This window comes from Streptomyces sp. NPDC058246, assembly GCF_042881985.1.
Taxonomy (GTDB): Bacteria; Actinomycetota; Actinomycetes; order Streptomycetales; family Streptomycetaceae; genus Streptomyces.
Genome location: NZ_JBHVWZ010000035.1, coordinates 1 through 92,630 on the forward strand (window position 1 = coordinate 1; position 92,630 = coordinate 92,630).

Here is a 92,630-nt window from a genome sequence, read left to right on the forward strand (position 1 = left end):
TCGCCGCACGGTTCCGTGCGGCGAAGCCCACCCCTCACGGCGTTTCCCCGGCCCGCGAGGATTCCGAAAACTCGGCTCCCCTCGTTCCCCCGTCCGGTCGTTCCTGCGAGTCCCCGGGTGCCGGCTTATGAGAAGGATCCGGACAACCACATCGCCGTACGCGGCTACGCCGGTCTCGACGCCCTCCCGCCGGGCGCCGGGCGTCACGGCCCGCCAATTCCGGGGCATGCTGCGGGACTTCACGGCCTGGAGCGCCGAGCCCGCCCCGTGCCCGGACCCGTCCTGGAGCCGTGAGGGACGGCGGGCGACGTGGGCGACCGCTCGGACCGCCAACTCGGCGGCGGCTACTCTGCTCACCGATCCGGACGGGCACCCGGCCCTGCTGGTCAGCCCTTTCGTCCTGCGCGAGGAGGCAGCGCCGGGGGAGGAGGGCCGGCTCGCGCGGTGGCGAGAATCGTGACCCTCGCCCTCCTTCGATGTGACAGCGATATGACGGGTGCATGAAACGGTTTGCCGAACATGCGTAGGGTGCAAACAACTCTTCAGAAGTAGAGGTCCGGGGAAGTCGCGGACCGGGGAATCAGCGGACCGACGACGCAAGGGAGGGAGCCGGATGGGCGACCACAAAGAACAGCCCCTTCGGGTGGGCGCCGCCGTCCGGCGGCGGCGCCGGGCACTGGAGCTCACTCTCGCCGTCGTGGCCGAGCGCAGCGGCCTGTCGGTCCCCTTTCTCAGCCAGGTCGAGAACGAGCGGGCCCGGCCCAGCAAGAGCTCCCTGGAGAGAGTCGCGGACGCCCTCGGTACCACCGCGGTCGAACTGCTCGCCGCCGCCGACCCGGCGTGCAGCGTCGACGTGGTGCGCGCCGAGGCCGGTGCCGAGTTCACCACCGAAGCCCAAGTGCGCCCCCTCGTGCGCGGTCACCACCAGTTGCACGCCACCGAGTTCACCGGCGACCACGACGAGGGGCGCGAACTCCAGCACCGCAACGACAGGTTGATGTACGTCGCCGACGGTGGCGTCGAGGTCGAGGCGGAGGGCCGCGCCCATCGCCTGGGACGCGGGGACACGCTGTATCTGACGGGCGGAGTGCGCCATCGATGGCGGGCGACCGGGCCGGACACCCGGGTGATCGTGGTCGAGGTCGCCGACCACATCGACGCGGTGGAGGACCGGCACGGCTTCGGCAAGCGCTGAGCTGCCGGTCGACGGCCGCCGCCGCACGTCCGGTACCCGCGCGCCGGGTCCGCAAGCGCTGAGCAGCCGGTCGACGGCCGCCGCCGCACGTCCGGCACCGGCGCGCCGGGGCCACGCTGCGATACTGACGTCATGTCCGAACCTCGCCGGACGGACGGCCGTCCCGGGCGCGCGGTGCCGCGTGTCGTCTCGCTCGTGCCCTCGCTCACCGAGGCCGTGGCCCTCTCCGTACCCGGCGCCCTGGTCGGTGCCACGGACTGGTGCAGCCATCCCGCGGACCTCGACGTCGTACGGATCGGGGGCACCAAGAATCCCGAGGTCGACAGGATCGTGGCGCTCGCCCCGGATCTGGTCGTCGCCAACGAGGAGGAGAACCGCGAGCCCGACCTGACCGCGCTGCGGGACGCCGGCGTCGAGGTGCTGGTCACCGAGGTGCGGGACGTGCGGAGTGCCTTCCGCGAGCTGGAGCGGGTGCTGCGCGCGTGCGGGGCGGGCACCAGGCCGCGCTGGCTCGACGAGGCGGAGGCGGCGTGGGCGGAACTCCCCGCGCCCGACCGCCGTACGACCGCGATCGTGCCGGTCTGGCGGCGGCCCTGGATGGTCCTCGGCCGCGACACCTTCGCCGGAGACGTGCTGGCCCGCCTGGGTGTGGACAACGTCTACGCGCGCCACGAGGACCGCTATCCCCGCATCCCGCTCGCCGACCTCAGGTCCACGTCCCCCGATCTCGTCGTCCTGCCCGACGAGCCGTACCGCTTCACCGCCGACGACGGACCCGAGGCCTTCGAAGGCGTGCCCTGCGCGCTGGTGGACGGCCGCCAACTCACCTGGTACGGGCCGTCGTTGGCGCAGGCTCCACGGCTGCTCGGCGAGGCGCTGCGAGCAGCTCACCGCTGAGCAGGCCGCGGGCCGTGCGGACGGCGGTCACCGCCCAGGCGGCCACGAGCAGTACGTACAGGCCGACCGCCAGCCAGTCGAAGACGACGACGCCGGTGTGCCGGGCCAGCGCCTCGGCGCCGGTCACGCAGGTCCCCACCGGGAAGGTGAAGGCCCACCAGGTCATCGCGAAGCCCATGCCCCGGCGGCGGGCCCGCAGCACCATCGCGGTGGACAGTCCCAGCCACAGCAGCGCGAAGCCCATCACGGGGACGCCGTAGAGCACGGCGAGCATGCCGAATCCCTGGCTGTACGGGGCGGACAGCACGCCCGGGGCGAAGTCCGCGAACTTGCCGACGGCGGTGGTCGACTGACCCAGCGGGCCGAGGACCAGGAACAGGGTCGGGGTGAGCGCGAGCGGCAGCGGGCCGGTGGTGATCAGTCGGGCGAAGACCATCGGCAGCATCAGGAAGGTGGCCAGCAGGCTCAGCCCGAACATCGCGACACAGGCGAGCAGGAGAGTCTCCTGGGGCTGGCCGGGCGGCAGATGCGGGACGAGCAGGGGGCCGAGGGCGGCGGAGACCATGGGGGCGACGAGCGGCAGGATCCACACGGGTGACGCCTGGCCGGGCTCGATCCGCTGGCGGACCACCATCAGGTACGGCACCGCCATGGCTCCGACCAGCCCGAGGACCGTACCGACGGTGAACAGGACGGCGTCGAGCGCGACCGCCGTTCCGGTCCCGATCCAGTCCTGTCCGACGACCAGGGTGGCCCCGCCGACGGCCAGGAACGCCATCGCGAGGCAGCCGTAGAAGGGGGCCATGGCCGGGTCGAGGAGGTGCGCGCGGGCCTGGTCGCGGTGGTGGGTCCAGTGCACGGTGCGGGCGGCGAGCAGGGCCACCAGCATCGCGAGCGAGAGGGCCCAGACGGCGGTGCAGGCGGTGCGCAGGCCCGGAGCGTTCCCGGGGAGCCCGGCGCCCGCCGTCGCCACGATCGCGGTCCCCATCACCGAGGCGTACCAGTTCGGCCCGAGGTGGCGGACGGTGACGGAGCGTGGGGCTCCCGCCCGGCGGTTCGGGGTGTGGATTCCCGCCTCGCGGATTCCTGCCTTGCGGAGGGGGAGGGGCTGGGCTGCGGTGACCATGTCTCCACGGTGGCGCGCGGGTGACCTCCCGACCAGGGAGTACGTTTCTATGAGGACATAAGCTGGGTTTATGGGTAAGTCGAAGGAGTCGGGTGAGTCGAGCGCCAAGGGCGATGCGCCGCCGGTGATCGGGATCGCACACCGGGTGCCGGACCTGGGGGCGATGGAGCTGCTGCTCGCCGTGGCGCGCCTGGGGAGTCTGGGGCGTGCCGCCCGTGAGCTGGGGATCACCCAGCCTGCGGCCAGTAGCCGTATCCGCTCCATGGAACGCCAGCTGGGGGTCGCGCTCGTGGACCGCTCGCCACGCGGGTCCCGGCTCACCGACGCGGGTGCCCTCGTCACGGACTGGGCGCGGCGGGTGGTGGAGGCGGCCGAGGCGTTCGACGTGGGGGCGCATGCCCTGCGGGACCGCCGTGACTCTCGGCTGCGCGTGGCCGCGAGCATGACCATCGCCGAGTATCTGCTCCCGGGCTGGCTCATCGCGCTGCGCGCCCAACGGCCCGACACGGCGGTGTCGCTCCTCGCCGGGAACTCCGCCGCCGTCGCCGAACGTCTCCTCGCCGGCGAGGCGGACCTGGGCTTCGTGGAGGGGCTTTCCGTCCCGCCCGGCCTGGATTCGGCGGTCATCGCCCGTGACCGGCTGATCGTGGTGACCGCGCCGAGCCACCCGTGGGCACGGCGGCGGGGGCCGCTGTCCGGGGCGGAGTTGGCGGCCACGCCGTTGATTCTCCGGGAGGAGGGGTCGGGGACCCGGCAGGTCCTCGCCGCCGCGCTGGGCGGCCTCGCCCGGCCGCTGATCGAGCTCTCCTCCACGACGGCGGTGAAGGCCTCCGCGGTGAGCGGGGCCGGTCCTGCCGTCCTCAGCGAGCTGGCCCTCGGGGAGGAGCTCTCCGGCCACCGTCTGGTGGCCGTGCCCCTCGCCGATGTCCGCCTCGACCGCGCCCTGCGGGCCGTCTGGCCGACCGGCCATCGCCCGACGGGACCGGCCCGGGATCTGTTGTCGCTGACGCGGGGGGTGTAGCCCTCGGCGGGGGCGGACGGGGGCGGACGGGGGCGGACGAGGGCGGACGGGGGCGGGCGGGGGCAGGAGCGCGGGGAACTGCGCGATCTTTCAGGGGGGTCTGGGGGCGCGGCCCCCAGGGATGACGGTCGAGGGCAGGGGCGGAGGGGGCGAAAACCGGCAGGCCCGCCGCACCCGCGCAGCACGCACGTCAGGAAGCGGCTCGCACCAGTGCGTGCATGACGCGCAGGTCTTCGCCCATCTCCGGGTGCCACTGCACCCCCAACACCCAAGCGGGACCAGGGAGTTCCACGGCCTCCACGGTCCCGTCCGCCGCGTGGGCGGAGACGAGCAGCCCCTTTCCGAGGCGATCCACCGCCTGGTGGTGGTACGTCGGCACGGCGGACACCTCCGGCACCACACCGGCGTACAGACTCCCCGCCACGGGCGTCACCTCGTGGCGTCCGAAGACCCCGACGTCCTTCACATGCCCGTCGATGTGCTGGAGGAGCGTGCCACCGAGCGCGACGTTCAGCAGCTGCATGCCCCGGCAGATCCCGAGGAGCGGCGTGCCCGAGTCCAACGCCGCCCGGATCAGGGCGAGTTCCCAGGCGTCCCGCTCGGGCGAGGGCGGTCCCGTACGCGGAGAGCGTTCCGTGCCGTAGCGGCCGGGGTCGACGTCCGGGCCGCCCGCGACGACCACGCCGTCGAGCCGGGCTACGGTCGCGGCGGCCTGCGCCGGATCGTCCGGCGGCAGCATCGCGGCGAGCCCGCCCGCCCGCTGCACGAGCCGCGGATAGCCGGCCGGCAGCAGCGCCGCGTCCAGCTCCCACACCCCCCAGCGGGTCCCGGACTCCAGATACGTACTGACACCGATCAGCGGCCTGCCCACGCTGCTCTCCCTAGGATCGACCAGGTCTGGGACCAACAGGATCAACCACGTCCCATGGAATGCGCCCCACGGAACGTGCCCGTCGAACGCGCTCAGTGCCATGCGCCCCACGGAGCCGGCCAACGGAACGCGCCCCACGGAGCCGGCCAACGGAACGCGCCCCATGGAGCCGGCCAATGGAACGCGCTCGATGGAACGATCCAATGGAACGTGCTCATACCTTTGCGCGGTGGGCGCGGTGGAGGCAAGTCCTCGTGCGCCCCCGACGCCTCACGTCAGGAACCCCCGCAGCAGCGCCGCCGTCCCGCCGCAGTGCTCCCGCATCATCTCGCGCGCCCCGTCCGCGTCCCCGTCGAGCACGGCCTCGACGAGGGCGGTGTGCTGCCGCTGGGAATGTTCCAGATTCCGTACGAGCAGGGGGATGCAGTCGAGGAGATCGTTGACGGAGGCGCGGACGGCCGCGTACTGGGCGGTGAGGGACGGGGAGCCGGACAGTTCCGCGAGGGTGAGGTGGAGCATCGTGTCCAGGCGGCGGTAGTCGGCCAGCGGCGCGTCGTGCGTGCGGGCGAGCGCCTCGCGCAGCCGGCCGGCCTGGTCGCCGTCGAGCCCGTGCGCGGCGCACAGTCCGGCGGCCCCCACCTCCAGCACCTCACGGAAGCGCAGCACGTCCTCGATGTCGACCTCGGCGACCCGGCGGCGCAGCTCCTGCGCGCTGGGCGCGTCGGCCCTCGGCAGCACGAAGGTGCCGCCGTACCGGCCACGCCGCGACTCGACCAGGCCCTGGTCCTGGAGCACCTTGAGCACCTCGCGCAGCGTCACCCGGCTGATCCCCAGCCGCTCCGCCAGCTCCCGCTCGGCGGGCAGCCGTTCGCCGCCCGGAACCAGTCCGAGCCGGACGACCTGGAGGATCTGCTCCAACGCCTCCTCGAACCCGTTGCCCGCCCGCACCGGCCGCAGCACCGGAGTCAGCCGGTCGTCCGCCCCGCCGTCGGATTCCACCCGCGTCATCTGGTCGTGCCCCCTTCCCAAGCAATGGTTCTCCGCAATACCTTATGGCTCTCGGCTGACCCAAGGAGGCTTTTCCGGTGGCAGACCGCACACCCCCGCTCGCCGTCGAGGAGCTGCACGCCCTCGTCGCGGCCGGTGAGATCGACACGGTCGTCCTGGCCTTTCCCGACATGCAGGGGCGACTCCAGGGCAAGCGGTTCGCCGCGCGCTTCTTCCTCGACGAGGTCCTGGAGCACGGCACGGAGGGCTGCAACTACCTCCTCGCCGTCGACACCGAGATGAACACGGTCGAGGGGTACGACATGTCCTCCTGGGACCGGGGCTACGGCGACTTCGCCATGCACCCCGATCTCGGCACCCTACGGCGCGTCCCCTGGAACGAGGGCACCGCCCTGCTCATCGCCGACCTGGCCTGGAACGACGGATCCCCGGTCGTGGCCGCGCCCCGGCAGATCCTGCGCCGCCAGCTCGACCGCCTCGCCGAACTCGGCTACACCGCCCAGGTCGGCACCGAGCTCGAGTTCATCGTCTTCAAGGACACCTACGAGCAGGCTTGGGACGCGCGCTATCGGGGCCTGACCCCGGCCAATCAGTACAACATCGACTACTCCGTCCTCGGGACCGGTCGTATCGAGCCGCTGCTGCGCCGCATCCGCAACGAGATGCAGGCCGCCGGGCTGACCGTCGAGTCCGCCAAGGGCGAGTGCAACCCCGGCCAGCACGAGATCGCCTTCAAGTACGACGAGGCCCTCGTCACCTGCGACCAGCACGCCATCTACAAGACCGGCGCCAAGGAGATCGCCTCCCAGGAGGGCGTCTCGCTCACCTTCATGGCGAAGTACAACGAGCGCGAGGGCAACTCCTGTCACATCCACCTCTCGCTCGCGGACGCCGACGGCGTCAACGCCATGGCCGGTTCCGCGGACGACCCGGGGGGCATGTCGCCGGTCATGCGGCACTTCCTCGCCGGTCAGCTGGCCGCCCTGCGCGACTTCTCGCTCCTCTACGCGCCCAACATCAACTCGTACAAGCGCTTCCAGCCCGGCTCCTTCGCGCCGACCGCCGTCGCCTGGGGGTACGACAACCGCACCTGCTCCCTCCGTGTCGTCGGCCACGGCCGCTCGATGCGGTTCGAGAACCGGCTGCCGGGCGGAGACGTCAACCCGCACCTGGCCGTCGCGGGACTCGTCGCGGCCGGCCTCTACGGCATCGAACAGAAGCTGGAGCCGCCCGAGCCCTGCGCGGGCAACGCGTACACCTCCGAGTACGCGCACGTGCCCACCACACTGCGCGAGGCCGCCGAGCTCTGGGAGAACAGTCCCATCGCCCGGGCCGCCTTCGGCGACGAGGTGGTCGCGCACTACCGCAACATGGCACGCGTCGAGCTGGAAGCCTTCGACGCCGCGGTGACCGACTGGGAGCTGCGCCGCTCCTTCGAACGCATGTGAGGCCTGTCTTGTCCGACCAGCACGCCGACGAGTACGCGGACCGGCACACCGGCGAGTACGCCGACCAGAAGACCGACGAGTACGAGCTCCAGGTACTCAATCCGGCCACCGAGGAGGTCGTCGCCACCGTTCCGGGCGCCACCGCGCGGGACGTGGGCGCCGCGGTCGCACGGGCCGCGAAGGCCCAGATCGTCTGGGCCGCACTCGCCCCCGGGGAGCGCGCCCGGCTGCTGCGCCGCTTCGCCGTGGCCGTCGACGAGCACCTCGGCGAACTGGCCCGCCTCGAGGTCCGCGAGGCCGGCCATACCCTCGGCAACGCCCGCTGGGAAGCGGGCAACGTGCGCGATCTGCTCGACTACGCGGCCGGGGGAGTGGAGCGGCTCACCGGCCGCCAGATCCCCGTCCCGGGCGGTCTCGACGTCACGATCCTCGAACCCCTCGGTGTCGTCGGTGTCATCGCGCCCTGGAACTTCCCGATGCCGATCGCGGCCTGGGGCACGGCACCCGCGCTCGCGGCCGGCAACGCGGTGATCCTCAAGCCCGCCGAGACGACCCCGCTCACCGCCCTGCGGCTGGCCGAACTCGCCCTGGAGGCCGGCCTTCCGGAGCACCTCTTTCAGGTGCTGCCGGGCGCGGGCCCCGTCGCGGGCAACGCGCTCGTCGAGCACCCCGGAGTCGCGAAGATCGTCTTCACAGGGTCAACGGCCGTGGGCAAACAGGTGTTGGCAAAGGGCTCGGCGCTGCTCAAGCGCGTCACCCTCGAACTCGGCGGCAAGAGCCCCAACGTCGTCTTCGCCGACGCCGACATCGAGGCCGCCGCGGCCGCCGCCCCCATGTCCTTCCTCGACAACTCCGGCCAGGACTGCTGCGCCCGCACCCGGATCCTCGTCCAGCGCTCCGCGTACGACCGCTTCCTCGAACTGCTCGCCCCGGCGATCGAGTCCGTCGTCGTCGGCGACCCGGCCGACGAGCGGACCCAGATGGGCCCGCTGATCTCCCGGGCGCAGCTGGAGCGCGTACGGTCGTACGTCGACGCCGACGCGCCCGGCATCCGCGGCAAGGCCCCCGAGGGCCCCGGCTTCTGGTTCCCGCCCACCGTCCTCACCGGCGTCGAGCCGCACGCGCGCGTGGCCGTCGAGGAGGTCTTCGGCCCGGTCGCCGTGGTCCTCCCCTTCGAGGACGAGGCCGACGCGATCCGGCTCGCCAACGCCACCGAGTACGGCCTGTCCGGCTCCATCTGGACCCGTGACGTCGGCCGCGCCCTGCGCGTCTCGGGGGCCGTCCGCGCCGGGAACCTGTCCGTCAACTCCCACTCCAGCGTCCGCTACTGGACCCCCTTCGGCGGCTTCAAGCAGTCGGGGATCGGCCGCGAACTCGGCCCGGACGCGCTCACCGCCTTCACCGAAACCAAGAACGTCTTCATCAGCACGGAGGGCTCCGCACAGTGACCTCAGAGACTTCAGAGACCTCGGACATCGTCTGCCGCCGGCTGGTCGGCCGCACCGCCGTCATCACCGGCGCCGGCAGCGGCATCGGTCTCGCGACCGCGCACCGGCTCGCCTCCGAGGGCGCCCACGTCGTCTGCGGCGACGTCGACGAGACGCGCGGCAAGGCGGCCGCCGAGGAGGTCGGCGGGATCTTCGTGAAGGTCGACGTCACCGACCCCGAGGAGGTCGAGGCGCTCTTCAGGACGGCGTACGACACCTACGGCTCCGTCGACATCGCCTTCAACAACGCGGGCATCTCGCCGCCCGACGACGACTCCATCCTGGAGACGGGCCTGGAGGCATGGAAGCGCGTCCAGGAGGTCAACCTCACCTCCGTCTACCTGTGCTGCAAGGCGGCGATCCCCTACATGCGGCGCCAGGGCAAGGGCTCCATCATCAACACGGCGTCCTTCGTGGCCCGGATGGGCGCGGCGACCTCGCAGATCTCGTACACGGCCTCCAAGGGCGGAGTGCTGGCCATGTCGCGCGAGCTGGGCGTGCAGTTCGCCCGGGAGGGCATCCGGGTCAACGCCCTGTGCCCGGGACCGGTCAACACCCCCCTCCTCCAGGAGCTGTTCGCCAAGGACCCGGAGCGGGCCGCGCGCCGGCTGGTGCACATCCCGGTCGGCCGTTTCGCGGAGGCCGAGGAGATCGCCGCGGCGGTCGCCTTCCTCGCCAGCGACGACTCCTCCTTCGTGAACGCCTCCGACTTCCTGGTGGACGGCGGCATCTCGGGCGCGTACGTCACGCCCCTGTAGCCCACCCCGGTGTATGCACGTCCCATGCGATACCGATCCGTCTTCGCGTGGACCCTGGCAGCGGCCGCCGCACTGGCGGCCGCGCCACCCGCCGCCCCCGCCGAGCGCGCCAACTGCCCTCGACTGTCCGGCAGTTGGTACGGCGACAACCGCGCCCACCTTCAGCAGGTCATCGACGACCGCGGCACCTGTGCCGGACACCCCGGCAGCCACCCGGTCGCCGCGTTCGACTGGGACAACACGGTCACCAAGAACGACGTCACCGACGCCACCCTCGCCTGGGCCCTGAGGCACGACAAGATCCTGCGCCCAGCGAACTGGAAGGCCACCAGCGAGTGGCTCACCGACGCGGCGGACACCGCCCTCACCGCTGCCTGCGGCACCGGCGTACCCGTGGGCGCGCCACTGCCGACCGCCACCGACACCCGCTGCACCGACGAGATCTTCGAGATCCGCGAGCACGGGAAGACGATGGGCGGCGCCCCCGCCTTCGCCGGTGACTGGAACCACCGGCGCACCGTCCCCCAGTACGCCTGGGTGCCCCAACTCTTCGCCGGACACACGGTCGCCGAGCTGACCTCGTACGCCCGCCGGGCACGCGCGGAGGTCCTCGCCGCGCCCGTCGGCTCGACCCGCACCCTCGGCACCCACACCGTCCCGGCGTACGTCCGCTACTACGACCAGCAGCGCGAGCTGATCCGTACGCTCCAACGGGCCGGATTCGACGTCTACATCGTCTCGGCGGGCTCCGAACCCGTCACCGAGGTCTGGTCGCGCGGTGTCGGCATCGATGCCCGGCACACGATCGCGATCCGCTCCGTCCTCGACCGGTACGGCCGGATCACCACCCGGAACCAGGGCTGCGGCGACGTACCGGCGAGCCGGGGCGAGGCGATCCCGTACATCGACGGGAAACGCTGCTGGATCAACCAGGAGATCTACGGGGTGCGCGGCGCCGCGGCCTGGCAGCGGCAGGACCGCGGCCGGCGCCCCGCCCTCGCGGCCGGCGACGCCGACACCGACGTCACCTTCGTCGGCGACGCCACCGGCGCGCACCTCGTCCTCAACCGCAACAAGGGCGAGTTGATGTGCCGTGCGTACGACGACGCCGACGGCCGCTGGCTGATCAACCCGATGTTCATCGAGCCGCTGCCACGCGAACGGGAGCTCTACCCGTGCTCGACGAGCGCGTACAACGAACCCGACGGAGGCGGAGGCCCCGTACGAAGGCCGGACGGATCGATCGTGCCCGATCAGAAGGACACCGTGTTCTGAGCGGCATGTGCCGAGCACCGTGTACTGATCTTCGGGGCTCGTCCTAGAGTGCCGGGATGAGTATGACGCCACCGCCCGGCTGGTACCGCGACCCGTCGTACCCGCTCGTCGAGCGCTGGTGGGACGGGACCGCCTGGACCGACCACCGGCGCCAGCCCGAGGCACCCCAACAGCCCTCGCCGCAGCAGGAGTCCGCCGAACCGGGTGCTTCCGGCCGGGCCAAGGTGGTCGCCCTCTCCGTGGCCGGAGTCGTCCTCGTCGCCTCGATCGTCACGGGTGCCCTGCTGCTGGGCCGGGACGAGGGTGGCGGCGACGCGGCGGTGCAGACCGGCCCGACCACCCCGACCGGTCCCACAGCGAGGGCGACCGACACCCCGTCGCCCTCGCCGTCCGCCTCCGCCTCCTCGGCCGACGACCCCTCCTCCGTGGTGGACGAGCTCAACGGCATCACCCTGCCGCTGCTCGACGGCTGGGTCAGGCCCCAGTACGTCGCCGAGGACGACGTCGTGATGACGACTCCGGGCACCTACGACTGCCCGGGCGACCCCGGCCTCTGCCGGCACGGCCGGGTCATCTCGCGCACGGCCACGGCGACCGACGTGAAGTCCCCGAAGGCCCTCGCCGAGCAGGACATCGAGGACGCCGCGAACGACGCGTACGACCGTGACCTCCTCGACAGCCGCCCCTACCGGGGCATCAAGTCCCACCACCTGGTGAAGGCGGGCTCGGTCGCCGTCGCCGGGCGTGCCGGGTACTTCGTGCGCTGGAAGGTCGGAACCGGGGTGGGGCCCGGCGGTTACGTCGAGTCGCTCGCCTTCCCGTCCAGCGTGGGCTCGGAGTCGCTCGTGATCGTCCGCTTCGCCTTCGACGCGGGCGCCGCCGGGCCGCCGCTCGCCGACATGGACCGGATCATCAAGGGGATACGCCCGGTGGGCGACGCCGGCACCGGCGGGGGCGTGGGCAGCAGCATCGGCCCGTCGCAGTGAACCGGGCCGACGAGGTCGCGGGAGGTCAGAGGAAGGTCTGGCCTTCGCCGCGATACGTCGGGACGGTGGCCGTCACCGCGTCGCCCTCCACCAGGTGGAGCGTGTCGAACCGCTCGCACAGCTCGCCGGCCTTGGCGTGCCGGAACCACACCTTGTCGCCGATGAGCAGATCGTCGGCCGGGGAGCCGAGCAGCGGCGTCTGCACCTCGCCGGGGCCCTCCTGGGGGTCGTACTTCAGCCCCTCCGGGAGGTAGGGGACGGGCAGCCGGTCGCGGCCCGCGGCGCCCGAGGCCGGGTATCCGCCGCCGAGTACGGTCACGATCCCGACCCCCGGGCGGCGGACGACGGGCTGGGCGAACAGCGCGGCCGGACGCCCCGTGAACGAGGTGTAGTTGTCGAAGAGCCTCGGCACGTACAGCCCCGACCCGGCCGCGATCTCGGTGACCGCGTCCTCCGCGGCGGTGTGCTGGACGCTGCCGGTGCCGCCGCCGTTGACGAACTCGAGGTCGGGCGCGACGGCACGGACGGCGCGGACCACCTCGGCGCGCCGCTGGGCGAGCTCTTTGCGGGCGGTGGCCTGCATCAGCCGGATGGCACGCGAGCGCAGGGGGCGCCCCTCGACCGCGTCGCCGACGCCCGCGATATGGCCCTCGTACGCCATGATCCCGACGAGCTTGAACCCCGGCCGGCGGGTGACGGCACGGGCCAGCTCGGCGACCTGGGCGGGAGAGTGCAGTGGCGAACGCAGCGCTCCGACCCGCACGCGGCCCCCGAGCAGCTTGAGGGAGGTGTCCAACTCCAGGCAGACACGCACGACTTCGGTGCCGCCCTGCCGGGACTCGTCGATGAGACGGAGCTGGGCCGGGTCGTCCACCATGACGGTCACGGCGGCGGCGAGCTTGGGGTCTGCGGCCAGCTCGGCGAACGCCTTGCGGTCCGCCGACGGGTAGGCGAGCAGTACGTCGTCGAAGCCGGACCTGGCCAGCCACAGGGACTCGGCGAGCGTGAAGGACATGAGTCCCGCGAAGCCGTCCCGGTCCAGGACGCGTTCGAGCAGGGCGCGGCAGCGGACCGACTTGCTGGCGACGCGGATCGGCTTGCCGCCGGCCCGGCGGACCAGGTCGTCCGCGTTCGCGTCGAAGGCCTCCAGGTCCACGATCGCGACGGGGGCGTCGAGGTGAGCGGTGGCCCGGTCGTAGCGGGCCCGGTCTGCGGCGCGGGCAGTCATGACCGAAGCCTGCCAGACTCGATTACCGCAGGGTAGGGGGACGTTCCGGGCAGATGCCCCGGGGCCCCGGACTGGTTCCCTCCGGGCCGGGGACAACCCGTAGAGTGACGCGCACGCAGGGAGGAACGACCTTGCCCCGACGGGCCCTGCCCGGGGTGACGGACCACCGGTGCGGGTATCCGTGCCCGTGGCGGGGTTCCCTTCCGCACAGGTGAAACGGCCCCGCCGAGCTCCAAGGCGGTCCGAGGCCCGGGTACGAGGAAACGGGGGGTCCATGAGCACGGAAGCGCGCCGCGCCTCCCTTCCCCCACACCCGCCGGCCCCTTCCTCTCCACCGGCCTGTTCGTCCCCACCGGCCCCTTCGTCCCCGCCGGGCTCGGCGGCTGCGTCTGCCCAGTCGGGCTCGGCGTCTTCGTCGGGTTCGGCGTCTGCTGCGGCCCTTTCGGGCTCGGCTCCGTCGTCGGCCGCCTCGTCTGCGTCGGCCCCGTCGGGCTCGGCCCCGTCGTCGGCCGCCTCGTCGTCGGCAGGCTCGGCGTCCGCGTCGGCCCCCTCGACTTGGCCGGCCGCCTCGACGTACCCGGCCTCATCGACTTGGCCGGCCCCCTCGCCTGCGTCGGCTTCGGCGACTTCGTCCGGTCCCTCGGCACCGCCGGCCCCCGTGGCTCCGCCCCGCCCGTCCGCACCGCCCCGCCCGGCCCAGCCTCCGACTTCGGCGCGGCCCGGGACGTCGGCCGAGCCCGTGCCGAAGTCCGAGTCATCGCTGCTGCCCCGTCCCACCACCGCCCCGACGGGCGATGCCCCGTCGACCGGAGGGCGGGAACAGCTGCCGGGTGAGGCTCCAGCGGTCCCGCCCCGTCCGGGGGAGCCGCCTTCGGCGGGGCAGCGGCCCGGCTCGGCACGGGCCCGGTCCGGCGGACGGTCCGTGGAGGATGGCGCGCACCGGTCGGCCGACGGAGGCGCGATGCGGGGTACGGCCCGAGCCTCGCGTGTGCCCTCGCCGCCACGTTCCTTCGACTTCTTCGACTCCTCCCCCGATACGGCCGAGACGGCTGACACGGCCGATACGTCGGCCTCCGCCTCGCGGGGCTCCGCGTCGACGTCCCGGGCGGAACCCCGGCGGTTCCCCGAACTGCGTCCCGAGCAGCGGTCGGGGGCGGTGACTCCGCCGCCGCCCGCGGCCTCCGCACGGTTCCCGGACGTCCCTCCGCCCGCCGTCGGGGCCCCGCGGTCCGGTGGGCCGGGACGCGCCGTCGTGCCCGAGGAGAGGGCCACGGAGACGACCCGGCGGCTGCGGCCCGTCCCGGCCCAGGAATCCGCCGCACCCCCAGTGACCTCATCCCCAGGCACCCCATCCCCAGCCACCCAGTCCCCGGTCCCCGCCCGGCCGGCGGGAACCCCGAGTGTGGAGCGTCCCTTCGTGTCGTTCGCGGAGCCGGAGGCGTACGACGACGGTGGCGGCGGACGTCCGCGAACGGTCGGCGGCAGGCGCACCCGGCCCCGTACCCTGGCCGCCGCGGCCTGCGTCGTGCTCGGACTCGGGCTCATCGGCGGTGCGGTGACGGGGAGTTGGCTGACCGGGGACGACACGGACGGGGCCGGCTCGCGCGGCGCGTTCACGGCGGCCGCGGGGCTCTGGCACAGCGTTCCTGTGGACCAGCTCTTCCCGCCCACCGTCCAGGGCGACGGCGCGGGCCCCGGCGGCGCCGACCGCACCTGGACGCGGATCGCCGTCGCCCCGGACACCGGCTGCAAGGACGCCTTCGACCCGCTGCTGCGCAAGGCCCTCGCCCCGGTCGGCTGCCTGCGGCTGCTGCGCGCCACCTACACGGACGCGACCCGCAGCCATGTCACCACCGTCGGCCTGCTGTTCACCAAGGCGGACGCGGCGGCCATGACCTCTCTGAAGGCCCGCTTCCAGAAAGAGGGTCTGGACCGGCGCACCGACCTGATGCCCCGTCCCTACGCCGCGAAGGGCACCGCCGCCGAGGGCTTCGGCGACGCCCAGCGCGCCTCCTGGACGGTGTCGGTCCTCACCGACGTCCCCGTCGTCGTCTACGCCGTCTCCGGCTTCGCCGACGGCCGCATCGTCACCGCTCCGCAGGCCGCCGCCGACGCCATGAAGGCCGGCGCGACCACGGCCCCCGCCCAGGCCGGCCTCGGCCACGAGGCGCAGGGGCTCGCCGACCGCGTGGAGCGAGGCCTCCGCAAGACCGCCGTCTCGGCCACGGAGAAGCCGTCATGACCCGCAAGGTGGGATTTCTCAGCGTCCTGCTGGCCGCCTCCCTCGCTCTGGTCCCCGCCACCACCGCCCACGCCGACGGCATACGCGCCAAGCAGTGGGCCCTCGACGCGATGCACACCCAGGAGGCCTGGCGGACGACCAAGGGCAAGGGCATCACCGTCGCCGTCCTGGACACCGGTGTCGACGCCCAGCACCCCGACCTCGCGGGCAACGTCCTCACCGGCAAGGACATGGTGGGCTTCGGAGCCTCCCGCGGCGAGCGCGCGTGGGCCCGGCACGGCACCGCCATGGCGGGCATCATCGCCGGGCACGGCCACGGCGCCGGCGACGCGGACGGCGTCATGGGCATCGCCCCCGAGGCGAAGATCCTCCCCGTCCGCGTCATCCTCGAAGACGGCGACTCCGCCCGTACGAAGGCCCGGACCACCCGCGGCAATGCCCTCGCCGAGGGCATCCGCTGGGCCACCGACCACGGCGCCGACGTCATCAACCTCTCCCTCGGCGACGACTCCAAGTCCGCCCATCCCGAACCCGCCGAGGACGAGGCCGTCCAGTACGCCCTGAAGAAGGGTGTGGCCGTGGTCGCCTCGGCCGGCAACGGCGGCGAGAAGGGCGACCACGTCTCGTATCCGGCCGCGTACCCGGGCGTGATCGCCGCGACCGCCGTCGACCAGTACGGCACCCGCGCCTCGTTCTCCACCCGCCGCTGGTACGCCACCGTCAGCGCCCCCGGCGTCGACGTCGTCATCGCCGACCCCGACGACCGGTACTACGAAGGCTGGGGCACCAGCGCGGCCTCCGCGTTCGTCTCCGGCGCGGTCGCACTCGTCAAGGCCGCGCACCCGGGTCTGACCCCGGCCCAGATCAAGCAGCTCCTGGAGGACACCGCCCGTAACGCGCCCAACGGCGGCCGTGACGACGCCCGCGGCTTCGGTTTCATCGACCCCGCCGCCGCGATCAAGGCCGCCGACCGGCTCAAGCCGGAAGGACTCCATTCGGCGGCGTACGGCGAGAAGTACTTCGGTCCGGGCCCCGACACCACGAAGGACGACCCCAACTCCACCGACTGGCTGGGCCCGACCGCGGGCGCCCTGGGCGTGCTCCTCCTGGTGGCGGCGGTGGCACTGTGGCGGGGCCGCAGGTTCCCGCACCACACCCCGTAAGGAGAGGCCCCCTGAGGGGCGCGGGGCAGTGACATCGTGCAGCGCAATGCCGTGACGTCGAGCTGCCGTGACGTCGAGCTGTCGTGACGTCGAGCTGTCGTGACGTCAAGCTGTCGTGACGGCAGTCGCGGCGAAGGAACCCTCAGCCCTGCCCGTCCGCGAACGCGGAGACCGCGGCCTTCGCCGCCGCCTCCACCAGCGAGATCCCCTTCGTCTTCGTCGAGTTGCCGTTCGACAGTGTCGCCACCAGGTAGCCGTTCCCGTCGACGGTGACCCGCCCGATGCTGTTGATGTCCCACAGCTCGGTCGTGCTGCGCGCCAGCCACCCGTTCTTCAGGGCCCACTGGGAACCGTCGGCCGCGGCCGACACCCCCCAGTGCTGGTCGGCCGCGATCCGGCCCATCAGACCCTGCAGATACGTCCGCGAGCTCGCGCTGAGCAGCGACTCACCGTCCCCGAACACCTGCCGCAACAAGGTCAGTTGGTCGGCGGCCGTGGTCTGCGTCAGCCCCCACAGCATGCCGTCGCCGCCCTCGGTGTCGGTCAGCCCGAAGCGCTTGTTGGCGGCGGCGAGACCGTCCGCCTTCCCGATGATGTTCCACAGCGCGGACGCCGACGTGTTGTCGCTGTTCTCGATCATCGCGGTGGCGTACGTCTTCTCCTCCGCCGTGAGATGCCGGTCCGCGTCCTGAGCCTCGAGCAGCAGCGTGGCCAGGATGTCGACCTTGACGATGCTCGCGGTGTCGAAGGTGCCGCCGCCGTACCCGGCGCTCTCACCGGACTTGAGGTCGAGCACCGCGACCGACACGTCCGCGCCGTCCGCCACGGTCACCGACTTCATCGCCTCGGCGAGCAACGCGTCCCGGTCCGGCGTGGGCTCCGTCACAGGTTCCACCGAGGCCTCCTCACTGACGGTCGGCGACGCCGAGGAAGACGCCGGAGCCGCCGAAGACCGCGACGACTCGGACGACGATACGAGGCCCGGGCCGTCGTGCGCCTGCGCCTTCACGTACACCGCCCCGGCCGCCGTACCGCTCAGGAGGACGGCGAAGGCCACCGACGTATAGACGAGCGGCTTGCGCCGGGACGGGCGGGCGCGGCGCCCGCGGGCTCTGTGACGGTCCATCCCGCGATGCTCGGCGGCGGGACTGTGCCCGCGGTTAGACGAATGTTAGAGGTGTGTCAGGGAAGGCTGAGAAACCCATGAGTCCCGTCAACGCCGGGTTACCGGGCCCGCACAAGCGCAGCAGCATCCCCCCGATAGGGTCGGGGACCGTGGCGAACAAGAACATTCCCGACTCCGGCTTCTCCGACGACGACGGCTCCGCCGATCCCCGGCTGAGCGCGGCGCTCGCGGCCTGGGCCGAGGACCGCACCGCCGTCCGGCCGGTCCTGGAGGCGCTCAAGGGCGCCCGGCTGCTGGTGCCCGTCGTGGCCGTCCTCGGCGAGGTCGAGGAGGACGAGAACGGGCTGCGCCACGAGAAGACCAGCGACATGGCGGTGCCGACCCTGAAGGCCGGCGGCCGCACGGCGCTGCCCGCGTTCACCTCCACCGCGTCACTGGCCCGCTGGGACCCCGCGGCCCGCCCCGTCGCCGTACCCCTGCACCAGGCCCTGCGGGCGGCGGCGCACGAGAAGGCCGACACGATCGTGCTGGACCTGGCCGGTCCCGTGCCCTACGAGCTGGCGGGCCCGGCCCTGCTGGCGCTCGCCGAGGGGCGTACGTCCGCCGATCCGCTCGCGGACCCCGCCGTCGTCGAGGCGGTACGGGCCGCGGTCGCCGCCGAGCCCCTGGTGGTGCGCGCCCATCTCGGCCCGGGTCGGGCCGACGGCACCCTCGCCCTCGTCCTGGACCCGTCCGCCGCCCCGGCCGAGACCGCCCGTGCGGTCGCCGAGCGACTCGCGGCCGACGAAACGCTGAGGGCCCGCCTGGTCCGCGGCCTCGACCTGGCACTGCTGCCGGCCGAGGCGACGCCGCCGGGCGAGCCCCTCTACGTACGTCCCTGAAGACGCTCGACTTCTCCGCTTCTCCGCTTCTGTGGCTTCTCGGCTTTGCCGCGTAAGCCTCCGAAGTGCTCCGCGTACGCCGTGAGTCCTAGCCGTAGATCGGGCCCGTGTACTTCTCGCCCGGGCCCTGGCCCGGCTCGTCCGGGACGATCGACGCCTCGCGGAAGGCCAGCTGCAGCGACTTGAGGCCGTCGCGCAGCGGCGCCGCGTGGAAAGAGCTGATCTCCGTCGCACTCGCGTCGAGCAGACCGGCCAGCGCGGTGACCAGCTTGCGGGCCTCGTCGAGGTCCTTGTGCTCGTCGCCCTCCTCGGTCAGACCGAGCTTCACGGCGGCGGCGCTCATCAGGTTGACGGCGACCGTCACGATCACCTCGACCGCGGGGACCTCGGCGATGTCGCGGGTCATGGTGTCGTAGTCGGGGTTCTGGGGAGGGGTGTCACTCATGCCTCACACGATAGGCCCCGGCGCGCCCGTCCCCGTGCGGGGGAGTACGGGTGGCCGCGCCCGCACTGAGCGGGGGAGGCGCACGTGCCCGCGCCCGCACTGAGCGGGGGAGGTTCGCGTGGCCGCGCCCGCACCGGGCGACAAGGGCGGGTGGCCTGCCCGGAGCACGCCGGTTCGCGCCTCTCCCGGGGAGCTGCTAACCTTGTGTAACGACCGGCTGGACACGCATGTGCCCGGCCCACAAGTGGAGGCTCCGATCTCCCACCCGACCGTCCTCAGGGATGGCGGGTCACCCGGTCAGGCGGCCACCACCGTTCCGTACGGACGGTGGAGTCGCCCGAAGTGCGCCCCGCGGTTCACCGCGGCGGTGTTCCGGTAGTCCTTGGAGCCCCGCCTGTGTCCCGTCCGGGGCATTTTTCATGCCCCGCGGTGGTTGGTCCAATGTCATCAGAGACATACGCGGCTGTCCGCCAGACCGCCGTGTGGTGCTACCGAGGAGGATCCATCAGCACCGAGCCCCGCATCAACGACCGGATTCGCGTTCCCGAGGTGCGACTTGTCGGTCCCAGCGGCGAGCAGGTCGGGATTGTTCCGCTTGCCAAGGCGCTGGAGCTTGCGCAGGAGTACGACCTCGACCTGGTCGAGGTGGCCGCGAGCGCGCGCCCGCCGGTCTGCAAGCTCATGGACTACGGGAAGTTCAAGTACGAGTCGGCCATGAAGGCCCGTGAGGCGCGCAAGAACCAGGCGCACACGGTCATCAAGGAAATGAAGCTCCGGCCGAAGATCGACCCGCACGACTATGACACCAAAAAGGGTCACGTCGTCCGGTTCCTCAAGCAGGGCGACAAGGTCAAGATCACGATCATGTTCCGTGGTCGCGAGCAGTCCAGGCCGGAACTCGGCTACCGACTGCTGCAGCGTCTCGCGTCAGACGTCGAGGACCTCGGTTTCGTCGAGTCGAACCCGAAGCAGGACGGCCGGAACATGATCATGGTTCTCGGTCCGCACAAGAAGAAGACCGAGGCGATGGCCGAGGCCCGTGAGGCACAGGCGGCTCGCAAGGCAGAAGCGAAGGCCAACCCGGGTCGCTCGCAGAACGCCGCGGACGGCGAGATCGCCGACGCGGAGATCGCCGACGCCGAGACCACCGAGGCCGAGACCACCGAGGCCCCGGCCGAGGCTTCCGCCGAGGCCTGATCCCAGGGCGAGAGCCCCGGGATACCCAGGACGCGAGTCCAGGGAGTCCCGGGACACCAGTCCAGGGATGTCAATCGATACATATGACGTTCCACCGTGCCCGGTTTCACGACCGGGCACCGGAACGCCACTGACGAGGAGAGAACGGCGCTATGCCGAAGAACAAGTCGCACAGCGGTGCCAGCAAGCGCTTCAAGATCACCGGCTCCGGCAAGGTGCTCCGTGAGCGCGCCGGCAAGCGCCACCTGCTCGAGCACAAGTCGTCCCGACTGACGCGCCGCCTCACCGGCAACGCCGAGATGGCCCCGGGCGACGCCAAGAAGATCAAGAAGCTTCTCGGCAAGTGACGTCGGGCGCGCACCGCGCGTCTGATCTCCGACCGGGACCCCATCGATTTCGGGTCGTGTGAGTCCAACCACGGCCCCGCTACAAGGAGTTAACAAGTGGCACGCGTCAAGCGGGCAGTCAACGCCCACAAGAAGCGCCGGGCGATCCTCGAAGCCGCCTCCGGCTACCGCGGTCAGCGTTCGCGCCTGTACCGCAAGGCCAAGGAGCAGGTCACCCACTCGCTGGTCTACAACTACAACGACCGCAAGAAGCGCAAGGGTGACTTCCGTCAGCTGTGGATCCAGCGCATCAACGCCGCTGCCCGCGCCAACGGCATCACGTACAACCGCTTCATCCAGGGTCTGAAGGCCGCGAACATCGAGGTCGACCGCAAGATCCTCGCGGAGCTGGCCGTCAACGACGCCAACGCGTTCGCCGCGCTCGTCGAGGTGGCGCAGAAGGCGCTGCCGTCGGACGTCAACGCGCCGAAGGCCGCGTGACGCTCGCGCTGGCTTGAGCCGGATGCACATCGGACCCGCAGGCCATGACGGCCTGCGGGTCCGATTGCGTGGGGCCCGGCCGACCTGCGGTCGGCGTGAGCGGTGAGCCTGTGCAAACCCGGTCGTCCCCTCCCCGCGAACGCTGCACGGTCGCTCCTGCGGGCCGCGCGCCGCGCGGGACGGCTGCGGGCATGGCCTGCGCCTGCCCCGCCCGCTGCCGCCGCATGCAAAGCCGGGCCAAGCCGCGCAAAACGATTCGCCGCCAAGCGCTCCACCGCGACCGCCGGACGCAGACGCAGCCCGCGAGCGGCACCGCAGCCGATCGCGCCCGGCGCCCTCGGGGCGGGAACCCGCTGCGCGGCGTGCGACCGCGACCACGACGGGGTATCCGCCAGGACGAGCGGATGCGCCGGGAAGCGGGTCCACCGCGAAGCGGATTCGCCGCGCAGCGGGTGATCAGTGCCGTCCTGGCGGGTCCGACGCCCCCGTGGCGGATGAGAACGCCCCTCCGTAACCCCGAAGGTGATCCCATGTCCCCGGCTCCCGAGCTGATCTCCCCGCGTTCGTCTCGTGTGTCCGCCGCGCGGCGGCTGGCCAGGCGGAACTTCCGAGGGAAGGAGCGGCTGTTCCTCGCCGAGGGGCCGCAGGCCGTCCGGGAGGCGGCGGCGCATCGCCCCGACGGCACCGCCACCCTCGTCGAGCTGTTCGCCACCGCCGAGGCCGCGGAGCGGTACGCCGACATCGTGGCGGACGCCCGCGACGCCGGGGCCCGAGTGCACCTCGCCGCCGAGGAGGTGATCGCCGACATCTCCACGACGGTCACCCCGCAGGGGCTTGTCGGGGTCTGCCGGTTCCTGGACACCCCGTTCGAGGAGATCCTCCGGCAGCGGCCCAAGCTCGTCGCCGTACTCGCGCACGTCCGGGACCCCGGGAACGCCGGAACCGTGCTGCGGTGCGCCGACGCCGCCGGCGCCGAGGCCGTCGTCCTCACCGACGCGTCCGTCGATCTGTACAACCCGAAGGCCGTACGCGCCTCGGTGGGGTCCCTGTTCCATCTGCCCGTCGCCGTCGGTGTGCCCGTGGAGCGGGCCGTGCAGGGGCTCAAGGACGCGGGCGTACGGATTCTCGCCGCCGACGGGGCGGGGGAGGACGACCTCGACGACGAGCTCGACAACGGAACCATGGGCGGGCCCACGGCCTGGGTGTTCGGGAACGAGGCATGGGGGCTTCCGGAGGAGACCCGCGCGCTGGCCGATGCCGTCGTGCGCGTTCCGATCCACGGAAGGGCCGAGAGTCTGAACCTCGCCACGGCCGCAGCCGTATGTCTCTACGCATCCGCCCGTGCACAGCGTGCCTCCGGAGGGTGCCGTTCCGTCACCGACAGCTAGTAGGGTGACGGGCTCGGGGGCCCTCTGCGCCAGACGAGAGGTGGGGTACGGGGATGAGTGTCGGCACGAGCGGTGCGCAGAAGGCGCCGCGAGCACGGGACGTGCGCGGCACACCCACGTCCCGGCGCGGTGAGCTCACCACCGAGCGTGAAGCCGACCCCGCCCTCGAAGCCGAAGCCCGAGCCAAAGGCGACTCCGAAGCCGGAATCGACCCCGAAGCCAAAGCCGAATCCGACGCCGAAGTTGACCCCGGAGCCGGAATCGATCTCGGAGCCGGAGTCGACCACGGAGCCAAGACCGACCCCGAACCCAAAGCCGACGCCGAACCCCAAGCCGACCTCGGAGCCGGAGTCGACCCCGAAGTCCCCCCCGAACCCAAAGGCGACCCCGAGGCCGGAATCGACCCCGGAGCCGGAATCGACCCCGGAGCCGAGCTGGGCATCGACCCCGACGATCTGCCCGACGGGCTCGTCGTCGCCGACGAGCACGGCCGGGTGGTCTGCTTCAACGCCGCCGCGGCGCGCATCACCGCCGTGCCGGCCTCCGAGGCCCTCGGACGCCGGCTCGAATCGGCTCTCCCTCTGGAGGATCTGGAGGGTCGCCGCTGGTGGCAGCTGACCGAGCCGTACGGCGGTCTGGCGATCCGCAACGGCCAGCCCGAGCGCAATCTGCTGCTGCCCGGCGGTCGTGAGGTCCTCGTCTCGGCGCGCTATGTGCGGACGAACCCCGCCGGACCCGTCCGCCGCGTCGTCGTCTCGCTGCGCGACACCGAGGCCCGCCGCCGCACCGAGCGCAGCCACGCCGAGCTGATCGCCACCGTCGCCCACGAACTGCGCTCGCCGCTCACCTCCGTCAAGGGCTTCACGGCCACCCTGCTCGCCAAGTGGGAGCGCTTCACCGACGACCAGAAGAAGCTCATGCTGGAGACCGTCGACGCCGACGCGAACCGCGTCACTCGCCTCATCGCCGAGCTGCTCGACATCTCCCGCATCGACTCCGGACGCCTTGAAGTGCGCCGCCAGCCCGTCGACATCGGCGCGGCCGTCGGCCGGCACATCCAGGCGTACGTCGCCTCGGGACAGTCGGCCGACCGTTTCCTGCTGCGCATCGAGCAGCCCCTGCCCGCCCTCTGGGCCGACCCGGACAAGATCGACCAGGTGCTCAGCAACCTCCTGGAAAATGCGGTGCGCCACGGCGAGGGAACCGTCACGATCGACGTGGCGCCCTCGGCGTCCCCGCGAGAGCGGGGCGACGACGAGAGCACAGCGAGCACGGCGACCGTCGCGAGCGCGGCGAACGCCGCCACGTCGGTCACCGTGAGCGACGAAGGCACCGGCATCCCGGAGGAGTCCATGAACCGCGTCTTCACCCGCTTCTGGCGGGGCAGCAAGCGCGGCGGCACGGGCCTCGGGCTGTACATCGTCAAGGGCATCGTCGAGGCCCACGGCGGCACCATCACGGTCGGCCGCGCCCCCGGCGGCGGCGCCGAGTTCCGATTTACGTTGCCCGTGGGCACCCCGGCGTATCTGCTCTGACGCCGAAGAGGCCCCACGGGCGCACGCGTACCGGAGTCACCCCTCGGACTGCGCGTCCAGGGCATGCTCCCACCCCGTTAGACTCGGCCTTTGGCACCTTTGCGTCCCTCGATGTGGACGATTCGTCTCCGAGTCGTCGGCGGGGACCATCCGCCAGCCAACCGGAAGCACGGGAAGAGATGTCGGCACCGAATAAGTCGTACGACCCTGTAGAGGTCGAGGCCTTGAAACCGGAAGAGATCGAGCGCATGCGGGACGAGGCGCTCGCCGCCTTCGCGGCCGCCGGTGACCTCGACGCGCTCCAGGAGGCGAAGGTCGCCCACACCGGCGGCACCTCGCCGCTGGCCCTCGCCAACCGCGAGATCGGCGCCCTGCCCCCGCACGCCAAGGCCGCGGCCGGCAAGCTGGTCGGCCAGGCCCGGGGCGCCGTCAACAAGGCCCTGGCCGCCCGCCAGGCGGAGCTGGAGGCCGATCGCGACGCCCGCGTGCTGGTCGAGGAGGCGGTGGACGTCACGCTGCCGTACGACCGCGTGCCGGCCGGCGCCCGGCACCCGCTGACCACGTTCATGGAGCGGGTCGCGGACGTCTTCGTGTCCATGGGGTACGAGATCGCCGAGGGCCCCGAGGTCGAGGCGGAGTGGTTCAACTTCGACGCCCTGAACTTCGGCCCGGACCACCCGGCCCGGCAGATGCAGGACACCTTCTTCGTACAGGGCCCCGAGGCTGCGTCCGACAGCGGCTCCGCCGCGGGCTCGGGCGACGAGTCCGGTGTGGTCCTGCGCACGCACACCTCGCCCGTGCAGGCCCGCGCCCTGCTCGACCGCGAGCCCCCGGTCTACGTCGTCTGCCCGGGCCGTGTGTACCGCACGGACGAGCTGGACGCCACGCACACCCCGGTCTTCCACCAGATCGAGCTGCTGGCCGTCGACGAGGGCCTCACCATGGCCGACCTCAAGGGCACCCTGGACCACATGGTCCAGTCGCTCTTCGGTCCGGAGATGAAGACCCGGCTGCGCCCGAACTTCTTCCCCTTCACCGAGCCGTCCGCCGAGATGGACATGCTCTGCTACGTCTGCAAGGGCGAGTCCGTCGGCAACCCCGACCGCCCCTGCCGGACCTGCTCCAGCGAGGGCTGGATCGAGCTCGGCGGCTGCGGCATGGTCAATCCGCGGGTGCTGATCGCCTGCGGCGTCGACCCGGAGAAGTACAGCGGCTTCGCCTTCGGGTTCGGCATCGAGCGGATGCTGATGTTCCGCCACAACGTCGAAGACATGCGAGACATGGTCGAGGGTGACGTCCGGTTCACCCGGCCGTTCGGGATGGAGATCTGATGCGGGTCCCGCTTTCTTGGCTGCGGGAGTACGTCGACCTGCCGGCGACGGAGACCGGGCGCGACGTCCAGGCCAAGCTCATTTCGGTCGGCCTGGAGGTCGAGACCGTCGAGCAGCTCGGCGCCGACCTCAAGGGCCCCCTGGCCGTCGGCCAGGTGCAGTCCATCGAGGAGCTGGAGGGCTTCAAGAAGCCCATCCGCTTCTGCCTGGTCGACGTCGGCCAGGCCAACGGCACCGGTGAGCCCCAGGAGATCGTCTGCGGCGCCCGCAACTTCTCCGTCGGCGACAAGGTCGTCGTGGTCCTCCCGGGCGCCGTGCTGCCCGGCGGCTTCGCGATCGCCGCGCGCAAGACGTACGGCAGGACCTCGCACGGCATGATCTGCTCCGGCGACGAGCTGGGCATGGGTGACGACGGCAGCGGCGGAATCATCGTCCTGCCGCCGGAGACCGAGGTCGGCACCGACGCGATCGAGCTGCTCCAGCTCGTCGACGAGGTCCTCGACATCGCCGTCACGCCCGACCGCGGCTACGCCCTGTCGATGCGCGGCGTCGCCCGCGAGACCGCCGTCGCCTACGGCCTGCCGCTGCGCGACCCGGCGCTGCTCGACGTACCGGCGCCGAACGCGTTCGGCTACCCGGTGCAGATCTCCGAGCCGCTCGGCTGCGACCGCTTCACCGCCCGTACGGTGACGGGTCTCGACCCCGAGGCCCGCTCCCCGATCTGGCTGCAGCGCCGCCTCCAGAAGGCGGGCATGCGCCCGATCTCGCTCGCCGTCGACATCACCAACTACGTGATGCTGGAGCTCGGCCAGCCCCTGCACGCCTACGACCGCACCCGCGTCCAGGGCGCGATCGGCGTGCGCCGGGCCACCCAGGGCGAGAAGCTCACCACCCTCGACGGCGTCACCCGCACGCTGGACGCCGAGGACCTGGTGATCACCGACGACCGCGGGCCGATCGGCCTCGCGGGTGTCATGGGCGGCGCGAACACCGAGATCGACGACACCGAGGGCACCACCACTGAGGTCGTCATCGAGGCCGCGCACTTCGACGCCATCGCGATCGCGCGCACGGCCCGCCGCCACAAGCTGGCCTCCGAGGCCTCCAAGCGCTTCGAGCGCGGTGTCGACCCGCAGGCCGCCTCCGCCGCCGCCCAGCGCACGGTCGACCTCCTCGTCCTCCTCGCCGGCGGCACCGCCGACGCCGGGGTCACCGAGGTCATCGCGCCCTCCGCGCCGCACACCATCACCATCCCGGCGAACCACCCGGACAAGGTGGCCGGTGTCGACTACGGCCGCGAGACCGTCGTACGCCGTCTCCAGCAGGTCGGCTGCGACGTCTACGGGCAGGACGAGCTGATCGTCACCGTGCCGTCCTGGCGGCCCGACCTGACGGATCCGAACGACCTGGCCGAAGAGGTCATCCGGCTGGAGGGCTACGAGAACCTGCCCTCCACGCTGCCGAAGCCCCCCGCGGGCCTGGGCCTCACCGACCGGCAGCGGCTGCACCGTCGCATCGGCCGCGCGCTGGCCGGCGCCGGGTACGTCGAGGCGCCGAACTACCCGTTCATCGGCGAGCATGTCTTCGACCAGTTCGGCCTCGCCGCCGACGACCCGAACCGCAAGGTCGTCAAGCTGGTCAACCCGCTCTCCGACGAGGAGCCCGCCCTCCGTACGACGCTGCTGCCGGGCCTGCTCGGCGCGCTGCGCCGCAACGACGGACGCGGCTCGCACGACCTGGCGCTCTTCGAGACGGGCCTGGTCTTCCACCCGCAGGAGCGGCTGCGGGTCGCCGGGCGGCTGCCCGTCGACCACCGTCCCACCGACGAGGAGATCGCGTCGCTCACCGCCGCCCTCCCCGTCCAGCCCCGGCACGCCGCCGTCGTCCTCGCGGGCGCCCGCGAGCAGGCCGGCTGGTGGGGCAAGGGCCGTCCGGCCGACTGGGCCGACGCCATCGAGGCCGCGCGCATCCTGGCCCGCGAGGCGGGGACCGAACTCCTCGTCCGCTCCAGCCAGTACGGGCCGTGGCACCCGGGCCGCTGCGCCGAGCTCGCGGTCCGCGTCGACGGTGCGGAGAAGGTCATCGGGTACGCCGGTGAGCTGCACCCCGGTGTCCTGAAGACCCTGGGCCTGCCCGCGCGCACCTGCGCGATGGAGCTGGACCTGGACGCCCTGGAGCGCGCGAGCGCCGGCCTCGTGAAGGGCCCGCGGATCTCCACCTTCCCGGTCGCCACGCAGGACGTCGCGCTGGTCGTCGACACGTCCGTCCCACACACGGATGTCGAGGCCGCGCTCCGCGAGGGCGCCGGTGCGTTGCTGGAGTCCATCCGGCTGTTCGACGTCTACGAGAACGCGGAGCAGCTCGGTGAGGGCCGGAAGTCGCTGGCGTACGCGCTGCGGTTCCGCGCCGCCGACCGCACGCTGACGGTCGACGAGGCGTCGGCCGCTCGCGACGCGGCGGTGGCGCTGGCCGCTGAGCGCACGGGGGCGGTGTTGCGCGGAGCCTAGAGGCTCCCCCGGTACAACCGGCGGAGCTAGAGGCTCCGCCGGTTGTACCGGGGAACTGCGGGTCGTCCGTCGGCTGCGGGTTGTTCGCGGCTTGTCACGCAGTTCCCCGCGCTCCTCTCAGGGGCGCTTCACCCCACGCCCACCTGCATAAATGCACGTGTCCGAAGGTGCCTCACTCATTCGGGTGACAAGTGCGGGCGATCTGGCCCGATCGGGGCATGCGGTCGACAGAATCGGACCGGCCCAGAGGGTACGAGGTGGAACTCCAGGGCCGTACTGCGCAGTCAGGGCCTAATGGGGGGCCATCGGCATGATCCGTATCAAGGCTGGGGTTCCCTGCAGGGCGAGGCCCCGAGCACATGCGCGCACGCACAGCGGGTTCAGGGCCGTTGTCGCCCGCAGGGGCCCACGCCCTCCGCAGCGGGATCCCCGGTGCGATCCCCGGCGTCTTCGGCGGGTGCTCTCTCTGGGGCTGCCCACCGTCTGGGGCGCGACGGCGATCACGTACAAAATGGCCTGTCCGCTCGCCCAGCAGAACGGGCTCGGCGCGCGGATCGTCACCAGCGCCGTCTTCTTCGCGGTCGGGACGGGCCTGATCCTCCACGTCAGACGGGCGCTGCTGCGGGAGCTCCGGCAGCTCCGCAAGGTCGCTGGCGCCGCCCAGAACGTGCTGCTGCGGCCGCTGCCCCCGCGCATCGACGGGCTGAACACCGCCGCGGCCCAGCTGTCCGCGGACCGTGGCGCGAGCATCGGCGGCGATCTGTACGAGGTGATCGCCACCGAGCACGGTGTACGGATCGTCATGGGCGACGTCCGCGGGCACGGGATCGGCGCCATCGGGACGGTCGCCGCCGTCCTCGGCAGTTTCCGCGAGGCCGTGCACGACGAGCCCGAACTCGGCTGCGTCCTCAGAAGACTCGAGCGGGCGCACGCCCGGCATCTGCGCGAGCGGGCGCGGGCCGAGCACCCTTCGGCCGGACTCGATCCCGACAGCTCCGTCGCGGAGGAGTTCGTCACCGTGCTGCTGCTGGAGATCCGCCACGACGGCGAGGTGTACGCCCTCAACTGCGGTCACCCCTGGCCGTATCTGCTGAGCGGTGGCAGGGCCGAACCGCTGACCCGGGCCGATCCGCTGCCTCCGCTGGGTCCGTTCCCGCTTCCGGCCGAGCTGGCGCCCACCGACTGCGGCCCCTTCCTGCCCGGCGAGGCGCTGTTCCTGCACACCGACGGGGCCGAGGACGCCCGTGACGCCCGAGGCCGCTTCTTCCCACTGGCGGCGACTCTGGCCGAGGCGGCACGTGAGACCCCGGTGGTCGTCCCTCAGGCGATCCTCCGATCTGTCTTCGCCGCGCTGCTCCGCCATGCGGGAGGCAGACCGGCCGACGACATCGCCCTGCTCGTCCTGCGCAATGACCGCCGGGCCACGCGCCCCCGGGTAGGGGCGGGGGGCGCCGGCTGCCCAGCCGCACACGACCAGCAGCCGTCAAATCACCTGTAGTACCCGGTACTCGATCGCTCGGTCGGAGCCGGCGGCGACCGTCCGCCCCGCCACGGAGTGTCGGGCAGGCAGCTGGGCGGACGGCGCGGAATCGGGCCGCCGCACTGTACGAGGGGGAGCCGGCGGCCCGGCCGGCCTCTTGCGAGGCATTTCAGTCAACCGGCCAGAAACGCTCCGCGACAGCGCGCGTACTGCCCGGATACGGGCACTCGGTTCACACCCCGTGTGAAGCACTCGGTTCACACCCCGTGTGGAACAGGACGCACTAGTCTGACGGCAACGAGTCACCCGGGGGGCCTTCATGCAGCCCAACACTCTGCTCGACGCGATTCTCGACGAGGCGGGCATCTCGCACGCGGGACTCGCCGCCCACGTCAATCAGGCAGGGAGAGCGCGCGGTCTCGCGCTCAGGTACGAACACACCGCCGTCGCACGGTGGTTGAAGGGCCAGCGGCCGCGCGGCCAGGTGCCCGACCTGATCTGCGAGGTGCTCGCGGGACGGCTCCACCGGCCCGTCACGCTCGACGACATCGGTCTCGGCGTACCCGGCGAGCCGGCCGCACCGCACGGCACCTCGCTCTCCGGCTTCGTCGAGCGCGCCACCGCCCTGTGGCGCTCCGACGAACAGCAGCGCCCGCACATCCTCGGCGCCCCGGCCGTCACCGGAACGCCCGCGGTGATGCCCGTGTGGGAGTGGGAGAACCCGCCCGAGGACGTGGACGTCTCACGCGGCGGACGCCATCACGTGAAGATGTCCGACATCGAGATGCTGCGCGCGGCCCGCGCCCACTACGAGCAGATGTACCGCAAGGCCGGCGGCATAGCGACCCGCACCCGGATCGTCGGCTTCCTCAACTCCGAGACCGCGCCCCTGCTGCGCGGCAGCTACACGGACGCCACCGGCCGTCAACTCCACCGCGCGACCGGAGGGTTGGTCGCCATCGCGGGCATCTGCGCCTACGACTCCGACGCGCACGGACTCGCCCAGCGCTACTTCCACCAGGCGCTGCGCCTGGCGAAGGCCAGCGGGGACCGGGGACTTGGTGCCTACGTCATAGCCCTGCTGGTCAACCAGGCGCTGTTCATGCGCGAGTACCGGCAGGCCGTCGCCTTCGCCGAGGCCGCGCTGCGCGCCGCCGGACGGCACATCACTCCGGCGCTCGCCTCCGACCTCTACGCGATGCAGGCCAAGGCGTACGCGCACCTCGGCGACGGCAGCAGCGCGCTGTCCTGCATCCGGCGTGCCGAGCAGGCCGCCGAGCGGATTCGACGCGGCTACGAGCCCGATGAGACCGGCTATGTCCAGCCGGGCCTGGTCAACGTACAGGTGGCGGAGGCGCTGCTCAGCCTCGGCGACCTGGTGGCGGCGGCCGAGCACGCCATGGCGGCCGTGGACACGCCGGCGCACGACCGGGGACGCGTGCACCGGCTCGCCATGCTCAGCCACATCGAACTGCGCCAGGGCAACGCCGACAAGGCGGTGGCCACCGCGGTCCAAATGGCCGAGCAGGCACGCGGGATGGAGTCCCAGCGCCTGCGCGACAGACTGCGCGCGGTACGCGAACACCTGGTGCGCAGCGGCTGTGCGGGGACCTCCGAGGCCGCCGAACTCATCGACGGCGCACTGCGCGTACCGCTCTAGACACCTGGCCCGCCGCCACCGCTGCACTGTGCCCCGACTGCTGTGAGCCTGCTGTCAGGACGCTCCTGCTGCGATATTGCCATCTACTCGGCGGAAGGTGGCAGAACCGTGCAGTGGACGAAACAGAACGAACAAACTGTGTATGAAAACCGCTGGTTCAGCGTCAATCTCGCAGATGTCGAGCTGCCGGACGGTCGGCACCTCGATCACTTCTTGATCCGGCTGCGGCCCGTGGCCGTGGCCACGGTGGTGAACGAGGCCAATGAGGTGCTGCTCCTGTGGCGGCACCGCTTCATCACCGACAGCTGGGGATGGGAACTCGCGGCGGGCGTCGTCGAGGACGGTGAGGACATCGCCGTGGCGGCGGCCCGCGAACTGGAGGAGGAGACCGGCTGGCGGCCGGGACCTCTGCGCCATCTGATGAGCGTCGAGCCCTCCAACGGGCTCACCGACGCCCGGCACCACATCTTCTGGGCCGATGAAGGCGCGTACATCGGACACCCCGTGGACGACTTCGAGTCGGACCGTCGGGAATGGGTTCCCTTAAAACTCGTTCCCGACATGGTCGCCCGCGGCGAGGTCCCGGCCGCCAACATGGCTGCCGCACTGCTCCTCCTGCACCACCTCAGGCTCGGGCAGGACGCGTTGCCCTGATCGTCCCCCCCCAACGTCCTGGGACCACCTAGTGGCCCAGAGCCTGCCAGACGGCCACGGCCAGCGCGCCCACGGCCGCAAGGACCGCGAGGGCGGGCAGTGGCCAGCGGGTGTGTTCCAGGGCGACGACCCGTGCGCTCAGGTCGTCGAGATCCTTGGCGGTCTGGTCGTCGCGCTGAGTGAGCAGCGCCAGGCCTCCCTCGATGCGGGTGAAGCCCACCTCGAGGGACCGGCGTAACTCTGCGAGTTCCCTTGGGGCCAGGGGATGCTCGGGGTCGGCGGTCACTTGTCCGCTCCTTTCCGTAGTCGTCACATCCCTTACATGCGCACGGAAAGTCAACTCGCCTGGTGGACAGGTGGGGAGCGTGTGCGAGGGGCATATGCGTGCCCGGCGCGCACACGGTGTGTGAATGGCGCGGGCCCGGCACCGCGAACGGTGCCGGGCCCGCGCAAGCCCGAGGCTCACGGTCCGTAATCAGGCAGGGGTGTCTTCAGGCCAACGAGCCGTCACGGGCGCCACGCGTACGGGCGGCCGACAACCCGTCCGCGTGCCGTGTGCCCGTCACGCGTACGTGTAGAAGCCCGAGCCCGACTTACGGCCGAGCCGGCCGGCGTCCACCATGCGCTGGAGCAGCGGGGGAGCGGCGTACAGCGGTTCCTTGTACTCCTCGTACATCGAGTACGCGACCGAGGCCACCGTGTCGAGGCCGATCAGGTCGGACAGCTTGAGCGGCCCCATCGGGTGGGCGCAGCCCAGCTCCATGCCGTTGTCGATGTCCTCGCGACTGGCGATCCCCGACTCGAACATCCGGATCGCGGACAGGAGATACGGGATCAGCAGCGCGTTGACCACGAAGCCGGAGCGGTCCTGGGCGCGGATCGCGTGCTTGCCCAGCGCCTTCTCGGCGAACAGCTGGGCGCGGCCGAGGGTGCCCTCGGAGGTGGTCAGCGCCGGGATCAGCTCGACGAGCTGCTGCACCGGGGCCGGGTTGAAGAAGTGGATGCCGATGACCTGGTCGGGGCGCGAGGTGGCGACGGCGAGCTTCACCAGCGGGATCGAGGAGGTGTTGGAGGCGAGGATCGCGTCCGGCCGGGTCACGACCTGGTCGAGGACCTGGAAGATCTCTGTCTTCACCTGCTCGTTCTCGACGACGGCCTCGATCACCAGGTCGCGGTCGGCGAACTCGCCGAGGTCGGTGGTGAAGCTGAGCCGGTCCTGGGTGGCCTTGAGCTCCTCCTCGGAGATCTTGCCGCGCTCGGCCGCCTTGGACAGGGAGTTGAAGAGCCGGGTACGGCCGATCTCCAGGGCTTCGCCGGTGGTCTCGGCGACCTTGACGTCCAGGCCGGCGCGGGCGCACACCTCGGCGATGCCCGCTCCCATCTGGCCGCAGCCCACGACTCCGACGCGTTCGATGTCGGTCACATCGTCCCCTTCGCTGATCTACACACCTGGCAGGACCCCCGTTGTTCGGTGCCTGCTCCGATCGTGCACGTTACTCCGAAGTATCGATGATCGATCGTGCGGGTCAGGCATGCTGGGCGAGGAGACGATCCGTGACCGGACGGATTCGCTGCGTAGGGGGTGCGAGATGGGGCGACCGTCACGCCGGAGGTTCGCGGTGGCCGCTGCGGCGACACTGTCGGGCTTCGTGACGGCGGGGGACGCCACGGCTCCCCGGGATTCGGGGTCCCCGGGTCCGGTGTCTTCGGGTCCGGAGTCCGAGGGCTCGGAGTCCTCGGGTTCGGCTTCGCCGGGCCGGGCGCGGGCGGCGCGCGAGCTGCGCGGGATGTGGCTGGCGACCGTCGCCCACCTCGACTGGCCCTCACGTCCGGGCCTCACCGCCGTCCGGCAGCGTGACGAACTCCTCGCCCATCTCGACACCGCCGTACGCCGCCGCCTCAATGCCGTGATCTTCCAGGTGCGCCCCATGGCCGACGCGCTGTGGCCCTCGTCGTACGAGCCGTGGTCCCAGTTTCTGACCGGGGTCCAGGGCAGGGATCCCGGCTGGGACCCGCTGGGCACGGCGGTGCGGGAGGCCCACGCGCGGGGCCTGGAGCTGCACGCCTGGTTCAACCCGTACCGCGTCGCGAGCCACACCGATCCGACGAAGCTCGCCGCCGCGCACCCGGCCCGCAGGCACCCCGACTGGGTCGTGCCGTACGGCGGGAAGCTCTACTACAACCCGGGGCTGCCCCAGGTCCGGACGTTCGTCCAGGACGCGATGCTCGACGCGGTGCGCAAGTACCCGGTCGACGCCGTGCACTGGGACGACTACTTCTACCCGTATCCGGTCGCCGGCCAGGTCTTCGACGACGACGCGACCTACGCGGCGCACGGCGAGGGATTCCCGGACAAGGCCGCCTGGCGGCGCCACAACGTCGACCGCCTGGTCCTGGACACGGCGTCGCGCATCAAGGAGGTCCGGCCCGGGGCGCGCTTCGGGATCAGTCCGTTCGGGGTGTGGCGCAACGCCGGCACCGACTCGCTCGGCTCGGCGACCACCGCGGGTGTGCAGACGTACGACGATCTGCACGCCGACACCAGGAAGTGGGTCCGGGAACGCTGGATCGACTACATCTGCCCGCAGCTGTACTGGAACATCGGTCTGGCCGCCGCCGACTACGCGCGCCTGCTGCCCTGGTGGGCACGGGTCGCGGAGGGCACCGGAGTGCAGCTGTACGCCGGGGAGGCGCTGTACAAGGCCGGGAAAGCGGGTCAGCCCGCGGCCTGGCAGGACCCCGCCGAGCTCTCCCGGCACCTCACCTTCGCCCGTGACTACCCACAGGTGGGCGGGCATGTCTTCTTCTCGGCCGAGGAGGTACGCGCCGACCGGATCGGCGCGATGGCACGGGTCGTCGCCGACCACTATCAGCGGCCGGCGAGAACTCCGCGCTGAGCCAGGGCACGCCGACTGGGCGTACCCCCGTGCTGAGCTGCTACAGGGTGTCCTTGTGACGGATTTCGGTGTCGGGGCCCGGAGAGCAGACGCCCTCGTGCCCGTCCTCGAACTTCACGCGGTACGGGGGAGTGCCTTCCGCCCCCATGACCTCGGTGATCTTCCCGACCTTGTCGTGCTGCCCGACAATCCTGCCGTGCTGCACGATCTGGTCGCCCTCGGATGCACGCATCTGAACGGTCTCCTCGTCGTGTACGGGAGTAGCGATCCGTGGCCGCAAGTCTACGGCTGGTAGTGCCGGTTGGCCCGGCCCGTGCGTGCCGGTCAGTCCCGCGCCCGCTGGGTGAGCGCGATGCAGACCAGAACGGCGGCGGCCGTCAGGGGTGCGGCCGGTGTGAGCTGCTCGCCAAGGAGCAGTACCGACCACACCAGTGTGAGCAGCGGTTGGGCCAGCTGCAACTGGCTGGCCTTGGGAATCCCGATCGATGCCATCCCGCGGTACCAGACGACCAGACCGAGGAACTGTGAACCGGCCGCCACCCACAGCAGTCCCGTCACGCTGTGCGCGGTCAGCTGCACGGGCTCGTACGACAGCGCGAGCAGCGCGCCCGGCACCGTGAGCGGCAGACACAGGACCAGCGCCCAGCCGATGACCTGCCAGCCCGGCATGACTCGGGCGAGCCGGCCGCCCTCGGTGTAGCCCGCCGCGCAGATCAGCAGCGCCCCGAAGAGATACGCGTCCGCGCCGGTCAGCGCGCCCCCGCTCTGCTGCACGGTGAACGCGATCACCACGGCCGCGCCCGCGAGGGCCGCCAGCCAGAACATCCGTGAGGGCCGCGCCCCGGTGCGCAGCGCCGAGAACAGCGCGGTCGTCAGCGGCAGCAGCCCGACGACCACGGCCGCGTGCGCGGTGGTCGACGTCCGCAGCGCGAGCGTAGTCAGCATCGGGAAGCCGAGGACGACACCCGCGGCGACGACCGCGAGCCCCGCCCAGTGCCGCGCACCGGGCACGGGAACGCGCAACGCCAGCAGGCAGCCGCCCGCGATGACCGCTGCCAGCAGACTGCGCACGGCCACCAGGGACCACGGGCCGAAGCCCTCCAGGCCCCAGGCGGTGGCGGGGAAGGTGAGGGAGAAGGCGGTCACGCCGAGGGCGGCTTGCAGGGTGCCGGAGCGGCGGTCCGCGCGCAGGGTGTCCGAGGACCGGCCGCCCGTCGCCGCGGACCGGGCGGTCTCGGTCGCGGTGCTCCCGGAGGTGACGACCGCTATCACGGTCTCGGCAGTAGCGCTATCCTGTGCTCTCATGCAACAGCGTAGCAGTGTGGGAGATCTGGCGAATCAGCTGCGTCGAGAGCTCGACCGCTACTCTCCAGGTGGAAAGCTGCCGTCGAGCCGGGCGCTCATCGAGCGGTTCCGGGTGAGCCCGGTGACGGTGTCGCGGGCGCTGGCACAGCTCGCCGCCGAGGGCCTGGTGGTCACCCGGCCCGGCGCCGGTGCGTTCCGGTCACAGCCGCGTGCGGCCACCTCGACTGCCGGGGACACCTCCTGGCAGGAGGTCGCGCTCAGCGCTGACTCCGCCACCGAGCTCGTCCCCCGCACGGTGGACGCGTCCGGCGTCCTCGTCTCGCTCGCCGCCCCGCCGCCCGGCGTCATCGAGTTCAACGGCGGCTATCTGCACCCCTCGCTCCAGCCGGAGCGGGCGATGGGCGCGGCCCTCTCCCGCGCCGGGCGCCGCCCGGGCGCCTGGTCCCGGCCGCCCATGGAGGGGCTCGCGGAACTGCGTGAGTGGTTCGCACGGGAGATCGGCGGAGCGATCAGTGCCGCCGAGGTGCTCATCGCGGCCGGCGGCCAGGCCGCGCTCACCACCGCGCTGCGCGCCCTCGCCCCGCCGGGCGCCCCGGTGCTGGTCGAATCACCCACGTATCCCGGCATGTTGGCGATCGCCCGTGCGGCGGGTCTGCGGCCGGTCCCCGTGCCGGTCGACGCCGACGGGGTGAAACCCGCCCTGCTCGCCGACGCGTTCAGGGCGACCGGCGCCCGGGTCTTCGTCTGCCAGCCACTGTTCCAGAACCCGACCGGGGCCGTGCTGGCGCCCGAGCGGCGGGGCGAGGTGCTGCGGATCGCGCGTGAGGCGGGGGCGTTCGTGATCGAGGACGATTTCGTACGCCGTCTCGTCCACGCTGACGCGGGCCCGCTGCCGCGTCCGCTGGCCGCCGAGGACCCCGACGGAGTCGTCGTGTACGTCGGCTCGCTCACCAAGGCGACCTCGCCGAGCTTCCGGGTGAGCGCACTGGCCGCCCGGGGGCCGGTACTCGAACGGCTGCGCGCCATCCAGGTCGTCGACACCTTCTTCGTGCCGCGCCCGCTCCAGGAGGCCGCCCTCGAACTCGTCGGCTCGCCCGCGTGGCCCCGCCATCTCCGTTCCCTGTCGGCCGAGTTGAAGGCCCGCCGCGACACGATGACCGCCGCGCTGCTGCTGAACCTCCCGGAACTCGCCCTGCCCCACATTCCGTTGGGCGGCTACCACCTGTGGCTCCGCCTCCCCGACGGCACGGACGAGTCGGCCCTGGTCGCCGGTGCCCTGCGGGCCGGCGTGGCCCTGACCCCCGGCCGCCCCTACTTCAGCGCGGAACCCCCGGCCGCCCATCTGCGACTGAGCTTCGCGGCGGTGGCGGGGACGGAGGAGATCACTGAGGGGGTGCGGCGACTGGCGTCAGCCCGTCCAGCGTTCGAGGACGGGGCCGCTCAGGCCGATACGGGGGTATGAGGGCGGGGCCCCAGGGAGTGGGGTCCCCCTGGGGGTTGGGGGACCCCTCTTGAGCGAGCCGGGAGCTTGGGGAGGGTGGGGGCGGCTTCCCGGGCGAAGCCGGGAGCTCGGGGAGGCTGGGGGTGGCAGGGAGCGGACGACGTCGCTCCAGTGAGTCCGCGCATACCCTGCGTAACCCCTCTTGACCTGCGGAGTCCGGCGTTCCACGATCTGCGCATGCATCTTCGGGTCACGTTCGTAGCCGCCGCCCGCAGCTCCTCGCTGCTGGCGGAACGCTTCGAGGACGACCGGCCGCTGGACCAGGCAGGCTGGGACGAAGTGCAGCGCGCCGCCTCCGAGCTGGTGCCGCTGGCGGCGGCCGAGCTGCGCTACTGCTCGCCGACGCCCCGCAGCCGGGCCACCGGTGACGCCCTCGGCTACGGGCCGCTCGTCCAGCTCGCCCTGCGCGACTGCGACATGGGCCGATGGCGGGGCTTCACGCTGGGCGAGGCGATGGCCCGGGAGCCCGAGGCCGTCGACGCCTGGCTCGGCGACCCGCGCTCCGCCCCGCACGGCGGTGAGTCCCTGCTGTCCTTCATCTCCCGCGTCGGCGACTGGCTCGACACGCGCCCGGGCGACGACGGCAGCCGCATCGTCGCCGTGGCCGAGCCGTCGGTGGTGCGGGCGGCGCTCGTGTACGCCTTGAAGGCCCAGCCGTCGACGTACTGGAACATCGACGTACGACCCCTGTCGTCGGTGACCCTCACGGGGAACTACCGGCGCTGGAACCTGCGCCTGGAGGCCGCGACGTAGCGCGCCTACGGCACCCGCTCGTACTCGGTTATCAGGAGCAGGTCCTTGGCGGGTCCGCCCACCCGCCACACCGTGCGCCAGTGGTCCGCCGCGTGCACCGTGAACTCGCCCCGGTAGAGGTCCGCCACGCACGGGTGGTCGGCGACGTGCCGCCCCGTGGTGAGGTCCAGGTCGTGGAAGGTGCGGCCGTCGGAGAACTGGACGAGGGCGGTCCCCGGGGCCCGCCCCGGCAGGAACCGCAGCGTCCGTTCGGCGGGCCGGGGCGTGCCCTGCCACACGAAGGTGCCGGACTCCTGATGCAGGAGGCCGTCGGCTCCGTCGTCGAGTGGCGAGAAGACGGTGGTCCCCGTGAATCGCCCCTCCGTGGCGCCGGCCAGATCCCGCACCGCGCGCTCCACCCGCCAGCCGCCGGTCAGGTAGGCCAGCACGTCCGCCACCGGCCAGAACTCGCCCATACCGTCCCGCCCTCCGTCCCCTCCGATCCGATGCTGCGCGACTCATTGACGCGCTCCTGTCCTCTCCCTATTTTGCCGTCCGAAGCACTGATCGATGTACGGAATTTCGAACACCACCACCACGCCTCATGGACCTCGGCCGACGACGAGGTGCGGAAGCTCTTCACGAAGAGGCGCGCCTCAAGAGGGGTCGGCCGGCGTCGTGGGCCGCTGTCCGGCGGGCAGCAGCCCTCGCTCGGCGAACACCTTCTTCGCGACCAGGGTCGCGTTCATCGCCTTCGGTATGCCGCAGTACACCGCCGAGTGCAGCAGCGCCTCGACGATCTGCTCCGACGAAAGGCCCACGTTCAGGGCCGCGTTGACGTGAACTTCCAGTTGGGTCTCGCAGCCGCCGAGCGCCGTGAGCATGCCGAGCGTGACCAACTGGCGGTCGCGCGGGGCCAGTCCGGGCCGGTCGTAGATGTCGCCGAAAGCCCAGGCGACGATCTGGTGGCCCAGTTCGGGGTTGATGTCGGACAGTGCGTCGACAACGCGCTGTCCGGCCTCGCCGTCCACGCGTTCGAGGATCTTCAGGCCGTGCTCGAAGCGCTCGTCACGGGTGGTGGCGGTGGTGTTGATCATGTGAGGTCAGCCGTTCCCGACTGCTCGTGCGGGTGTTCCGCTTCGAGCAGCCGTTCGTAGTGGTCGATCTTGTCGTCGAGGGCGGCCGCGTTGCGGCGCAGTGCGCGGATGCGGTGCGCGAGGTCGGCGCGGTGCTCCCGGAGCAGCGCGAGCCGGTCGGGGACCGTGACATCGCCGCGCGCCCGCAGCTGCGCGAACCGCTGCATGTCCGCGATCGACATGCCCGTCTCGCGCAGCCGGATCAGGAACTCGAGCCAGGCCAGGTCGGCCACCTCGTAGCGCCGCTGGTTCCCGGTGGTCCGGCCGACCCGTTCGATCAGTCCGGCCTTCTCGTAGTACCGCAACGTGTCGTGCGAGAGTCCGGTGCGCTCGACGACCTGGGCGATCGTGAGCGTCGGCTCCTGCGGGAGGGGCTGTCCGCTGGTCATGAGTAAACCGTAAAACCTGGAGCGCGCTCCAGGTCAAGCGCTGCCGGCGATCCTTCTCGCCCGGCCCCCGTCGACATCGACTCTCGTCAGCTCCCAGGAGCTCCGAAGTACCTCTGAGCTGCGCGAACGCTCTCGGCCAGTGCGTCGACCTCCGCCGGGGTGTGGTAGACGTAGTAGGTCGCGCGGGTGGTCGCCGGGATCCCGTAGCGCCGCACGATCGGGCGGGTGCAGTGGTGGCCGACGCGCACGGCGACGCCCCGCTCGTCCAGGATCTGGCCGACGTCGTGCGGGTGGACGCCGTCCACGGTGAACGACGCCGCGGATCCATGGTCGGCGCTCTCGCGCGGGCCGACGATCTCGCCGACGACGCGACCGAGCTCCTCACCGGCCCCGAGTCCCCGCAACTCGCCCCCTGTGCGGCGGCCGGCTGCACCCGGTGGTTCCTGCGCTCGCACGCGGCGCGGCGCTGGACGACGAAGTGCGGCAACCGGGTCCGGGCGGCTCGCGCCTGCGCGGCCCGCAAGACCCGGTAGGAAGAGGGGCCCGTAAGACCCGGTATGAATAGGGGCCCGCAAGACCCGGTAGGAAGAGGAAGGGGTCAGGAGCGGCGGCGGGGCTTTCCGCGTTTGGCGCTGCCCTTGGCGCCGGCCTTGGCGCCCCCCTTGGAGGATCCCGACTTGCCCGCCGCGGGCTTCCGCCGGGCGCCGCCACTCGCGTCGGAGCGCTTGGGCGCGGGCTTGGACTTCGGCTGGGCGGCTGCGGCCGGGGTACGACCGCGCGTGCTGTTGACCGTCCGGCCGCGGACGATCCCGATGAAGTCCTCGACCAGGTCGGTGGTCTCCTCCTGCGGCCAGGACAGCGCGACGCGCGACTCCGGGGCGTCGGTGACCGGCCGGTATGTGAGGTCCTTGCGGTGGTGCAGACGGGCGAGCGACTGCGGGACGACCAGGACTCCGATGCCCGCCGCCACGAGGTCCACGGCGTCCGCCGTGGTCGCGGGGCGCTCGAACGCGGGCTGTCCCGGCGGGGTCCCGGCGCTGCGCTCCCAGTCGAGGGTGTCGTCGAGGGGGTGCAGCACGACCTCGTCGGCCAGATCCTCGGAGGTCACCTCGTCGACCGCCGCCACGATGTGGTCCTTGGGGACCACGACCACCGTCGTCTCGCTGTAGAGGGGGATCGCGCTGAGGTCCTCCCGGTCGACCGGCAGCCGTACGAAGCCGGCGTCCGCGCCGCGGGCCCGCAGTACGTCGAACGCCTCGTCGGCGGAGACGGCGACGAGCGTCAGGGGGATGTCGGGCAGCCGCTCGTTCCAGATCCGCACCCACTTGGTGGGCGTCACTCCCGGGACATAGGCGAGCCGGAACGAAGGAGGTACTTCCGAGCCAGTCACCTCGCCAGGCTATCGGTCGTGGTCGGAGGTCGCGCACACGCTCGATACCCTTGACGTATGACGTCGCACCAGACCACCCAGACCATGAAGCCCGCCACCGCGGCGAAGAAGCTGGGTGTGTACCTCGAGGCCACCCCCGCCGAGTTCCAGGAGGGCGTCGTCTCGCGCGCCGAGCTGAACGCGCTGCAGGCCGACCCGCCCGCGTGGCTGCGGGAGCTGCGACGCAACGGCCCGCACCCGCGGCCCGTGGTCGCGGCCAAGCTGGGCATCTCCATCGCCGGGCTCGCCCGCGGCGGAGTCACCGAGGCCCTCACCACCGAGCAGATCGACGCCCTGAAGCAGGAGGACCCGGGGTGGCTGCGCCGGGAGCGCGCCACCCAGGCCGAGGTCCGCCAGGAAGCGGTCCGCATCCAGGAGAAGCAGGCGGAGCGCGCCGAAAAGCCCGGGCGGTAAGCCAGAGCGGTAAAGCCGCAGCAGAAAAGCCAGAGCAGTAAAGCCGGAGCGGTCCGACAAGCGTCCCTGACCGCTTCCTCAGTCGGGCTACGGCCCGGCACCAGGCCGGTGCGGTGGGCGAGGACGACCCACCGCACGCGATCACGCGCGCGGAACGTCGGGCAGCTCGGCCGGCGGATGCCCCACGTGTGTCCTGACATGTGTCCTGACATGGCGGTCCCGGGCGTGATGCGGGGGCCGGGCGATCTCCGCGTCGGGCAGCCCCTCGGCGCCCAGGACCCTCGGCCGGCAGCGCCCTCGTATACGTACTCGTCGAGATCGCACGTGGGCCCCGCCGACCGGGCCACCATCAGCGCCGACGGCAGGGGCGCGGCTTCCACCCCACGGCGCCGACCGCCACCTCGCCGCGTACGGCGTGAGCTGGAGTATCGCCACTACCCCTCGTCCTCGCACCACTCATCAGCCGCACTCGGTTCATCAGCCGCACTCGGCACCTTCCAGCAGCCCGCAAGGCCTCCCTCGGCGCCCCGGGCGGCAGTCGCGTCGTGGCCGCCGCAGCATGGACAGGGGATCGGCGGATCGGCGCCTCACATACAGGGGATTGCATAAACGTGCAGAGAAACGTATAGTCATGCCATCCAAGAGGAGGGTTCCATGACGGTACGTGCGGCAGTGGCGGGAGCGAGTGGGTACGCGGGCGGAGAACTGCTGCGTCTGCTCCTGGTGCACCCCGAGATCGAGATCGGCGCTCTGACCGGCAACTCCAACGCGGGTCAGCGCCTCGGCGCGCTCCAGCCGCATCTGCCGCCGCTCGCGGACCGCGTCCTCCAGGAGACCACCCCCGACGTGCTCGCCGGCCATGACGTCGTCTTCCTCGCGCTGCCCCACGGGCAGTCCGCCGCCGTGGCCGAGCAGCTCGGTCCGGACGTCCTCGTCGTGGACATGGGCGCCGACTTCCGGCTGAAGGACCCGGCCGACTGGGAGAAGTTCTACGGCTCGGCACACGCCGGGACCTGGCCGTACGGCCTGCCCGAACTGCCGGGTGCCCGCGCCGCGCTGGAGGGGTCCAAGCGCATCGCGGTGCCCGGTTGTTACCCCACGGCCGTCTCGCTCGCGCTGTTCCCGGCGTACCTCGCCGGGCTCGCCGAGACCGAGGCCGTGATCGTCGCCGCGTCCGGCACCTCCGGCGCGGGCAAGGCGCCCAAGGCGCATCTGCTCGGCAGCGAGGTCATGGGGTCCATGTCCCCGTACGGCGTCGGCGGCGTCCACCGGCACACCCCCGAGATGATCCAGAACCTCGGCGCGGCCGCCGGTGAGCCCGTCACCGTCTCCTTCACGCCCACCCTCGCTCCGATGCCCCGCGGCATCCTCGCCACGTGCAGCGCCAAGGCCATGTCCGGCGTCACCGCCGAGTCCGTGCGCGCCGTGTACGAGAAGGCGTTCGCGGACGAGCCGTTCGTGCACCTGCTGCCCGAGGGGCAGTGGCCCGCCACGGCGTCCGTCTACGGTTCCAACGCCGTTCAGGTCCAGGTCGCGTACGACGCCGCGGCGCACCGCATCATCGCGATCAGCGCCATCGACAACCTGACCAAGGGCACCGCGGGCGGTGCCGTCCAGAGCATGAACATCGCCCTCGGGCTTCCCGAGGAGCTGGGTCTCTCCACGATCGGAGTCGCACCGTGAGCGACGCACGTGCAGCCACCGGGCCGCAGACGACGAAGGCAGCACCTCCCCGCCGCACGGGTGACGGTGACATGAGCCGCTACCGCGGCGGGGCGAACGACAGCGACACAAGCCGCCACCACGGCGGTGCGAACAAGGAGATGCAGTGACTGTCACGGCAGCACAGGGATTCACGGCGGCCGGTATCGCCGCCGGGATCAAGGAGAACGGCAACCCGGACCTGGCCCTCGTGGTCAACAACGGGCCCCGTCTCGCGGCCGCGGGCGTCTTCACCTCCAACCGCGTGAAGGCCGCCCCGGTGCTCTGGTCGGAACAGGTGCTGAAGAGCGGCCAGTTGTCCGCCGTCGTCCTCAACTCCGGTGGCGCCAACGCCTGTACGGGGCCCAAGGGCTTCCAGGACACCCACGCCACCGCGGAGAAGGTCGCCGAGTCCCTGAACGCGGCGGGATTCGAGGAGACGGGCGCGGGGACGGTCGCCGTCTGCTCGACCGGCCTCATCGGCGTGCTGCTGCCCATGGACAAGCTGCTCCCGGGCGTCGACCAGGCCGTCGCCCACCTCAGCCCGCACGGCGGCGAGAAGGCCGCCATCGCCATCAAGACCACCGACACCGTGCACAAGACGTCCGTCCACACGTGCGACGGCTGGACCGTCGGCGGGATGGCCAAGGGCGCGGGGATGCTCGCCCCCGGCCTCGCCACCATGCTGGTCGTGCTCACCACCGACGCCGACGTGGACAGCGACGTACTGGACCGGGCGCTGCGTGCCGCCACCCGCTCCACCTTCGACCGCGTCGACTCCGACGGCTGCATGTCCACCAACGACACCGTGCTGCTGCTCGCCTCCGGCGCCTCCGAAGTCACCCCGGAATACGGGGAGTTCGCCGAGGCCGTACGGGTGGTCTGTGACGACCTCGGGCAGCAGCTCATCCGGGACGCCGAGGGCGCCGGCAAGGACATCAAGGTCGAGGTGATCAACGCCGCGACCGAGGACGACGCCGTCGAGGTGGGCCGCTCCATCGCCCGCAACAACCTCCTCAAGTGCGCGATCCACGGCGAGGACCCCAACTGGGGCCGCGTCCTCTCGGCCATCGGCACCACCCGAGCCGCCTTCGAGCCCGACCAGCTGAACGTCGCCATCAACGGCGTCTGGGTCTGCAAGAACGGCGGCGTCGGCGAGGACCGCGACCTCGTCGACATGCGCTACCGCGAGGTCCATATCGTCGCCGACCTCGCCGCCGGCGGCGCGACCGCGACGATCTGGACCAACGACCTCACCGCCGACTACGTCCACGAGAACAGCGCGTACTCCTCATGAGCAATGTGACCAGGAAACACACCGCTCTGCCCAAGGCGCAGATCCTCATCGAGGCGCTGCCCTGGCTGACCCGGCACAACGGCAAGACGGTCGTCGTGAAGTTCGGCGGCAACGCCATGGTCGACGAGGAGCTGAAGTCGGCGTTCGCGCAGGACATCGTGTTCCTGCACCACGCGGGCCTCAAGCCGGTCGTCGTGCACGGCGGCGGCCCGCAGATCAGTGCCGCCCTCGACCGGCACGGCATCGTCAGCGAGTTCAAGGCGGGTCTGCGCGTCACCACCGAGGACGCCATGGACGTCGTACGCATGGTCCTCGCCGGACAGGTGCAGCGCGAGCTGGTCGGGCTGCTCAACCAGCACGGGCCGCTCGCCGTCGGCATGACCGGCGAGGACGCGCACACCATCACCGCCACCAAGCACCAGCCCGAGATCGACGGCGAACTCGTCGACATCGGCCGGGTCGGCGAGATCACCGAGATCGACACCGGCGCCATCGAGGCGCTGCTCGGCGACGGCCGGATCCCGGTCGTCTCCTCGATCGCCCGCTCCCAGGACGACGGACATGTCTACAACGTCAATGCTGATACGGCGGCTGCGGCACTCGCTGCGGCACTTGGCGCCGAAACCCTCATGGTCCTCACGGACGTCGAGGGCCTCTACGAGGACTGGCCCAACAGCGACGAGGTGATCAGCCGCCTCACCGCTTCCGAGCTGGAGAAGCTGCTGCCCGAGCTGGCCAGCGGCATGGTGCCGAAGATGGAGGGCTGTCTGCACGCCGTGCGCAACGGCGTCACCACCGCCCGCGTCATCGACGGCCGGGTCCAGCACTCGATCCTGCTGGAGATCTTCACCGACGAGGGGATCGGCACGATGGTCGTGCCGGACGCGAATCCCGATGCAGAGGGGGATGCCGGATGACCGCCAACGAGGAACTCACCGAGCGCTGGCAGGGCTCGCTCATGGACAACTACGGCACCCCGAGGCTGCCGCTGGTCCGGGGTGAGGGCGCCAGGCTGTGGGACGCCGACGGCAAGGAGTACCTCGACTTCGTCGGCGGGATCGCGGTCAACGCGCTCGGGCACGCCCATCCGGCGATCGTCGAGGCCGTCGGCAAGCAGATCGCCTCCCTCGGCCATGTCTCCAACCTCTTCGTCGCCGAGCCGCCCGTCGCGCTCGCCGAACGGCTCCTCCAGCTGTTCGGCCGCGACGGCAAGGTGTACTTCTGCAACTCCGGCGCCGAGGCCAACGAGGGCGCCTTCAAGATCGGCCGGCTCACCGGCCGCACCCACATGGTCGCCACCACGGGCGGCTTCCACGGCCGCACCATGGGCGCCCTCGCGCTCACCGGCCAGCCCGGCAAGCAGGAGCCGTTCCTGCCGCTGCCCGGCGACGTCACGCATGTCCCGTACGGCGACGCGCAGGCGCTCGCCGAAGCGGTCACCGAGGACACCGCCCTGGTGATCATCGAGCCCCTCCAGGGCGAGAACGGCGTGGTCGTCCCGCCCGCCGGCTACCTCAAGGCAGCCCGCGCGATCACCGCCGCCACCGGTGCCCTCCTCGTCCTGGACGAGGTGCAGACCGGCATCGGCCGCACCGGACACTGGTTCGAGTACCAGGCCCACGAGGGCGTCCTGCCGGACGTCGTCACGCTCGCCAAGGGTCTCGGCGGCGGACTGCCGCTCGGCGCCACCGTCGCCTTCGGGCGGGCCGCCGGTCTGCTGAAGCCCGGCCAGCACGGCACGACCTTCGGCGGCAACCCGGTCGTCTGCGCCGCCGGACTCGCCGTGCTCGACACGATCGAGTCCGAGGGACTCCTCGGAAACGTGAAGCGTGCGGGCGAGACACTCCGGGACGGAATCGAGTCACTCGGGCACCCGTTGATCGACCATGTCCGGGGTGCGGGGCTGCTCCTGGGTATCGTGCTCACCGAGCCGCTCGCGCCCCAGGTGCAGCAGGCGGCTCAGGACGCCGGTTTCCTGGTGAACGCGCCCGCCCCCGATGTCGTACGGCTGATGCCGCCGCTGAACCTCGGCGATGACGAAGTGGACGCGTTCCTCCGGGCCCTTCCCGGTGTCCTCGACGCAGCCAACGGGGACGGATGATCCTGAGAAATGGGACGACGACGATGAGTCAGGCGCAGGACCACGAGCACGCAGGGCCTGCCGTGCCGCAGACCCGCACCGCACGCCACCGCCGGATCGTGGACATCCTCAACCGGCAACCGGTGCGCTCCCAGAGTCAGTTGGCGAAGCTCCTCGCCGACGACGGGCTGAACGTCACACAGGCGACGCTCTCCCGGGACCTGGACGAGCTGAACGCGGTGAAGATCCGCAACAACGACGGCGACCTCATCTACGCGGTACCGAGCGAGGGCGGCTTCCGTACCCCGCGCGCGCCGCTGGGCGAGTCGGCGAAGGAGGAGCGGATGCGACGGCTGTCCGCGGAGTTGCTGATCTCCGCGGAGGCTTCCGCGAACCTCGTGGTGCTGCGCACCCCGCCCGGGGCCGCGCAGTTCCTCGCCTCGGCCATCGACCAGGCGGAGCTGCACGACATCCTGGGCACCATCGCCGGGGACGACACGTTGATGTTGATCAGTCGTCATCCCTCGGGTGGGCAGGCGCTCGCCGATCATCTGTTGCGGTTGGCTCAGAACGATCACTGACGTGTACGACGGTGGAGGTGCACCCCGGACCGGGGCGCACCTCCACTTCCGTATGTCCGCGTGCTTGCCGAGGGTTGTCCGTGGTCGCTCCTGCGTTCCCCGCGCCCCCGACGGGGCCGCAGTCACCCCAGTCGTTGAGCGAGCCCTCCCGTGCACCTGACCTCGTCGCCCGCCGTGATGAGGAGGGCCTCGATGTCCGGAAGCGACTCCAGCCAGTCCAGGGCCTGGCGGGAGCCCATCGCGAACGCCGCCGTCGCCCAGGCGTCGACCCACGTCAGGCGGGGGCCCACCACGGTCACGGCGACCAGGTCGGAGACCGCGGACTTGCCGGTGCGCGGGTCGACGATGTGGGTGCCGCGCTCGGCCGTGCCGGAGGTGGCGACGGCGAGCTCGTCGACGCCGGAGGCCGAGACCACGGCCGCGAGGGAACCCGGACGGAGCGGGTCCGACACCCCGACCCGCCACGGGCGGTGCGGTCCGGGCACGCCGTACAGCTGGACGTCGCCGCCGCCGTTCACGCTCACGCCGCTCGCCCCGGCCGCGGCGATGTGCCGGGCCGCGCGCTCGGTCGCCCAGCCCTTCACGATCCCCGTCGGGTCCAGCAGGCCCTGGTACGTCGTGCTGAACCAGCCCTCGCTCGTCCGCTCCGCCTGCGCGCCCAGAGCGAGCACCTCGGCGATCTCCGGATCGCACTGCTCGACCCGCAGCTCACCGCGGGCGAGACGCGAGAGCTGGCTCTCCTCGCGGTAGGTGCTGAACAGCTCGTCCACCCGGTGGAGTTGGGCGATCGCCCCCTCCAAGGCCGCCTGGACGGCAGTCGGTTCCCCTCCTCGTACATCGAAGGAGAAGACCGTGCCCATGACTTCCTCGGCGTGGCGCAGCGCGGGCGGCGCCTCCGCGGACTCAGCCACCGGCCTTGTCCAGGGCCGACTGGAGGGACTGCTTGTAGCCGCCGCTGGTGTAGGTGGCGCCGGAGACGGTGTCGATCGCGGCGCTCCCGGCGGCGACTGCCTCCTGGTTCAGCTTGGGGATGGCCAGGGCGGTCTTCTGGCTGCTGGTTCCGCCGCTGGGCGCCTGGACCGCCTCCGCCTTGGTGATCTTGTCGCCGGTGAGCGTGAGCCGGACCTGGACGGGCCCGTACTGGGTCTGGGCCACGTTTCCCGTGACGGTGCGGGCCTGTGTGGCGGGGGCCTGCGTGGCCGGGGCCTGGGGCGACGAGGACGAACCCGACGACCCTGCCGACCCGGCGGATCCCGACGTACCGCTGCCACCGGCTGCCTTGGCCTTGTCCAGTGCGGACTGGAGGGACTGCTTGTACCCGCCGCTGGTGTAGGTCGCCCCCGAGACCGCGTCGATCTCCGCGTTCTGCGCGGCGACGGCCTCCTGGTTGAGCTTGGGGATGGACGCGGCGGTTTTCTGGTCGCTGGTGCCGCCCTTGGGCGCCTGGACGGCCTCCGCCTTGGTGATCCTGCCGCCGCTCAGAGTGAGCCGTACCTGGACGGGCCCGTACTGGGTCTGGGCGACATCGCCGGTGACGGTCTGCGCGCCTGTCTGCGACGCGCTGCCGCCCTGGGGCGACTCCTGCCCGGCCGCCGTCTGCTGCGGTGCGCCGCCCGCCGCCGACGCCGCGGCCGGATCGGAGGCCGGCTTCAGCGACAGCAGCAGGACGACGCCGGACACGGTGGCGGCGGTGGCGAGCATGGCGCGCCGAATGGGGTGGCTCTTCTTCATCGCTCCTGGCTCCCGTCGCTCACATCTCGAACGACTCGTGATGGATGCGGCGGGCGGGGACCCCCGCGCCGCGCAGTGCCTCGTACACCTGCTGCGCGAAGCCGGGCGGCCCGCACATGAACACGTCGTGGCGGTCGATGTCCGGCAGCTTCCGGCGCAGCGTGTCCGCCGAGATGTCCGGGCGCTCCCCGTCGGGGCTGTTCACCGCGTACATCAGACGGGCGCCGCGCTCCTTGGAGATGGCGGCGAGCTCGTCCCACAGGGCCAGGTCCTGGGTGCTGTTGGCCCGGTAGAGCAGGGTCAGGTCGCCGGACGCGCCGGGCAGCGTCTCGAACAGCGCCCGCATCGGCGTGATGCCGACGCCGCCCGCCACCAGGAGCACCTTGCCGCGGCTGCGCTTGCCCGCCGTCAGTGCCCCGTAGGGGCCCTCGGCCCAGACTCGGGTGCCCGGCTCCAGGTCGCGCAGCGCGGCGCTGTGGTCGCCGATCGCCTTCACGGTGATCCGGAGCATGTTGGGGCGGGGCGCCGCGGAGAGCGAGTACGGGTGGGAGCTGAGCCGCATCCCGGGCGCCAGGAAGCGCCAGCGGAAGAACTGCCCGGCCTCCGCACCCATCCGGTGCAGCTTCCGGCCGCTGATCAGCACCGACACGATGCCGGGCGTCTCCTCGATCACCGCCTCGACCCGCATCCGATGCTTCACATTGAGCCGGATCGGCGCGAGGATCCGGTACCAGATCACCAGCGCCGTCACCGACCCGTACAGCCCGTACCAGGCGGTCTTCGCGGCGGGCTGCACGGCGAAGTCGTTGCCGGTGGACAGCTGGTGCCAGAACGTCAGGAACACGGCGGCGTAGGTCAGCAGGTGGACGTGGTACCAGGTGTCGTACGGAATCAGCCGGCGGATCCCGCCGACGGAGATGAACCCGATGAGCACCAGCAGACCCGTGCCGATCGCGGCCTTGCCCATGTCGGGCAGCTGGTTGACCGAGTCGACGGTCTGCTGCACGATCTGGCCGAGTCCCTTGCCCGACTGCAGGGCGTAGCCCCACATGGTCAGGAAGAGGTGGGCGAGGACCAGACAGATCGTGTACCGGCCGCTCATGGCGTGCCAGCGCGCGACCCGGTCGGAGCCGACCCGGCGCTCCAGGGCGGGCACCCGGGCCATCTGGAGCACCACGAGCGCCATCAGATAGCCGGCGAGCAGTCCGGTGATCCGGCCCGCGTTGAGGATCCTGCTGTTGTCGTCCGCGATGGACGGGGTGTTGTTCCACCACAGCCAGATGACCCCGGCCGCGCCCGCCCAGACGGCGAGCAGCAGCGGGACGGCGGGCGAGCGTCGTGGGCGGATACGGCGCATGGTCTGGCGCCGCGCGGCGCGGCCACCGGCGATCGTGGACACGGTTCCTCCGTGTTCGTCCGTGGGATCGGGGCGAGGGGAGGGGCCCCCTGGCCCAGAGATACGGTCCACGACGGCCGCGCGTTCAGAGGCCCGCCGAGTCCAGTGCCGACTGGAGGGACTGCTTGTATCCGTCGCTCGTGTACGTGGCGCCGGAGACCGAGTCGATCTGCGCGCTCTGCGCGGCCAGTGCCTCCCTCCTGAGCTGCGGGAGCGCGTAGCTGTTGATCTCCTGGTCCCTCGGGTTGTCCGAGGGGTAGGCGACCGCGGTGACGTCGGTGATCTTTCCGTTCTTCAGCGTGACGCGCACCTGGACCGGGCCCCAACGGGTCTGGACCGTGTCACCGGTCGCGGTTTTGGTGCCCGTGCCGCTCTTGGGGGAGCTCGCGGAACTTCCGGGCGAGGGCGACTGCGCGGACTGCGACGGGGACCGGCCGGCTGACGAGGACGCCTGCGCCAGTGTCGGCGGCGTGTGCGGCTTCAGCGACAGCAGCAGGACGACACCGGTGACGGTGGTGGCGGCCGCCAGCGTCACGCGGCGCATCGGACGGCTCTTCTTCAGGGCGTGCAAGGCGGCCTCACAGCTCGAACGACTCGTGGTGGATACGGCGGTCGGGGACACCGGCGGCGCGCAGCGCCCCGTACAGGTCCCGCGCCATCGCGGGCGGACCGCACAGGTACACGTCGTGCGCGGCGAGGCCGGGCACGGCCCGCCGCAGGGTCTCGGCGTCGAACCGCGGACGGGCGCCGTCGGCGCCGTTGACCGCGTACAGCACGCGCGCCCCGCGCCACTTCGCTATGGACTCCAGCTCGGCACCCAGCGCGAGGTCCTCGGCCGTCCGCGCCCGGTAGAGCAGGGTGACGTCTCCGGGCAGCGTCTCGAACAGGGCGCGCAGCGGGGTGATGCCGACGCCGCCCGCGATCAGCAGCGACTTCGACGAGGTGCGCCGCTCGGCGGTCAGCGAGCCGTACGGGCCCTCCGCCCACACCCGGGTGCCGGGCCGCAGCATCCCCACGGAGGCGCTGTGGTCACCGAGCGCCTTCACGGTGATCCGCATCTGGTCGGGCCGGGGCGGCGCGGACAGCGAGTACGGCGTGGACGTCCACCGCATCCCCTGCGCGAGGAACCGCCAGCGGAAGAACTGCCCGGCCTGGGCGTTCAGTTCGTCCAGCCGCTGCCCGCGTACGACGATGGAGAAGACGCCGGGAGACTCGCGGTACACCGACTCCACCCGCAACTGGTGGCGCCGGTTGAGCCGCACCGGGACGAGCAGCCGGAACCACACCACCAGCGCGGCCGTGCCCAGGTAGAGCAGGTACCAGGCGGCCTGGGCGACGCTGTTGCCGACGAAGTCGGCGCCGAGGGAGAGCTGGTGGAAGAAGGTCAGGAAGACCGCCACATAGGTGAGCAGGTGCACGTAGTACCAGAACTCGTGGCTGATCCTGCGGCGCGCCGCACGCGCCGAAGTGATCCCGACGGCGAACAGGATGAGCGTGCCGATGGAGGCCTTGAGCATGTCCGGGTAGTCGAACACCACGCTCATCGTCTCGTGCACGATGCCCGACCCGTCCTGGGCCGCGTACCCGAAGAGGATCAGTGTGACGTGCGCGACGAGCAGACAGACCGTGTACCGGCCCGCCATGGCATGCCAGCGGGCCACCCGGTCGGAGCCGATGCGCCGCTCCAGGAGCGGTACCCGGGCCATCAGCGCGACCAGCACCGCGCAGCTGTAGCCGCACAGCAGCCCGGCGATCCGCCCGGCGTCGCTCAGCCATCCGGCGAGGCCCACCACCGACCGCGTGTCGGTCCACCACAGGGCGATGACCGCGGCGGCGCCGGCCCACAGCAGGGCCAGCAGCGGCCCGGCGGGCGAGGGGCGGGGCCGCCTGCGTCCTCGGGTGGGGCGCGGAGGGGCTGCCCGCTCGTACACCGTGGTCATATGTCCGTCCTTCCGGCTGTCCGGGAGGAAACTGTGCGTCCGGAACTTCTGAGGAACCTCTGAACAGGGGTGTTCAACGAGGACTCACAGGAAACCCAGAGCGGCGCGGACGGCGCCTCGGTCGAACCCGAGCGGGGTGGGGAGGGCGGCTCGGGGGAGGCCGAGAGGGGGTGTGGGCGGGGGCTCGGGGACGCCCGGGAGCGGTGTGGACGGGAGGCTCGGAGGAGGCCGGGAGCGGTACGGACGGGCGCGGCGGAGGCGACTCAGCGAGGGCGGAGAGGCACCTCAGAAGGGGGTGGACAGGCGATTTAGAAGGGGGCGGAGAGGCGACTCAGAGGAAACTCAGAGGCACCGGGGAACGGAGTGGCCTCCGGAAGGAGCGATGCTGGAAGGCGACATGAACACTCCCCGCTCCCGAGGCAACGGCCGGCCCGCGCTCACCCGCCCCGACGGCACCCCCGTACGCGTCCTCGTCGTCGACGACGACCCGGACCTGGCCGAGGTCCTCTCCGGGGCCCTGCGCTACGAGGGCTGGGAGGTGCGCACGGCGGGCGACGGCGCCTCTGCGGTCAGTGAGGCGCGCGAGCTGCTGCCCGACGCCGTGGTCCTCGACGTGATGCTCCCGGACACCGACGGTTTCCACGTGCTGCGCGACCTGCACACCGTGAAACCGGACGTCTGTGTGCTCTTCCTCACCGCACGGGACGCCGTCGAGGACCGTATCGCCGGGATCACGGCCGGTGGCGACGACTACGTCACCAAACCCTTCAGCCTGGAGGAGGTCGTCGCCCGGCTGCGCGGGCTGCTGCGCCGCGCGGGCATGGCCCGGCAGCTCGACGAGGGACCGAGCCTCACCGTCGGCGACCTGGTCATGGACGAGGAGGCCCGCGAGGTGACGCGCGGCGGTGAACTGATCGAGCTGTCCCCGACCGAGTTCGAGCTGCTGCGCTTCCTGATGCGCAACCCGCGCCGGGTCCTCAGCAAGGCGCAGATCCTCGACCGCGTCTGGTCGTACGACTTCGGCGGCCAGGCCCATGTCGTCGAGCTCTACATCTCGTATCTGCGCAAGAAGGTGGACGCGGGCCGCGACCCCATGATCCACACGGTCCGGGGCGCCGGATATGTGATCAAGCCGGCGGCGGCCCGATGAGTCCGCGCCGGCGGCCGTGGGCGAGCCAGGGCGAGTCGTCGCGGCTGAGCCCGCGCCGGTGGTCGTGGGCGAGCCGGCCGTGGTCGTGGCTGAGGGCGCGGGGTGCGTGGCTGGGGGCGGGCGTGCGCCGGCTGCCGCGTCCGCGGACCATGCGGGCCCGGCTCACCGCCGGGCTCGTGGTGCTGCTCGCCGTCAGCTGCGCCGCCGTCGGGGTGGCCGCCGTGTACGAACTGAACGGCTTCCTCACCGGCCGCCTCGACCAGCAGTTGCACGACGTGGGAGCGCGGTTCCCCGCCAGCCTGGAGCACGGTCCCGTGAAGCCTTCGGACCACGACGGCGACGAACACGGCGACACGCGCAACCAGAGCGCCGGGACCCTCGGCGTTCGGCTGGTGGGCCAGACCGTCACCAACGCGGCGGTCGTACCCTCCGGCGACAAGGCGACCGCCGTGAACGTGCCCGTGACAGTCGCCGACAGGAAGGACCTGGCCGCGGTCCCGGTCGACGGCCAGGGACACACCATCTGCCTGTCGGCGCTCGGCGACTACCGGGTGATGGCGTCGCCCGGCCTCGACCGCGACGTCCTGATCACCGGGCTGCCGATGGAGCCGGTCACGTCCGCCGTCCATCGACTGGAACTGGTGGCCTCCGCCGTCTTCGGCGCGGCTCTCGCCGTCGCGGGTGTGGCCGGCGCTCTGTGGGTGCGCTGGTCGCTGCGCCCGCTGAGCCGGGTCGCCGCGACCGCGACCCGGGTCAGCGAGCTCCCGCTCGCCAGCGGCGAGGTCGCGCTGCCACCGCGCGCCCCGGAGTCCGACCCGCGCAGTGAGGTGGGCCGCCTCGCCGGTGCCTTCAACCGCATGCTCGGCCATGTCGAGGACGCGCTGACCAAACGGCACGCGAGCGAGGAACGGCTGCGCAGCTTCGCCGCCGACGCCAGCCACGAGCTGCGCACACCGGTCGCCTCGGTCCGCGGCCACGCGGAACTCGCCCTGCTGCACCCGGGCGAGGTGCCCCCGAAGGTGACCCGCGCCCTGGAACGCATCGCCGCCGAGTCGGCGCGGATGGGCGAGATGGTCGACGACCTGCTGCTCCTCGCCCGCCTCGACGCCGGGCGCCCCCTCGAACGGGTCCCGGTCGACCTCACCCACCTGGTCCTCGACTCGGTCACCGACGCCCGGGCCGCCGGCCCCGACCACGGCTGGGCCCTGGAGCTGGCGGAGGAGCCGGTCACCGTCACGGGCGACGCACACCGGCTCCAACAGGTGTTGGCCAACCTGTTGGCCAACGCGCGTTTGCACACACCCGTGGGCACCAAGGTCACCGTGTCGCTGGAGACCGACGACGCCATGGCCGTCCTCAAGGTCCACGACGACGGCCCGGGAGTCCCGGCGGACGTCCAGCCCGGCGTCTTCGAACGCTTCACCCGAGCCGACCGGCGCCGCGCCGAAGTCGCCGCCGCGGGCGGCGGCGCGGGCCTCGGCCTGTCGATCGTGGCCGCGGTGGTCGAGGCGCACGGGGGAACGGTGGCGCTGGAGAGCCGTCCGGGATCGACGGCGTTCACCGTGCGACTCCCGGCGGGCGAATCAAGGGCGCGAGGAACGGCGCGACCAGCCACATCCGGCCGGTAGCCACGCGACGGCCGACGCTCCGACGGCGCACCCGTGCATCCAGCCCTGAACTGATACGGCGCACTCGTGCTCTCAGGAGTGCCTGCCTATGCGGCGCACTCGTGCTCTCAGGAGTGCCTATTGCGGCGCACCCGTGCTCTCAGGGGGACCTATGCGGCGCACCCGTGCTCCAAGGACCGATACGGCGCACCCGTGCTCTCAGTACCGAGTGATCGCGGTGGGGCCACCGCTCGTCCCGATCGCGATATGCGGCCTCCGCACCGGATCCGCCCACGCCAGAATCCGCCGCACCGCATCCCCTGGCACGGACACACACCCCGCGGTCGCCCCGCGCCCGTTGACATGCAGGAAGATCCCGGCGCCGCGCCCGCGCACGGCCCGCTCGTAGTTGAACCCGATGACCAGGGCGTACGCGTACTGCGTCCCGTACGAGATCAGGTGCTCGGACTCCGAGGCGCGGCAGTCGCCGGGGCGCGGTTCGGTCCATCGGTTGTACGAGCGGGAGCGGTTGTCCTCGCACCACCAGGAGTCCTGGTGCACGCGGCGGTACGGGGGCCTGGTCCCACCGGGCGCCGCCTTGATGCCGAACGCGTACGGAAGGTCGTACAGCCCGGTGGGCGTGGTGTTCGTGCCCTGCCGCCGGGAGCCGCCCTCGACCAGCCCCTTGCCCCCGAAGCGCGCCGCCGCCGAACCGGCCTTCACCCAGTGCCCGTCCCGCCGGTCCCACCAGGTGACCGTGCCCGACGTCGAACCCGCGCGGGGGGCCTGCGCCGTGATCAGCTGGCTGCCGCCCCCGGTGTCCGCCATCCGCTCGGGGAGCGGCGCCGGCCCGCTCGGGGCGGGGGAGAGCAGGGACGCGGAGGCGAGGGCGGCGGCGACGACACCAGGGCGCATGGCTCAGACGGTAGACGGCGGCAGCGGGAGCGGCAGCCCGGGTAGGCCGTCCAGGCTGCTCGCCACGTGCTCCTTTTTGGTGAAGTACTCGCTCAGCGAGGCGTCGTCCTCGCGCGCGAAGCGCTTGGCGTGCAGATCGCGGTCGTCGTCGTACGACATGAACGGCACCGCGTAGCCGCAGGTGTCGCGGACGAGTTCGGCCGTCACGACGATGATCGCGCGCAGCCCGTGCGGGGTCGGGTCGATGTCCGGGAAGTGGGTGAGCAGTTCCCCAAAGCGCGGGTCGTCGCGGAAGACCGGTTCGCCGTGGCCGTGCACCCGGACGATGTTGGGCGGCCCCTGGAAGGCGCACCACATGAGAGTGATCCGGCCGTTCTCCCGCAGATGCGCGATGGTCTCGGCGTTGCTTCCGGCGAAGTCCAGGTAGGCCACGGTCAGCTCGTCGATCACGGCGAACGAGCCGGTGAGTCCCTTGGGGGAGAGGTTGACCGTGCCGTCTCCGGAGAGGGGCGCGGTCGCGGTGAAGAAGATCGGCTGGGCCTCGATGAACTTACGCAGGCGGCCGTCGATGCGTTCGTAGGTCTTTCCCATGTCCAACGATTATTGAGGAAAGTCTTTCGCCTGTCTAAGGAATTGGGTGTTCCGGTGGGTCCGCGGCCACCTCGGTCGGCAGGTTTCCCTCGCTCGATCGCCCTCGAGATTTCCGAGTCGGCCACACATGGATTGACGAACCATGCAGAGTGCTGCATACTCATGCATGTCAGCGAATGCACTGTGAGGAGAAACCCGTGACCGAGCGCGTCGTACTCGCCTACTCAGGCGGTCTGGACACCTCCGTCGCCATCGGCTGGATCGCCGAGGAGACGGGCGCCGAGGTCATCGCCGTTGCGGTCGACGTCGGCCAGGGCGGCGAGGACCTGGATGTCATCCGCAAGCGCGCGCTCGCCTGTGGTGCCGTCGAGGCCGAGGTCGCCGACGCCAAGGACGAGTTCGCCGATGAGTACTGCCTCCCGGCGATCAAGGCCAACGCCCTCTACATGGACCGCTACCCGCTGGTCTCCGCCCTCTCCCGGCCGACGATCGTCAAGCACCTCGTCGCCGCCGCCCAGAAGCACGGCGCCACCACGGTCGCCCACGGCTGCACCGGCAAGGGCAACGACCAGGTGCGGTTCGAGGCCGGCATCGTCGCCCTCGCCCCCGACCTCAAGTGCATCGCCCCGGTCCGTGACTACGCGATGACCCGGGACAAGGCGATCGCCTTCTGCGAGGAGAAGCAGCTCCCGATCGCCACCACCAAGAAGTCCCCGTACTCCATCGACCAGAACGTCTTCGGGCGCGCCGTCGAGACGGGCTTCCTGGAGGACATCTGGAACGCGCCGATCGAGGACATCTACGAGTACACCTCCAACCCGGCCGAGCCCCGCGAGGCCGACGAGGTCGTCATCACCTTCAAGCAGGGCGTCCCGGTCGCCATCGACGGCAAGCCCGTCACGGTCCTCCAGGCCATCCAGCAGCTGAACGAGCGTGCCGGCGCCCAGGGCATCGGCCGGATCGACATGGTCGAGGACCGGCTCGTGGGCATCAAGTCCCGCGAGGTGTACGAGGCTCCGGGCGCGATCGCACTGATCACCGCCCACCAGGAGCTGGAGAACGTCACCGTCGAGCGCGAACTCGCCCGCTACAAGCGGCAGGTCGAGCAGCGCTGGGGCGAACTGGTCTACGACGGCCAGTGGTTCTCCCCGCTCAAGCGCGCCCTGGACGGCTTCATCGACGAGGCCAGCCAGCAGGTCAACGGCGACATCCGGATGATCCTGCACGGCGGCCGCGCGGTCGTCACCGGCCGGCGCTCCGAGACGTCGCTCTACGACTTCAACCTCGCGACGTACGACACGGGTGACAGCTTCGACCAGGCCGCGGCCAAGGGCTTCATCGACATCTACAGCCTGTCGTCGAAGATCGCCGCACGGCGTGATCTGCAGGCATAGCCTGACGTAGACCTCGGGTGACCACGAGGCTCACCTCACACGCACTAGCCTGACACCCGCCTCCTCACTTGCGCACGAGTGGGGAGGCGGCGGCACATACGCATCTCTCTAGGAGCAACGCAAGTGAGCAGCAACAGCGGTGACGTACGGCTCTGGGGCGGCCGTTTCGCCGACGGTCCCGCCGAGGCCCTGGCCAAGCTGTCCGCGTCGGTCCACTTCGACTGGCGTCTCGCGCCGTACGACATCGCCGGTTCGCGTGCCCACGCGCGCGTGCTGCACAAGGCGGGCCTGCTCACCGAGGACGAGCTGACGCGCATGCTCGCGGGCCTCGACCAGCTCGAAGCGGATGTGGCCTCGGGTGATTTGGTGGGCACCATCGCCGACGAGGACGTTCATACGGCCCTGGAGCGCGGCCTGTTGGAGCGCCTCGGCCCCGACCTCGGCGGCAAGCTGCGCGCCGGGCGCTCCCGCAACGACCAGGTCGCGACCCTCTTCCGGATGTACCTGCGCGACCGCGCCCGGGTCATCGGCGGCCTGATCGCCGACCTCCAGGACGCGCTGATCGGTCTGGCGGAGGCCCACCCGGACGTGGCCATGCCCGGTCGTACGCACCTCCAGCACGCCCAGCCGGTGCTCTTCGCCCACCACGTCCTCGGGCATGTGCAGCCCCTGTCCCGGGACGCCGAACGCCTGCGCCAGTGGGACGAGCGGACGGCCGTGTCGCCGTACGGCTCGGGTGCCCTGGCGGGTTCCTCCCTCGGCCTGGATCCGGAGGCGGTGGCGAAGGACCTCGGCTTCGAGCACGGCAGCGTCGGCAACTCCATCGACGGCACGGCCTCGCGTGACTTCGTGGCGGAGTTCGCCTTCATCACGGCGATGATCGGGGTCAACCTCTCCCGCATCGCCGAAGAGGTCATCATCTGGAACACGAAGGAGTTCTCCTTCGTCACCCTCCACGACGCCTTCTCCACGGGCTCGTCGATCATGCCGCAGAAGAAGAACCCGGACATCGCCGAACTGGCGCGCGGCAAGTCGGGTCGCCTGATCGGCAACCTGACGGGCCTTCTCGCCACCCTCAAGGCGCTGCCCCTCGCGTACAACCGCGACCTCCAGGAGGACAAGGAGCCGGTCTTCGACTCCTGCGACCAGCTGGAAGTCCTGCTCCCCGCCTTCACCGGCATGATGGCCACGCTGACCGTCAACCGCGAGCGCATGGAGGAGCTGGCCCCGGCCGGGTTCTCGCTCGCCACCGACATCGCCGAGTGGCTGGTCAAGCAGGGCGTGCCGTTCCGCGTCGCGCACGAGGTCGCCGGCGAGTGCGTGAAGGTCGCCGAGGCGGACGGCGTCGAGCTGGACGGCCTCACCGACGAGCAGTTCGCGAAGATCTCCGCCCATCTGACCCCCGAGGTGCGCACCGTCCTCAACGTCCCCGGCGCGCTCGCCTCCCGCGACGGCCGCGGCGGTACGGCGCCCAGCGCGGTCGCCGTCCAGCTCGCCGAGGTCAAGGCGGACGTGGCGGCCCAGCACCAGTGGGCGGACGCCAAGAAGTAGCAGGTCGCGTACGAGACGTAGGGGACGTCGAGGCGTCCGAGACGCAGGAGACGCAGGAGACGCGGGAGACGTAGAGGCGTACGCGAGTCCGCGACGTACGAGAGGTCGAGGCGTACGCGAGTCCGCGACGTGTGAGACGTGTGAGGCGTGTGAGACGTACGAGACGTCGAGGCGTACGCGACGTGTGAGACGTACGGGCGGGGCGTCGCGGGTTACGTTGGTCGGCAGCCGCAAGGAGCCGAACGAACGGAGCCCGCGATGCCCTTCGCCCGCCTCGCCTCAGCCACGACTCCCACCGCCCACATCGGGCTGGGGCTGGCCGCCGTCGGCCGTCCCGGCTACATCACCCTGGGCCGCGAGGAGGACCTCCCGGACGCACGCACGGTCGACGCCCTGCGCGCCCGCACCCACGAACTCCTCGACGCCGCCTACGCCCAGGGCGTGCGCTACTTCGACGTGGCCCGCTCCTACGGCCGCTCCGAGGAGTTCCTCGCCGACTGGCTGAACGCCCGGCCCGACATCGACGACGTCGTGATCGGCAGCAAGTGGGGCTACACCTACACCGCGGGCTGGCGCATCGACGCCGAGGCGCACGAGGTCAAGGACCACAGCCTCGCCACGTACGAGCGGCAGCGCGCCGAGACCGCCGAGCTGCTCGGGGACCGGCTCGACCTCTACCAGGTCCACTCGATGACCCCGGACAGCCCGGCCCTCACCGACAAGGAGCTCCACGCCAAGCTCGCCGAAGCGGCCGCCCAGGGTCTCTCGATCGGCTTCTCCACCAGCGGACCCGCCCAGGCCGACGCCATCCGCGCCGCGCTCGCCGTGACCGTCGACGGCGAGCCCCTCTTCCGCGCCGTCCAGGCCACCTACAACGCGCTGGAGACCTCCGCCGCCCCCGCGCTGGCCGAGGCGCACACCGCCGGACTCACGGTGATCGTCAAGGAGGGCCTGGCCAATGGCCGCCTCGCGGACCCGTATGCGCCGGATGTGCTGAAGACCGTCGCCGCGGAGGCCTCCCTGGGCAGTGACGCGATCGCCCTCGCGCTGATCCTGCGGCAGCCCTGGGCCGGCGTCGTGCTCTCGGGCGCGGCCACCGCCAACCAGCTCGCCTCGAACCTGCACGCCGCGGTCGTCGACCTCGACGACGACCAGCTGGCGCGCCTCGACGGCCTCGTCGAGGACCCGCGGGCGTACTGGGAGCGGCGCGCTCAGCTGCCCTGGCACTGAGCGCGCTCCGAGGATCATGACAGGCGATCCCGAGGCGACAGGCGAGAAGCGGCAGGTAGGCGGCAGGCGAGAGGTGAGGCGACAAGCGGCGAGCGTGTGAGACGCGTACGCTTCAGGTGAGACAAGATTGTCTCACATGGTCTATAGTCGTCTCATGGCTGTCGACCGTGAACACGTGCTGCGCAGCGCAGCCGCCCTGCTCACCCGCAAATCCACCGCGACCATGGACGAGGTCGCCAAGGCGGCCGGGATCAGCCGGGCCACGCTGCACCGCCAGTTCGCCGGCCGCGACGCGCTCGTACGGGCGCTGGAGGCGCTCGGCATCGAGGAGTGCGAGGCGGCTCTGGGCGCCGCCCGGCTCGATGAGGGCACCGCTCAGGAGGCCGTGCGCCGCCTGGTGAAGGAGCTGGAAGGCGCCGCCGGACTGCTCGCCTTCCTCTATACCGAGAACCAGCTGTTCGAGGGCGAGGAACAGCACGAGGGCTGGGCCCGGCTCGACGCCCGGATGGCCGCCCTGTTCCGGCGCGGCCAGCAGAGCGGCGAGTTCCGTATCGACCTCACCCCCGCCTGGCTCACCGAGGCGCTGTACGGACTGATGGCCTCGGCGGCCTGGGCCGTGAGCGAAGGCCGGATCGCCGCCAAGGACTTCCACCACATGATCGTCGAGCTGCTGCTCGGCGGCGCGCTACGGAGAGAGGAATCATGACCAGCACCCTGCAGCCGGCATCGACGGCGGCGGTGGAGAAGCGCCCGGGCCGTTGGCTCGCGCTCTCCGTCCTCGTCCTCGCCGTGCTGTTGGTGGCCGTCGACGCGACCGTCCTCGGCCTCGCGACCCCGTACATCAGTGAGGACCTGAAGCCCTCGGGCACCCAGCTCCTGTGGATCGGTGACGTCTACTCGTTCGTCATCGCCGGTCTGCTCGTCTCCATGGGCAGCCTCGGTGACCGCATCGGCCGCAAGAAGCTGCTGCTCGTCGGCGCCACGGCGTTCGGTGTGATATCGGTGCTCAACGCCTATGCCACGACACCGGAGTTGATGATCCTGGCGCGGGCCCTGCTCGGTGTCGCGGGCGCGACCCTGATGCCCGCCACGCTCGCCCTGATCCGCAACATCTTCCACGACCCGCGCGAGCGCAGCCTCGCCATCGGCATCTGGGGCGCGACCGCCTCCGCCGGTACGGCGGTCGGCCCGGTCGCCGGCGGCTTCCTGCTCGAACACTTCTGGTGGGGATCGGTCTTCCTCATCAACCTCCCGGTGATGGTGGTCCTCGTCCTCGTCGGCAGCAGGCTGCTGCCCGAGTCGAAGAACCCGAACCCCGGCCCCTGGGACCTGCCCAGCGTCGCGCTCTCGCTCGTCGGCGTGATCGGCGTCGTCTACGCGGTCAAGGAGACCGCCGCGCACGGTCTCAGCTGGCAGCCGGTGACCACCGGACTGCTCGGCGCGGGCGCCCTGTACTGGTTCGTGCGCCGGCAGCTCACCCTGCCCGCGCCCCTGTTGGACGTGCGGCTGTTCCGCAACCGGGGCTTCTCCGGAGCCGTACTCGCCGACCTGTTCACCGTCCTCGGCCTGTCCGGGCTCGTCTTCTTCCTCTCGCAGTACCTGCAACTCGTACAGGGCAGGGGGCCGCTGGAGGCCGGACTCGCCGAAGTCCCCGCCGCTGTGGGCGCGGTGGCGGCCGGTCTGATCGCGGGCACGGTCGCGCGACGCTTCTCGGTGCGCGCCGTGGTCACCGGCGGTCTCGCCGCGGTGGGACTGGCGCTGGGTGCGCTCACCCTGCTGAGCCGGTCCACCGGCTATCCGCTGCTCGGCGCCGCCCTGCTGGTCGTCGGCATCGGCGCGGGCTTCTCCTTCACCGTCACCGCCGACGTGATCCTCTCCAGCGTGCCCAAGGAGCAGGCGGGCGCAGCGTCCGCGGTCTCCGAGACGGCGTACGAACTCGGCGCCGCCCTCGGTATCGCCCTCCTCGGCTCCATCGTGACCGGCGTCTACGCGGGCTTCACCGGCCCGGCGGGCACCCCGGCCGCGGCCCACGAGTCACTGGGCGGTGCGGTGGAGGCGGCACAGGGCCTGCCGGCCCACACCTCCGAGGCCCTCTTGAGCGCGGCCCGCGAGTCCTTCGTCGACGGACTCACCCTCGCGTCGGGCGGCGGCGCGGTGGTGCTGCTCGCCACGGCGGCGGCGGCGTGGTTCCTGCTGCGCGGCCAGCGGCTGGAGAGCGCCGGATAACCGGATAAGGGGAGCGGGGCTGAGACATCGCGCGGCTCGGTCGGCTGGCGACATCGTGCGGCTCAGCCGACTGGCGGCATCGCGCGGCTCGGTCGGTTTGGCGGCATCGTGCGGCCCGGTCGGTTGGCGACATCGTGCGGCTCGGCCGGTTGGGTGCGACCAGCCACAGCGCACCCGCACCCGAAAGGCGGCAGACCGCCGGAGGCGCTACGCGGCCTTCGCCTTGGTGGCGTACATGTCCACGTACTCCTGCCCCGACAGCCGCATGACCTCGGTCATGACGGAGTCGGTCACGGCCCGCAGCACATACCGGTCACGGTCCATGCCCTCGTACCGCGAGAACTCCATGGCCTCACCGAAGCGGACCGTGACGCGGCCGGGCCGCGGCATCCCCGCGCCGCCCGGCTGCAGCTTGTCGGTGCCGATCATCGCGAACGGCACGACCGGGGCGCCGGTCATCAGGGTGAGGCGGGCGATGCCGGTGCGGCCGCGGTAGAGACGGCCGTCGGGGGAGCGGGTGCCCTCCGGGTAGATCCCGAAGATCTTGCCCTCCTCCAGGATGCGACGACCCGTCATCAGCGCCGCGACACCACCGTTGGCGCCGTCCCGGTCCACCGGGATCATGCCGACGCCGGTGAAGAACCAGGCCATCAGACGGCCCTTGAAGCCCTTGCCGGTGACGTACTCGTCCTTGCCGATGAAGAACACCTGACGGTCGCAGACCAGCGGAAGGATCATCGAGTCGATGAACGTGAGGTGGTTGCCGGCCAGGATGACCGGACCGTCGCCCGGGATGTGCTCCACGCCCTCCACCCGTGGGCGGAACATCAGGCGCATGATCGGTCCGAGCACTGCCTTGATGAGCGCGAAGCGGGACAACGGGCCCTCCGGTGTCAAGGGATCGGTATGAAGTCTGTGCAGGTGAGGACGATACTCGTGGCCCCGGGGGTATTGCACATCGGGCGCGTCGGGTTCACCGAGGTCTTACGTACTGTTGACTCACGTTTACCTGCGGTGTCGCGCTGTCGGGCGCGCGTAACGCGATCGCCACGGTGTGACGGACATCGCCCGGGAGGCTCAGGCCCGTCGTGGTGAGCGGGTACCCGATGCGTCCCGCGCCAAGCCGACGAATCGTCACATCACCGACCTCGTGCGACATCCGGTGTCACTCCCCGTACGACATCCAGCGTCACCCCCCTGTTCCCTCCGACGTCTCCCCTCCGTCACGGGCGCGCACCTACGATCGGCCCGCACTGGCGACGACAGGACGACGGAGGCGCTCATGGGAACGCAGGAGTCGGGCGAGCGGATACCCGGGACCGGACGGCGGGCACTGCTCGGCGCGGCGGTGCTCGGCGCGGGCGCGGCGGTACTCGGGGCCGCGGGCACGGCGAGAGCGGCCGAGGCGCGGCACGGGGGCGGCGGGCTGAAGAGCCTGCCCGTGCCGACCGTCATCGGGCACCGCGGAGCGAGCGGCTACCGCCCGGAGCACACCTTCGGCTCGTACCAGCTGGCCCTCGACCTTGGCGCGGACGTCGTCGAGGCGGGCGACCTGGTGCCCACCAGGGACGGCCACCTCGTCTGCCGTCACGAGCCGGAGATCGGCGGGACCACGGACGTCGCGCAGCACCCCGAGTTCGCCGACCGCAGGACGACCAAGACACTCGACGGGGTCGCCACGACCGGGTGGTTCACGGAGGACTTCACGCTCGCCGAGCTGAAGACCCTGCGCGCCATCGAGCGCATCCCGGCCAACCGGCCGCACAACACCCTCTATGACGGCCGCTGGGAGATCCCCACCTTCGAAGAGGTGCTCCGCTGGCAGGACGAGCAGACCCGCAAGCGCGGCAAGCAGGTCTGGATCTACCCCGAGACCAAGCACCCCACCTACTTCCGCAAGCTCGGCCTCGGCCTGGAGGAGCGGGTCGCCAAGCTGCTCCACAAGTACGGCAAGGACCAGCGGAACTCGCCGGTCATCCTTCAGTCGTTCGAGCCGACCAGCATCCAGCGGCTGAACGAACTCCTCGACAACCCGCTGGTCGTCCTGCTCTCCACCGCGAGCAGCCGCCCCTGGGACTTCGTCGAGACGGGCGACCCGCGCACGGTCGCCGACCTGATCACGCCCAAGGGCCTCAGGGAGATCGCCGGCTATGCCCAGGGCATCGGCCCGACCCTCGACCTGATCATCCCGAAGGACGCGGACGGGAACCTCACCAAGCCGAGCACGCTGGTCGCGGACGCGCACAAGCGGGGCCTGATCCTGCACCCCTACACCATGCGCAACGAGAACCCCTTCCTGCCCGCGAGCTTCCGCAAGGGCACCGCCCCGGACGCCTACGGGGACGCCTTCGGCGCCTTCAAGGTCTACTTCGAGACCGGCATCGACGGGGTCTTCTCCGACAACGCGGACACCGCGCTGCTCGCCCGCGCGGACTTCCTCGGGGGATGACCCGTCAACCGTTCACCCCGCTACCCCGGTTGGGGTGACAGTCGGCCGTCCCGGCAACCTCGCGCCGGGGCGGCCGCGTCGTGCCGCATATGACCCACGAGATGGTTGCCACCCTGCGCCCGCTCCTCGCCGCCGAGGCCTCGGCCGAGGCATATGCGTCGGGCGCCGAGCAGAGCGACCTGGAACAGGCCGTCTGGCTGCGCCTCCTGGAGCGACTCGACGCGGACGGACCGCCCGTCGACCCGCAGGGCTGGCTGCGCCGCGCCGTGCGCTCCGAGGCCCGGCGCAGCCGCCGAACCGCCCGCCTCGAGCAGCCGTACGCCTCCGAGGCCGCCGACGACCGCGGGCCCGGCCCCGAGCAGGAGGCGATGACCGCCGACCGCCGTCGCGCGCTGCACGCCGCGGTACGACGACTGCCCGGCCGCTGCCCGACCCTCATGGCGGCGCTGCTCTCCCCGAAGGACCTCACCTACCAGGAGATCGCGGGCGAGTTGGGTATCTCACAGGGCAGTCTCGGGCCGGAACGTTCCAGATGTCTGGGATGTCTGCGGCGATTGCTGACGGTGGAGGTTGCGGCCCGCTGACGGCGGGGATAGGAGTGAGGGACATCCGGTTGAACAGGTGAGCGGGAGGCATGCACACATGGGCATGAGCGTGACCATCTCGGCGGCGACCGAGCAGGACGCAGAGCAGATCCTCAAGCTGCAGTACCTCTGCTACCAGAGCGAGGCCGAGCTGTACGGCGACTACGGCATCGAGCCGCTCACCCAGCCGCTCGACTCCCTCAGGGAGGAACTGGCGGGCGGCACCGTCCTGGTGGCCCGGCTCGGTGAAGAGGTGGTGGCCTCGGTCCGCGGCGCCGTCGACGCCGACGGCACGGCCCGTATCAACAAGCTCATCGTCCACCCGCGCATGCAGCGTCACGGCCTCGGCGGACGCCTGCTCGCCGCCATCGAGGCCCAACTCGGCGCGGACGGGGCGGCCAAGTCCTTCCAGCTCTTCACGGGCCACCGCAGCGAGCGCAATCTGCGCCTCTACCGCAAGCACGGCTACGCGCCGGTCTCCCGGGAGCAGGTCGACGAACGGCTCACCCTGGTGACGCTGGCGAAGGGTGCCGACGCGGGCGCGTTCGTGGCCAGCGCGTAGCTGCCACCGAACCGCGGTCACCGCTCGGTCGTACGCGCCGAGCGGTCACACCTCGGTCGTACGCGCCGAGCGGCCACACCTCGGCCGTACGCGAAGTGGCCGCTCCTGGGGCGTACGGCGAAGTGGCTACCGCTCGGCAGTACGGCGAAGTGGCTACCGCTCGGCCGTGCGTGCCTTGCGGAGCCAGTACATCGCCGACAGCGGCAGCAGCACCGGGATGAACAGATAGCCCATCCCGTAGTCCGACCACACCGTGGCGTCGGGGAAGGCGGACGGTTCCACCAGCGTCCAGGTCCCGACGGTCAGCACGCCCACGAGCTCGGCGGCGCAGCACACCAGCGCCGCCTTGCGGGCCGTCTCGCCGCCACGGACGAGCGAGTACGTGATGAAGCCGTAGACGACGCCGGCCACCGCGGAGAGCGAGTAGGCGAGCGGGGCCTTGTCGAACTCCGTCGAGATCTGCACGGCGGAGCGCGACACGGCGCCGACGACCATCACCCCGTACAGCCAGAGCAGCAGCGTGCCGGGACCGCTGATGAGCCGGTTCCGCGGCTTCTTCTTCCCGGTCGTGCCGATCGTCGTGCCCGTCGCCTCGGCTCCGGTCTCCTCGGCTCCGGTCTCCTCGGCTCCCGTCGCCTCGCTTCCGGTCGAGTCGTTCCCGGTCGTCTCGTTCTCGGTCACGGTGACCTCGGCCTTCGTCACGTCAGCCTCCCCAGATGTCGTACAGGCGCACTTCGAGCACGGCGAGGACCACACCACCGGCGGCCACCGTGACCGACCCCCAACGGGTGCGCTCCGCCAGCGACATGAAGCCCGCGGCCGGAATGCACGCGAAGGCGCCGAGCAGGTACGCCACGAAGATCGTCGTGCCCTGCTCCGGCTTCTCGCCGCGCGCCAGCTGGACGATGCCGATCACCAGCTGAACGACGGCGAGCAGCGACACCACGGCCATGCCGATGAAGTGCCAGTCCTTCGTGGGCTGATCACGGTAGGCGGCCCAGCCGCACCAGGCGGCGAGCGCGAGCGCGGCGACGGCGGTGGCGACCGTCAGGGCATCAAGCATGCCGTGACCCTATTACGGGCCAAAAGGCCCGATGCCCGCACCCCCGGGGTGGCCCGTAGGGTCGAGGGCATGAAGATCCGCGCTGAAGCCCTCCTGTTCGACAACGATGGAACGCTCGTCTCATCCCTTGAGTCCGTCAACCGGTGCTGGACCCGATGGGCGCAGGAGTACGGCATCACGGCGGCGGACTTCGCCCGGATCGAGCTGCACGGCCGCCCGGCCGGCGAGATAGCCGCCGACCTGCTGCCCGCCGACATCGTCCCCGAGGCACTCGCGCGCATCGAGCAGCTCGAGGTCGAGGACGTAACGGGCGGGGTCGAAGCGCTGCCCGGCACCCTCGCCCTCCTCGAGGCGCTGCCCGCCGAGCGGTGGGCCGTCGTCACCTCCGCCACCCGGCGGCTGGCCGAGGCCCGGTTGGGCGAGGTCGGCATCCGCCCCAAGAAGCTGATCTCCGCCGACGACATCACCCGCGGCAAGCCCGACCCCGAGCCCTACCTCCTCGGCGCCCGCGAACTGGGCGTCGACCCGGCCCGCTGCGTCGTCTTCGAGGACGCCCCCGCCGGTCTCCAGGCGGGCCGCGCCGCCGGCATGACGACCGTGGCGTTGGCCACAACCCACCAGTCCCACGAGCTGGACGCAGACCTTGTGGTGAAGGACCTCTCGGCCCTGTCCGTACTGGTCACCCGCGGGGGAGTGGAGATCTCCGTCCGGGGCTGAGAGCTGTCCACCGCTGTCCGCATTGCGGACAGCGGTTCTGGGCTCCCGCTGTACGTCTGCTTTACTTGATCCATGACCACGACGAGCAGCCGCACCCTTGCGACCGAGGCGACCATGACGCCCGGTGCTCGTTGTATGTGTCGAATGTGCGCCTGCTAGAGGGCCCCCGCACCACCGCCTGGTCTCGCGCCCCGAAGCGAGACCGCCGCCCCCTGTCCGTACCCGGTACGTGACTCGGGCTGCCCCGCGCACACGTTCTCCCCCCGGTTCCATCGCCATCGCGAGAACCGTGCCGCGTTCCCGACCGAATGCACCCGTGCCCGGCGCACACCCACGCCCCGCACTCGACAGTGACGGAAACCCCAGTGATCACGACAACGGGCCTCACCAAGGTCTACCGCTCGCGCGGCCGTGAAGTGACCGCCCTCGACGGCGTCGATCTGCACGTCCGCGAAGGCGAGGTGTACGGCGTCATCGGCCAGTCCGGCGCCGGCAAGTCCTCGCTCATCCGCTGCGTCAACCTCCTGGAGCGCCCCACCGCCGGCACGGTCACCGTCGCCGGACAGGACCTCACCGCCCTGGCCGGCCGCGGCCCGCGCGCGGGCAAGGAGCTCCGCAAGGCGCGCAGCCACATCGGGATGGTCTTCCAGCACTTCAACCTGCTGTCCTCGCGCACCGTCCAGGACAACGTCGAGCTGCCGCTCGAAATCCTCGGCGTCTCCGGCACGGAGCGCAGCCGCAAGGCCCTCGAACTCCTCGACCTGGTCGGCCTCTCCGACAAGGCGAAGGCCTACCCCGCCCAGCTCTCCGGCGGGCAGAAGCAGCGCGTCGGCATCGCCCGCGCCCTGGCCGGCGACCCGAAGGTGCTGCTCTCCGACGAGGCGACCAGCGCCCTCGACCCCGAGACCACCCGCTCCATCCTCCAGCTGCTGCGCGACCTGAACCGGCAGCTGGGCCTGACCGTCCTGCTCATCACCCACGAGATGGACGTGGTCAAGAGCGTCTGCGACTCGGCCGCCCTCATGGAGAACGGCCGGATCGTCGAGTCCGGCACCGTCAGCGAACTGCTCGCGACGCCCGGCTCCGAGCTGGCCTCCGCGCTCTTCCCGGTCAGCGGCGACGCCGGCGGGGACGACCGCACCGTCATCGACGTCACCTTCCACGGCGAGGCGGCGACCCAGCCCGTCATCTCGCAGCTCTCACGCACGTACAACATCGACATCTCGATCCTCGGCGCCGCGATGGACACCGTTGCGGGCAGGCAGGTCGGCCGGATGCGCATCGAACTGCCCGGCCGCTACGAGGAGAACGTCGTGCCGATCGGCTTCCTGCGCGAGCAGGGCCTGCAGATCGAGATCCAGGGCCAGGAGCCCGTACTGGTGAAGGAAGGTGCCAAGTGACCTGGTCCGAGATGCAGCCGCTGCTGTCCCAAGCGTGTTGGGACACGCTCTACATGGTCGGCTGGTCCACCCTCATCGCGATCGTCGGCGGTCTGCCGCTCGGCATCCTGCTCGTCCTCACCGACCGCGGCGGACTCCTCCAGAACGTCCTCGCCAACAAGGTCATCGGGCAGATCGTGAACGTCGCCCGCTCGCTGCCGTTCATCATCCTGATGGTCGCGCTGATGAACTTCACGCGCATGATCACGGGGACGACGATCGGCCGCGAGGCGGCGATCGTGCCGCTCGCCATCGGTGCGATCCCCTTCTTCGCGCGCCTGGTCGAGACGGCTGTCCGCGAAGTGGACGGCGGACTCGTCGAGGCCGTGCAGTCGATGGGCGGAAACACCTGGACCGTCGTCCGCAAGGTCCTCGTACCGGAGTCCCTGCCGTCGCTGATCGCCTCCGCGACCACCACGATCGTCGCCCTCATCGGCTACTCGGCGATGGCCGGCACCGTCGGCGCGGGCGGCCTCGGCGACATCGCGATCCGCTACGGCTACCAGCGCTTCGAGACCGGACTCATGTGGATCACCGTGGCGATCCTCGCCGTGGTCATCTCCGTCATCCAGTTCGCCGGCGACTACGCCGCGCGCTCGCTGCACCGGCGCGGCGGTCAGTCCGGAGCCGCTCCGAAGCTCCGGCTTCTGAAGGCGGCCACGGCGACCAGCAAGACCGTCTGACTCCTCCCCGGATTTCCCCGTACACCCCACAGATTTCCCCGTACACCCCACACGGGGTCGCTCCACCCATAAGGAAAGGCACTTTTCGTGCGTAACGCCGCCAAGATCACCACCGCCGTCCTCGCCGCCGGAGCCCTCACCTTCGGCCTCTCCGCCTGCGGCTCGGACAAGGACTCTGCCTCCTCCGACACCAGCGGTCCGCTGATCGTCGCCGCGAGCCCCACCCCGCACGCCGAGATCCTCGACTTCGTCAAGAAGAACCTGGCGAAGAAGGCGGGCCTCGACCTGGAGGTCAAGGAGTTCCAGGACTACATCGTGCCGAACACGGCGACCGAGGACGGCTCGGTGGGTGCCAACTACTTCCAGAACCAGCCGTACCTGGACGACTTCAACAAGAAGCGCGGCACCCACATCGTGCCCGTCGTCACGGTGCACCTGGAGCCGCTCGGCCTCTACTCCCACAAGGTGAAGAGCGCCGACGCCCTGAAGAGCGGTGCGACCATCGCGGTCCCGAACGACGCCGTCAACGAGGCGCGTGCCCTGAAGCTGCTGGCCGCCAACGGGCTCATCACCCTCAAGGACGGCGCCGGCAACGAGGCGACCCCGCAGGACATCTCCAAGAACCCGAAGAACCTCAAGTTCAAGGAGGTCGAGGCGGCCCAGACCCCGCGCTCCCTGGACGACGTGGACGCCGCGGTCGTCAACGGCAACTACGCCATCTCCGCCGGACTCAAGCCCGCCAAGGACGCCCTCGTCCTGGAGTCCGCGAAGAACAACCCGTACGGCAACTTCCTCGCCGTGAAGAAGGGCAACGAGAACGACCCGCGGGTCAAGAAGCTCGCCAAGCTCCTCACGTCGCCCGAGGTCAAGAAGTTCATCGAGGACAAGTACGCCGGCTCCGTCATCCCGTCCTTCTAGTCGATCCAGTCGTTCCGAGGGGCGAACGCGATGCGCAAGCACGTCATATCCGCGGCGACCGCCGCACTGGCTCTCGGCCTCACCGTGACCGCCTGCGGCTCGGGTTCGGACTCCGGCGGCGGTGGTGGTGACGACGCCCTGGTCGTCGGCGCCACCGCGGTCCCGGCCGGCGAGGTCCTGTCGTACATACAGAAGGACCTCGCCGCGAAGGCCGGCCTCAAGCTGGAGATCAAGGAGTTCACGGACTACGTCCTGCCGAACACCGCGCTCCAGGAAGGCACGCTCGACGCGAACCTGTACCAGAACCAGCCCTTCCTGGACGAGTTCAACCACTCCAAGGGCACCCAACTGGTCTCCGTCGTCAAGGCGTACCTGCCGCCCATGGGCGTGTACTCGAAGAAGGTCACGGACATCGCGAAGCTCGCCGACGGAGCCACCGTCGCCGTGCCCAACGAGACCACCAACGAGGGCCGCGCCCTCAAACTCCTCGCCGCCAAGGGCCTCATCACGCTCAAGGACGGCGCGGGAACGACCGCGTCCCCGGCGGACATCACGGCCAACCCCAAGCACCTGAAGTTCAAGGAGCTCGACCCGGCCCAGCTGCCGCGCTCGCTCGACGACGTGACGGTCGCGGTCATCAACAACAACTACGCCCAGGACGCGGGGCTCAGTCCCGCCAAGGACGCGATCCTCCTGGAGTCCGCGAAGGACAACCCCTACGCGAACCTTCTGGCGGTGAAGAAGGGCAACGAGGACGACCCGCGGGTCAAGAAGCTCGCGAAGCTCCTCACCTCGCCCGACGTGAAGAAGTTCATCGAGGACAAGTACAAGGGCTCGGTCCTGCCGGTCACCGCCGGCTGACCGCCCTCGTCACCGCACGGGGTCCACTCCATCACCCGGAGTGGACCCCGTGGTGCAGTTCAGTGCTTTCATGCTGCATGCTGGGCAGTTCAGCGGGCCCCAGGGATTCCCGGGGGCCGAGGTCCCCGACGGTTACGGAGCGGCGCATGACGAGCACCTTCCCCGACATCTCCATCAGCACGGAGCGGTTGGTCCTGCGTGCGCTCGACGAGGACGACGTACCCGCCCTGGCCGAGATGATGAACGACGAGATGGTGGCGGCCTGGACGTCGGTGCCGCAGCCGTTCACCGAGGACGGCGCCCGCACCTGGATCACGGAGTACGCGCCCACGGAGCGCACGGAGGGCCGCGGACTCGGCCTCGCCGTCACCGAGTTCCTCACCCAGCGCCTGGTGGGCGTCATCCAGCTCGGCAAGACGAACTGGCATGTGCGGTCCACCGAGCTCTCGTACATCATCGCCCCCTGGGCGCGCGGCGAGGGCTACGCCTCCGAGGCCGCTCTGGCCACCGCCCAATGGCTCTTCGGCGACCAGAAGTTCGAGCGCATCGAACTGCGCACGGCCGCCGACAACACCGCCTCGCAGCAGGTCGCCCAGAAGATCGGCTGCATCAGCGAGGGCGTGCTGCGCAACGCCTGCATAGCGCGCACCCGCACCGAGGACGGAACCTGGGTCGACCTGCGCACCGACTTCATCGTCTGGAGCCTGCTCCCGGAGGACCTCGACGGCGTCGGCGAGCGGCTCGCCGACACCGGTGGTTTCACGTCGTTCTCCGACTGGAACTGAGAACCACGCGAGCCGCTCCCCGGGGACCTGGAACCGACTCCCCGAACCCGCGGACCGCGCCCACGCGCCGAGCCTCTCGCGGTGCCATCCGGCTCCACCAGGTACCCTCACGGAGCACCCGCGGGCTGCCCCTGACGACCTGCGAAAACCTTCTGGAGACTGACGACGATGGCCGACCGGGTCACGGTGATCGGCTGGGACGGCTCGCCGCTGACCGCCGCGGCGCGCTCCGCACTCGGTGCCGCCACACTGGTGGCCGGCGCGGCCCACCACCTCGCGCTCCCCGAGGTACCCCGGGGCGCCGAGCGCATCCGCCTCGGCAGCGTCGCCCTCGCCGCCCGCCGGATCGCGGGCCACCGGGGCACCGCCGTGGTCCTCGCCGACGGGGACCCGGGCTTCTTCGGCGTCGTACGCACCCTGCGGGGCCCGGAGTTCGGCCTGGAGGTCGAAGTGGTGCCCGCCGTATCCTCGGTGGCCGCCGCCTTCGCCCGCGCCGGTATGCCCTGGGACGACGCACAGGTGGTCGTCGCACACGCCCGCACCTTGCGACGCGCGGTGAATGTGTGCCGCGCCCATACCAAGGTCGCCGTTCTCACCTCGCCCGGCGCCGGCCCCGCCGAACTCGGTCTGCTCCTCGAAGGAGTGCACCGCACCTTCGTCATCTGCGAGGAGCTCGGGACCGTGCGCGAGCGGGTCACGATTCTGACCTCCGACAAGGTCGCCGACCACACCTGGCGCGACCCCAACGTCGTCATCGTCATCGGCGCCTTCGTCGCCGCGGCCGAGGGCGGCGGCTGGATCGCCGGACGCGACCCGGGCACCGGACCGCGCGGCTGGGCGCTCCCCGCCGAGGCGTACGGCGGTGCGCTCGGCGAAGGCGAAACGGATCTGCTGCGCGCCGCCCAACTCGCCCGGCTGGGCCCGCGCGTCGGCGACCTCGTCTGGGACATCGGCTCGGGCAGCGGCGCCTTCGCCACCGAGGCCGCGCGCACCGGCGCCGCCGTCATCGCGGTCGACCGCAACCCCGGCTCCTGCGCCCGCACCGAGGACTCCGCCCGCCGCTACGGCGTCCAGATGCAGATCGTGCACGGCGCCGCTCCGCACATCCTGGAGAACCTTCCCGAACCCGATGTCGTGCGCGTCGGAGGCGGCGGAGCGGCGGTCGTCTCGGCCGTCGCCGACCGCCGCCCGCAGCGCATCGTGACGCACGCCGCGACCCGCGACGCGGCCGAACTCATCGGCCGGGACCTGACGGAGCACGGCTACCAGGTCGAGTGCGCGCTCATTCAGTCCGTGGAACTCGATACAAGGGCCTGGACGGAGAAGGAGCGGAGCGTCGCGTTCCTGCTCAGCGGCCGTCTGCCGGATCGCGCCCCGTGATCCTGTTGTCGTACTGCGCGCGGTAGGCTGGCCGATCGTTGTACCGCTCCCGGGTGATCGGCCTTTCGTCGGTCAATGTCCCGAAAACGCGCCCGTTTTGAGGCGAGTGTGGTACGGCAGAACCGGAGGACGCGCAACGTGGCGCAGTCCACAGGCGGCCCTCGCGGATCAAGCTGTCGCGAGGGCGGAACGACCGGGACAATGCCAGTTAATGGCTTTGTCGTCTTTGTGGGCCGGTCGTTCGTGCCGCTGGGCGCGCACGCTCGTTCTCCACAGTGGGGCGGTCGGTGCGCCGTTCCGGGCGAGCTGGACTTGGAAGCACTAACCGATGGGCGAGGGGTACGCATGACCGACACCGGCCAGGTCCCGGGCGAGGGACTGCCGGAGAACGCAGGCATGGTGGAGCAGCCCGGCGTCGCCGCGCCGGCCGCGTACACCTTCCTCGACCCCTCCGAGAACCCCGTCGAGGACGACGACCTCCTTCTGATGCCGGGCGCGCCCGGAGCACAGGGGGCGTGGGGCAACGAGGTGCCGCCGCCGGCCCCGATGCCGTTCGTCCACGAGCCGGACCCGCACGAGCCCGGCCCGCATGAGCCAGGCCCGCACGAGACGGACGGGCGGGACAGCGGCTCGGTCGACCTGGGCGCCGTGCGCGCGCCCGGTCCGGCGCCCGCCCCGCAGCCGACGACGCCGCGCCGCCCGCTGCACCTCGGCCCGCCGACGCCGGACGGCTCCGCGAGCCCGGTGCGCTCACTGGCCGACCGCGGCCCCGCGGGTACGCCGGTGAGCCCGGCTCCCGTCGCCCCGGTGCCCGCGGCCGCTCCCGCTGCTCCCGCACGGCACGCGGGTCCGCCGACGGTCGGTCCCGAATACCTCGACGCGCCGCAGCTCGGCGACGCTCCGCCGCAGGGCGCGGTGCCGTGGGGCGCTCCGCCCGTGGCCCCCCAGGTGGGGATTGCAGAAACGGTCGTCCCGGAAGCGGGACAGGTGACGGAGCCCGCGACGCAGGCCGAGGCGGCGCCGATCGCCGAGGCCGCTCAGGACCCGGGACCCGGGCACGCTCACCCGGCCCAGGTTCCCGTCGAGGAGCTCGCCCAGGCCGCTCAGGCCCCGGCACCCCAGGTTCCGGATGGTCCGCTCGCCCACCAGGACCCGGCCGGTGCCGAGCAGGCTGAGGCCGCGCCCGCGCTGGACAGCCCGCTGGACCCGCAGGCGGCGCAGACTCCGGGGACCCCGGACGCGACGACCTTCCCGGCGGCTCCGCACGCCCTTCAGGCGACGGACGCCACGGGTGCGACGAACGGCGCGGGCGTGACGGATGTCGCGGGCGTGACGGATGTCGCGGGCGTGACGGGCGGCGCCGAGCCGACCGAGCCGGCTGAACCCACGGGCCACGTCGGCGGCGACGCCCACGCGCCCGCTCAGTTCCCGTCCGAGGCCGGGGTCGAGGGGTTCGCGCCCGCTCAGTTCCCGTCCGACGCCGAGGGCTTCGCGCCGGTGCACTTCCCGTCCGACGCCGAGCACTTCACTTCCGCGCAGGCAGCCCACGCGGCCCCGCAGCGGACGGCCGAGCACGACGCGTATGCGGCAGACTCGGCCGAGCCCGTCACCCAGGTCCCCGCGCAGGCCGCCGAGTTCACGGACTCCGGTGTCCACATCGCGGACCCGGCCGCCCAGTTCGCGGACGCGGGATCCCCGGCGGAGCCCGCGCAACCGCTCGTGGCCGCCATGGCCCACACGCCCCGGGCTGCGCAGTCGGCTCCGGAAGCTCAGGCCGTTGAGTCCGCGCTGCCCGCGGACGCCTCACACGGCCAGGCCGTACCCGGCCTCGAAGCCCAGCAGGCCCAGCAGTTCGCGGCCCCGACCGCTTACTCCGACTTCTCGGAGAACGGTGCCGCCGAGGTACCGCACGGCGCCGTCCCGGTGGGCGTGGCCGCCCACGCAGAGACGGCCCCCCAGGCATCCGTCGGCCGACCCCACGGCGAGCAGCACTTCCCCGCCGCCGGTTCCGCCGCCGGTGGGGGTGGCAGCACTGGCACCGGTGACGCGGCAGCCGCGGCCGGGCTCCCGGGCGGCACCCCACAGGAGCCGCAGGCGGACCAGTCCCTCGGCCAGTTCGTGCCCGTGGAGGGCACGGTGCCGACCACGCCGCACCTGGCGCCGACCCCGCCGCACGCCATGACCGTGCCGCCCCTCCCGACGGAGGAGCAGCCGACGGCCGAGGAGCCCGCGGAGGAGACGATCGTCGTGGCGCCCGCCCCGGTCGAGGAGATCGCCGAGGAAACCCCGAAGACCCCCGCCACGGAAGCGGAGCCGATCGCTCAGGCAGTCGTCCCCGCCCCCAGGGAAGCCGAGGCCGAGGCCGAACCCGAAGCCGAGAGCACCTCCGAGACACCCCCCGTACCGGAGCCGCTCCCCGCGGACCCGGAGCCCGTAGTCGCACAGCAAGCGGATGACCTGGACACCCAGGTCGCCGACCAGGAAGAGAGCACGGCCGAAGTGGAAGACGTACGAGAGTCCACCGGCCCGGCGGCCCCCGGCTACGACGACGCCGAGCGCGAGGCCGTGCTGCGTGTGATGCGCGAGCGCCGCGACATCCGCAATGGCTTCCGCAGCGACCCGATCCCGCACGACGTGCTGCTCCGCGTCCTGGAGGCCGCGCACACCGCGCCGTCCGTCGGTCACTCCCAGCCCTGGGACTTCGTCGTCATCCGCTCCGCCGACACCCGCCGGAGCATGCACGAACTGGCCCAGCGGCAGCGTGAGGCGTACGCCAAGTCGCTCCCCAAGGGCCGCGCGAAGCAGTTCAAGGAACTCAAGATCGAGGCCATCCTCGACACCCCGGTGAACATCGTGGTCACCGCCGACCCGACCCGCGGCGGCCGGCACACCCTGGGCCGCCACACCCAGCCCCAGATGGCCCCGTACTCCTCCGCGCTCGCGGTCGAGAACCTGTGGCTCGCGGCCCGTGCCGAGGGTCTGGGCGTCGGCTGGGTCAGCTTCTTCGACGAGCGCGAGATGGTCCGCGCCCTCGGCCTGCCCGAGCACCTGGAGGTCGTGGCGTACCTCTGCGTCGGCTACGTCGACGAGTTCCCGGAGGAGCCCGAGCTGATGCAGGCCGGCTGGTCCAAGCGCCGCCCGCTGTCGTGGGTCGTGCACGAGGAGACGTACGGCCGTCGCGCGCTGCCCGGCGAGGAGCCGCACGACCTGCTCGCCGAGACGGTCTCCAACATCCGCCCGCTCGACGCCAAGGCGCTCGGCGAGGCGTGGGAGCGCCAGAAGCGGATGACCAAGCCCGCCGGCGCGCTCGGCATGCTGGAGATCATCTCCGCGCAGCTGTCCGGGCTCTCCCGGATGTGCCCGCCGCCCATCCCTGAGCCTGCCGCCGTCGCGATCTTCGCGGGTGACCACGGCGTGCACGCCCAGGGCGTCACCCCCTGGCCGCAGGAGGTCACCGCCCAGATGGTGGCCAACTTCCTGGGCGGCGGCGCGGTCTGCAACGCGTTCGCCAACCAGGTCGGTGCCGAGGTCTGTGTCATCGACGTGGGCGTCGCCTCCGACCTCCCGGCCACCCCTGGCCTGCTCCCGCGCAAGGTCCGCGCCGGCACCGCCGACATGACGACGGGCCCCGCGATGAGCCGCGAAGAGGTCGTCGCGGCGATCGAGGTGGGCATCGAGACGGCCCGCGACCTGGTCGCGGCCGGCAACAAGGCCCTGCTGACGGGTGAGATGGGCATCGCCAACACCACCGCGTCGGCGGCCCTGATCTCGGTCTTCACGGGCACGGACCCGTCCGAGGTGACGGGCCGGGGCACCGGCATCAACGACGAGACCCTGGCCCGCAAGACCGAGGTCGTCCGCCGCGCCATCGACCTCCACCAGCCGGACCCGGCCGATCCGATCGGCGTCCTCGCGGCCATCGGAGGCCTCGAGCACGCCGCCATGGTCGGCCTCCTCCTCGGTGGCGCGTCCCTGCGTACGCCGGTGATCCTGGACGGCGTCAGCGCCGGCGCCGCGGCCCTGGTGGCCCGCGCCATCGCCCCCGAGGTCCTCGCGGCCTGCATCGCGGGCCACCGCAGCGCGGAACCGGGCCACGTGGCCGCCCTGAACAAGCTGGGCCTGCGCCCCCTGGTCGACCTCGACCTCCGCCTCGGCGAGGGCACGGGCGCCCTCCTGGCCCTCCCGGTGGTCCAGAGCGCGGCCAGGGCGATGCACGAGGTGGCGACGTTCGATTCGGCAGGGGTGACTGAGAAGTAGCGTCCAGCGGGCCGCACTCTCGGAAGGCCGGGGCAGAGCCCCCGGTTTCGGGTAGGGGCGGGCTGGGGGAAGAAAACCCACCCCACCCCGCCCCACCCGGACCCGCACCCTCATCTCCGCACGTCAGGGCCCACTGTGAAACCGCAGAGCCCCGCCCAGCACCGCCCCGTACGAGGAGCCGCACCGCCATGGCCGAACACCCCGCCTACCCCGTAGGCCTCCGCCTCACCGGCCGCCGCGTGGTCGTCCTCGGTGGCGGCCAGGTGGCCCAACGCCGCCTCCCGGCCCTCATCGCGGCAGGCGCGCGCGTCCACCTCGTATCACCGCAGGCGACCCCGTCCGTGGAAGCGATGGCGGACGCCGGCGAGATCACCTGGACGAAGCGCCCGTACGAGGAGGGCGACCTCGCGGAGGCGTGGTACGCCCTGATCGCGACCAGCGACCCCCAGGCGAACACGGAGGCCTCCGCCGAGGCGGAGCGCCACCGCGTCTGGTGCGTCCGCTCCGACGACGCCGACGCGGCAACGGCCTGGACGCCGGCGACGGGCCACAGCGCGGGCGTGACGGTCGCCGTCCTCACGACGGACGCCCGAGGCCGGGACCCCCGCCACACGGCGGCGATCCGCGACGCCGTGGTCGAGGGACTCCGCGACGGCACCCTCGTGGCCCCCCACCACCGCACCCGCACCCCCGGTGTCGCCCTGGTCGGCGGCGGCCCCGGCGACCCGGACCTGATCACGGTCCGCGGCCGTCGCCTGCTCGCCGAGGCCGACGTGGTCATCGCGGACCGGCTCGGCCCGCGCGACCTGCTCGCCGAACTCCCGCCGCACGTCGAGGTGATCGACGCGGCGAAGATCCCCTACGGCCGGTACATGGCCCAGGAGGCCATCAACAACGCCCTGATCGAGCACGCCAGACAGGGCAAGTCGGTGGTACGTCTCAAGGGCGGTGACCCGTTCGTCTTCGGCCGCGGCATGGAGGAGGCCCAGGCGCTCGCCGAGGCGGGCATCGCCTGCACGGTCGTCCCCGGCATCTCCAGCTCGATCTCGGTACCGGGCGCGGCGGGTATCCCGGTCACCCATCGGGGGGTCGCACATGAGTTCACCGTGGTCAGCGGGCATGTCGCCCCTGACGACGAGCGCTCACTGGTCGACTGGCCCTCCCTCGCCAAGCTCCGCGGCACGCTCGTCGTCCTCATGGGCGTCGACAAGATCGGCAGGATCGCCGACACCCTCGTCGCACACGGCAAGCCGGCCGACACCCCCGTCGCCCTGGTCCAGGAGGGCACCACCGCGGCGCAGCGCCGCGTCGATGCGACCCTGGCGACGGTCGCCGAGACCGTACGCGCGCAGGACGTGAAGCCCCCGGCGGTGATCGTCATCGGCGAGGTCGTGAACGTGGGCCCCGGACTTCACAAGTAACCACGGGTAACCCAACCCGTTCCCAGCCGTTGGCACCGCACCCAGGACAAGGCAGTATCACCCTGTGGCCGATCTCATCACCGTTGAGAACCCCGACGACCCGCGTCTGCGCGACTACACGGGCCTGACCGACGTGGAACTGCGCCGCAAGCGCGAACCGGCCGAGGGCCTGTTCATCGCCGAGGGCGAGAAGGTCATCAGACGGGCCAAGGACGCCGGGTACGAGATGCGCTCGATGCTCCTGTCCGCCAAGTGGGTCGACGTCATGCGCGACGTCATCGACGAGCTCCCGGCGCCGGTGTACGCGGTCAGCCCGGAGCTCGCCGAGCAGGTCACCGGCTACCACGTGCACCGCGGCGCGCTCGCCTCCATGCAGCGCAAACCGCTGCCCACGGCGGAGGAACTCCTGCAGACCGCGCGCCGCGTGGTCGTCATGGAGGCCGTCAACGACCACACCAACATCGGTGCGATCTTCCGCTCCGCCGCCGCTCTCGGCATGGACGCGGTGCTCCTCTCCCCGGACTGCGCGGACCCGCTCTACCGCCGGTCCGTGAAGGTCTCCATGGGTGCCGTCTTCTCCGTCCCGTACGCCCGTCTCGAGACCTGGCCCAAGGGCCTGGAGTCGGTCCGCGAGGCCGGCTTCGCCCTGCTCGCCCTCACCCCCGACGAGAAGGCGAAGTCCCTCGACGAGACTGCCCCGCACCGCATGGACCGGGTCGCGCTGATGCTGGGCGCGGAGGGCGACGGCCTGTCCACGAAGGCCCTGATGGCGGCGGACGAATGGGTCCGCATCCCGATGGCCCACGGCGTCGACTCGCTCAACGTGGGCGCGGCGGCGGCGGTGGCCTTCTACGCGGTGGCGACGGGACGCCCACGGTCGTGAGCGCCCTCGGCGCCGCCCCGGGCGACCGCCACGGGCGCTAGCCGTCCTTCCGGATCTCGCTCCGGTACCGCTCGGACATCAGCTCCCCGGTGGGAAGCGGCGGGTACGACTGCTCCTGTCGTACGTCCTTACGGGTGCCCCCGTCGTCCAGCCCCCGCGCCGGCCCCTGGCATCCCTGCGCCGCCGCGATGCCGAGCGCGACGAGCAGGGTCACCACGACGAACACGAAGAGCCGCTGGCGCAGCAGCCGCGGGTTGGCGGGCCTGCGGCCGGTCCCGGTGGTGCGCGGCCCGGGACGTCCGGCACCACTGCGGGGCGCCGGCCTGCTGCCGGAGCGGCCGGTGTTCCGGGCGGGCGCGGGGCGCGAACCGGACTGCGAGGGCCTGGTGCCACCGTTCGTCCCGCCGGTGCGCGGCGGGGGAGTGCCCTGCGGACGCCGCTGGGTGCGCTGCTCGGCGTACTGCTCGGCCAGGCGTCCGGTCGGCCGGTCGGGATCCGTGCGCGGCGCGGGCGGCCGTACGTCCGCCATGCCCTGTGCCTCGCGGGCCGCGATCTCCTTGAGCCGCAGGGACAGTTGGAGGGTGGTGGGCCGCTCCTCGGGATCCTTCGCCAGACATGCCCGTACGAGAGGTGCCAGCGCGTCCGGAACGCCGTGCAGTTGGGCCTCCTCGTGCACCACCCGGTAGAGCATCACTTCGGAACTGCCGTGCCCGAAGGGCGAGTCCTGGGTCGCCGCGTACGCGAGCGTGGCGCCGAGCGCGAACACGTCCGTGGCCGGGGTGACGGCCGCTCCGCGCACCTGCTCGGGCGCGAGGAAGCCGGGGGAACCGACAGCCGTACCGACATGCGTGAGGGTCGAGGCACCCGTCGCCCAGGCGATGCCGAAGTCGATGATCCGCGGCCCCTTCGGGGACAGCAGGATGTTGGACGGCTTGAGGTCCCGGTGGACGACCCCGGCCTCGTGCACGGCGACGAGTCCCTCGGACAGGGCGGCACCGACGGCCGCCACATCGGCGGCGCTCAGCGGCCCTTCCTCCGCGACCTTGTCGTGCAGGGAGGGCCCGGGCACGTACTGCGTGGCGAACCACGGGCGGTCCGCCTCCAGATCGGCGGCGACGAGCCGCGCCGTGCAACCGCCCCTGATGCGTCGCGCCGCCGAGACCTCCCGGGCGAACCGCGACCGGAACTCCTGATCCTCCGCCAGATCCGGCCGGATCACCTTCAGCGCGACCCGCTGGCCACGGCGGTCGGAGCCCAGGTAGACAACGCCCATCCCACCCGCGCCGAGCCGCCTGTGAAGCCTGAACGAGCCGACGACACGCGGGTCCTCGCGCCTCAGGCGCATCATCGCCATGTCCATCCCCGCTGCCCGGTCCATTTGACGAGCCACAGCTTACGTTTCCGCGGCCGGGTGCGCGCAGAGGCCGCGCCCTCTCGGCCCGATCGATTGTCAGTGCCGGGTGGGAAACTTGAAAGGTGGTCAGGGAGCGTGTGAGCGGGACGGCTTTGGGCCGCCTGTGATCCCAACCCTCCGTCGCAGAAGGGGGATTGAGCCCGTGAAGGGTGACCGAGTGGAGATAGTCGTGGACGCCGGTGACACGACGCGCACGTACGAGGTGGTGGCGAGCAGGGCGGGTCGCCGGGTGGAGACGGCGGTGCGCCGAGGTGTGGTGGAAGTGAGCGAAGTCACGCGAAGCGGATCAGTGGTGCGCACCGCCCGCTTCATGGCGACCCGGGTGCTGGCGCTCGTCGAGCAGCCGGTGCCCAGGGAAGACGTCTCGGAACAGTCGGGTCACACCGGACGCCCCCTCCGGGAAGACCCTGAGACCTAGGTCCTCGTCTCCACCCAGGGGAGTACACCGCAGGTCATCGCTCATCCTCCGGGAGGCCCGCCAATCGGTACGAGGGCATGACGACCCGGCGGCGCCGCCCGCCTAGATTTGAGGTCAAGCGGCGGGTGCAGCACTCGTCCCCCGAGGTCAGACACCCGCCGCTGCCAATCACAACAGAAGCTCGGTCAGGAGAGGGACCATGGCCCACACGGCACCGCGGACAGCGCTCCGCACGCAGGGACGCAGGGCGTACACCGCGTACACCACCGCGTTCGGCACCCGCCGCCAGGGCCAGCGCCACCCCTTGGTGGCGACGGCGATGGTCCTTCCCCTGGCGGCCCTGCTCGTAGTCGTCTTCGGCGGCTGGGACGCAGTGGTCACACAAGCGTCGTCCGTGGGCGTGATGCTGGGGCGCTGAGCGGCGCCCCAGGCCCGGAAGAGCGGTCCGGGCGGGGACATCCGGCCATGAAACCCCGTGGGGACGGGGGTGCGGCGGACGGCACAAAATGCCCGCGCAGCTGGGGAGCTGCGCGGGCATTTTCTTGCCCTGCACCACCACCGCACACAGCCACACCGCTGACACGACAGTTCCCGCGGTACGTCTCATCAACTGCGCCCAGTCGTGCCGCTGGGTCCGCAGTTCTCCCGGTTCGTCTCATCAACTGCGGGCAATCGTGCCGCTGGGGCGACAGCCCTCCCGTCCGTCTCAACTGCGCCCAGTCGTGCCGCTGGCGCCACACTTGTCCCGGTTCATCTCATCAACTGCGGGCAATCGTGCCGCTGGGGCGGCACGGGTGGGCGCGGCGGCACCCCGTAAGCGCCGGGCAGCGCACCCACCCCGACCTCAGCACCCGCACCGGGTACCGCACACCCGTGCCGGGTGCCGGTCCCGTCGCCCGGTGGACGCCGGGTACCCCTCACCCGGCCCGGCCCACCTGCGTACGCTCACCGACAGACGCCATCCGTACCCAGGGGGACCCGTGACCGCAGACACCCTGCTGCCCGCACTCACCGCCAAGGTGCGCAGCACGGTCCACCCCACAGCAGACGCAGGCAAAGGCGTAAACGCACACGCACACGCAGCCGCAGCAAGCTCCTGCCCCTGCGGAACCAAGGACGCCGTCCTCGCCAACCGCCCCGACGCCACGGTCATCCGCCACGCCGACACCGTCGCCAAGGCCCACGCCCCCGGCACGGACCCCACGGAACTCTCCCTCCGGCTCTCCGTCGCCACCGCCCTCCCCGACACACTCCTGCCCCCACTGACCAGCACGCCAGTCGACCTGCACGGCCGCCCGGTGACCTTCTGGCCGTACGGCAGCCCGGTCGACCCGGAGAACCCCGAGGCGGCCCCCTGGGAGGCCGCCGCCACCCTGCTGGCCCGGCTCCACCAGGCCCCCGCCCCGCACGGCCTCCCGCCCATGCGCGGCCCCGCGAAGGCGGCTCGGGCGATCGCCCGGCTCAGGACGGCGGGCCCGCTCCCGGCCGCCGCCCCGGTCCTGCGCGCCTGGGCCGGCCTCCCGGCCTGGGCCCGCGCCCAGGCCCCGATGCCGGACGCCGCGACCCTGTGTCACGGCGACCTGCACCTCGGACAACTCGTCCGCCACCCGGCCCCGGCCGGCCCCTGGCTCCTCATCGACGTCGACGACCTGGGCGTGGGCACCCCGGCCTGGGACCTCGCCCGCCCGGCCGCCTGGTACGCCTGCGGTCTGCTCCCGCCCGAGGAGTGGCTGCGCTTCCTGACCGCCTACCGGAGCGCGGGCGGCCCGGCGGTCCCCGCCGAGGGCGACCCCTGGCCCGCCCTGGACATCGCGGCCCGGGCCCTCACCGTGCAGACCGCGGCCCTGGCGATCGCCAAGTCCGTCGCCTCCGGGGAGCCGTTGGACGAGGTGCAGCAGGCCGTGATCGACGCCTGTGACCGAATGGGCACCGTCCCGCCCGAGTTGTCGCACGGTTTCGCGACGTAGGGTGCAACCGACCGAAGCCGGGCAGTGTCTGTCCTGGCGGAAGCAGTACCGACCGGCGAGGAGTTGAGCCGAGCATGCAGTGTCCGAAGTGCCATGCGCCGATGCACACGTACAACCGCAATGGCGTCCAGATCGAGCAGTGCAGCGGCTGCCGCGGGATATTTCTCGACTACGGCGAGCTGGAGTCGCTGACCCGCCTGGAGTCCCAGTGGCAGCAGCCCGCGCCGCCGCCCCCGGCCGCCCCGCAGGCGTACCCGTCCGCGCCCGCGCCCGCCTGGGGCGCCCCGCAGCACGGCGGCCACGGCGGTCACTACGGCGGCCACGGCGGCCACCACCGCCACAAGAGCTTCGGCCACATGCTCTTCTCGTCCTGAACGAGCGCCGTCTCGTCCTGAACGAGCGCCGGGGCCCCTCCTGAGGGGAGGGGCCCCGGCGGCGTACGCAGGGACGAACACGACGAAGCCCCCGACCGTACGAGACGGCCGGGGGCTTCGGCTGGTGCGCGATACTGGGATTGAACCAGTGACCTCTTCCGTGTCAGGGAAGCGCTCTCCCGCTGAGCTAATCGCGCGGGGTGGACCTGCGGACGGTGCCAGGTGGTGCGTACTGCGTGCGCGATACTGGGATTGAACCAGTGACCTCTTCCGTGTCAGGGAAGCGCTCTCCCGCTGAGCTAATCGCGCGGGATCGGATCTTGCCGTACGGGCTGGAAGATCCAGTGGACGATACTGGGATTGAACCAGTGACCTCTTCCGTGTCAGGGAAGCGCTCTCCCGCTGAGCTAATCGTCCTTGGAGGTGGAGACGGGATTTGAACCCGTGTAGACGGCTTTGCAGGCCGTTGCCTCGCCTCTCGGCCACTCCACCAGGAGCGTAGGGGTTCGGGATGATCCCCCACTTCCTGCGAGCGGACGACCAGGTTCGAACTGGCGACCTCAACCTTGGCAAGGTTGCGCTCTACCAACTGAGCTACGTCCGCGTGTCGTTTCCGGTCGGCTTGCGCGTCCCGGCGACGTGTTGAACTCTAGCGGATTCCGGGGCCAGCACAAAAACGCGTTTGTGCAGCGTGCTGCGTTCTGTCCGCCCAAGGACACGGTCAGGGCACCGGCAGGTCACCCGCCCTAGACTCGACTGCGTGCTCGACCTCCCTCCTCTCGCCCGCTTCGGTGGCCTCGTCGCAACCGGTCTCCTCGACGTCACCAGCGACCCCGCGGCCCTGGACTCGACCGGTTTCTGGGCCGTCTCGGCCGACTTCGAAGGGCGGCTGACCTGCGCCCGCTTCCAGGACGTACGACAGGAGCCGGTGCCCGCACCGGTGCCCGGGCGCTGGCGAGGTCCCGCGGCCGATGACTGGAAGTCGTCCCTCGACCGCGCCGCGTACACCGCGGGCGTGCGCCGCATCCGCGAGCACATAGCGGCAGGTGAGGTCTACCAGGCGAACCTCTGCCGGGTGCTGTCCGCGCGCGTCGCCCCCGACGCCGACGTCGACGAGCTGACCGCCTTGCTGGCGCGTGGCAACCCGGCGCCGTACGCCGGAACGATTCGCCTGCCCGCCCACGCCGTGGAGATCGCCACCGCGTCCCCCGAACTCTTCCTGCGCCGCGACGGGCGTGTCGTCGAGTCGGGTCCGATCAAGGGCACCGGACGCACCGAGGCGGACCTCCTGGAGAAGGACTACGCCGAGAACGTGATGATCGTGGACCTCGTCCGCAACGACATCGGCCGAGTCTGCGTCGGCGGCAGCGTCACCGTCCCCGACCTCTGCGTGGTCGAGAAGCACCCGGGTCTTGTCCATCTCGTCTCCAGTGTCCACGGCGAGCTGCGTGCCGACGCCGGATGGCCCGAGCTCCTGGCCGCCGCCTTCCCGCCCGGTTCCGTCACCGGCGCTCCCAAGTCCAGCGCGCTGCGGATCATCGAGGCCCTGGAGACCGCGCCCCGCGGCCCGTACTGCGGAGGTATCGGCTGGGTCGACGCCGATCGCGGCACCGGAGAGCTGGCGGTCGGCATCCGCACCTTCTGGATCGACCGGGACGAGGGCGTCCTGCGGTTCGGTACGGGCGCGGGCATCACCTGGGGATCGGACCCCGAGGGCGAGTGGCGGGAGACCGAACTGAAGGCATCGCGGCTGCTCGCGGTAGCGTCGGGTCAGTACGAGGCAAGTGGAGGGACCCTTTCGTGAAGATCTGGCTCGACGGCGGGCTGCAGGACACCGAGACCGCCCGCGTCTCCGTCTTCGACCACGGACTGACCGTGGGCGACGGCATCTTCGAGACCGTGAAGGCGGTCGACGGGCGGCCGTTCGCGCTGAGCCGCCACCTGGACCGGCTGGCCCGCTCGGCCCGCGGCCTCGGCCTGCCCGAGCCCGACCTCGACGAGGTACGCCGCGCCTGCGCCGCGGTCATCGACGCCAACCCGATGCCGCTCGGCCGGCTCCGCATCACCTACACCGGTGGTCACGGCCCGCTCGGCTCCGACCGCGGCGAGCACGGTCCGACCCTGGTCGTCGCACTCGGCGAGTCCGCCCGGCGCCCCGACTCCACCGCCGTCGTCACCGTGCCGTGGACCCGGAACGAGCGCGGCGCGCTCACCGGCCTCAAGACCACCTCGTACGCCGAGAACGTCGTCGCCCTGGCCCGCGCGCGCGAACAGGGCGCGACCGAGGCGCTGTTCGCCAACACGGTCGGTCAGCTCTGCGAGGGCACGGGGTCCAACGTCTTCGTCGTCCTCGACGGCGAGATCCACACTCCGCCGGTCGCCTCCGGCTGCCTCGCCGGCATCACCCGCGCGCTCACCGTCGAGTGGACCGGGGCCAAGGAGACCGACCTGCCGCTCGACGTCCTGGAACACGCCGAGGAGGTCTTCCTGACGTCCACGCTGCGCGATGTGCAGGCCGTGCACCGGGTCGACGCCCGCGAACTCCCGGGCGCGCCGGGCCCGGTGACCGCCAAGGCGATGCGGATCTTCGACGAGCGGTCCGGGGACGACCTCGATCCCTGATCCGCCGCCGTCCATGCACCTCTGAACGCCGGGAAATTCAGCTGACCTCGGACGCCGCAGCGGGTACAACTCCCCTGATGACCACCACCCTGCGGCCGACCGAGCCGCTTCAGCACACCGCCGACGGGACGCGTTCGCGCCGCTACCACGTGTGTGTGAACAGCCGTCCCGTGGGCGCGGTACACCTCACCACGGATCCCGTCTTCGGACCGTCCGTCGCACGGATCCAGGAGCTCCGCATCGAGGAGCCGGACCGTGGACGAGGCCGGGGCGCGGTCGCCGCGCTCGCCGCCGAGGAGGTGGCGCGCGGCTGGGGCTGCGAACGGATCGAGACGTCGGTCCCGGCCGAGTCCGCGGCCGGCCTGCGGCTCGCCGTCTCGCTCGGATACGTCGTCCGCAACCGCGGGATGGAGAAGCCGCTGGGGGAGACCCCGCCCCACCTGCCCTCCGGGAGCCTCGGCCGGCCGATGACGGAGGCGGAGTTCGCCGTCTGGGAAGCGGCGGGCAGGGAGAGTTACGCGCGGACCTGGATCGAGCGGGGCGTGCCCGCGGCGCAGGCGCACGCCAAGGCGGAGCACGACCACCACGAGCTGATGCCGCAAGGCGTGGCCACACAGAACATGCTGTTCAGCGTTCTGGAACACGAAGGAGCCAGGGTCGGCACGCTGTGGCTGGCGGTGCAGGGCGACCGCGTATTCGTCTTCGACGTCGAGGCGGACGCCGCACACCGCGGCAAGGGGCACGGCCGTACGCTGATGCTGCTCGCGGAGACCCAGGCGGCGGCTGTCGGAAGCGACCGCATCGGCCTCAACGTCTTCGCGGGCAACACGCCGGCCGAGCGGCTCTACGAGTCACTCGGCTACGAGACGACCGCCTACCACTTCGCCAAGACCCTGCTGTAGGTCTCCCGGAACCTGGCGCGGGCGCGAGAACACGGCGCGGGTGTCACGCCTCCCGCTCGGCGAGCAGCCGGTCGGCGATCTCCTCCACGCGCTCGCGCAGGCCCTCCTGACTCTTGCCGCCGTCGAGACGTTCGCCGCCGATGACGTAGGTCGGGGTGCCGGTCACGCCGATGGCCTTGCCCTCGGCCTGGTCGGCATCGACGATCAGGATGTGCCGGCCGTCGATCAGGGCCGTGTCGAACTCCTCGGCGTCCAGGCCGAGTTCACGGGCAACCTCGACCAGGAAGGGTTCTCCCCCACGGTCCAGCTCCTCGACGCGACCGAGCACCGCCTCGACGTACGGCCAGGCCTTACCCTGTTCCGCGGCCTCCTCGGCGGCCTGCGCCGCGGCGAAGGCGTGCTTGTGCTTCTCCAGGGGGAAGTGCCGCAGCCGCAGCTCCAGACGGTCGCCGTAGCGGGCCCGCAGCGCGTGCAGGTCGGCGAGGGCGCCGCGACAGTCGGGACACTGGAGTTCGCACCAGACGTCCAGGACGGGAACGGCCGGGTGGGCGGGGGAGGAGTCGTTCATGAAGACCAGTCTCCCAGCCGTCGCACCGGCGTCCCAACCGGGACCGCGGGGGAGATGACCGTCGGTGACCCGACCGGGACCTGGGGAGGACACCGGCCCCTGAGATGTCCCTGAGGTCCGCTCGGAGCATGGCATACGAGGCGCCGGGCGGTGCAGGATGGAAGGGACGAACCGACCCTGCGCCCGACCGAGCCCTGCCTGGAGGACCGGATGATTGCCGAGACCGTCTGTTCCGCCGTCTCCGCCGCCGGCCTGGGCATCGCGGCGGTGACGGCCTACCGCAAGCGTTTCCTGGCGGCCGCCCGTATCGCTGCCTACTCGCTCGTGCCGGTCGGCCTGGTGATGACCGGGGTGGTCGGCTGGCTGGCCGACACCGCGTTCAGCCCGACCGCGTGGGCCGGCTTCGTCGTGCTCGGCGCCGCCTGGCTGCTGTTCATGACCACGCGGGCCGTGGAGCGGCGCGGCGGCGGGACACGCAAGGAACGCAAGGCGGCCAAGGCCGCCGCCCAGCGCGAGGCGGTGGCCCCCGCGGCCTCGGCGCCCTCGCTCGGCCAGAGTTCCCGCCCGGCCACCCGCCCCGCGCCGACGCCGCGCGCCACCGGCTCCGGGGACGACTTCAGCGACATCGAGGCCATCCTGAAGAAGCACGGCATATGACGGGCAAGACGGAGGCGCGTGCTCCGCGAGACGGAGGCGAGGGCTCCGCAGGACGGACGCACGTGCTCCGCAGGACGGACCGCATATGACCGGCACATGACCGGTTGAAACGACACAAGGCGGCACGGGGGGCCGTGTGGAGTGCGCGGAAACGATCACGTTCGAGCGTGTCGTCACATGATCCGGCGAACTCCCGCATTTTCCGAGCGTGTTGATCGCGTGAGGGGTGCCGGCTACGTCATCATCGCCGCGAGATGCTGGACACAACACAGAGCGACACCGCCGCCCCGCCCGAGGAGCGGCGTGGTTGTCTCTTCGCGCTCTCCCAGCCGCCGCTGATGATCTTCCTTGCGGTAATCGGCTGTCTGCTGCTCATGGCTTCGCTGCACGACCTGCTGCTGCTCTGAGCCGTACACGGAGCCCCTGGCGTCACCCGCCGAGGGCTCCGTCAGTCCGCCACTGCCTCGCGCCGAGCGTCGCGGGCCGAGCGTCTGCCCGCTTCGGCGATCAGCCCGCCGCTTCCTTCCGGCGTGCCCGGTAGGCGGCCACGTGGAGGCGGTTCCCGCAGGTGCGGCTGTCGCAGTAGCGGCGGGAGCGATTGCGGGAGAGGTCGACGAAGGCGCGCCGGCAGTCCGGGGCCTCGCAGCGGCGCAGCCGCTCCTGTTCCCCGGCGACCACGAAGAAGGCCAGCGCCATCCCACAGTCGGCCGCGAGATGGTCGGCGACCGAGGCGCCGGGCGCGAAGTAATGCACGTGCCAGTCGTAGCCGTCGTGGTCGGTGAGGCGGGGGGTGGTACCCGCCGCGGCGACCAGTTCGTTGATCAGCGCGGCGGCGATCCGCGGGTCATCGGCGGCGAAGATGCCCGCGAACCGGTCGCGCACGTCGCGCACGGCCGCGAGATCGTGCGCCGACAGCACACCCACATCGCTGATCTCGTGGTTTCGTACGAAATCGGCGAGGGACGCGACATCCGCGAGCCCATCGGTCGCCTGGTCCTCCGGCGCGGTGTTCACCAGATCCACCACGGTGTCGAGGGCGCACCGGGTGTCGTGGGTGATCAGCACGTTTCGCTCCCTGGCCTCGGGGGTCGAGCGGGCGCCCGCCCCGGTGCTGGCCGATGGTAGTGGCTTCCTGGCGCGGGGAGCGGATCACGGGGGAGCGGCGACCGGTCGCGAGGCGTGTGGGGCGCTGGGGGGCGGGTGCTGCGCGTGGACTTTCGGGCACACGGACGCCGTCCACCGCGTTCAGCCACCCTGGGTGCCGCGCCCCGAGGTGACAGGCAGCCGGGGTGACAGGCCCGGCCCCCACCCCGAGGTGACAGGCAGCCGGTGTGACAGAACCGGCCCCCACCCCGGGGTGACAGGCCCCCGGGGTGACAAGCAAGCGCACCGGCGTCGCCTCCGTGGACGTGAAGTCCATGGTGACGGCGCCGGTGCTGGTGCCCTATGCGGTTGTGCCCTATGCGGTTGTCTAGGCCCGAGCCGTCTCCCCGAGTGGACGGCGCCGGGCGGCTCTGTGGTGTCTCGCTAGCTCTCGGCCAGGATGTGTGAGAGCTCCGTATCGAGATCGAAATGCCGGTGTTCCGTGCCGGGGGGCACGGCGGCGTCCGTCCGCTTCAGGAAGGACTCCAGGGCCCGCGCCGGGGCCTCGAGAAGAGCCTCGCCCTCCGGGGAGCTCAGGGCGATGCACACGACGCCCTGGCCATGACTCCGGGACGGCCAGACTCGGACGTCGCCGGTACCGGTGGGCCGGTGCAGGCCCTCGGCGAGGAGGTCGCGGGCGAACACCCACTCGACGGTTTCCTCGGCTCCGGTGTGGAAGGTGGCGTGCACGGCGTAGGGATCGGCCGTGTCATACCGCAGTCCTGCGGGAACAGGCAGTGAGGACTCGCTCGACACAACGAGGCGCAGGTGCAGCTCGCAGCTGACCGTGGTGTTCATAAGCGCCAGGGCCTTTCGCTCAGTGTGCGCTCGGGGATTCGCACGTCGGCGAAATCGACATGCCACCTACGGTGCCGTTGTAAACCCCTCTGAGTGTTTTGCGTGCCTTTACGTAACTCATCCGGCCGAGAGTACGTTCGCCGGATAGGGCCATTCCGGTGACTGGTTTCTCTCGGGTAGGGTTTGGCCGTATGAATACGGGGAGTGACGAGCCGGGCGAGGTCGCCACGGCTGACGACGGGGTGAAGAGTGAGCGACCGCTCGGTTCGCGGGCGCCGGAATTCATCAAGGCACGTCGCGCGCTGCATCTGAGCTGGCAGGTGGGCGTTTTCATCGTGGGGCTCGCGGTGGTCGGCGCGGGCGTGATCATGCTTCCGCTGCCGGGGCCCGGCTGGCTGGTGATCTTCGGTGGCATGGCGATCTGGGCGACCGAGTTCGTCTGGGCGCAGCTGGTGCTCCGCTGGACGAAGCGCAAGGTCACCGAGGCGACCCAGCGTGCTCTCGACCCCAAGGTGCGGCGCCGCAACATCATCCTGACGACCGTCGGCCTGGTGATCATCGCGGTCCTTGTCGGCGTCTACGTCTGGAAGTTCGGCCTCGCGATGCCCTGGAACATCAAGGAGTGACGAGCCCGCTCGGACGCCGTCCCGAGGCTCCTCGGCCGGTCGGAGCCACCCCCTGACATGGGGTAATGTTCTCCCTGCGCCCGGGCGATTAGCTCAGCGGGAGAGCGCTTCGTTCACACCGAAGAGGTCACTGGTTCGATCCCAGTATCGCCCACATGTGCGAGGCGACCATGTTAAACCCCCGCCGGGAGTAAAGTGGGCGAAATCGGT

Annotated in this window: 90 protein-coding genes, 6 tRNA genes and 1 pseudogene; 63 read left to right on the forward strand and 34 right to left on the reverse strand. The window is 71.5% G+C overall.

What is annotated here, in order from left to right:
* Positions 1-226: 226 nt before the first annotated feature.
* The 3 genes from ACFVXA_RS34135 (at position 227) to ACFVXA_RS34145 (ending at position 2,092) form a co-directional block, all read left to right on the forward strand.
* Positions 227-460, forward strand: coding sequence for a hypothetical protein (locus tag ACFVXA_RS34135; protein ID WP_390028196.1), 234 nt, complete (start codon positions 227-229; stop codon positions 458-460).
* A 153-nt stretch (positions 461-613) separates the two neighbouring features.
* Complete coding sequence (locus tag ACFVXA_RS34140; protein ID WP_383743117.1) at positions 614-1,195, forward strand: helix-turn-helix domain-containing protein; 582 nt, start codon at positions 614-616, stop codon at positions 1,193-1,195.
* A 132-nt stretch (positions 1,196-1,327) separates the two neighbouring features.
* Positions 1,328-2,092 carry a helical backbone metal receptor gene (locus ACFVXA_RS34145; RefSeq protein WP_383743119.1) on the forward strand — a complete coding sequence of 255 codons (765 nt, stop codon included), beginning with the start codon at positions 1,328-1,330 and terminating at the stop codon, positions 2,090-2,092.
* Here the strand turns inward: ACFVXA_RS34145 and ACFVXA_RS34150 are convergent.
* Entirely contained in the window at positions 2,019-3,218 is a 1,200-nt protein-coding gene (locus ACFVXA_RS34150; protein WP_390028197.1) for a TDT family transporter, read from the reverse strand. The genes ACFVXA_RS34145 and ACFVXA_RS34150 overlap by 74 nt on opposite strands.
* A gap of 163 nt (positions 3,219-3,381) precedes the next feature.
* Here ACFVXA_RS34150 and ACFVXA_RS34155 point away from each other — a divergent pair, with 163 nt between their 5' ends.
* Positions 3,382-4,239, forward strand: a complete 858-nt coding sequence (locus ACFVXA_RS34155; RefSeq protein ID WP_383907358.1) for a LysR family transcriptional regulator — start codon at positions 3,382-3,384, stop codon at positions 4,237-4,239.
* 190 nt (positions 4,240-4,429) lie between these two features.
* Here ACFVXA_RS34155 and ACFVXA_RS34160 read toward each other — a convergent pair whose 3' ends face one another.
* Together ACFVXA_RS34160 and ACFVXA_RS34165 are read right to left on the reverse strand one after the other, a co-directional pair.
* Positions 4,430-5,110 carry a gamma-glutamyl-gamma-aminobutyrate hydrolase family protein gene (locus ACFVXA_RS34160; protein WP_384396542.1) on the reverse strand — a complete coding sequence of 227 codons (681 nt, stop codon included), beginning with the start codon at positions 5,108-5,110 and terminating at the stop codon, positions 4,430-4,432.
* A gap of 270 nt (positions 5,111-5,380) precedes the next feature.
* On the reverse strand, positions 5,381-6,118 hold the full coding sequence (locus ACFVXA_RS34165) for a FadR/GntR family transcriptional regulator (RefSeq protein WP_390028198.1): 738 nt from the start codon (positions 6,116-6,118) through the stop codon (positions 5,381-5,383).
* A gap of 77 nt (positions 6,119-6,195) precedes the next feature.
* On the opposite strand from ACFVXA_RS34165, the gene ACFVXA_RS34170 reads away from it, so the two are divergent.
* From ACFVXA_RS34170 to ACFVXA_RS34190, 5 genes are read left to right on the forward strand one after another with little or no spacing between them, the layout of a single operon-like run.
* The gene (locus ACFVXA_RS34170) at positions 6,196-7,566 is read left to right on the forward strand and encodes a glutamine synthetase family protein (RefSeq protein ID WP_383743129.1); all 1,371 of its coding nucleotides are present in this window, start codon (positions 6,196-6,198) and stop codon (positions 7,564-7,566) included.
* The gene (locus ACFVXA_RS34175) at positions 7,533-9,014 is read left to right on the forward strand and encodes an aldehyde dehydrogenase family protein (protein ID WP_390028212.1); all 1,482 of its coding nucleotides are present in this window, start codon (positions 7,533-7,535) and stop codon (positions 9,012-9,014) included. Before ACFVXA_RS34170 ends, ACFVXA_RS34175 begins: the two co-directional genes overlap by 34 nt.
* Complete coding sequence (locus ACFVXA_RS34180; protein WP_383743131.1) at positions 9,011-9,811, forward strand: 3-oxoacyl-ACP reductase; 801 nt, start codon at positions 9,011-9,013, stop codon at positions 9,809-9,811. The genes ACFVXA_RS34175 and ACFVXA_RS34180 overlap by 4 nt, the downstream gene beginning before the upstream one ends.
* Positions 9,812-9,835: 24 nt before the next feature.
* Positions 9,836-11,086 carry a haloacid dehalogenase-like hydrolase gene (locus ACFVXA_RS34185; protein WP_383743134.1) on the forward strand — a complete coding sequence of 417 codons (1,251 nt, stop codon included), beginning with the start codon at positions 9,836-9,838 and terminating at the stop codon, positions 11,084-11,086.
* Between the two features lie 56 nt (positions 11,087-11,142).
* Complete coding sequence (locus ACFVXA_RS34190) at positions 11,143-12,072, forward strand: DUF2510 domain-containing protein (protein ID WP_390028199.1); 930 nt, start codon at positions 11,143-11,145, stop codon at positions 12,070-12,072.
* A 25-nt stretch (positions 12,073-12,097) separates the two neighbouring features.
* On the opposite strand, the gene ACFVXA_RS34195 is transcribed toward ACFVXA_RS34190, so the two are convergent.
* On the reverse strand, positions 12,098-13,300 hold the full coding sequence (locus tag ACFVXA_RS34195; RefSeq protein WP_383743137.1) for an amino acid deaminase/aldolase: 1,203 nt from the start codon (positions 13,298-13,300) through the stop codon (positions 12,098-12,100).
* Between the two features lie 1,417 nt (positions 13,301-14,717).
* Here ACFVXA_RS34195 and ACFVXA_RS34200 point away from each other — a divergent pair.
* On the forward strand, positions 14,718-15,542 hold the full coding sequence (locus tag ACFVXA_RS34200; RefSeq protein ID WP_383743140.1) for a hypothetical protein: 825 nt from the start codon (positions 14,718-14,720) through the stop codon (positions 15,540-15,542).
* Positions 15,539-16,705 (forward strand): type VII secretion-associated serine protease mycosin, encoded by a 1,167-nt coding sequence (gene mycP / locus ACFVXA_RS34205; protein ID WP_389472359.1) that lies wholly within the window; start codon positions 15,539-15,541, stop codon positions 16,703-16,705. The genes ACFVXA_RS34200 and mycP overlap by 4 nt, the downstream gene beginning before the upstream one ends.
* A 142-nt stretch (positions 16,706-16,847) precedes the next feature.
* Here the strand turns inward: mycP and ACFVXA_RS34210 are convergent, their stop codons facing one another.
* Positions 16,848-17,831 carry a serine hydrolase gene (locus tag ACFVXA_RS34210; RefSeq protein ID WP_389513870.1) on the reverse strand — a complete coding sequence of 328 codons (984 nt, stop codon included), beginning with the start codon at positions 17,829-17,831 and terminating at the stop codon, positions 16,848-16,850.
* 149 nt (positions 17,832-17,980) lie between these two features.
* Between ACFVXA_RS34210 and ACFVXA_RS34215 the strand changes: the two genes are divergently transcribed.
* On the forward strand, positions 17,981-18,712 hold the full coding sequence (locus ACFVXA_RS34215; RefSeq protein WP_383743147.1) for an SseB family protein: 732 nt from the start codon (positions 17,981-17,983) through the stop codon (positions 18,710-18,712).
* 88 nt (positions 18,713-18,800) lie between these two features.
* Here the strand turns inward: ACFVXA_RS34215 and ACFVXA_RS34220 are convergent, their stop codons facing one another.
* Positions 18,801-19,157 carry a DUF1844 domain-containing protein gene (locus ACFVXA_RS34220; RefSeq protein ID WP_362020790.1) on the reverse strand — a complete coding sequence of 119 codons (357 nt, stop codon included), beginning with the start codon at positions 19,155-19,157 and terminating at the stop codon, positions 18,801-18,803.
* 480 nt (positions 19,158-19,637) lie between these two features.
* Between ACFVXA_RS34220 and infC the strand changes: the two genes are divergently transcribed.
* The 10 genes from infC (at position 19,638) to ACFVXA_RS34270 (ending at position 31,736) form a co-directional block, all read left to right on the forward strand.
* Positions 19,638-20,354 (forward strand): translation initiation factor IF-3, encoded by a 717-nt coding sequence (gene infC / locus ACFVXA_RS34225; RefSeq protein WP_362021110.1) that lies wholly within the window; start codon positions 19,638-19,640, stop codon positions 20,352-20,354.
* A gap of 152 nt (positions 20,355-20,506) precedes the next feature.
* Positions 20,507-20,701 (forward strand): 50S ribosomal protein L35, encoded by a 195-nt coding sequence (rpmI, locus tag ACFVXA_RS34230; protein WP_003947156.1) that lies wholly within the window; start codon positions 20,507-20,509, stop codon positions 20,699-20,701.
* A gap of 96 nt (positions 20,702-20,797) precedes the next feature.
* A complete protein-coding gene (rplT, locus tag ACFVXA_RS34235; protein WP_030356289.1) occupies positions 20,798-21,181 on the forward strand; it encodes a 50S ribosomal protein L20 in 384 nt (127 codons plus the stop codon).
* A gap of 530 nt (positions 21,182-21,711) precedes the next feature.
* Complete coding sequence (locus tag ACFVXA_RS34240; RefSeq protein WP_383743151.1) at positions 21,712-22,569, forward strand: TrmH family RNA methyltransferase; 858 nt, start codon at positions 21,712-21,714, stop codon at positions 22,567-22,569.
* A 398-nt stretch (positions 22,570-22,967) separates the two neighbouring features.
* Positions 22,968-24,104 (forward strand): ATP-binding protein, encoded by a 1,137-nt coding sequence (locus ACFVXA_RS34245; RefSeq protein ID WP_362021113.1) that lies wholly within the window; start codon positions 22,968-22,970, stop codon positions 24,102-24,104.
* Positions 24,105-24,283: 179 nt separating this feature from the next.
* Positions 24,284-25,435, forward strand: coding sequence for a phenylalanine--tRNA ligase subunit alpha (gene pheS / locus ACFVXA_RS34250; RefSeq protein ID WP_362020798.1), 1,152 nt, complete (start codon positions 24,284-24,286; stop codon positions 25,433-25,435).
* Positions 25,435-27,942: a phenylalanine--tRNA ligase subunit beta gene (pheT, locus tag ACFVXA_RS34255; protein ID WP_362020801.1), complete on the forward strand. Its 2,508-nt coding sequence runs from the start codon at positions 25,435-25,437 to the stop codon at positions 27,940-27,942. Before pheS ends, pheT begins: the two co-directional genes overlap by 1 nt.
* 511 nt (positions 27,943-28,453) lie before the next feature.
* Complete coding sequence (locus tag ACFVXA_RS34260) at positions 28,454-29,440, forward strand: PP2C family protein-serine/threonine phosphatase (RefSeq protein ID WP_389472376.1); 987 nt, start codon at positions 28,454-28,456, stop codon at positions 29,438-29,440.
* Between the two features lie 301 nt (positions 29,441-29,741).
* Entirely contained in the window at positions 29,742-31,082 is a 1,341-nt protein-coding gene (locus tag ACFVXA_RS34265; protein WP_362020803.1) for a transcriptional regulator, read from the forward strand.
* Between the two features lie 108 nt (positions 31,083-31,190).
* The gene (locus tag ACFVXA_RS34270) at positions 31,191-31,736 is read left to right on the forward strand and encodes an NUDIX hydrolase (RefSeq protein ID WP_362020806.1); all 546 of its coding nucleotides are present in this window, start codon (positions 31,191-31,193) and stop codon (positions 31,734-31,736) included.
* 28 nt (positions 31,737-31,764) lie between these two features.
* On the opposite strand, the gene ACFVXA_RS34275 is transcribed toward ACFVXA_RS34270, so the two are convergent.
* The gene (locus tag ACFVXA_RS34275; protein ID WP_362020809.1) at positions 31,765-32,022 is read right to left on the reverse strand and encodes a hypothetical protein; all 258 of its coding nucleotides are present in this window, start codon (positions 32,020-32,022) and stop codon (positions 31,765-31,767) included.
* A 276-nt stretch (positions 32,023-32,298) separates the two neighbouring features.
* Complete coding sequence (locus ACFVXA_RS34280) at positions 32,299-33,159, reverse strand: 3-hydroxybutyryl-CoA dehydrogenase (RefSeq protein ID WP_362020812.1); 861 nt, start codon at positions 33,157-33,159, stop codon at positions 32,299-32,301.
* 166 nt (positions 33,160-33,325) lie between these two features.
* Here ACFVXA_RS34280 and ACFVXA_RS34285 point away from each other — a divergent pair, with 166 nt between their 5' ends.
* Positions 33,326-34,633, forward strand: coding sequence for a glycoside hydrolase family 10 protein (locus ACFVXA_RS34285; RefSeq protein WP_390028201.1), 1,308 nt, complete (start codon positions 33,326-33,328; stop codon positions 34,631-34,633).
* A 40-nt stretch (positions 34,634-34,673) separates the two neighbouring features.
* On the opposite strand, the gene ACFVXA_RS34290 is transcribed toward ACFVXA_RS34285, so the two are convergent.
* The gene (locus tag ACFVXA_RS34290) at positions 34,674-34,865 is read right to left on the reverse strand and encodes a DUF1918 domain-containing protein (RefSeq protein ID WP_362020818.1); all 192 of its coding nucleotides are present in this window, start codon (positions 34,863-34,865) and stop codon (positions 34,674-34,676) included.
* A gap of 92 nt (positions 34,866-34,957) precedes the next feature.
* Entirely contained in the window at positions 34,958-35,938 is a 981-nt protein-coding gene (locus ACFVXA_RS34295) for a DMT family transporter (RefSeq protein WP_390028202.1), read from the reverse strand.
* Between ACFVXA_RS34295 and ACFVXA_RS34300 the strand changes: the two genes are divergently transcribed.
* Positions 35,937-37,400 (forward strand): PLP-dependent aminotransferase family protein, encoded by a 1,464-nt coding sequence (locus tag ACFVXA_RS34300; RefSeq protein WP_390028204.1) that lies wholly within the window; start codon positions 35,937-35,939, stop codon positions 37,398-37,400. The two genes, ACFVXA_RS34295 and ACFVXA_RS34300, sit on opposite strands and share 2 nt — an antisense overlap.
* A gap of 216 nt (positions 37,401-37,616) precedes the next feature.
* The gene (locus ACFVXA_RS34305; RefSeq protein ID WP_362020827.1) at positions 37,617-38,192 is read left to right on the forward strand and encodes a histidine phosphatase family protein; all 576 of its coding nucleotides are present in this window, start codon (positions 37,617-37,619) and stop codon (positions 38,190-38,192) included.
* Between the two features lie 5 nt (positions 38,193-38,197).
* On the opposite strand, the gene ACFVXA_RS34310 is transcribed toward ACFVXA_RS34305, so the two are convergent.
* The 5 genes and pseudogenes from ACFVXA_RS34310 to ACFVXA_RS34330 all read right to left on the reverse strand — a co-directional run bounded on the left by ACFVXA_RS34310 (position 38,198) and on the right by ACFVXA_RS34330 (position 41,086).
* The gene (locus ACFVXA_RS34310) at positions 38,198-38,647 is read right to left on the reverse strand and encodes a DUF6314 family protein (RefSeq protein WP_362020830.1); all 450 of its coding nucleotides are present in this window, start codon (positions 38,645-38,647) and stop codon (positions 38,198-38,200) included.
* A gap of 180 nt (positions 38,648-38,827) precedes the next feature.
* Positions 38,828-39,268 carry a carboxymuconolactone decarboxylase family protein gene (locus ACFVXA_RS34315; RefSeq protein ID WP_384021491.1) on the reverse strand — a complete coding sequence of 147 codons (441 nt, stop codon included), beginning with the start codon at positions 39,266-39,268 and terminating at the stop codon, positions 38,828-38,830.
* Positions 39,265-39,696 carry a MerR family transcriptional regulator gene (locus tag ACFVXA_RS34320; protein WP_362020836.1) on the reverse strand — a complete coding sequence of 144 codons (432 nt, stop codon included), beginning with the start codon at positions 39,694-39,696 and terminating at the stop codon, positions 39,265-39,267. The genes ACFVXA_RS34315 and ACFVXA_RS34320 overlap by 4 nt, the downstream gene beginning before the upstream one ends.
* Before the next feature lie 86 nt (positions 39,697-39,782).
* Positions 39,783-40,052, reverse strand: a pseudogene (locus tag ACFVXA_RS34325) (aminotransferase class V-fold PLP-dependent enzyme); the annotation flags it as partial.
* A 242-nt stretch (positions 40,053-40,294) separates the two neighbouring features.
* On the reverse strand, positions 40,295-41,086 hold the full coding sequence (locus tag ACFVXA_RS34330; protein ID WP_383746112.1) for a LysR family substrate-binding domain-containing protein: 792 nt from the start codon (positions 41,084-41,086) through the stop codon (positions 40,295-40,297).
* 57 nt (positions 41,087-41,143) lie between these two features.
* Between ACFVXA_RS34330 and ACFVXA_RS34335 the strand changes: the two genes are divergently transcribed.
* The 7 genes from ACFVXA_RS34335 (at position 41,144) to ACFVXA_RS34365 (ending at position 47,198) form a co-directional block, all read left to right on the forward strand.
* Complete coding sequence (locus tag ACFVXA_RS34335; RefSeq protein ID WP_383746114.1) at positions 41,144-41,539, forward strand: DUF5997 family protein; 396 nt, start codon at positions 41,144-41,146, stop codon at positions 41,537-41,539.
* Positions 41,540-42,193: 654 nt separating this feature from the next.
* The gene (gene argC, locus ACFVXA_RS34340; protein ID WP_383907285.1) at positions 42,194-43,222 is read left to right on the forward strand and encodes an N-acetyl-gamma-glutamyl-phosphate reductase; all 1,029 of its coding nucleotides are present in this window, start codon (positions 42,194-42,196) and stop codon (positions 43,220-43,222) included.
* On the forward strand, positions 43,219-43,371 hold the full coding sequence (locus ACFVXA_RS34345) for a hypothetical protein (protein WP_390028205.1): 153 nt from the start codon (positions 43,219-43,221) through the stop codon (positions 43,369-43,371). The genes argC and ACFVXA_RS34345 overlap by 4 nt, the downstream gene beginning before the upstream one ends.
* Positions 43,368-44,537, forward strand: a complete 1,170-nt coding sequence (gene argJ / locus ACFVXA_RS34350) for a bifunctional glutamate N-acetyltransferase/amino-acid acetyltransferase ArgJ (protein ID WP_390028206.1) — start codon at positions 43,368-43,370, stop codon at positions 44,535-44,537. The genes ACFVXA_RS34345 and argJ overlap by 4 nt, the downstream gene beginning before the upstream one ends.
* Complete coding sequence (argB, locus tag ACFVXA_RS34355; RefSeq protein ID WP_390028207.1) at positions 44,534-45,454, forward strand: acetylglutamate kinase; 921 nt, start codon at positions 44,534-44,536, stop codon at positions 45,452-45,454. The genes argJ and argB overlap by 4 nt, the downstream gene beginning before the upstream one ends.
* Complete coding sequence (locus ACFVXA_RS34360) at positions 45,451-46,638, forward strand: acetylornithine transaminase (protein WP_362020855.1); 1,188 nt, start codon at positions 45,451-45,453, stop codon at positions 46,636-46,638. The genes argB and ACFVXA_RS34360 overlap by 4 nt, the downstream gene beginning before the upstream one ends.
* Positions 46,639-46,661: 23 nt before the next feature.
* Positions 46,662-47,198: an arginine repressor gene (locus ACFVXA_RS34365; protein ID WP_362020858.1), complete on the forward strand. Its 537-nt coding sequence runs from the start codon at positions 46,662-46,664 to the stop codon at positions 47,196-47,198.
* A 122-nt stretch (positions 47,199-47,320) separates the two neighbouring features.
* Here ACFVXA_RS34365 and ACFVXA_RS34370 read toward each other — a convergent pair whose 3' ends face one another.
* The 5 genes from ACFVXA_RS34370 to ACFVXA_RS34390 form a co-directional block, all read right to left on the reverse strand.
* The gene (locus tag ACFVXA_RS34370; protein WP_383907296.1) at positions 47,321-48,109 is read right to left on the reverse strand and encodes an FAD:protein FMN transferase; all 789 of its coding nucleotides are present in this window, start codon (positions 48,107-48,109) and stop codon (positions 47,321-47,323) included.
* On the reverse strand, positions 48,102-48,929 hold the full coding sequence (locus tag ACFVXA_RS34375) for an FMN-binding protein (RefSeq protein WP_362020864.1): 828 nt from the start codon (positions 48,927-48,929) through the stop codon (positions 48,102-48,104). Before ACFVXA_RS34375 ends, ACFVXA_RS34370 begins: the two co-directional genes overlap by 8 nt.
* A gap of 19 nt (positions 48,930-48,948) precedes the next feature.
* A complete protein-coding gene (locus ACFVXA_RS34380; protein WP_362021119.1) occupies positions 48,949-50,286 on the reverse strand; it encodes a ferredoxin reductase family protein in 1,338 nt (445 codons plus the stop codon).
* A gap of 124 nt (positions 50,287-50,410) precedes the next feature.
* On the reverse strand, positions 50,411-50,896 hold the full coding sequence (locus ACFVXA_RS34385; protein WP_390028208.1) for an FMN-binding protein: 486 nt from the start codon (positions 50,894-50,896) through the stop codon (positions 50,411-50,413).
* Positions 50,897-50,903: 7 nt separating this feature from the next.
* Positions 50,904-52,265, reverse strand: a complete 1,362-nt coding sequence (locus ACFVXA_RS34390; RefSeq protein ID WP_389469289.1) for a ferric reductase-like transmembrane domain-containing protein — start codon at positions 52,263-52,265, stop codon at positions 50,904-50,906.
* A 397-nt stretch (positions 52,266-52,662) separates the two neighbouring features.
* On the opposite strand from ACFVXA_RS34390, the gene ACFVXA_RS34395 reads away from it, so the two are divergent.
* Both ACFVXA_RS34395 and ACFVXA_RS34400 read left to right on the forward strand, forming a co-directional pair.
* Complete coding sequence (locus ACFVXA_RS34395) at positions 52,663-53,415, forward strand: response regulator transcription factor (protein ID WP_362021122.1); 753 nt, start codon at positions 52,663-52,665, stop codon at positions 53,413-53,415.
* A 149-nt stretch (positions 53,416-53,564) separates the two neighbouring features.
* Positions 53,565-55,043 carry a HAMP domain-containing sensor histidine kinase gene (locus tag ACFVXA_RS34400; protein WP_362021125.1) on the forward strand — a complete coding sequence of 493 codons (1,479 nt, stop codon included), beginning with the start codon at positions 53,565-53,567 and terminating at the stop codon, positions 55,041-55,043.
* Positions 55,044-55,241: 198 nt separating this feature from the next.
* Here the strand turns inward: ACFVXA_RS34400 and ACFVXA_RS34405 are convergent, their stop codons facing one another.
* Positions 55,242-55,937, reverse strand: coding sequence for a L,D-transpeptidase (locus tag ACFVXA_RS34405; protein ID WP_389515581.1), 696 nt, complete (start codon positions 55,935-55,937; stop codon positions 55,242-55,244).
* Between the two features lie 3 nt (positions 55,938-55,940).
* Positions 55,941-56,528 (reverse strand): pyridoxamine 5'-phosphate oxidase family protein, encoded by a 588-nt coding sequence (locus ACFVXA_RS34410; RefSeq protein WP_362020876.1) that lies wholly within the window; start codon positions 56,526-56,528, stop codon positions 55,941-55,943.
* 197 nt (positions 56,529-56,725) lie between these two features.
* On the opposite strand from ACFVXA_RS34410, the gene ACFVXA_RS34415 reads away from it, so the two are divergent.
* From ACFVXA_RS34415 to ACFVXA_RS34435, 5 genes are all read left to right on the forward strand, one after another.
* Positions 56,726-57,922, forward strand: a complete 1,197-nt coding sequence (locus tag ACFVXA_RS34415; RefSeq protein WP_362020879.1) for an argininosuccinate synthase — start codon at positions 56,726-56,728, stop codon at positions 57,920-57,922.
* Between the two features lie 123 nt (positions 57,923-58,045).
* Positions 58,046-59,473, forward strand: coding sequence for an argininosuccinate lyase (gene argH, locus ACFVXA_RS34420; RefSeq protein ID WP_390028209.1), 1,428 nt, complete (start codon positions 58,046-58,048; stop codon positions 59,471-59,473).
* A 258-nt stretch (positions 59,474-59,731) separates the two neighbouring features.
* Positions 59,732-60,703 (forward strand): aldo/keto reductase, encoded by a 972-nt coding sequence (locus ACFVXA_RS34425; protein WP_362020885.1) that lies wholly within the window; start codon positions 59,732-59,734, stop codon positions 60,701-60,703.
* Between the two features lie 154 nt (positions 60,704-60,857).
* Positions 60,858-61,409 carry a helix-turn-helix domain-containing protein gene (locus tag ACFVXA_RS34430; protein WP_362020888.1) on the forward strand — a complete coding sequence of 184 codons (552 nt, stop codon included), beginning with the start codon at positions 60,858-60,860 and terminating at the stop codon, positions 61,407-61,409.
* On the forward strand, positions 61,406-62,929 hold the full coding sequence (locus ACFVXA_RS34435; RefSeq protein WP_384396494.1) for an MFS transporter: 1,524 nt from the start codon (positions 61,406-61,408) through the stop codon (positions 62,927-62,929). The genes ACFVXA_RS34430 and ACFVXA_RS34435 overlap by 4 nt, the downstream gene beginning before the upstream one ends.
* Positions 62,930-63,136: 207 nt before the next feature.
* Here the strand turns inward: ACFVXA_RS34435 and ACFVXA_RS34440 are convergent, their stop codons facing one another.
* On the reverse strand, positions 63,137-63,826 hold the full coding sequence (locus tag ACFVXA_RS34440) for a lysophospholipid acyltransferase family protein (RefSeq protein WP_362020894.1): 690 nt from the start codon (positions 63,824-63,826) through the stop codon (positions 63,137-63,139).
* Positions 63,827-64,211: 385 nt separating this feature from the next.
* Between ACFVXA_RS34440 and ACFVXA_RS34445 the strand changes: the two genes are divergently transcribed.
* The 3 genes from ACFVXA_RS34445 (at position 64,212) to ACFVXA_RS34455 (ending at position 66,524) form a co-directional block, all read left to right on the forward strand.
* Positions 64,212-65,378, forward strand: coding sequence for a glycerophosphodiester phosphodiesterase (locus ACFVXA_RS34445; RefSeq protein WP_362020896.1), 1,167 nt, complete (start codon positions 64,212-64,214; stop codon positions 65,376-65,378).
* Positions 65,379-65,467: 89 nt separating this feature from the next.
* Positions 65,468-65,962: a sigma-70 family RNA polymerase sigma factor gene (locus ACFVXA_RS34450; protein WP_384021464.1), complete on the forward strand. Its 495-nt coding sequence runs from the start codon at positions 65,468-65,470 to the stop codon at positions 65,960-65,962.
* A 58-nt stretch (positions 65,963-66,020) separates the two neighbouring features.
* Entirely contained in the window at positions 66,021-66,524 is a 504-nt protein-coding gene (locus tag ACFVXA_RS34455; RefSeq protein ID WP_362020902.1) for a GNAT family N-acetyltransferase, read from the forward strand.
* Between the two features lie 153 nt (positions 66,525-66,677).
* Here the strand turns inward: ACFVXA_RS34455 and ACFVXA_RS34460 are convergent, their stop codons facing one another.
* Entirely contained in the window at positions 66,678-67,100 is a 423-nt protein-coding gene (locus ACFVXA_RS34460) for a hypothetical protein (protein ID WP_362021128.1), read from the reverse strand.
* Between the two features lie 127 nt (positions 67,101-67,227).
* The gene (locus tag ACFVXA_RS34465) at positions 67,228-67,587 is read right to left on the reverse strand and encodes a hypothetical protein (RefSeq protein WP_345647525.1); all 360 of its coding nucleotides are present in this window, start codon (positions 67,585-67,587) and stop codon (positions 67,228-67,230) included.
* A 69-nt stretch (positions 67,588-67,656) separates the two neighbouring features.
* Here ACFVXA_RS34465 and ACFVXA_RS34470 point away from each other — a divergent pair, with 69 nt between their 5' ends.
* The 10 genes from ACFVXA_RS34470 to ACFVXA_RS34515 all read left to right on the forward strand — a co-directional run bounded on the left by ACFVXA_RS34470 (position 67,657) and on the right by ACFVXA_RS34515 (position 80,931).
* The gene (locus ACFVXA_RS34470) at positions 67,657-68,304 is read left to right on the forward strand and encodes an HAD family hydrolase (RefSeq protein WP_389747427.1); all 648 of its coding nucleotides are present in this window, start codon (positions 67,657-67,659) and stop codon (positions 68,302-68,304) included.
* Positions 68,305-68,669: 365 nt separating this feature from the next.
* A complete protein-coding gene (locus ACFVXA_RS34475) occupies positions 68,670-69,704 on the forward strand; it encodes an ATP-binding cassette domain-containing protein (RefSeq protein WP_362020910.1) in 1,035 nt (344 codons plus the stop codon).
* Positions 69,701-70,426: a methionine ABC transporter permease gene (locus tag ACFVXA_RS34480; RefSeq protein WP_362020913.1), complete on the forward strand. Its 726-nt coding sequence runs from the start codon at positions 69,701-69,703 to the stop codon at positions 70,424-70,426. Before ACFVXA_RS34475 ends, ACFVXA_RS34480 begins: the two co-directional genes overlap by 4 nt.
* Positions 70,427-70,513: 87 nt before the next feature.
* Positions 70,514-71,344, forward strand: coding sequence for a MetQ/NlpA family ABC transporter substrate-binding protein (locus ACFVXA_RS34485; RefSeq protein ID WP_362020915.1), 831 nt, complete (start codon positions 70,514-70,516; stop codon positions 71,342-71,344).
* A gap of 30 nt (positions 71,345-71,374) precedes the next feature.
* Positions 71,375-72,205 (forward strand): MetQ/NlpA family ABC transporter substrate-binding protein, encoded by an 831-nt coding sequence (locus tag ACFVXA_RS34490; RefSeq protein ID WP_362020918.1) that lies wholly within the window; start codon positions 71,375-71,377, stop codon positions 72,203-72,205.
* A gap of 146 nt (positions 72,206-72,351) precedes the next feature.
* Positions 72,352-72,990: a GNAT family N-acetyltransferase gene (locus ACFVXA_RS34495; RefSeq protein WP_362020921.1), complete on the forward strand. Its 639-nt coding sequence runs from the start codon at positions 72,352-72,354 to the stop codon at positions 72,988-72,990.
* Between the two features lie 168 nt (positions 72,991-73,158).
* Positions 73,159-74,370 carry a precorrin-6y C5,15-methyltransferase (decarboxylating) subunit CbiE gene (gene cbiE, locus ACFVXA_RS34500; RefSeq protein WP_362020924.1) on the forward strand — a complete coding sequence of 404 codons (1,212 nt, stop codon included), beginning with the start codon at positions 73,159-73,161 and terminating at the stop codon, positions 74,368-74,370.
* A 345-nt stretch (positions 74,371-74,715) separates the two neighbouring features.
* Positions 74,716-78,627, forward strand: a complete 3,912-nt coding sequence (cobT, locus tag ACFVXA_RS34505; protein ID WP_390028210.1) for a nicotinate-nucleotide--dimethylbenzimidazole phosphoribosyltransferase — start codon at positions 74,716-74,718, stop codon at positions 78,625-78,627.
* 188 nt (positions 78,628-78,815) lie between these two features.
* Entirely contained in the window at positions 78,816-80,048 is a 1,233-nt protein-coding gene (gene cobA / locus ACFVXA_RS34510) for a uroporphyrinogen-III C-methyltransferase (RefSeq protein WP_362020930.1), read from the forward strand.
* 64 nt (positions 80,049-80,112) lie between these two features.
* Positions 80,113-80,931: an RNA methyltransferase gene (locus ACFVXA_RS34515; RefSeq protein WP_362020933.1), complete on the forward strand. Its 819-nt coding sequence runs from the start codon at positions 80,113-80,115 to the stop codon at positions 80,929-80,931.
* Positions 80,932-80,968: 37 nt separating this feature from the next.
* Here the strand turns inward: ACFVXA_RS34515 and ACFVXA_RS34520 are convergent, their stop codons facing one another.
* Positions 80,969-82,291 carry a serine/threonine-protein kinase gene (locus ACFVXA_RS34520; RefSeq protein WP_362021131.1) on the reverse strand — a complete coding sequence of 441 codons (1,323 nt, stop codon included), beginning with the start codon at positions 82,289-82,291 and terminating at the stop codon, positions 80,969-80,971.
* 196 nt (positions 82,292-82,487) lie between these two features.
* Here ACFVXA_RS34520 and ACFVXA_RS34525 point away from each other — a divergent pair, with 196 nt between their 5' ends.
* The 4 genes from ACFVXA_RS34525 to ACFVXA_RS34540 all read left to right on the forward strand — a co-directional run bounded on the left by ACFVXA_RS34525 (position 82,488) and on the right by ACFVXA_RS34540 (position 85,104).
* Positions 82,488-82,763, forward strand: a complete 276-nt coding sequence (locus ACFVXA_RS34525) for a hypothetical protein (protein ID WP_383746147.1) — start codon at positions 82,488-82,490, stop codon at positions 82,761-82,763.
* Between the two features lie 199 nt (positions 82,764-82,962).
* Positions 82,963-83,181, forward strand: a complete 219-nt coding sequence (locus tag ACFVXA_RS34530) for a hypothetical protein (protein ID WP_362020942.1) — start codon at positions 82,963-82,965, stop codon at positions 83,179-83,181.
* 562 nt (positions 83,182-83,743) lie between these two features.
* Positions 83,744-84,730 (forward strand): phosphotransferase family protein, encoded by a 987-nt coding sequence (locus ACFVXA_RS34535; RefSeq protein WP_390028211.1) that lies wholly within the window; start codon positions 83,744-83,746, stop codon positions 84,728-84,730.
* A gap of 74 nt (positions 84,731-84,804) precedes the next feature.
* A complete protein-coding gene (locus ACFVXA_RS34540) occupies positions 84,805-85,104 on the forward strand; it encodes a zf-TFIIB domain-containing protein (protein WP_362020947.1) in 300 nt (99 codons plus the stop codon).
* A 122-nt stretch (positions 85,105-85,226) separates the two neighbouring features.
* On the opposite strand, the gene ACFVXA_RS34545 is transcribed toward ACFVXA_RS34540, so the two are convergent.
* The 5 genes from ACFVXA_RS34545 to ACFVXA_RS34565 all read right to left on the reverse strand — a co-directional run bounded on the left by ACFVXA_RS34545 (position 85,227) and on the right by ACFVXA_RS34565 (position 85,708).
* Positions 85,227-85,301, reverse strand: a tRNA-Val gene (locus ACFVXA_RS34545).
* 40 nt (positions 85,302-85,341) lie between these two features.
* Positions 85,342-85,413 (reverse strand) — tRNA-Val (locus ACFVXA_RS34550).
* A 36-nt stretch (positions 85,414-85,449) separates the two neighbouring features.
* Positions 85,450-85,521: transfer RNA gene (locus ACFVXA_RS34555), tRNA-Val, on the reverse strand.
* Position 85,522: 1 nt separating this feature from the next.
* Positions 85,523-85,596, reverse strand: a tRNA-Cys gene (locus ACFVXA_RS34560).
* A 39-nt stretch (positions 85,597-85,635) separates the two neighbouring features.
* A tRNA-Gly gene (locus ACFVXA_RS34565) sits at positions 85,636-85,708 on the reverse strand.
* Positions 85,709-85,864: 156 nt separating this feature from the next.
* Between ACFVXA_RS34565 and ACFVXA_RS34570 the strand changes: the two genes are divergently transcribed.
* The 3 genes from ACFVXA_RS34570 to ACFVXA_RS34580 all read left to right on the forward strand — a co-directional run bounded on the left by ACFVXA_RS34570 (position 85,865) and on the right by ACFVXA_RS34580 (position 88,628).
* A complete protein-coding gene (locus tag ACFVXA_RS34570; protein ID WP_362020950.1) occupies positions 85,865-86,908 on the forward strand; it encodes a chorismate-binding protein in 1,044 nt (347 codons plus the stop codon).
* Positions 86,905-87,726, forward strand: a complete 822-nt coding sequence (locus ACFVXA_RS34575; RefSeq protein WP_362020953.1) for an aminodeoxychorismate lyase — start codon at positions 86,905-86,907, stop codon at positions 87,724-87,726. The genes ACFVXA_RS34570 and ACFVXA_RS34575 overlap by 4 nt, the downstream gene beginning before the upstream one ends.
* A gap of 77 nt (positions 87,727-87,803) precedes the next feature.
* Positions 87,804-88,628: a GNAT family N-acetyltransferase gene (locus tag ACFVXA_RS34580; protein ID WP_362020956.1), complete on the forward strand. Its 825-nt coding sequence runs from the start codon at positions 87,804-87,806 to the stop codon at positions 88,626-88,628.
* A 43-nt stretch (positions 88,629-88,671) separates the two neighbouring features.
* On the opposite strand, the gene ACFVXA_RS34585 is transcribed toward ACFVXA_RS34580, so the two are convergent.
* A complete protein-coding gene (locus ACFVXA_RS34585; protein WP_362020958.1) occupies positions 88,672-89,196 on the reverse strand; it encodes a DsbA family protein in 525 nt (174 codons plus the stop codon).
* A gap of 210 nt (positions 89,197-89,406) precedes the next feature.
* On the opposite strand from ACFVXA_RS34585, the gene ACFVXA_RS34590 reads away from it, so the two are divergent.
* Positions 89,407-89,853, forward strand: coding sequence for a hypothetical protein (locus ACFVXA_RS34590; protein ID WP_362021134.1), 447 nt, complete (start codon positions 89,407-89,409; stop codon positions 89,851-89,853).
* A 254-nt stretch (positions 89,854-90,107) separates the two neighbouring features.
* Positions 90,108-90,260 carry a hypothetical protein gene (locus tag ACFVXA_RS34595; RefSeq protein ID WP_010988207.1) on the forward strand — a complete coding sequence of 51 codons (153 nt, stop codon included), beginning with the start codon at positions 90,108-90,110 and terminating at the stop codon, positions 90,258-90,260.
* A 100-nt stretch (positions 90,261-90,360) separates the two neighbouring features.
* Here the strand turns inward: ACFVXA_RS34595 and ACFVXA_RS34600 are convergent, their stop codons facing one another.
* Complete coding sequence (locus ACFVXA_RS34600; protein WP_362020961.1) at positions 90,361-90,918, reverse strand: CGNR zinc finger domain-containing protein; 558 nt, start codon at positions 90,916-90,918, stop codon at positions 90,361-90,363.
* Positions 90,919-91,380: 462 nt separating this feature from the next.
* Complete coding sequence (locus ACFVXA_RS34605) at positions 91,381-91,794, reverse strand: SsgA family sporulation/cell division regulator (protein ID WP_003959770.1); 414 nt, start codon at positions 91,792-91,794, stop codon at positions 91,381-91,383.
* Positions 91,795-91,985: 191 nt separating this feature from the next.
* Between ACFVXA_RS34605 and ACFVXA_RS34610 the strand changes: the two genes are divergently transcribed.
* Complete coding sequence (locus ACFVXA_RS34610) at positions 91,986-92,420, forward strand: TIGR02611 family protein (protein WP_362020964.1); 435 nt, start codon at positions 91,986-91,988, stop codon at positions 92,418-92,420.
* Positions 92,421-92,502: 82 nt separating this feature from the next.
* Positions 92,503-92,574: transfer RNA gene (locus ACFVXA_RS34615), tRNA-Val, on the forward strand.
* The last annotated feature ends 56 nt before the right edge of the window (positions 92,575-92,630 follow it).

Bases quoted from the DNA above. Each gene is read 5' to 3' on its own strand.
- ACFVXA_RS34135 (WP_390028196.1), top strand. From the start codon at position 227: ATGCTGCGGGACTTCACGGCCTGGAGCGCCGAGCCCGCCCCGTGCCCG.
- ACFVXA_RS34140 (WP_383743117.1), top strand. From the start codon at position 614: ATGGGCGACCACAAAGAACAGCCCCTTCGGGTGGGCGCCGCCGTCCGG.
- ACFVXA_RS34145 (WP_383743119.1), top strand. From the start codon at position 1,328: ATGTCCGAACCTCGCCGGACGGACGGCCGTCCCGGGCGCGCGGTGCCG.
- ACFVXA_RS34150 (WP_390028197.1), bottom strand. From the start codon at position 3,218: ATGGTCACCGCAGCCCAGCCCCTCCCCCTCCGCAAGGCAGGAATCCGC.
- ACFVXA_RS34155 (WP_383907358.1), top strand. From the start codon at position 3,382: ATGGAGCTGCTGCTCGCCGTGGCGCGCCTGGGGAGTCTGGGGCGTGCC.
- ACFVXA_RS34165 (WP_390028198.1), bottom strand. From the start codon at position 6,118: ATGACGCGGGTGGAATCCGACGGCGGGGCGGACGACCGGCTGACTCCG.
- ACFVXA_RS34185 (WP_383743134.1), top strand. From the start codon at position 9,836: ATGCGATACCGATCCGTCTTCGCGTGGACCCTGGCAGCGGCCGCCGCA.
- ACFVXA_RS34190 (WP_390028199.1), top strand. From the start codon at position 11,143: ATGAGTATGACGCCACCGCCCGGCTGGTACCGCGACCCGTCGTACCCG.
- ACFVXA_RS34195 (WP_383743137.1), bottom strand. From the start codon at position 13,300: ATGACTGCCCGCGCCGCAGACCGGGCCCGCTACGACCGGGCCACCGCT.
- mycP (WP_389472359.1), top strand. From the start codon at position 15,539: ATGACCCGCAAGGTGGGATTTCTCAGCGTCCTGCTGGCCGCCTCCCTC.
- ACFVXA_RS34210 (WP_389513870.1), bottom strand. From the start codon at position 17,831: ATGGACCGTCACAGAGCCCGCGGGCGCCGCGCCCGCCCGTCCCGGCGC.
- ACFVXA_RS34220 (WP_362020790.1), bottom strand. From the start codon at position 19,157: ATGAGTGACACCCCTCCCCAGAACCCCGACTACGACACCATGACCCGC.
- rpmI (WP_003947156.1), top strand. From the start codon at position 20,507: ATGCCGAAGAACAAGTCGCACAGCGGTGCCAGCAAGCGCTTCAAGATC.
- ACFVXA_RS34240 (WP_383743151.1), top strand. From the start codon at position 21,712: ATGTCCCCGGCTCCCGAGCTGATCTCCCCGCGTTCGTCTCGTGTGTCC.
- pheS (WP_362020798.1), top strand. From the start codon at position 24,284: ATGTCGGCACCGAATAAGTCGTACGACCCTGTAGAGGTCGAGGCCTTG.
- pheT (WP_362020801.1), top strand. From the start codon at position 25,435: ATGCGGGTCCCGCTTTCTTGGCTGCGGGAGTACGTCGACCTGCCGGCG.
- ACFVXA_RS34260 (WP_389472376.1), top strand. From the start codon at position 28,454: ATGGCCTGTCCGCTCGCCCAGCAGAACGGGCTCGGCGCGCGGATCGTC.
- ACFVXA_RS34265 (WP_362020803.1), top strand. From the start codon at position 29,742: ATGCAGCCCAACACTCTGCTCGACGCGATTCTCGACGAGGCGGGCATC.
- ACFVXA_RS34285 (WP_390028201.1), top strand. From the start codon at position 33,326: ATGGGGCGACCGTCACGCCGGAGGTTCGCGGTGGCCGCTGCGGCGACA.
- ACFVXA_RS34290 (WP_362020818.1), bottom strand. From the start codon at position 34,865: ATGCGTGCATCCGAGGGCGACCAGATCGTGCAGCACGGCAGGATTGTC.
- ACFVXA_RS34300 (WP_390028204.1), top strand. From the start codon at position 35,937: ATGCAACAGCGTAGCAGTGTGGGAGATCTGGCGAATCAGCTGCGTCGA.
- ACFVXA_RS34295 (WP_390028202.1), bottom strand. From the start codon at position 35,938: ATGAGAGCACAGGATAGCGCTACTGCCGAGACCGTGATAGCGGTCGTC.
- ACFVXA_RS34305 (WP_362020827.1), top strand. From the start codon at position 37,617: ATGCATCTTCGGGTCACGTTCGTAGCCGCCGCCCGCAGCTCCTCGCTG.
- ACFVXA_RS34310 (WP_362020830.1), bottom strand. From the start codon at position 38,647: ATGGGCGAGTTCTGGCCGGTGGCGGACGTGCTGGCCTACCTGACCGGC.
- ACFVXA_RS34315 (WP_384021491.1), bottom strand. From the start codon at position 39,268: ATGATCAACACCACCGCCACCACCCGTGACGAGCGCTTCGAGCACGGC.
- ACFVXA_RS34320 (WP_362020836.1), bottom strand. From the start codon at position 39,696: ATGACCAGCGGACAGCCCCTCCCGCAGGAGCCGACGCTCACGATCGCC.
- ACFVXA_RS34335 (WP_383746114.1), top strand. From the start codon at position 41,144: ATGACGTCGCACCAGACCACCCAGACCATGAAGCCCGCCACCGCGGCG.
- argC (WP_383907285.1), top strand. From the start codon at position 42,194: ATGACGGTACGTGCGGCAGTGGCGGGAGCGAGTGGGTACGCGGGCGGA.
- argB (WP_390028207.1), top strand. From the start codon at position 44,534: ATGAGCAATGTGACCAGGAAACACACCGCTCTGCCCAAGGCGCAGATC.
- ACFVXA_RS34360 (WP_362020855.1), top strand. From the start codon at position 45,451: ATGACCGCCAACGAGGAACTCACCGAGCGCTGGCAGGGCTCGCTCATG.
- ACFVXA_RS34365 (WP_362020858.1), top strand. From the start codon at position 46,662: ATGAGTCAGGCGCAGGACCACGAGCACGCAGGGCCTGCCGTGCCGCAG.
- ACFVXA_RS34375 (WP_362020864.1), bottom strand. From the start codon at position 48,929: ATGAAGAAGAGCCACCCCATTCGGCGCGCCATGCTCGCCACCGCCGCC.
- ACFVXA_RS34380 (WP_362021119.1), bottom strand. From the start codon at position 50,286: ATGCGCCGTATCCGCCCACGACGCTCGCCCGCCGTCCCGCTGCTGCTC.
- ACFVXA_RS34390 (WP_389469289.1), bottom strand. From the start codon at position 52,265: ATGACCACGGTGTACGAGCGGGCAGCCCCTCCGCGCCCCACCCGAGGA.
- ACFVXA_RS34395 (WP_362021122.1), top strand. From the start codon at position 52,663: ATGAACACTCCCCGCTCCCGAGGCAACGGCCGGCCCGCGCTCACCCGC.
- ACFVXA_RS34400 (WP_362021125.1), top strand. From the start codon at position 53,565: ATGCGGGCCCGGCTCACCGCCGGGCTCGTGGTGCTGCTCGCCGTCAGC.
- ACFVXA_RS34405 (WP_389515581.1), bottom strand. From the start codon at position 55,937: ATGCGCCCTGGTGTCGTCGCCGCCGCCCTCGCCTCCGCGTCCCTGCTC.
- ACFVXA_RS34410 (WP_362020876.1), bottom strand. From the start codon at position 56,528: ATGGGAAAGACCTACGAACGCATCGACGGCCGCCTGCGTAAGTTCATC.
- ACFVXA_RS34425 (WP_362020885.1), top strand. From the start codon at position 59,732: ATGCCCTTCGCCCGCCTCGCCTCAGCCACGACTCCCACCGCCCACATC.
- ACFVXA_RS34430 (WP_362020888.1), top strand. From the start codon at position 60,858: ATGGCTGTCGACCGTGAACACGTGCTGCGCAGCGCAGCCGCCCTGCTC.
- ACFVXA_RS34435 (WP_384396494.1), top strand. From the start codon at position 61,406: ATGACCAGCACCCTGCAGCCGGCATCGACGGCGGCGGTGGAGAAGCGC.
- ACFVXA_RS34445 (WP_362020896.1), top strand. From the start codon at position 64,212: ATGGGAACGCAGGAGTCGGGCGAGCGGATACCCGGGACCGGACGGCGG.
- ACFVXA_RS34450 (WP_384021464.1), top strand. From the start codon at position 65,468: ATGACCCACGAGATGGTTGCCACCCTGCGCCCGCTCCTCGCCGCCGAG.
- ACFVXA_RS34455 (WP_362020902.1), top strand. From the start codon at position 66,021: ATGGGCATGAGCGTGACCATCTCGGCGGCGACCGAGCAGGACGCAGAG.
- ACFVXA_RS34465 (WP_345647525.1), bottom strand. From the start codon at position 67,587: ATGCTTGATGCCCTGACGGTCGCCACCGCCGTCGCCGCGCTCGCGCTC.
- ACFVXA_RS34470 (WP_389747427.1), top strand. From the start codon at position 67,657: ATGAAGATCCGCGCTGAAGCCCTCCTGTTCGACAACGATGGAACGCTC.
- ACFVXA_RS34490 (WP_362020918.1), top strand. From the start codon at position 71,375: ATGCGCAAGCACGTCATATCCGCGGCGACCGCCGCACTGGCTCTCGGC.
- ACFVXA_RS34495 (WP_362020921.1), top strand. From the start codon at position 72,352: ATGACGAGCACCTTCCCCGACATCTCCATCAGCACGGAGCGGTTGGTC.
- cbiE (WP_362020924.1), top strand. From the start codon at position 73,159: ATGGCCGACCGGGTCACGGTGATCGGCTGGGACGGCTCGCCGCTGACC.
- cobT (WP_390028210.1), top strand. From the start codon at position 74,716: ATGACCGACACCGGCCAGGTCCCGGGCGAGGGACTGCCGGAGAACGCA.
- cobA (WP_362020930.1), top strand. From the start codon at position 78,816: ATGGCCGAACACCCCGCCTACCCCGTAGGCCTCCGCCTCACCGGCCGC.
- ACFVXA_RS34520 (WP_362021131.1), bottom strand. From the start codon at position 82,291: ATGGACATGGCGATGATGCGCCTGAGGCGCGAGGACCCGCGTGTCGTC.
- ACFVXA_RS34530 (WP_362020942.1), top strand. From the start codon at position 82,963: ATGGCCCACACGGCACCGCGGACAGCGCTCCGCACGCAGGGACGCAGG.
- ACFVXA_RS34540 (WP_362020947.1), top strand. From the start codon at position 84,805: ATGCAGTGTCCGAAGTGCCATGCGCCGATGCACACGTACAACCGCAAT.
- ACFVXA_RS34580 (WP_362020956.1), top strand. From the start codon at position 87,804: ATGACCACCACCCTGCGGCCGACCGAGCCGCTTCAGCACACCGCCGAC.
- ACFVXA_RS34585 (WP_362020958.1), bottom strand. From the start codon at position 89,196: ATGAACGACTCCTCCCCCGCCCACCCGGCCGTTCCCGTCCTGGACGTC.
- ACFVXA_RS34590 (WP_362021134.1), top strand. From the start codon at position 89,407: ATGATTGCCGAGACCGTCTGTTCCGCCGTCTCCGCCGCCGGCCTGGGC.
- ACFVXA_RS34595 (WP_010988207.1), top strand. From the start codon at position 90,108: ATGCTGGACACAACACAGAGCGACACCGCCGCCCCGCCCGAGGAGCGG.
- ACFVXA_RS34605 (WP_003959770.1), bottom strand. From the start codon at position 91,794: ATGAACACCACGGTCAGCTGCGAGCTGCACCTGCGCCTCGTTGTGTCG.
- ACFVXA_RS34610 (WP_362020964.1), top strand. From the start codon at position 91,986: ATGAATACGGGGAGTGACGAGCCGGGCGAGGTCGCCACGGCTGACGAC.